We start from the raw sequence: 112,167 nt of genomic DNA, 5'->3' as shown, positions 1-112,167 counted from the left end.
CGCCCGGACAGCTCCGTCGAGAAGCTCGCCGGGCTCAAGCCGGTGTTCGGGAAGTCCCTCGACGCCGAGGCCACGATGACGGCGGGCAACTCCACGCCCCTCACCGACGGCGCCTCGACCGTGCTGCTCGCGTCCGAGGACTGGGCCGCGGAGCACTCACTGCCCGTGCTCGCCGACGTGGTGGACGTCGAGGCGGCCGCCGTCGACTTCGTGCACGGCGACGAGGGGCTGCTCATGGCCGGCGCCTACGCCGTCCCCCGCCTGCTGGCCCGCCAGGGCCTGGCCCTCGACGACTTCGACTTCGTCGAGATCCACGAGGCGTTCGCCGCGACCGTGCTCGCCACCCTCGCCGCGTGGGAGGACGAACAGTTCGGCCGCGAGCGGCTGGGCCTGGGCGGCGCCTTCGGCACCGTGGACCGGAGCCGGCTCAACGTCACGGGCTCGTCGCTCGCCGCCGGGCACCCCTTCGCCGCGACCGGCGGGCGCATCGTCGGCACCCTCGCCAAGCTGCTGCGCGAGCGCGCCGACGAGACCGGCCGCCCCGCCCGCGGGCTCGTCTCGGTCTGCGCCGCCGGCGGCCTGGGGGTCACCGCGGTCCTCGAGGCCCGCTGAGGCCACGCCCCCGGCGTTCCCACCGCTCCGCCCGATCCGCACAGCAAGGACCCCACCCCCATGGCAGACACCTATCTCGACCTCGTCAGCTCCGGCCCCGGCGGCAGGCTCGCCCGGCAGCTCGGGCTGCCCGCCCCCGCCCGGCTGCGCCGCCACCGCGCCGGGGACCCGCTCGTGCCCGGCCCCGTCCTCGTGCTGGGACGGGGGGAGGAGGCCGACCGGATCGCCGCGGCCCTGCTCGGCTGGGACCTCGACGTGCGGCGCCACCCCGACGACGTGCACCGGTTCGGGGCCGTGGTGCTGGCCCTGACCGAGCTCGCCCGGCCCGCCGACCTGGCCGAGCCCGCGCTCGGCCTGGGCGGGCCGCTGCGCTCGCTCGCCCCCGGCGGCCGGGTGGTCACCGTGTCCCGACCCGCGCCGGGCATCGGCACGGGTGCCGCCTCGGCGACGCCCGCGGCGGCGGAGCCGCTCGACCCGGTCGTCGCCGCGGCCCGCCAGGCGGTCGTCGGCCTCCTGCGCTCCACCGCCCAGGAGATGCGCGCCGGGGCCACCGCCAACGGCGTCCTGCTCGCCGAGGGCGTCGCCCCCGAGGCCCCCAGCGTGCTGGGTGCCCTGCGGTTCCTGCTCTCGGGGCGCAGCGCCTTCGTCTCCGGGCAGTTCGTGACGGTCGGCGACGACGCCGGAGCCCTGTCCGCGGACTGGGAGGCACCACTGCGGGGCAGGGTCGCCGCCGTCACCGGCGCGGCCCGCGGCATCGGCGCGGAGATCGCCCGCACGCTCACCGGCGCCGGCGCGCGCGTCGTCGTCGTGGACGTCCCCGCCGCCGGCGAGCCCCTGGCCGCGCTGGCCAACGAGATCCGTGCCGTGGCCCTCCAGCTCGACGTCACGGACGCGCACGCCGGCGAGAAGATCCTCGGGCTCGCCCGCGAGCGCTTCGGGCACCTGGACGTGGTGGTGCACAACGCCGGGATCACCCGGGACAAGCTGCTGGCCAACATGGACGAGTCCCGATGGGCCGCGGTGCTCGCGGTGAACCTCGAGTCGCAGCTGCGGATGAACGAGCAGCTCCTGGCGGGCGAGGGACTGGGCGAGGCCCCGCGGATCGTCTCCCTGGCCTCCACGAGCGGTGTCGCGGGCAACCGCGGCCAGACCAACTACGCCGCCTCGAAGGCCGGGGTGATCGGGATGGTCGCCGCCACCGCGCCCCTGCTGGCCCGGCGGGGCGGCAGCATCAACGCCGTGGCCCCCGGGTTCATCGAGACGGAGATGACCGCCCGGATGCCGGCGGCCCGCCGCCAGGTCGCGCGCCGGCTCAACTCCCTGCAGCAGGGCGGGCTGCCGGAGGACGTGGCCCAGGCCGTCCTCTTCCTGGCCTCGGACGCCGCCGGCGGCGTCAACGGGCAGACACTGCGCGTGTGCGGCCAGAACCTGGTGGGGGCGTGAGCATGGACCCCGACCGGCACGAGACCGTGGTCCTCACCGACGTCCCCTCCCTGGGCGGGCTCTACGCCCGCGCCGCGGCGGGCGCGGCGGGCCGCCTGCTGCAGGGCGCCCTCACCGAACGGCTGCCCGGCCGGATGCCCGGCCTCCCGGCGGGGCGGCGTCGCTGCGGCGACAGCGCCGCCCCGCTCGAGCTGCCGGCGGTGGCGCACGTGGTCGAGGGCGTGGTCGTCGACCCCGCCGGCCACGAGGGGTTCTGCCGCACGGTCGGCGCGCCGCTGCGCGAGGGCCCTGGCGGGACGGAGGCCTTCTCCGGCTTCCTGCACGCCCTCGCCTTCCCCGTGGCCATGAGCGTGCTGACCCGGCCGGACTTCCCGCTGCCGGTCCTCGGGATGGTGCACCTGGCCAACGAGGTCGAGCACCGCGGCGCCGTGTCGGTGGCGGAGGACCTCATGGTCACCGCCTCCGCCGAGCGGCTGCGTCCGCACCGGTCCGGCGCCCAGGTCGACGTCGTCGCCCGCCTTGCGCGGGAGGACGGCGAGACCGTCTGGACGGGCCGGTCCACCTACCTCGCCAAGAACGTGCGCGTGCCCGGGACGGCCGGCGACGCCCCGCGCGAGGAGTTCGTGCCTCCGGCGCCGACCGGGCACTGGCGGCTGACGGCCGGCACCGGACGGGACTACGCGGCGGTGAGCGGGGACTGGAACCCGATCCACCTCTCCGGCCCCACCGCCAGGGCCCTCGGCATGAAGGGGACGATCGCCCACGGGATGTATTCCGCCTCGCGCACCCTGGCCGAGGTGGAGGTGCCGCCCGGGGTGGCCTTCCGCTGGACGGTGGAGTTCGCGGCGCCCGTCCTGCTCCCGGGCACGGTGGCGGTCGCGATCACCGACGACGGGCGGGGCGCCGGCTGGCGGGGCTCGCGCTTCGCTGGGTGGGACCCGCGGCGCAGGCGCCCGCACTTCACGGGGACGGTGGCGCGGCTGGACGGCTGACCCGCCGCCGCGGAGCCGGTCGACGGCCCCGTCCGGCGCGTGGGCCACAATGGTCGGGTGAGCCCACAGCAGAGGACAGACGCGCGGCCCGTCGACGCCACCGGCCAGGACCTCAACCCCGCCCCGCCCAGCGAGGACCTGAAGGAGCAGTACGCGGAGCTCGTGGACCGGGTGCGCGCGGCGCGGACCGCCTACTACGTCGAGGACGCACCCACCATCTCGGACGCGGAGTACGACGAGCTCTACCGGCGGCTCGAGGAGGTCGAGGCGCTGAACCCCGAGCTGGTGGCCAACGACTCGCCCACCCAGGAGGTCGGCGGCGAGGTCTCCGCGGCGTTCGCGCCGGTGACGCACCTCGCGCGGATGTACTCCCTCGAGGACGTCTTCTCGGTCGACGAGCTCACGGCCTGGCTGGCCAAGGCCTCCGCCTCCATCGAGGCGCTGCCGGACGCCCCGGAGTCCGCGTGGCTCACCGAGCTGAAGATCGACGGGCTGGCCGTGAACCTGCTCTACCGCGACGGCGAGCTCGTGCGGGCCGCGACCCGGGGTGACGGCACCACCGGCGAGGACGTCACGCACAACGTGCGCACCATCGCGACCATCCCCACCACGCTCGCCGGCGAGGACGTCCCCGAGGAGGTCGAGATCCGCGGCGAGGTGTTCATCTCCTCCCGCGACTTCCGCTCCCTCAACGAGGCGATCGTGGCCGAGGGTCGCGCTCCCTTCGCCAACCCGCGCAACGCCGCGGCGGGCTCGCTGCGGCAGAAGGACCCGGAGGTCACGGCCCGGCGCCGGCTGTCCATGTACGTGCACGGCGTGGGCGCCGCCACGGGCCTGCACGCCGACACCCAGTCCGAGGTCTACGAGCTGCTCGAGCGGTGGGGCCTGCCGGTCAGCCCGTACTACAAGGTGCTGCCGACCACGGAGGACGTCCTCGCGTTCATCGAGGAGTACGGCCGCCGCCGCCACGACCTCATCCACGAGATCGACGGCATCGTGGTCAAGGTCGACGACCGCCGGACCCAGTTCCGGCTCGGGCACACCTCCCGGGTGCCCCGCTGGTCCGTGGCCTACAAGTACCCGCCCGAGGAGGTGCACACGCGGCTCAAGGACATCCTGGTCAACGTGGGCCGCACCGGGCGGGTCACGCCGTTCGGCCTCATGGAGCCGGTGCGGGTCGCCGGGTCCACGGTGGAGATGGCGACCCTGCACAACCAGGACGTGGTGAAGGCCAAGGGCGTGCTCATCGGGGACACCGTGGTGCTGCGCAAGGCGGGGGACGTGATCCCCGAGATCGTGGGGCCCGTGGTGGCGCTGCGGGACGGCACGGAGCGCGAGTTCGTGATGCCCACCTCCTGCCCGTCCTGCGGCACGGAGCTGCGCCCGGCCAAGGAGGGGGACGTCGACATCCGCTGCCCCAACGCCCGCAGCTGCCCGTCCCAGCTCCGGGAGCGGGTCTTCCACGCCGCCGGCCGCGGCGCGTTCGACATCGAGGCCCTCGGCTACGAGGCCGCCCTCGCCCTGACCCGGCCCGACGAGCCGGAGTCCCCGCCGCTGACCAGCGAGGCGAACCTGTTCGACCTCACGCCCGCGGACCTGCGCGAGGTGCGGATCCGGCGGGAGAAGAGGTCGCGCGGCGCGCCCACGGGCGAGACCGAGCTCGTGCCCTACTTCTGGACGAAGGGCACGGCCAAGAAGCCGTCCGAGCCCACCGCCACCACCCGCAAGCTGTTCGAGGAGCTCGAGAAGGCGAAGGCCCAGCCGCTGTGGCGCGTGCTCGTGGCCCTGTCCGTCCGGCACGTCGGCCCGACCGCGGCCCGGTCCCTGGCCACGGCCTTCGGCTCGCTGCCGGCCATCCGCGACGCCGACGAGGAGACCCTGGCCCAGGCCGACGGCGTGGGGCCCGTGATCGCCGCCGCGCTCACCGAGTGGTTCGCCGAGCCGTGGCGCTGCGAGATCGTGGAGCGCTGGGCGGCCGCGGGCGTGCGCATGGAGGACGAGGTGGACGAGTCCGTGCCCCGGACCCTCGAGGGCACCACCGTGGTGATCACCGGCACCCTCGAACGCTTCAGCCGCGACTCCGCGAAGGAGGCGGTCCTGGTGCGCGGCGGCAAGGCCTCCGGCTCCGTGTCGAAGAAGACGCACTTCCTGGTGGCGGGCGAGAACGCCGGCACCAAGCTGGACAAGGCCGATCAGCTCGGCGTGCCCGTGCTCGACGAGGCCGGATTCGAGCGGCTCCTCGCCGAGGGGCCCGACGCTCTCTCCGGGGCGGCCGGGAGCGCGCCCGAGGACGCCCCGGCCGGCACGGGAGCGGACCCCGGAAGCAACACCGACGACGAGGACGGGGCCTGAGCATGGGACGCCACGACGACGCGCTGGAGGGCCTCGGCCCGACCGGCGCCCACCTGGAGGAGCTCCTGGAGCTGGCCCTCGCGGCCGCCGAGGCCGGGGCGGAGGTCCTGCGGGGCCGCGACACCGACCGGCTGGGGGTCACCGGCAAGTCCGGCGAGGGGGACTGGGTCACCCGCTTCGACGTCGCCGCCGAGCAGGCCGTGCTGCGCACGATCCTGGACCGCCGCCCGCACGACACGGTCACCGGAGAGGAGTCGGGCACGCACCGGCCGGAGCACCCCTCCGGGGTCCGCTGGTCGGTGGACCCCCTCGACGGCACCACCAACTTCATCCGGGGCATCGTCTACTACTGCACGTCCGTGGCCGCCGCCGACGCCCAGGGCAACTGGCTCGTGGGCGCCGTCAACGCCCCGGCCCTGCGCCGCACCTACTTCGCCGTGCGCGGAGCCGGCGCGTGGGTGGAGGCGGACGGGACGTCCCGCCGGCTCGAGGGCCCCGTGCCGGACCGGCCGGGCCGGCTCTACGGCACCGGGTTCTCGTTCGACGCCACCCGGCGGGAGCGCCAGTTCCCGGCCTTCCTGGCCACCATGCGGGACTACACGGACATGCGGCGCCTGGGCTCGGCGGCCCTGGACCTGTGCATGGTCGCGGATGGCGCGCTCGACGGGTACGGCGAGCAGGGCCTGCACGAGCACGACTGGGCCGCCGGCGCGCTCATCGCCGAGGAAGCCGGTGCGCTCGTGACCCGGCCGGAGCTGCCCTCCCCGGCGGCGGGCGAGGTGCCGGCCGACGCCCGCCTCGCGGCGTGGATCACCGCCCGCGAGCCCGGCATTCCGGGCTGAGCCCGGAGCAGGGCCCGGTCCACCGGCGGTGTGAGATGGCTCTCGTAACTTGACCGAGACCAAAAAGTTGCCATAGCGTGACCTTTGAAGCGTTCTTCCCGAGGGCATGCCCTCCGCTTCCCGGAACGCACGTTCCGGAGCCGGCGTCCATCACGGGCCGGCGACCCCTGCAGGCTGCGAATGTGTGATACCTCACGACGAGCCAAAAGGGGTGGCGCAACGAAAATCGTTACGCTATCGTGATAAACAGCTTCCCCGAGGACACCTCCGGGGATCCGGTGTGCCTGGAGTCCGAATCCCGGCGCGCCACGACACCATGCTGGGTGCTGCCGTAACACCGCACGTCGTCTGAAGGGCAGACACCTGTAAGCACTTACCCACCAACACCTTGACGGGTAGACGACGGCGCGAAGACATCCGGGGACGGAAACGAGCGCAGGTGGCCCAGGGAGCATCATGACCAACGCTTTCGCTGTTCGTCGCAACGTCCGTCGCGGTGCCGCGGCTCTGATCCTCGGCGGGACCGCCGTGGGCGCCATGGCCCTCCCGGCCAACGCCGCCCCGGCCTCCACCTGGGACGCCCTCGCCGAGTGCGAGTCCGGTGGCAACTGGAACACCGCCACCGGCAACGGCTTCTCCGGCGGCCTGCAGTTCACCCCCTCCACCTGGGCCGCCTTCGGTGGCCAGGGCGCCCCGCAGGACGCCTCCCGTGCGCAGCAGATCGCCGTGGCCGAGAACGTCCTCGACGGCCAGGGCTGGGGCGCATGGCCCGCCTGCTCCGCCAAGCTGGGCCTGTCCGGCTCCGCCGCTCCCTCCGCCAACCCGATGGGCACCGCCTCCGTGGTGACCCCGCAGTCGGTCGAGGCTCCGGCCCCGATCGAGGCTCCGGCCCCCGCCCCGGTCGCCGCCCCCGAGCCCGGCCCCATGGCCGCTCCCGCCGAGGCCCCGGCCGCCGTCCAGGCCCCGGTCGTCGAGTACGTGGCCCCCGCCGCCGCCGTGGCCCCGACCGCCGTGTCCGGCGAGACCTACACCGTGGTCCAGGGCGACACGCTCTCCATCATCGCCCAGAAGCTGGGCGTCGAGGGTGGCTGGGAGGCCCTGGCCGCCGCGAACGAGGGCACCATCGCCGACCCGAACCTGATCTTCCCCGGCCAGGTGCTGAACATCCCCGCCTGATCCCCACCGGACAGGCACCGCGCGGCCGCGCCGCGCAAGAGCACGAGAGAGGGCCCCTCCGAACGGAGGGGCCCTCTCTCGTGCCCGGTGGGCACCGGCACGGCGCCGCGCGTGCGCTCAGCTCACGGCGTGCGCTCGGGCCGGGTCCACAGCCACGGCTCGGCGGGCTCGGCCCCGGCGTCGCCGAAGCTCACGGAGCGCTCCGCGCCCTTGACCCGGTACGGCTGGATCACCGTCAGGGACTCGCCCTCCCGGTGCTGGGTCTCCACGGCCACGGCCGTCTGCCCGGAGCGGTCCGGCAGGGTCACGGGGAAGGCGACCGCGGCGCAGAGGAGGTCGTCCCGCAGCTCCACCGCCCGCGCCCGCAGGGCGTCCAGGGCGGCCTCGGGGCTCAGCTCCTCCGCGTCCTCGGCCGGCAGGCTGTCGAGCTCGTACTCGCCGTCCTTGCGTGCGGTGACGAGGAAGGCGGGGAACGCCCCGTGCTGCGCCAGCTGCTGCTCGGCCACGGCCTGGACGTGGGCCATGACCGTGTCGATCGTCGCGGCGGCGTCCTTGCTGACCCGCTGGCGCCACGCGTTGGCGGCGTCCGTCGCGGAGGTCGCGCGCGCGGCCTTCCCGGAGCGGGCGCCGGGGCGCCCGCTCTTGGCGCCTCGGTCCTTCTTCGTGCGGGCGGGGGTGCTCTTGGCCATGTCCGGGTGCTCCTGTGCGGTGGTCGGTGCTCCTCTCCAGGGTATGCCCCTGCGGGGCCCCTCCCGGACGGGAAGGAGGGGAGTGCCGCGCGGCTAGACTGGACCGGAAACCACCCCCGATCACGAGCAGGAGTGCGCATGTCTGCGATCACCCGCGAGCAGGTCGCCCACCTGGCGAAGCTCGCGCACCTCGAGATGACCGAGGAGGAGCTGCGGTCCATGGCGAAGGAGCTCGACCTCGTCGTCGACTCCGTCGCGTCCGTCAGCGAGGCCGCCGGACCGGACGTCCCGGCCACGAGCCATCCCATCCCGCTGCAGAACGTCTTCCGCGAGGACGTCGTGGGCGAGACCCTCACCGCCGAGGAGTCGCTGCTCAACGCACCGGACGCCGCCGAGGGCAAGTTCAAGGTGCCCGCGATCCTGGACGAGGAGTAGCCGCATGAGCAGCACCGGAACTCCCCAGGGACTCGTCGGCCTCTCCGCCGCCGAGCTCGCCCGCCGGCTCGCCGCCGGCGAGGTCACCTCCGTCGACGCCGTCCAGGCCCACCTGGACCGGATCCGGGAGACCGACGGCGAGCCCGTCGACCCCGCCGACCGCAGCCGCGGCAGGACGGGGCTCAACGCCTTCCTGCACGTCAACACCGAGGAGGCCCTGTCCGTGGCCGCCGAGGCGGACGCCGCGCGCGCCCGCGGCGAGGAGCTGCCCGAGCTCGCCGGCGTGCCGATCGCCGTCAAGGACCTCATCGTCACCAAGGGCCAGCCCACCACCGCCGCGTCGCGGATGCTCGAGGGCTGGATGAGCCCGTACGACGCCACGGTGACCCGGCGGCTGCGCGCCGCCCGGATGCCGCTGCTGGGCAAGACCAACCTCGACGAGTTCGCGATGGGCTCCTCCAGCGAGCACTCCGCCTTCGGCGACACCGGCAACCCGTGGGACCTGTCCCGCATCCCGGGCGGGTCCGGCGGCGGGTCCGCCGCCGCCGTGACCGCGTTCCAGGCGCCGCTGGCCCTGGGCACGGACACCGGCGGGTCCATCCGCCAGCCCGCGGCCCTGACCGGTTCGGTGGGCGTCAAGCCGACCTACGGCGGGGTCTCGCGCTACGGCGTGATCGCCATGGCCTCCTCGCTCGACCAGGTGGGCCCCGTGACGCGCACGGTGCTCGACGCCGCGCTGCTGCACGAGGTGATCGGCGGGCACGACCCGCAGGACTCCACGTCCCTGCCCGATCCGGTCGGCGACCTCGCCGCCCAGGCCCGGGCCGGTGCCGCCGAGGGCGGACTGGCGGGCCTGCGCGTGGGCGTCGTCAAGGAGCTCACGGGCGAGGGCTTCCAGCCCGGCGTCCAGCAGCGCTTCGACGAGGCCGTGGAGCTGCTGCGCTCCGCGGGCGCCGAGGTCGTGGAGGTCTCCACCCCCAACTTCAAGTACGCCCTGGGCGCCTACTACCTCATCATGTCCTCGGAGGTCTCCTCCAACCTCGCCAAGTACGACGGCGTGCGCTTCGGCCACCGCGTGCTGCCCGAGGACGGTCCCCTGACCATCGAGCGCGTGATGGGCGCCACCCGGGCCGCGGGCTTCGGCGCAGAGGTCAAGCGCCGCATCATCCTGGGCACCTACGCGCTGTCCGCGGGCTACTACGACGCCTACTACGGTTCGGCCCAGAAGGTCCGCACCCTCGTGCAGCGGGACTTCGCGGCCGCGTTCGAGCGGGTGGACGTGCTGGTCTCCCCGACGTCCCCGACCACCGCGTTCGAGCGGGGCGCCGTCGACGAGTCCGCCGACCCCATGCAGATGTACCTCAACGACATCGCCACCATCCCCACGAACCTGGCCGGGGTCCCCGCGATCTCCGTTCCCGCCGGCCTCGCCCCCGAGGACGGGCTGCCCGTGGGCATCCAGTTCATGGCCCCGGCCCGCCAGGACGCCCGGCTCTACCGCGCCGGCGCCGGCCTCGAGGCCCTTCTCGAGCAGCGCTGGGGCGGCCCGGTCTGGCAGCAGCTGCCGGACACCGCAGCCCTGGTCCGGGACCTGGCCGGCGGGCCCGCCGCGTCCGAACCGTCCGCACCCGTCCGGGGAGGAGCCCGCTGATGACCCAGACCACCGAAGAGGTCCTGTCCTTCGACGAGGCCATGGAGAAGTACGACCCCGTGCTGGGCTTCGAGGTCCACGTGGAGCTCAACACCCGGACCAAGATGTTCGACGCCGCCCCCAACGTCTTCGGGGACGAGCCGAACACCAACGTCACCCCGGTCTCGCTCGGCCTGCCCGGGGTGCTCCCCGTGGTGAACCGGGTGGCCGTGGAGTCGGCGATCAAGCTCGGGCTCGCCCTGGGCTGCGAGATCCGACCGGTCTCCCACTTCGCCCGGAAGAACTACTTCTACCCGGACACCCCCAAGAACTTCCAGACCTCCCAGTACGACGAGCCGATCGCCGAGAACGGCTCCGTCGACGTCGAGCTGGAGGACGGGACCGTGTTCACGGTCGAGATCGAGCGCGCCCACATGGAGGAGGACGCCGGGAAGCTCACGCACATGGGCGGCGCCGCCGGGCGCATCCAGGGCGCCGACTTCTCCCTCGTCGACTACAACCGCGCCGGCGTCCCGCTCATCGAGATCGTGACGAAGCCCATCGTGGGCGCCGGCACCCGCGCGCCCGAGCTGGCCCGCGTCTACGTGGCCCTGATCCGGGAGATCGTGAAGAACCTCGGGATCTCGGACGCGAAGATGGAGCGCGGCAACGTCCGCTGCGACGCCAACGTCTCGCTCATGCCCAAGGGCAGCGCCACGTTCGGCACCCGCTCCGAGACCAAGAACGTGAACTCGCTGCGCGCCGTGGAGCGCGCGGTGCGCTTCGAGATCCAGCGCCACGCGGCGGTCCTGGACTCCGGCGGCACGATCGTGCAGGAGACCCGGCACTGGCACGAGGACACCCGCTCCACCACGAGCGGGCGCCCCAAGTCCGACGCGGACGACTACCGCTACTTCCCGGAGCCCGACCTCGTGCCGGTCGTGACCGACCACGAGTGGATCGAGCGGCTGCGGGCCGAGCTGCCCGAGCCCCCGGCCGAGCGCCGGAAGCGGCTCAAGACCGACTGGGGGTTCTCCGACGAGGAGTTCCGGGACGTCGTCAACGCGGGTGTCCTCGACGAGATCGAGCAGACCGTCGCCGCCGGCGCCGCGCCGTCCGCGGCCCGCAAGTGGTGGATGGGCGAGATCGCCCGGCTGGCCAAGCAGCGGGAGGTCGAGATCGCGGAGCTGGGCGTCACCCCGGCCCACGTCGTCGAGCTCGACGGGCTCATCGGCGCCGGCAAGATCAACGACAAGCTGGCCAAGAAGGTCCTCGCCCACGTCCTCGAGGGCGAGGGGTCCCCGGGCGAGGTCGTCGAGCAGCGCGGCCTGGCGGTCGTCTCCGACGACGGCGTGCTCACCGCGGCGATCGACGACGCCATGGCGCAGATGCCCGACGTCGTGGCGAAGGTGCAGGCGGGGAAGGTGCAGGCCGTCGGCGCCCTCATCGGCCCGGTCATGAAGGCCACCCGCGGCCAGGCCGATGCCGGCCGGGTGCGCGAACTGATCCTGGAGAAGCTGGGCGTCCAGGGCTGACTGTGCCCGCCCGCCGAGGGGTCGCGAGCCGCGCCCGCGGAACACCGGGGTCGCTTCCCGCGGAGATCCACGACGGATTTCCGCAGGAAGCGGCCCCTCGCCGCACAGCGCGCGCTGAAGGCGGCCCCTCGCGGCGTGCGAGCATGGGCGCATGGACCCTGCGTGCGACGTGCTCGTCATCGGCGGCGGCATCGCCGGACTGTCCCTGGCCTCGGAGCTGGCCGACCGGCGGGGGAGCGGAGCGGGGATCGTGCTCGCGGAGACCGAGCCGGCCCTGGCCCACCACGCCTCCGGGCGCTCGGCCGAGCAGCTGATCCCCAGCTACGGCCCGGCGCCGGTCCGGGAGCTGACCGCGGCGACCGTGGCCCGGCTGCTCGACCCGAGTCCCGCCCCGTCCCGGCCCCTGGCCTGGCCCCGCCGCATGGTCCTCGTGGGCACCGAGGAACGGCTGCGCGCCGAGGCCGCCCCGGGGATGCGCGCGCTGTCCCGCGCGGAGCTCGTGGAGCTGTGCCCCGAGCTGGCGTGCTCCCCGGCGGACGTGGTGGCGGCCGGGCGCCTCGACTGCACCTCCGTGCGCACCGACGCCGCGGCCCTCGTGGCGTGGCACCGCGACCGCGCCGCGGCGGCGGGCGCGCGGCTGCTCACCGGCGCGCCGGTGACCGCGGCGGAGCCCGACGGCGCCGGCTGGCAGGTCACGGCCGGCGCGCACCGGCTGCGCCCCCGGCAGGTGGTCGTCGCCGCGGGCGCCTGGGCGGACGAGGCGGCGGCCCTGTTCGGCGCGGCCCCGCTGGATCTGCGCCCGCTGCGGCGCACCGCCGCCCTGGTGCGGCTCGCCAAGCCCCTGGCCCCGGACCACCCCATGGTCGTCGCCGCGGACCACGGCTGGTACTACCGGCGGGCCGGGGACGGCGCGCTCGTCTCCCCCTCCGAGGCCGTGCCGAGCGAGCCCTGCGACGCGCAGCCGGTGCTCGAGGAGGTCGAGGACCTCCTGGCGCGGCTCAACACCGTGACCTCCCTCGGCGCCACCGGGATCGAGCGGGCATGGACCGGGCTGCGCACCGAGTCCCCGGACGGCGTGCCCGTGTGCGGATTCGACGCCGCCGCGCCCGGGCTCCTGTGGCTGGCGGGCCAGGGCGGCTACGGGTTCCAGACCAGCACCGCCATGGCCCGAGCGGCCACGGACCTACTCCTGGACGGGGCGGTGGGCCCGTGGTGCTCCCCGGAGACGGCCGCCGCCCTGGACCCGGTCCGCTTCCGGCGCTGAGCCCGCCGGGTCAGGCGCCGCCGCGGCCCAGCCGGTCCAGCACCCAGGCGTACTCCCAGGCCGTGTCCTTCCACTGCGAGTACCGCCCCGAGGCGCCCCCGTGGCCGCCGGCCATCTCGCAGCGCAGCAGCACCGGCTCGCCGGAGGTCGAGGCGTCCCGCAGCGCGGCGACCCACTTGGCGGGCTCCACGTAGAGCACCCGGGTGTCGTTGAGGCTCGTCACCGCCAGCACCGGGGGATAGGGCAGGGCGCGGACGTTCTCGTAGGGGGAGTAGTCGCGCATGTACCGGTAGACGTGCGCGTCCTCGATGGGATTGCCCCACTCCTCCCACTCGAGCGCCGTGAGCGGCAGGGTCGGGTCGAGGATGGACGTCAGCGGGTCCACGAACGGCACCGCGGCGAGCGCGCCGCAGTACCGCTCCGGGGCGAGGTTGAGCACCGCGCCCACCAGCAGGCCACCGGCGGAGCCCCCCATGACCAGGATCCGCCGCTCGTCGAGGTCCGGCCGGGCCGCGAGGTGCTCGGTGACCGCCACGTAGTCGGTGAACGTGTTCGTCTTGTGCAGCTTCTTGCCGTGCTCGTACCAGGTCCGGCCGAGCTCCCCGCCGCCGCGCACGTGCGCCACGGCCCAGACGACGCCGCGGTCCAGCAGGGACAGCCGCGAGATCGAGAACGCGGGGTCGGTGCTGTGCTCGTAGGAGCCGTAGGCGTACTGCAGCACCGGCGCCGGCACGGAGGGGTCGAGGTCCGCCCGGCGGATCAGGGAGACGGGGATGCGGGTGCCGTCCGCCGCGGTGGCCCAGTCCCGCTCGACCGCGTAGTCGGCGGGGTCGTAGCCGCCGAGCACCGTGGCCTCGCGCCGCAGCAGGGGCTCGGCGGGCAGCGCGCCGTCGTCCCCGGTGGCGCCCGCCACGAAGACGTCGTAGACGCGCGGGGGCGTCGTGAAGGACGTGTAGGACAGCCGCACCACGGGCGCGTCGTGCTCCGCGGCGGAGACGCTCGCGGTGTAGAGCTCCTCGGCGAACGCCGGCTCCACGGGCTCGGCCTGGGCGGCCGTGCCCAGGCCGGCGAGCGGGAGCAGCCGGACCCGCAGCGTGGTGTCCGCCCGGACGGAGACCACCAGGTGGGTGGCCGTCACGGCGCAGCCGTTGACGCGGACGGTGCCGGAGGCCGGCACGACGTTGCGCAGGGCCACCTCCGCGACCGGGCGGCCGAGGTCGGCCGGGTCCATGAGGGAGATCCGCGAGTTCGGGGCGTCGTGGTCGTGGGTCAGCAGGATCTGCTCCCGCCCGTCCAGCAGCAGGGGCTCCGCCTCGTAGAGCACCCGGTCGGTGCGGGGCAGCACCACCCGCAGCGGCGCCGCCGGGTCCGCGACCGGCTGGATGAGCTGCTCGGAGAACTCGGAGCACATGGCCTCCACCACGATCCAGCGGCGGTCCGCGGACAGTCCGGCCCCGAGCCAGAGACCGGGGTCGGCCTCCTCGTGGACGACGACGTCCTCGGCCACCGCGGTGCCCAGCTCGTGCCGGCGCAGCTGATGGGGGCGCCAGGACTCGTCCACCACCGTGTAGTACAGGGCGCGGGCGTCGGGGGTGAGGAACGATCCGTAGAAGGTCCCGGGGATCTCGTCGGCGAGCAGCACTCCCGTGGTGAGGTCCCGGACCCGCAGGGTGAAGCGCTCGTCGCCGGTGACGTCCTCGGCCCAGGCCAGCAGCTCCCCGTCCTCGGAGACGTCGAAGCTGCCGAGGGAGTAGAACTCGTGCTTCGCGGCCTCCGCGTTGGCGTCGAGGAGCACCTGCTCCCCGGTCATGGGGGTGCCGGGCTCGACGACGGGCGGGGTCCAGTCGGCGAGGACGTCGCCGGTGGTCACCGCCGGGACCCGGCAGAACACCTGGTGCGCGCCGCCCTCCACCGTGCGGGCGAAGTACCACCAGGCGCCGCGCCGACTGGGCACGGACAGGTCCGTCTCCTGGGTGCGGTCCTTGATCTCCCCGAAGATCGTCTCGCGCAACCCCGCGAGGTGGGCGGTGGCGGACTCCGCGTACTCGTTCTCCGCGGCGAGGTGGGCCAGCACCTCGGGGGAGTCCTTGTCCCGCATCCACTCGTACGGGTCGGAGAACACGTGGCCGTGGAAGGCGCGCTCGACGGGCTGCCGGCTGATCTGCGGGGGAAGGACTGTCATGGGTTCCATCCTAGGGAAGACGTGCCGGGGAGCACGGTCCGGACGGGGCAGGGGCAGGGCGGTCCCGGCAGGACGGGCCCGGGCACCGCTCGCCGCCGTGTACGCGGGCCGTCCGGTGCGCCGGTGCCAGAATGGCCGCATGAGCACCCCCGCCCACCTCGCCCCGCGACCGCCCGCCTTCGGATCCACCCGCGCCGACCTGTGGCTGCAGGTGCTCCTGGTGCTCGGGGTGTCCCTGGGCGCCTCGGCCCTCTACGCGGTGCTCTCCCTCGCGGAGCACCTCGCGCGCGGACCGCTGTCCGAGGCGCAGGCCACCATGAACCCGCCGCTGAGCCTGCAGCCCCTCTTCGACCTGCTCCGCCAGCTCACCGGCATCGCCCTGGACCTGGTGCCGGTGCTGCTCGCGCTCTACCTGCTCGCCGGCTCCGCCGGCGCCCTGGGCACGGTCCGCCGGCGGATCGGTCTCGACGCCCGCATGCCCGTCCCGGACCTCGGCCTCGGCACCGTGCTCTTCCTGGTCATGGGCCTGGGGACGCTGGCGCTCTACGGCGCCGGCCGGGCGCTGGGCGTCACCGCGGAGGTCACCACGTCCGGGCTCGCCCCGCACTGGTGGACGGTGCCCGTGCTGCTGCTCTCGGCCGTGCGCCACGCCCTGGTCGAGGAGGTCGTCGTGGTCGCGTTCCTGACCGACCGGCTGACCCGCATCGGATGGAGCTGGCCCGTGGTGCTGGTGGTCACGGCCCTGTTCCGCGGCAGCTACCACCTCTACCAGGGGATCGGGCCCTTCCTTGGCAACGTGGTGATGGGCCTCGTCTTCGCGGAGCTCTACCGGCGCACCGGCCGGGTGATGCCGCTCGTCGTCGCGCACTTCCTGCTCGACGCCGTGGGCTTCCTCGGCGCCGCCCGGCTCCTGGGCTGAGCCCGGAGCCGCCCGGCAGAGCCCGCAGCCGGCCAGCGCCCGGACCGGCGGCGGCCAGGGCCCGCCCGGCCTCAGATGGTGACGGGGCCGTCCGGGGTGCTGAAGGAGACGGAGAGCACCCCCGGGGCGCCGTCCGGGTAGCGCCAGTCGACCTCGAGGCCCTCGAGTGCGGTCTCGACGGGGGCGCCCAGCCACTCGGCGACCCGCTCCGGAGCCCCGGCGATGGCCATGCCCGCGAGCCCGACGTCCGTGATCCGCGCCTGGGACGGGTGCATCTCCGGGGCGGAGTCGAAGCGGATCATGAACGGCAGCTGCGGGTCGGCGATCAGGCCCTTGACGCCGATCTGGTGCCACTCCAGGCACCGGCCGTCCGGGAACACCCGATGGCCGGGCACGGACCGGCGCCCGAGGCGCTGCTCGAAGGGGGCGAGGTCGTCGACCTCCACGACCCAGCCCAGCCAGCCGCCGCCGGCCGCGGAGCGGGCGCGCACCGCCTGGCCGAAGGGCGCCTTCTCCGCCGCCGGGTGCTCGAGGACCTCGACGACCTCCACGTACTGGTGGTTCGTGAGCGGCAGGATCATGTTGCGGGTGCCGAACCGGGGGTGCACCCCGCCCTTGACCGGCTCGATCCCGAGCTCGTCCGCGATGCGCTCGGTGGTGGCCGCCAGGCCCTCCGGGCGGCAGGCGTAGGACACGTGGTCGACTCTCATGGGCTCATCGTGGCACCCTGTGAGTTTCGTCTCCAAATCGGCCCGCGGCGCGCCGGGGACGGTGCGGGCGGTGCCCGGTTCCGGGTGTCACGGCCGGGCCCGGCTTGACGCCGTGTCGCCCGTGTCCGGAGAATGCTGTCCAGGTCATGAGCGCCAGCGTCCAAGCCCCAGCTAGCTGGCCGGCAACCCTCCACCGCGGTGGGGTGCCCTGGGTGAAGACCAGGCTCCTCGCGACCGGCGAGCGAGCAAGCGCGGGTCCCCGGCGTCCGGCCGCACCGCCCCGGCCGGGACGGGACCCCTGATCTCCGCAAGGAGTCCCACGGCATGTCCGATCTCCCCGCCACCAGCACCGACGTCCCCGCCGCCCGCACCGACGCGGCCGCGCCCGAACGGCCCACCCCGGAGAACCCCGGGGGCTGGGCCTTCGAGACCCGGCAGATCCACGCGGGGCAGAGCCCCGACCCGGTCACCGGCTCCCGCGCCCTGCCGATCCACCAGACCACGTCCTTCGTCTTCCCCGACGCCCAGGCCGCCGCCGACCGCTTCGCGCTCGCCGAGCTCGGCCCGATCTACACGCGGATCGGCAACCCGACCACGGAGGTCGTGGAGAACCGGATCGCCGCCCTGGAGGGCGGCGTGGGCGCCCTCATGCTCAGCGCGGGGCAGTCGGCGACGACGTTCGCCGTGCTCAACGTCGCCGGAGCGGGCGACCACATCGTGGCCAGCCCCAGCCTGTACGGCGGGACCTACAACCTCTTCAAGTTCACGCTGCCCAAGCTCGGCATCGAGACCACCTTCGTGGCGGACCCGGACGACCCCGAGGCCTGGCGGCGGGCGGTCCGGCCGAACACGAAGGCCTTCTTCGCGGAGACGATCCCGAACCCGCGCAACGACGTGCTCGACATCGAGACGGTCTCCGGGATCGCCCACGACCACGAGGTGCCGCTCATCGTGGACAACACCGTGGCGACCCCGTACCTGGTCCAGCCCTTCCGCTGGGGCGCGGACGTCGTGGTGCACTCGGCCACCAAGTTCCTGGGCGGGCACGGCACGGCCATCGGCGGCGTGATCGTGGACTCCGGGGCCTTCGACTTCGGCCGCTACCCGGAGCGCTTCCCCGGCTTCAACCAGCCGGACGAGTCCTACGGCGGCCTCGTCTACGCCGAGGCCCTGGGCGCGGAGGGCCCCTTCGGTGTCAACCTGTCCTACATCCTCAAGGCCCGGGTGCAGCTGCTGCGCGACCTCGGCTCCGCGATCTCCCCGTTCAACGCGTTCCTCATCGAGCAGGGCATCGAGACCCTGTCGCTGCGGATGGAGCGGCACGTGGCCAACGCCGAGAGGGTGGCCCGCTGGCTCGAGGCGCGCCAGGACGTGCGCTCGGTGTCCTGGGCCGGGCTGGAGTCCTCCCCGTGGCACGAGCGGGCGCAGAAGTACGCACCCCGGGGCGCCGGGTCGATCCTGGGCTTCGTCCTCGACGGCGGCCGGGAGGCCGGAGCCGCCTTCGTGGACGCCCTGACCCTGCACTCGAACGTCGCGAACATCGGCGACGTCCGCTCGCTCGTGATCCACCCGGCGTCCACCACGCACAGCCAGCTCCTGCCCGAGGAGCAGCTGGCCTCCGGCGTGGAGCCCGGCTTCGTGCGCCTGTCCGTGGGCCTGGAGAACATCGACGACATCCTGGCGGACCTGGAGCAGGGCTTCGCCGCGGCCGCGGCCGCGCACGGAGGGCAGGAGTGACCGTGACGGTCGTGGGGGGCACCGACGCCGGGACCGCCGTCCGCGAGGACGGCGTGCCGCGGGTAGCCGGGATCGGCGAGCTGGAGCTCGAGTCGGGCTACCGGCTGCCCGACGTCCGGATCGCCTACGAAACCTGGGGGACGCTCGCCCCGGACGGCTCCAACGCGGTCCTCGTCGAGCACGCCCTCACCGGCGACACCCACGTGGCGACCGGCCGGGCCCGTCCCGGTGCCTCCGAGACCGAGCGGCGCGCCGCGGAGAGCGGCGGCTGGTGGGAGGGCCTGGTCGGCCCCGGCGCCGCCATCGACACGGACCGCTGGTTCGTGGTCTGCACCAACATCCTGGGCGGCTGCTACGGGTCCACGGGCCCGGCGACCCCTGCGCCGTCGAGCGTGGACCCCGAGAGCCGCCCCTGGGGCTCCCGCTTCCCGCTCGTCACCGTCCGGGACTGCGCGCACGCCGAGGCGGCCCTGGCCGACGCCCTCGGCATCGACGCCTGGCGCCTGGTCATCGGGGGCTCCATGGGCGGGGCCCGGGCCCTGGAGTGGGCCGTGACCTACCCGGACCGGGTCCGGGCGTGCGCGGTGGTCGCCGCATGCGCCCAGTCCAGCGCGGAGCAGCTCGCATGGGGCCAGGCGCAGAAGCTCGCGATCCGCCAGGACCCCCACTTCCGGGGCGGGGACTACTACGACGGCCCGCTGCCCGTCACGGGTCTGGGCCTGGCACGGCGGATCGCCCACATCACCTACCGCTCGGCCGACGAGCTGCACCACCGGTTCGGGCGCTCACCGCAGGCCGACGAGCAGGTCATCGACACCCACGCGGACGGGCGGGGGCGCTACCAGGTGGAGAGCTACCTCGATCACCAGGCGTCCAAGCTGGCCGGCCGCTTCGACGCCAACAGCTATCTCGCCGTCAACGAGACGCTCATGTCCCACGACGTCGCCCGGGGCCGCGGCACGCTCGAGGAGTCGCTGTCCGTGGCCTCCTGCGAGTGGCTCGTGGCGGCGGTGGACTCCGACCGGCTCTACCTGCCCCGCGAGTCCGACATCCTGGCCGCCGCGCTGCCCGGGGACGTCCGACGGCACACGCTCACCTCGCCCTCGGGCCACGACGGCTTCCTCATCGAGACGCCCCAGCTCGGCAAGCTGCTCGTGGAGACCGTGCTGCGCGAGCCCTGAGCCGTCGCGGCGGCTCAGGGGCCCGGGTGGCACACTGGTGCCATGACCGACACCTCCGTCCCGACCGGGACCGCCACCCCCTTCGCCGTGTGGAGCAACGACGCCGACGCCCGCCCCGGCACCCCCCTGCTCGTGCTCCTGCACGGCTACGGCTCGCACGAGCACGACCTCATGGGTCTCGTCCCGGCCCTGCCGGACGAGTTCAGCGTGGCGTCCCTGCGCGCCCCCGAGCCCGTCCAGTTCGGCTACCAGTGGTTCCCGCTGGCCGCGGACCTCAGCTACGCCCTCGACCGGGTCGCCGAGGCCGTGGAGCCCGTCGCGGCGTGGCTGCGTGAGCTGGCCGCGGACCACCCCAGCATCACGCTGCTCGGGTTCTCGCAGGGCATGGCCATGGCCACGTCCCTCGCCCGCCACATGCCCGGCGAGATCGCCGCGGTGGTCGGGCTCTCCGGGTTCGTGGTCCCCGGGGAGCACCCCCTCTTCGCCGACGACCGGCTGCGGGAGCAGCCGCTGCGGATGTTCTGGGGCCGCGACCCGCAGGACCCGGTCATTCCGCAGGAGCTGGTCGACTCCACCGCCGAGTGGGCCCTGGAGCACGCCGAGGTCATGAAGGTGCACTACACCGGGATCGGCCACGGGATCAGCCAGCAGGAGGTCGGGCACGTGCGCGAGTACCTCACCCAGGTGGTGCTGGGCGACCCCGCCCGCCGGGTCAGCCCCCCGCGGTGATCCGGACCGAGGCACCGCCGGCGGAGACGACGTCCCCCGGGTGCAGCTGCCGGCCGCGCCGCGTCTCGACCTCGCCGTTGACCGCGACCTGACCGTCCTCCACGAGGCCCCGGGCGTGCGCCCCGTCCTCGGCGAGGTTCGCCAGCTTGAGGGCCTGGCCCAGCCGGATCATGTCGTCGCGGATGGGCAGTTCGCCGGGTCCGCCGGGCTGCTGGGGAGTTGTCATGGCCCCATTGTCCCAGGTCCCATGCGGTCGGCGGGCACGGCGGGAATTGGCTACCCTGGAACGAGGACGTCGCTCGCGGCGTCCTCGTTCGTGACGGCCGCCGACGGCCGGTTCCCGGCGGGGCACCGCCGGGCCACACCACCCACCACGCGCGTCCGCAGCCGGCGGTCGGGCGAGACCCCGGAGGAAATCCACATGGCCCCCAAGTCCACACTGGACAACGTCATCTCGCTGGCCAAGCGCCGCGGTTTCGTGTTCCAGGCGGGTGAGATCTACGGCGGTTCCCGCTCCGCCTGGGACTACGGGCCCCTCGGCGCGGAGCTCAAGGAGAACATCAAGCACGAGTGGTGGCAGACCTTCGTGCGCGGGCGCGAGGACATGGTGGGCCTCGACTCCTCGATCATCCTCCCGAAGGCCGTGTGGGAGGCCTCGGGGCACGTGGCGACCTTCACGGATCCGCTCGTGGAGTGCACCTCCTGCCACAAGCGCGCCCGCCAGGACCACCTGGTCGAGACCTTCGAGGAGAAGAAGGGCCGCGCCCCGGAGAACGGCATGGCCGAGATCCCCTGCCCCAACTGCGGGACCAAGGGCCAGTGGACCGACCCGCAGCAGTTCTCCGGGCTGCTCAAGACCTTCCTCGGCCCGGTCGACAACCAGGAGGGCCTGCACTACCTGCGGCCCGAGACCGCGCAGGGCATCTTCGTGAACTTCAACAACGTGGTCACCTCGGCCCGGAAGAAGCCGCCCTTCGGCATCGGCCAGATCGGCAAGGCGTTCCGCAACGAGATCACCCCCGGCAACTTCATCTTCCGCACGCGCGAGTTCGAGCAGATGGAGATCGAATACTTCACCCACCCGTCCGAGGCCGGGCACTGGTTCGACGAGTGGGTCGAGGCGTGCTGGAGCTGGTTCACGGACCTGGGCATCGACCCGGACCACATGCGCCGCTACGACGTCCCCGAGGACGACCGGGCGCACTACTCCGCCGGCACCATCGACATCGAGTACCGGTTCGGCTTCCAGGGCAACCCCTGGGGCGAGCTCATGGGCGTGGCCAACCGGACCGACTACGACCTCGGCGTGCACAACGAGCACTCGAACACGGACCTGAGCTACTTCGACCAGCAGACCGACGAGCGCTACGTCCCGTACGTGATCGAGCCGTCCTTCGGCCTGACCCGCTCCATGATGGCGTTCCTCGTGGACGCGTACACCGAGGACGAGGCTCCCAACTCGAAGGGCGGGGTGGACAAGCGCACGGTCCTCAAGCTGGACCCGCGCCTGGCCCCGGTCAAGGCCGCGGTGCTGCCGCTGTCCCGCAACGAGGACCTCTCGCCCAAGGCGAGGGACCTGGCCGCCGAGCTGCGCCGGAGCTGGAACATCGACTTCGACGACTCGGGGGCGATCGGGCGCCGCTACCGCCGCCAGGACGAGATCGGCACCCCGTTCTGCATCACGGTGGACTTCGACACCCTCGAGGACCAGGCCGTGACCATCCGCGAGCGGGACGCGATGACCCAGGAGCGCGTGGCCCTCGACCAGGTGAAGGGCTACCTCGCCGGGAAGCTCGTCCGCTGATGAGCGGCGCGCTGACCGGTTCGGGGCTGCGGCCCTGGCGGGACGGGGACGACCTGCGCCTGCTCGAGGTGTGGCCCGCCCCGGAGACGCCCCAGGCCGCCGCCTTCCGGGCGACCCTGCGCCCCGACGACGACGCCCCGTGGTCCCGCACGGTCGTGGCGGAGGACCAGGGCGTGCCGGTCGCCGCCGCCACGGTCTACGAGTCGGCGCTGCACCCGTCACGGCTGTGGGCCTACGTGGAGGTCGCCCCCGAGCGCCGGGGCGAAGGGCTCGGACGGGTCCTGCTGGAGCGGCTGCGCACCGAGGCGGCGGGCTCGCCCTCGGGCGTGCAGGCCCTGCGCACCACGGTGGCGCCGGGCTCGGCGGGGGAGCGCTTCGCGCGGGCCGCCGGGCTCGACCCCGTCCAGGACTCGCGCGTGGTGCGGGTCGAGGCCGGGGCCCTGCCCCTCCGGCCGCTGCGGGAGCACGCCGACGGGACACCGGCGCAGGCCGTCGAGGACCTGGCCACGGGCTCGGTGGAGCTCACCCGGGCGCTGTGGGACTTCTACCGTTCCGTGCACGCCTGGGACGAGCCGGCGGAGCTGCCCGTGGGACGGGTGAACCAGCTGTTCCTCTCCGACGCCGCGCACGCCTTCGGGGCCGTGGTGCTGCGCAACGGCGTGGGCCCGGGGGAGCGGGGCAGGATCTCCGCGTTCGCCGTGAGCTACCGGCCCGTCGAGCTCGATGCCGCCCCCGGCGCCCCGCCGCCGGAGCAGGACGCTGCCGCGCACGTCCTGCTCGGCTGGACGCCGGGGGACGCCGAGGCGGGCCCCGCGCTCGAGCAGCTGCTCGCGCTGCTGGCCCACCACCACCCAGTGCAGTTCCAGGTCGACGAGTCCATGGAGCCGCTGACCGCCGTCGTCGAGAACCTCCTGGCGGCTGGCGTCGCCACGGTCGTGGAGGCCTCCGTCGTCCTCGCGGAGCCCGGGGACTGAGCGCCTGGAGAGGCCCCGGCGCGCGGATGGCCCCGGCACGTCGAGGTGCCGGGGCCATCCGCGTGTCCTGCACGGACCCGGCAGGGGCCGCGCTCAGCCGGCCGTGCTCGTTCCGACGCGCTCGCCGTCCGCCCGGGCCGCGGTGCAGCCCTGCTCGCCGTAGAGCCGGTCGGTCGGCAGCTGGGCCGCGAAGGGCACGGACCCCGGGCTGCGGATCGAGGTCTCCGACGCCCCGGAGCTCGGCGCGCTCGGGGCCGCCGCCGGCCAGGACTCCAGGTCCTGGTGCGCGGGGACCTGCCCGCGGTCGCGCAGTGGGCCTCCGGGCGCGGCGGACGCCGCCTCGAGGTCGGCGCCGAGGTCGAGAACCCCCGCTGGTTCTGACGCCCGCAGGGCACCACTGGGCCCCGGGGGCCCCTCCGGGGCCGTGCGCCGTTCCCGTCCGTGAGAGAATTCCCCGGTGATGGACACCCGTACCGAGAACCACCCCGCCCGGCTCGACCTGCCGCCGCTGCACCTGGGCGACCTCACGATCGACGTCCCCGTGGTGCTGGCGCCGATGGCCGGGGTGACCAACAAGGCGTTCCGCCGGCTGTGCCGCGAGTACGGCGGCGGCCTCTACGTCACCGAGATGGTCACCGCCCGCGCCCTCGTGGAGCGGCGGCCCGAGTCCATGCGCATCATCGACCACGACCCGGACGAGACGCCCCGCTCCATCCAGATCTACGGCGTGGACGCCGTGCACGTCGGCCAGGCCGTGCGGATGGTCGTCGAGGAGGACCGGGCCGACCACATCGACCTGAACTTCGGCTGTCCCGTGCCGAAGGTCACCAAGCGCGGCGGCGGGTCCGCCCTGCCCTGGAAGACCGACCTGTTCACCGCGATCGTGCGCACCGCGGTCGACGAGGCGTCCCGGGGGGACGTCCCCGTGACCGTCAAGATGCGCAAGGGCATCGACGACGACCACCTCACGTTCCTCGAGGCGGGCCGGATCGCCCGCGACTGCGGTGTCGCCGCCGTCTCCCTGCACGGGCGCACGCTCGAGCAGCACTACTCCGGGACCGCCGACTGGGACGCCATCGCGCAGCTGCGCGAGGCGCTGCCCGACGTGCCCGTGCTCGGAAACGGCGACATCTGGAGCGCCGAGGACGCCGTCCGCATGGTCGAGCAGACCGGTGTGGACGGCGTCGTGATCGGCCGCGGGTGCCAGGGCCGCCCCTGGTTGTTCGGCGACCTGCAGGCCGCCTTCGAGGGCCGGCCCGACCGCTTCCGTCCCGGAGTGGCGGACGTGGCACGCACGATCCACCGCCACGCGGAGCTGCTCGTCGAGACCTTCGGCGACGAGGCCAAGGGCCTGCGGGAGATCCGCAAGCACGTCGCCTGGTACTTCAAGGGCTACCCGGTGGGCGGGGAGCTGCGTGCGCGGATGGCCCAGGTGCCGGACCTGGCGACCCTGCGCGAGCTGCTGGGCGAGCTCGACCTGTCCCTCGGCTACCCGGGCGAGGCGGTCGAGGGTCCGCGCGGCCGCGCCGGCTCGCCGAAGAAGCCGCACCTGCCGGACGGCTGGCTGGGCTCCCGCGAGCTGGGGGGCGCCGAGCGGCTCGGCCTCGTCGCCGCCGAGCTCGACGTCTCCGGCGGCTGAGCCGGCGCCCACGACACGGAAAGGACCGGGCATGCCCCACACGTCCATCGAGATCGACCGCACCGGCGCGCCCGCCCCGGGCTACGAGGCCCGCGACGTCGCGCGCTGGGTGGCGGAGGACCACCACAACAAGTACCGCTCCGACTTCGAGCGGGACCGCGCCCGGATCCTGCACTCCTCGGGGCTGCGGCGGCTTGCGGCCAAGACCCAGGTCGTCTCCCCGGACACCGACGACTTCGTGCGCAACCGCCTGACCCACTCCCTCGAGGTCGCCCAGATCGGCCGGGAGCTGGGCCGGATGCTCGGCTGCGACCCCGACGTCGTCGACGCCGCCTGCCTCTCCCACGACCTGGGCCACCCGCCGTTCGGGCACAACGGGGAGTCGGCCCTGCACCGGCTGACCCAGCACGTCGGCGGCTTCGAGGGCAACGCGCAGACCCTGCGCCTGCTCACCCGGCTCGAGCCCAAGGTGCTCGACGACGACGGGGGCCCGGCCGGCCTGAACCTCACCCGCGCCGTGCTGGACGCCGTGTGCAAGTACCCGTGGGAGGCCCACGAGGCGCCGCGGCGCCCGGACGGGACGCGGTCCCAGAAGTTCGGGGTCTACACGGACGACCTGCCGGTGTTCGCGTGGCTGCGCGACGGCGCCCCGGCCCGCACGAAGTGCCTCGAGGCCCAGGTCATGGATCTCTCGGACGACATCTCCTACTCCGTGCACGACGTCGAGGACGCGATCGCCTCCGGGCTGGTGCAGCTGGGCTGGCTCGCCGACACCACCCAGCGGGACAGGGTGCTCGAGCTCACCCGGCGCTGGTACCTGCCCGAGGCCGCCCCGGAGTCCCTCGACGCCGCCCTGACCCGCCTCGAGGAATCGTCCCTGTGGGTCCGGGAGATGGACGGGTCCCGCAAAGACCTCGCCCGGCTCAAGAACATGACGAGCCAGCTCATCGGCCGCTTCGCGATGTCCGCGGTCGGCGCCACCCGGGACATCTACGGCGAGGACCCGCTGACCCGCTACGACGCCCAGCTCGTGGTCCCGGAGGGGACCGCGGAGGAGATCGGCGTGCTCAAGGGCATCGCCACGACCTACGTCATCGCGGTGCGCGACGCCCAGCCGATCTACGACAACCAGCAGGAGGTGCTCACGATCCTGGTGGGCGCGCTGATGGACTCCGACGGCCGCTACCTCTCGCCCGCCTTCGCCGCCGACTGGCGCGACCTCGGCGAGGGGCCGGGCACGGAGGCCGCCCGCCTGCGCCTCGTCGTGGACCAGGTCGCGTCCCTCACCGACCTGTCCGCCGTGTCCCTGCACGACCGGATCCGCGGCACCCACTGGCGCGTGGGGGACAAGCCGCTCTGGTGACCCGCTCCACCGGCGCGGTTCCCGGTCCCGGTCCATGACTGTGGACCGGCCGGGTCGCGCGGTGCTCCACCACGCGGTGGGCCCCGGCCCTCGGGCGTCGGGCCGCGCGCCTAGACTGGCCGTGTGCCAGGACTGATCAGACGCGAGGACATCGACGAGGTGCGGGCGCGCACCGACATCAAGGAGATCGTCGACGGCTACGTCACCCTCAAGAGCGCCGGCATCGGCTCCTGGAAGGGCCTCTGCCCGTTCCACGACGAGCGCACCCCCTCCTTCCACGTGCGGCCGCAGATGGGCACCTTCCACTGCTTCGGCTGCGACGAGTCCGGGGACGTCATCTCGTTCCTCATGACGATGGACCACACCACCTTCTCGGAGACCGTGGAGAAGCTCGCGGCCCGGGTGGGCTACGAGCTGCACTACGAGCAGGGCTCCGGGCCGAACAAGGAGGAGGTCGGCCGCCGCCAGCGCCTGCTGGACGCCCACAAGGTCGCGGCCGAGTTCTTCCAGCGCAACCTCTACACCCGCCAGGCCGCCTCCGCCCAGCAGTTCCTGGGCGAGCGGGGCTTCGACGGCGAGGCCGCCCGGCGCTACGGCGTGGGCTACGCGCCCCGCGGCTGGGACCACCTCCTCAAGCATCTGCGGGACCGCGGCTTCACGGACCAGGAGCTCAAGCTCACCGGCATGTTCTCCGAGGGCAACCGGGGGCTCTACGACCGGTTCCGGGGCCGGCTCGTCTGGCCCATCCGCGCGGTCGCCGGCGAGGTCATCGGCTTCGGCGCCCGCAAGCTCCACGACGAGGACCAGGGTCCGAAGTACCTCAACACCCCCGAGACCGCCCTGTACAAGAAGTCCCAGGTGCTCTACGGCATCGACCTCGCGAAGCGCGAGATCGCGAGGCAGCGGCGCCTCGTCGTCGTCGAGGGCTACACCGACGTCATGGCGTGCCACCTCGCGGGCGTGACCACGGCGGTGGCCACGTGCGGCACCGCCTTCGGGGCCGAGCACATCAAGATCGTCCGGCGGTTCCTCTCCGACGACGGCGGCGGGGGAGAGGTGGTCTTCACGTTCGACGGCGACGCCGCCGGGCAGAAGGCCGCCCTGCGCGCGTTCGAGGAGGACCAGAAGTTCGTGGCGCAGACCTACGTGGCGGTCGAGCCCCACGGGATGGACCCCTGCGACCTCCGGCTCGCCCGCGGGGACGCCGCCGTGACCGAGCTCGTGGAGAACCGCCGCCCCCTGTTCGAGTTCGCGATCCGGGCGACGCTGAAGAACTTCGACCTGGACACCATCGAGGGCCGCATCCGGGCGATGCGGGCCTGCGCGCCCATCGTGGCGCGGATCCGGGACCGCTCCCTGCGCCCCGCCTACGCGCGGCAGCTCGCGGGCTGGCTCGGCCTCGAGCCCGCCGAGGTCCAGCGGGCCGTCGACTCCGCGGGCCGCGCCCGGCGCGAGGAGAGCCCCGCGCCGCACCGGTCGGCGGAGCCGGAGGCGTCAGGACCCGTCCCGGTCGAGCTCCCCGACCCGCGCGAGCCCGTGGCGCGGATGGAGCGCGAGGCCCTCGAGACCGTCATCCAGTGCCCGGACCTGATGCTCGAGCGGCACTGGGAGGAGTTCGGCCTCAGCGCCTTCCGCTATCCCGTGCACGGGGCCGTGCACGACGCGGTGCTGGCCGCCCGCGCGGAGCTCCTCGGGAACGGGGCCGCCGAGCCGAGCGGGCAGGTCTGGGTCGACGCGGTGCGCGGGCGCCTGCCGGAGCCGTTGCACGGCTACCTCGCCGAGCTCGCGGTGACGCCGCTTCCGGCCACCACCCAGCTGCAGCTGGAGCGCTACACCGCGGACATCCTCAACCGACTCTTCGAGCTGCAGATCAACCGCCGCAAGTCGGACCGGCTGGCGGAGCTCCAGCGCACCGACCCCACCGGTCAGCGCGAGCGCTACCAGGAGCTCCAGCGGGAGCTGCTGGAGCTGGAGATGCAGCGGCGCGGCCTCCGCCAGGACTGACGCGGCCGCGCGGGGCCGGATTTGTCGAAGCCCGGCGCGAACGGTAAAGTGATGGCTCGTTGCACGCGTGCGTGCACGGTCCCCCGTAGCTCAATTGGCAGAGCATTCGACTGTTAATCGAAGGGTTACTGGTTCGAGTCCAGTCGGGGGAGCCGCCCAGCAGGCCCCCACCAGCGTCCGACGCCGGTGGGGGCCTCTGTCGTGCCGGCGCGCCGGCGTCGTTCCGGAGCGGCGTCGCCTCATCCGGTAATGCTGATCCGGACCCCCTCCGCGGGGGCGGGCACGTCGAAGACGGCCGTGTAGTTGAGGACGGCGGTCCAGACCGACACCCGCACGTCGTTCTCCGACATCTCCGGCGGGTGGTGGGACACGGTCACGGCCCACTCCTGCCCGTCGAACAGCATCTCGGTGGAGGTGACGGTGACGCCCCGGGCGGCGAGCGCCCCGACGACGCCGGCCCGCACCAGGGACTCGGCGGGGTGGGCGTGGGGGATGGCAGTCATGGTGGTCGTCCTTCCGGCAGGAGCCCGGATCGAGGCTCACTTCCATTGACTCGCATCCAGTCGCGAAAGTAATGCCCGCTCTTTGCCCGACAAACGGGCGGGTGGGCCGCTTCCGAGGGGCCTGCCGAGCCGAGTCCTGCACTTCGGAGCTACCGTCCGGTCCACCGCTCAGTAGTGCCGAACCGTGACCGTAACGCGTCCGTAACGTCACCGTTTGCTATTGAGCGCCTTGTCAGAAGCGAATTACGCTGACCTCACCTTTCACACCTAGGGGGAACACAGTGAAATCTCTGGAAAAGATGGTAGCGAGTGTCGCGGTCGCAGGACTGCTGCTCGGGGGAGCATCACCGGCACTGGCGGACGGCGGCAAGGACGACAAGGGCAAGGGCGACGACAAGAAGCACAGCTGGCACAAGGAGAAGAACAACGGCGAAGTGGACGTCGTCGTCAAGTACCGGCACAAGGGCCACTGGAAGACGAAGGAATACGAGGACAAGGACCTCAAGAAGGCGGCGTCCATCGCGAAGGAGAAGTGCCACGGCGGCGACTGGTGGGACTACTACAAGGACGCCCGCAAGGTGGACAAGACCGGCAAGTCGGACAAGGTCTGCGACAAGCGGTACGTGAAGGTCTCCTTCGAGCAGGACGAGGACCGGCGCTGGGACAAGGACAAGGACCACGACAAGGACCACGGCAAGGACCACGACAAGGACCACGACAAGGACCACGACAAGGACCACGACAAGGGCAAGGGCAGCGGCAAGAAGGATAAGTAGCGCTGAGCCCCATCCTGACGCACTGACGGGAGGGCCCGTCCGGGGAACCGGGCGGGCCCCCCCGCACGTCCGGGCAGGCCACGTCGCGGCCCCGTGCTCGCCCGCCCCCGGCGTCCCCGATGGTAGCTTGGTGCTCAGTCCACGTACTTTTTCTCATCATCAACGGAGGCGGGCATGAGTCATTCGGTAGGCCCCAGCACGGGCGGGACGTCTGGAACGAGGTCGGAGCACTCCGATCCCGGAACGGCGTCGATCCTCGACGTCGTCAAGGTCTTCGCTCGGCTGCTGCCCAAGCAGCTGAAGGACGAGGCGCAGCTCGCCAAGCTCGAGCTCACGGAGAAGGCGAAGACGCTGGGCAAGGGGGCGGCCTTCGTCGTCGTCGGCCTGGTCTTCCTGCTGCTGGCCACGATCGCCCTGGTCGGCGCGGCGATCGCCGGGCTGTCGCAGATCATGCCGGCCTGGCTCGCGGCGCTGCTGCTCGCCGTGCTGTTCCTGATCATCCTCGCCGTCGCGGCGCTCATCGGAGTGTCCACCATCAAGAAGGCACTTCCGCTCGTGCCGCGCAAGGCCGTCTTCGGGACGAAGTACGACCTCGGCGTGGTCAAGGAGGGCTCCGCCTACACCGAGGGCCGCGTCCAGCGCGAGGAGCAGCTGGCCCGCGAGCGCAAGGAGCAGGAGAAGCGCGAGGCCGCGCAGGACCCCGCCCGGCAGAAGCCTCCGGCGCCCACCGAGGAGCAGCTCCGGCACCGGCTCAAGCTGCGCCGAGAGCACCTCAAGACGCTGCGCGACGACGTCCAGGGCCGCGCGGAGGCCATCCAGTCCACCACCAAGGGCTTCGTGGACCGCACGAGCCGCACGGTGAAGACCACCCCGAAGGACGTGAAGGGCCTGCTCGCCAAGAACGGCTCGAAGTCCGGCTCGAAGAGCGGTGCGACGTTCGGGTCCAGGTTCGGTGCGACGGCCGGATCGACGTCCGCCACGGCTCAGTCCGGGCTGGGCGAGCGGTGGCAGCCCCTCACGGTGCTGGCCGTGGCGGGGAGCGCGTTCGTCGTCTTCCTCCGCAAGCTGTTCCGGTGACGTCCTCGTCCACGGGCCGCCCGTGGACGAGCGCACCGGTCGAAGGCCCGGAAGCCACAGGCTTCCGGGCCTTCCCCGTGCGTTCACCGGGTGTCCACGCGACCCGGGGCGGCCGTGTCGGCCGGCTCGATAGACTCCCGGGCGTGACGACAGATCGGTGGAAGCCATGAGCCAGTGGTTGGCCGTGGCCCTGGCACTGCTCTCGGCCGTGTGCCTGGCCGTCGGGACGCAGCAGCAGGGCAGCGCCGTGGCAGACGTCGCGCACGGACGGCTCGGTCTGCGCAACATCCCGGCACTGCTGCGCCGTCCCCGCTGGCTGCTCGGGCTGACGCTGCTGGGCACCGGTACCGGCCTCAACGTCACCGCGCTCGGACTGGCCACCGTGACGGTGGTCCAGCCGATCGGCGTCGTGGCCCTGGTCATCACCACGCTGCTGCACGCCCGGCACCGACGGCTGCGGATCAACCGGCGCACGTGGACGGCGATCGGGCTGTGCACCGCGGGCGGCGCGGTCTTCGTGACGTGCGCCGTGGCGGCGACCGACCCCGCCCAGGGCATCTCGCAGTGGGCCGAGCACACCGTGGTGGTCATGCTCGTGGTGCTGACCTGCGTCCTGGGGGTCTCCGCCGCGATGTTCGGCCGCAGCCTGGGGGGGACGTTCTACGTGGTGGGGGCGGGCATCCTCTACGGCTTCGTGGCGGTGCTCGTGCGGCTGACGCTCATCCGCATCCAGGGCAGCACCGGTACGCCCCTGGACGACGTCAACTGGCTGGCGGTGGGCGCGGCCGTCGTCGCGGCCGTGCTCGGCGGGTGGTTCGTCCAGACGGCCTTCGCGGCGGGTCCGCCGGACCTCGTGATCGCCGGTCTGACCGTGATCGACCCCATGGTGGGCGTCCTCCTGGGACTGCTGGTCCTGGGCGAGGCGGCGCCGGGCTTCTCCGTTCCGCTCGGGGTGCTCATGGCCGCGGCGGGCGGCCTTGCTATAGTCGGGGTCGCCGTGCTCTCGCAGCACCACCCGGAGGTGCTCGAACGCCGCGCCGAACTCGCACGGCAGGACCGGGCGCAGTCTGCCCCGGGATTCCCGGCACAGCACCCCGCGCCGCGCCGCACAGCGCACGACCGTCCAGTGCACGACCGCCCAGCACACGACCGACCGGGAAGAGACGCTTGAGCGCCCACACCGTGACCGCCGACCGCCCCCTGACCGTCCTCCTGGGTGCCGAGACCTATCCGCCGGACGTCAACGGAGCCGCGCAGTTCGGGCACCGTCTTGCCCGGGGCCTGCACGAGCAGGGTCACCGGGTGCACGTCCTGTGCGCCCGCCCCGGCTCCGGCCCGTCGTACCGCGCCGATGACGACGGCGTGGTCGAGCACCGCCTCCGGTCCCACCGGGCGTTCACGCACCCGTACTTCCGCCTGTGCTTCCCGTGGCAGGTCGCCGAGGAGATCCGCCGCGTGCTGGACGAGGTGCGCCCCGACGTCGTCCACGTCCAGAACCACTACATCCTCGGCCGGATGCTGGTGCGGGAGGCCCGGCGGCGGGGCATCCGCACGGTGGCCACCAACCACTTCGTCCCCGAGAACCTGGAGCCGTTCCTGCCGTTCCCGGCGTGGGTGCTGGAGCGGTACCGCGCCGTGTCGTGGCGGGACATGGTCCGGGTGTTCGGCGCCTGCGACGTGGTGACCGCGCCCACCCCGCTCGCGGTGGAGGCCATGTGCCGCAACGGCTTCCCCGACACCGTGCTCGCCGTGTCCAACGGCATCCGGATCGCCGACTACGAGGCCCACGACGGCGAGCGGCGGCAGCCGGCCGAGCACCCGACCGTGCTGTTCACCGGCCGGCTGGCGGTCGAGAAGAACGTGGACGTGCTCATCGAGGCCCTCTCCATGCTGCCCGCCGAGCTCGACGCCCACCTGGAGCTCGTGGGCGACGGCGAGCAGCGCCCCGCGCTCGAGAAGCTGGCGAGGGCCCTCGGGGTGGCCCAGCGGGTCCGCTTCCTGGGCTACGTCCCGGACGACGACCTGCGCGCGGCCTACCTCCGGGCCGACGTGTTCTGCCAGCCGGGCACGGCCGAGCTGCAGTCGCTGGTCACCCTCGAGGCGATGGCGGCGTCCCGGCCCGTGGTCCTGGCCGACGCGCGGGCCCTGCCCCACCTGGCCGAGGACGGGGTCAACGGCTGGCTCTTCGTCCCGGGCGACGTACAGGACCTCGCGCGCAAGCTCGCCCTCGTCCTGGGCGCCCCGCCCGAGGAGCGAGAACGGATGGGCCGCGAGAGCCGCCGGAAGGTCGCGCAGCACAGCTTCCCACGGACCCTGGAGACGTTCCTGCGGCTCTACCGCGGCGAGCACCCGGAGCCCGTGCCCACCCGGGCCGCGGGACCGCGACGGATGCGGATCAGGCTGGCCTCGCTCGTGCGGTAACGTGGTGCTGCGCCGCCGGGCCCGTCCCGGCGCGGGGCCGTAGCTCAGCTGGTCAGAGCAGAGGACTCATAATCCTTCGGTCGTGGGTTCAAGCCCCACCGGCCCTACTCGTCACCCCTCTCACCGTGGATCTCCCGGTGGGAGGGGTGCTCTGTCGGCCCGGACCGGCCACCGGGTGCGCGTCCCCCGTGGATGTGGTGCACTGGGAGTCCGATCCGCGCACCACCCACCGAGAGGACGCCGAGATGAGCCGCCGCACGCCGTGGAGCCTCCTGTCCGTCGCTGCCCTGGCGCTCGCCGCACTGACCGGCTGCGACACCACCGCCGAGGACGTCGAGCAGGGCGCCGACCAGGTCCAGCAGGAGGTCGAGGAGGGCGCCGAGCAGGTCCAGGAGGGCGCCGAGGATGTCGTCGACGAGGTCGAGCAGGGCGTGGACGACGCTCAGGACGGCGAGGGCTGAGCGGCCGCGCGCAGCCGCTCGGGCACCGGCAGCAGCACCGACGGCTCGAGCTCGCCGACGAACTGCAGCGGATTGACGTAGTCGCCGTCCCGGCGCACGCCCCAGTGCAGACAGGTCCGCGGACCGCAGTGGTCGCGGCCGCGCAGCACGCCCACGACCTGACCGCGGCTCACCCGGTCCCCGGCGACCAGGGCCGACTCGACGGGCTCGAAGCTCGAGCGCAGACCCCCGCCGTGGTCGAGCGTGAGCACCGGGCGGTCCACCACGAACCCCGCGAAGCTCACCGTTCCCGCCGCCGGGGCGCGCACGCTCGCCCCCGGGGCCGCACCCAGGTCCACGCCCCGGTGGCCCCGCGCCCACGGCTGGGCGGGCGGGGCCCACTCGCCCACCACGGCCGGCCGCGGCGACAGGGGCCACGCCCATCCCTGCGCCGCCGAGCCGGGGGAGGGGAGCGCGGCCCCGAGCACGAGCACCAGCACCAGCATCCCGGCCGGCACCGTGCCGGAGCGCTTCCTCCCGGGCCGCGCCGTCGGGGAGCGCGGCGGGCCCAGGACCCGGAGGAGTCGGGAGTGCAGGAAGGACCGGAAGGGCATGCACCCACTGTCGGTCGCCGGTGCCGGGCGGAGGGCTGCCACCCACCGTGCTGTGGACGCACCCGGAGCCCGTCCGGCAGCCGCCGGCCGTGTGCAGGGTGGACGAGGCCCTGTAGTACACTCGATCCCGCAGTGTGCTCTGACGCGCCCTTCGTGGTGTGCCCTCGCGACCATCCCGGACCCGGCCCCGACGCCGGAGCCGACGGCGCGTCGGCGAGCAGCTGACTTCGCGCGCAGCGCCACCGGGGCCTCCTGTCCCGGTCCGGCCGCCCCGGTCCGCGTTCCCCGTCCCGGCGGGGTGCGGCACGGCGGCCGGGAGACGGACCCGCAGGGTCCGCCCACCGCTGCGCCAGGGGCTCGTCCGCCGGACGCAGCCGAGAACCGAACCCGCGGGCCGGGCGTCGTCGCACGCCCTCCCGCACGAGAGACCAGGAGACGACATGTCCGTCGTTACCATGCGCCAGCTCCTCGACAGCGGCGTGCACTTCGGCCACCAGACCCGCCGCTGGAACCCGAAGATGAAGCGCTTCATCTTCACCGAGCGCAACGGCATCTACATCATCGACCTCCAGCAGTCGCTGTCCTTCATCGACCGCGCCTACGAGGCCGTCAAGACCACCGTGGCCCACGGCGGCACCATCCTCTTCGTCGGCACCAAGAAGCAGGCCCAGGAGGCCATTGCCGAGCAGGCCACCCGCGTGGGCATGCCCTACGTGAACCACCGCTGGCTCGGCGGCATGCTCACCAACTTCGCCACGGTCTCCAAGCGCATCGAGCGCATGAAGGAGCTCGAGGAGATCGACTTCGACGACGTCGCCGGCTCGCAGTACACCAAGAAGGAGCTCCTGCTCCTGCGCCGCGAGAAGGAGAAGCTGGAGCGCACACTCGGCGGCATCCGCAACCTCACCAAGGCCCCGTCCCTGATCTGGATCGTGGACACCAAGAAGGAGCACCTCGCGGTGGACGAGGCCCAGAAGCTGGGCATCCCCGTCGTCGCGATCCTCGACACCAACTGCGACCCCGACGAGGTCGCCTTCCCGATCCCCGGCAACGACGACGCGATCCGCTCCGTCAACCTGCTGACCCGCGTGATCGCCGACGCCGTGGCCGAGGGCCTCATGGAGCGCCACAACAAGAAGTCCGGCGGCGCCGACCAGGCCGCCGAGCCGATGGCCGAGTGGGAGCGCGAGCTGCTCGAGCAGCACGCCGCCGAGCAGACCGCCGCCACGGAGGCTCCGGCCGAGACCGCTGCCCCGGCCGAGACCGAGACCGCGGCTGCGACCGAGGCTCCGGCCGAGACCGCTGTCGCGACCGAGGCTCCGGCCGAGACCGAGACCGCGGCTGCGACCGAGGCTCCGGCCGAGACCGAGACCGCCGCCGAGTAGTCTCCGTCCACCGTCCGATTCCCCCGGCGGGGCACCGTCCCCGCCCGGTGCCGGCCGGGGCGGGCCCACGCCCGCCCCGGCCGGCACCACCGACCGAGTGAGGAGTTTCCATGGCGAACTACACCGCCACCGAGATCAAGGCCCTGCGCGAGCGCACCGGCGCCGGCATGCTCGACGTCAAGAAGGCGCTCGACGAGGCCGACGGCGACCTCCAGAAGGCCCAGGAGATCATCCGCGTCAAGGGCCTCAAGGGCGTCACCAAGCGCGAGGGCCGGGCCACGGCCGAGGGCCTCGTCGCCGCGCGCGTCGAGGGCACCGTCGGGTACATGGTCGAGGTCAACTCCGAGACCGACTTCGTGGCGAAGTCCGCCCCGTTCGTCGAGTTCGGCAACAAGGTGCTCGACGCCGCCGTGGCCGCCGATGCCACCACGCTCGAGTCCCTCATGGACGCCCAAGCCGACGGCAAGGCCGTCTCCGAGCTCGTCACCGAGACCGGTGCCCTGCTCGGGGAGAAGGTCGTCGTCCGCCGCATCGCCCGCGTCGAGGGCGACAACGTGGCCGTCTACCTGCACAAGACCTCCAAGGACCTGCCGGCGCAGGTCGGCGTGCTGCTGGCCGTCGCCGGTGCCGACGCAGGACAGGTCGCCCACGACGTCGCCGTGCACATCGCCGCGATGTCCCCGACCTTCCTCTCCCAGGAGGACGTGCCCGCCGAGACCGTCGAGTCGGAGAAGCGCGTCGCCGAGGAGACCGCCCGCGCCGAGGGCAAGCCGGAGAAGATCCTCCCGAACATCATCAACGGCCGGCTCAAGGGCTACTTCAAGGACGTCGTCCTGCTCGACCAGGACTTCGCCAAGGACTCCAAGAAGACCGTCGGCAAGGTGCTCGAGGAGGCCGGCGCGACCGCCACGGCCTTCGCCCGCTTCCGCGTCGGCGCCTGACCGGGTCCCGCCCCGGGCGCCGCGCCCGCTCCGCGGAGGGGGCGTTCCTGCACCGCAGGAACGCCTCCTCCGTCGTTCCTGGCCCCACCTGCGACGACGTCCGCGAGGCCCCGGGCGCGGGCGTCGGGGGGCAGGCGTGTTCTGTATGCTGAGGGAGGCCCGCCCCCGAGCCAGCTGCACCCTCGCGGGGCCGAGCCGGTCCACGCAGCTCCGTCGTCGCCGGGAGGAACCATGCCCACCACTTCTGCCTCCGAGATCAAGGACGAGGCCCTGCGCCTGAGCAGGGACCCCCGGGTGGCCCCCGTCCGCCGCCGGGTCCTGCTCAAGCTCTCGGGAGAGGTCTTCGGCGGCGGCTCCATCGGGGTGGACACGCGCGTGGTCCGTGACATCGCCGAGCAGATCGCGGCCACCGTGGGCCAGGTCGAGACCGCCATCGTGGTGGGCGGCGGCAACTTCTTCCGCGGCGCGGAGCTCTCCCAGGCCGGCATGGACCGCTCCCGGGCGGACTACATGGGAATGCTGGGCACCGTCATGAACTGCCTGGCCCTGCAGGACTTCCTCGAGCAGTGCGGGGTCGACACCCGGGTGCAGTCCGCGATCAAGATGGAGCAGGTGGCCGAGGTCTACATCCCGCGCCGGGCCATCCGCCACATGGAGAAGGACCGCGTCGTGATCTTCGGCGCCGGCGCCGGGCTGCCCTACTTCTCCACCGACACCGTCGCGGCCCAGCGGGCCCTGGAGGTCCACGCGGACGAGGTGCTCATGGCGAAGAACGGAGTGGACGGCGTCTACACCGCCGACCCCCGCACCAACCCGGACGCCCAGCGGCTGTCCGCCCTCACCTACGGCGAGGCCCTCGCCCGCGACATCCGGGTCATGGACCAGACGGCTTTCAGCCTGTGCCGCGACAACGACGTGACCATGCGCGTCTTCGGTATGGAGGGTGAGGGCAACGTCACCCGCGCCATCCTCGGGGAGCAGATCGGCACCCTCGTCACCGCGTGAGCCGGCGCGGGACGGCCCCCGGCTAGACTGGGGCCAGCACGGCCGGGCGGCGCGGTTCCCGCGCGGCGACCGGCCGAACCGACCCAGCGCGGAGGACTCCGTGCGACCCGACGAAGGAGCCCCTACGTGATCTCAGAGACCATGTCCGAAGCGAAGACCAAGATGGGCAAGGCCGTCGACGGCGCCAAGGAGGACTTCGCCGCGGTCCGCACGGGCCGGGCCAACCCCTCCCTCTTCTCGAGCGTGCTGGTCGAGTACTACGGCACTCCCACCCCGCTCCAGCAGCTCGCCTCCTTCCAGAACCCCGAGGCGCGCACGCTGCTCATCACGCCGTACGACCGCTCGGCCCTCAACGACATCGAAAAGGCGCTGCGCAACTCGGACATCGGGGCGAACCCGGCCAACGACGGCAACGTCATCCGTGTGGTCATGCCGGAGCTGACCCAGGAGCGGCGCAAGGAGTACGTCAAGGTCGTCGGCCACAAGGCGGAGGAGGCCCGCGTCTCGGTGCGCAACATCCGCCGGCACGCCAAGGACCAGATCGAGAGGGCCGTCAAGGACGGCGACATCGGCGAGGACGAGGGCAAGCGCGCGGAGAAGGACCTCGACGCCGCGACCAAGAAGCACATCGACCAGATCGACGAGATGCTCAAGAACAAGGAAGCGGAGCTGCTGCAGGTCTGATGCCGGACCAGCCGCGACCGCACCAGGAGACGAAGGCTTCCCCGGGAACCGCTGGGGGGGCCTTCTCCCCACGTGCCCGTCCGGCGCCCGCCCCGGCCGCCGCCGCCCCGACCCCGGGACCGCCGGGGCGCCGGCACACCGCGCCCTCGCGCGCCGGCCGGAACCTGCCGGCCGCCGTGGGCGTCGCCGTGGTGCTCATCGGGACCCTGCTCGTCGGGCTGTTCGTCCAGCCCCTCGTCCTGGCCCTGTTCGCCGGGACGGCCGCCGGGATCGGAGTCTGGGAGGTCGGCCGGTCGCTGCGCTACCGCGGCATCGTCATTCCGCGGGTCCCGGCGGTGGCCGCCGGCGTGCTGATGCCTCTCGCCGCGTTCGCCGGAGGCGGCGAGACGCTCATGATGGCCGTCATCGTGGGGCTGACGCTCGTGATCGGCTGGCGGGCGCTGGGGGACCGGGACGGCATGATCCTGTCGATCATGGGCTCCGTCTTCGCCCTGGTGTGGGTGGGCTTCCTGCTCAGCATCGCCCTGCTGCTCTACCACACCGAGGCGGGCGCCTTGAAGGTGCTCACCGTCATGCTGCTGGCCGTCGGCTCGGACACGTGCGGCTACGCCGTGGGAGTGGTCTGGGGCCGCCATCCCATGGCACCGCGGATCAGCCCCAAGAAGTCCTGGGAGGGCTTCGCCGGCTCGCTGGGCGGTTCGGTGGTGGTCGGCGTCCTGTGCGCCGTCCTGCTGCTCGACCACTCCTGGTGGGAGGGCGCCGTGCTCGCCGCGGTCCTCGTGCTCGCCGCCACCGTCGGCGACTTCTCCGAGTCCATGGTCAAGCGCGAGCTGGGGATCAAGGACATGGGCACCCTCCTGCCCGGGCACGGGGGAGTGATGGACCGGATCGACTCCATCCTCTTCGCCGTCCCCGCCGGGTACCTGCTCTTCGAGCTGTTCGCCGCGAGCGCCTGAGCCGGGCGTCCAGGACCCGCAGCCCATGCCCCCCGAACGCCCCTGGATTCCGACGGCCCCCACCCGCATCCCCCGGTGCCCCGGGTCCGAGCGCGGCTACGACGTCGCCCAGGTGGACGACTTCCTGGCCGCCGTGCACTCGGCCCTGCGGGAGCCGCCGCCCGTCACCGGGCCGGAGCGCCGGCCCGGGGTCCTGCTCAGCACGCAGGTGCGCGCGGCCGTCTTCGCCGGCGCGCGGGGCGGCTACCGGCCGGCGGCCGTCGACGAGCTGCTCGACGCCGCCGAGGACGCACTCGCCGCGGCCGAGCGCGAGCGCTGCCTGCGCGCCCGGGGCCCGGAGGCCTGGCAGGAGCACCTCGACGCCCTGACCCGGCTGCTCCGGAACCGTCTCGACCGGCCGCGCACCCAACGGTTCCGGCGTCCTTCCCGGCCACGGGCCCACGGCTACTCCGCGGCGCACGTGGACGTCCTGTGCGAGCGCCTCGGCGCCCGGCTGGAGGGCACCGCAACCCTCGAGCCGGGCGAGCTGCGCCGGGCCGTCTTCCCGCCCGCGCAGGGCGAGCGCAGCTACGAGGAGCAGCAGGTGGACGCCTTCCTGGACCGCGCCGTCCAGCTGCTCCTGGCCTCGCGCTGAACCGGACCGCCGCAAGCGTCTGTGTATACATGCTGAACCGGATGTCGTCCGGAAACACCGTTCCATGTTCGTCCTGCCCCTCGAGAAGCAACTTTTGGATGTTTCACCTTGCCCCTGTGCATACAACGGCCTAGTGTGGGCCACATCACATGAGGAGGTAGCCCATGTCCAACCAGCCACCCATCGACGCCGACGACCTCGTCGCCGACGTCGACTTCCCCGCCGCCCAGCGGTCGCCCGAGTTCCAGGAGCTGCGCAAGACCCACCGCGGCTTCGTCTTCCCGCTCGCCGTCGCCTTCCTGGTCTGGTACCTGCTGTACGTGGTGCTCGCCATGTACGTCCCGCAGCTCTTCGCGATCCAGGTGATCGGCAACGTCAATCTGGGAGTGATCCTGGGTCTGCTCCAGTTCGTCACGACCTTCGCGATCACGGGCGCCTACGTGACCTTCGCCAACCGCAAGCTCGACCCGAAGGCCACGGCCATCCGGGAGCGCCTGGAGCCCAGCCTCGGCGCCCCCGGCGGCGTCCACGGACAGGAGAACTGATCGATGAATCCTCTGCACTCCGCGCTCGCGCCCATGGCGACCACCACCACGGAGACGGTCGGCACGCCCTGGATCAACATCTCCATCTTCGGCGCGTTCGTCGTCGTCACGATGGTCATCGTCCTCCGGGCCTCGAAGTCCACGGCCACCGCCGCCGACTACTACGCCGGCGGCCGCGGCTTCAGCGGCACCCAGAACGGCTTGGCCATCGCGGGCGACTACCTCTCGGCGGCGTCCTTCCTCGGCATCGTCGGCGCCATCGCCATCCAGGGCTACGACGGGTTCCTCTACTCCATCGGCTTCCTCGTGGCCTGGCTCGTGGCGCTGCTGCTGATCGCCGAGCTCCTGCGCAACACCGGCAAGTTCACGATGGCGGACGTGCTGTCCTTCCGGCTGCGCCAGCGCCCCGTGCGCGTCGCGGCCTCCATCTCCACCCTCTCCGTCTCCGCGTTCTACCTTCTGGCCCAGATGGCCGGCGCCGGTGCGCTGGTGTCCCTGCTGCTGGGCATCGGCTCGCGCGCCGGTCAGTCGCTCGTCATCGTGGTGGTGGGCGTGCTCATGATCGTCTACGTCCTCGTGGGCGGGATGAAGGGCACCACCTACGTGCAGATCATCAAGGCGGTGCTCCTGGTCTCCGGCGTGGCGGTCATGACCGTCTGGATCCTGGCGCTCTACGGCTTCAACTTCTCCTCGCTGCTCGGCGACGCGGTCGCCGTCTCCGGCAACCCGGCCATCCTCGAGCCGGGCCTGCGCTACGGGGCCACGGAGACCAGCAAGCTGGACTTCATCTCCCTGGGCCTGGCTCTCGTCTTCGGCGCCGCGGGCCTGCCCCACGTGCTGATGCGCTTCTACACGGTGCCCACGGCCAAGGAGGCCCGCACGTCCGTGGTCTGGGCGATCGGCCTGATCGGCCTGTTCTACCTCTTCACCCTCATCCTGGGCTTCGGCGCGGCGGCCCTCATCGGCGCCGAGCGGATCCAGGCGGCGCCGGGCGGCGTGAACTCCGCGGCGCCGCTGCTGGCCTTCGAGCTGGGCGGATCGCTGCTGATGGGCATCATCGCCGCGGTGGCGTTCGCCACGATCCTCGCGGTCGTGGCCGGCCTGGCCATCACGGCCTCGGCCTCCTTCGCCCACGACATCTACACCAGCGTCATCAAGAAGGGCGACTCCGATCCCCGCAAGGAGCTGCGGGTCGCGAAGACCACGGTGGTGGTCATCGGCCTCGTGTCGATCGCGGGCGGCATCGGCGCGCAGGGCCAGAACGTGGCGTTCCTCGTGGCGCTCGCCTTCGCGGTCGCGGCCTCGGCGAACCTGCCGACCATCCTGTACTCCCTGTACTGGCGGCGCTTCACCACCCGGGGCGCCGTGTGGTCGATGTACGGCGGCCTGTTCCTCTCGGTGGGCCTGATCATCTTCTCCCCGGTGATGTCCGGTACCGAGACCTCGATGATCCCCACGGCGGACTTCGCGTGGTTCCCGCTGCAGAACCCGGGCATCGTCTCGATCCCGGCCTCCTTCCTCCTCGGCTTCATCGGCTCCATGACCGAGCGCCGTCTCGAGGACCCGGTCAAGCAGTCCGAGATGGAGGTGCGCTCCCTCACAGGCATCGGTGCGGAGAAGCCCGTCGCCCACTGACGGATTCCCGCTCCCACCTGGGAGGATCCCCGGCCCGCCCGAAGCCCCGGCTTCCGGCGGGCCGGTCCGTGGCCGGAGACACGCGCGTATTCACGACAGTAAACAGACAGGTGGCTGACCGTCGACTAGTGTGGTGCGCAGAAGCAACCTCAGGGTATTCCAGGGATACTGGCCGGTTGCGTACAATGAAAGTCCCTCCCGGGACGGATAAGGAGCCATCATGGGAATCATCAGCTGGATCATCCTCGGCCTCATCGCGGGTGCCCTCGCCAAGCTCATCATGCCGGGCAGCCAGGGCGGCGGCATTATCGTCACCATCGTCCTCGGCATCGTCGGGGCCCTCCTCGGGGGCTTCCTGGGCTCGCTGATCGGCATCGGCAGCCTGGAGTCCGCGTTCGACATCGGCACCATCATCACCGCCGTCGTAGGAGCCCTCATCGTGCTCTTCATCTACGGAGCGGTCACCGGACGCAAGGGTCGCGCCACGCGCTGATCCGATCCCTTCCGTCGCCGAGGCCCCGTCCGCCCTTCCCGGGGGACGGGGCCTCGGTCCGTCCACCGGCCCGGTGCGCCGCGGGCGCCCGCAGGTCCGCCGGGGGCTCGGCGCCGGAGAGGTCCGCTGGGGGATACTGGGGGCATGACGCTCCCCGCCTCCTCGCCCCGCCCCCGCCGGACGCCCGAGCTGGCCGCCGCCGGTCCCCGCCGGATCTGCGTCCTCGGCTCGACGGGATCGATCGGCACCCAGGCCCTCGACGTCGTGCGGACCGCCCGCGAGAGCGAGGGCGCGGACCCGTTCACCGTGGTCGCCCTCGCCGCCGGAGCGCGCCACCTCGAGCTGCTCGCCGAGCAGGCCGTCGAGACCCGCGCCGCGGTCGTGGCCACGAGCGGCACCGGCCAGGACGCCACCCGCCTGGCCCGCCTGATCGCGGAACGGGCCGCGGTCGCCGGGGCGGGGCACTACCGGCCCGAGATCGTGCACGGGCCCGACGCGGCGTCCGCGGCCGCCGCCCTCCCCGACGCGGACCTCGTGCTCAACGGCATCACCGGCTCCATCGGGCTGGCCCCCACCCTGGCGGCGCTGCGGGCCGGGCACAAGCTCGCACTGGCGAACAAGGAGTCGCTGATCGCCGGCGGCGCCCTCGTCAAGGCCGCCGCCGCCGGCACCGGGGACCCCGATGCCCTGATCCCCGTGGACTCCGAGCACTCGGCGCTGGCGCAGGCCCTGCGCGGCGGCACCGCCGAGGAGGTCGACCGGCTCGTGCTGACGGCCTCGGGCGGCCCGTTCCGCGGCCGGACCCGGGCGGAGCTGGAGACGGTCACGCCGCAGGACGCGCTGCGCCACCCCACGTGGGACATGGGTCTGATGGTGACGACCAACTCGGCGTCCATGGTGAACAAGGCGCTCGAGGTGCTCGAGGCGCACCTGCTCTTCGACGTCCCCCTCGAGCGCATCGACGTGGTGGTCCACCCCCAGTCGGTCGTGCACTCCATGGTCCAGTTCGTGGACGGCTCCACCCTCGCCCAGGCCTCACCCCCGGACATGCGCCTGCCCATCGCCCTGGGTCTGGCCTGGCCCCACCGGCTGCCCGGGGCCGCGCAGCCGTGCGACTGGACGCGCGCCACCGAGTGGACCTTCGAGCCCCTCGACCCGGTGGCGTTCCCGGCCGTCGAACTCATCAAGGCCGCGGGGGAGCGGGGCGGGACCTTCCCCGCCGTGTTCAACGCGGCCAACGAGGAGGCGGTGCACGCCTTCCACGACGGCCGGATCCGGTTCCCGGCCATCGTGGACACGGTCGACGCGGTGCTGGGCGAGCACGAGGACGACGGCCCGCTGGAGCTCCAGGCCGTGCTGGCGGCCGAGCGCTGGGCCCGCCGCCGGGCCCGCGAGGTCCTCGTCCGCTGACCGGACCGGATCCGCCCCCCCGCGGCCCGTGCTAGTCTGTCGGGCGGATGACGAGTCCCAGCACGAAGCCCTGGCTTGCTGGGCGGCAACCCTCTCCCGTAGTGGGGTGCCCCAGGTGAACCATCCGGCACCGGCCATCGACGGCCGGCGGCAAGTACGGTCCGACCGCGCACGCGCCCTCCGGCGCGCCCCCGACCGTGGCCGCCGGACCCGGTGGAGCTGGTGGAGACCTCGGACACCCCGGACCCACGGAAAGGCACCACATGCGATCGCAGCGCCTCCCCTCCCTCGCCCTGGCCACGGCCCTCGGCCTCACCCTCACCGCCTGCGGCGGCTCCGCCGGGGAGTCCTCCGGTGAGGGCGTGCTCGCCGACGACAAGGTCACCATCGGCGTCGTGGGCACCGACCCGACGCACGACGCCCTCCAGCGGGTGGCCGAGGAGCAGGGCATCACCGTCGAGTACGTCGACTTCTCCGACTACAACCAGCCGAACCCCGCCACCGAGTCCGGCGACGTAGAGATGACCTGGTTCCAGCACATCCCGTTCCTCGCCGACTACAACAACGCGGCCGGGGGCTCCATCACCCCGATCGGCTCGACCTCGATCTACCCGCTGGGCCTGTACTCCAACCAGTACGACTCCGTGGAGCAGTTCCAGGAGGGCGACGAGATCGCGGTGCCCAACGACGCCGTGAACCTGTCCCGGGCCCTGCTCGTGCTCGAGGCCGCCGGCCTTGTCGAGCTGACCGGCGACACCCTCATCCCCACCGAGCTCGACGTCGACACCGAGGCCTCGACGGTGCGGGTCACCCCGGTCTCCGCGGAGCAGACGGTGCTCTCGCTCGACTCGGTGGCCGGCTCGGTCATCAACAACGACTTCCTCTCGCGGGCGGACATCGACCCGCAGTCCGCGCTCGCCCAGGACGACCCCGAGTCCGAGGGCTCCCGCGTCTACGTCAACCTCTTCACCACGACCGAGGAGCTCGCCGACGACGAGACCCTCCAGCAGGTCGCCGACCTCTACCACGAGCAGGCCGTGCTCGACGCGGAGATGACGGAGACCAAGGACACGGCCGTGCCGCTGCAGCTGGAGCAGGCGGAGCTCGAGGAGCTGACCGAGCGCTACCAGCAGGAGCTGAAGGACCAGGAGCAGTGAGCGCGGCGGTCCCCGCCGGGCCGTCCGCACCCGGGCGCCCGGACGAGGTGCTCGTCTCCTTCCGCAACGTCTCCAAGACCTTCCGCACCGGCGCGGGGCGCGCGGCGCGCGAGGTGGTGGCGGTCGACGACGTCAGCCTCGACGTCCGCCGCGGCGAGATCTTCGGGGTGATCGGCTACTCCGGAGCGGGCAAGTCCACCCTCGTGCGTCTGATCAACGGGCTCGAGCCCGTGTCCTCCGGCTCCCTGACCGTGGAGGGCTTCGAGGTGGCGGGCCGGCGCGAGACCGAGCTGGCGCCCGTCCGGCAGGAGATCGGCATGATCTTCCAGCAGTTCAACCTCTTCACCTCCCGCACCGTCGCGGGCAACGTCGAGTACCCCCTCAAGCGGGCCGGCTGGCCGAAGGAGAAGCGCCGGGCCCGGGTGGCCGAGCTGCTCGAGTTCGTGGGCCTGTCCGCGCGCGCCGGCAACTACCCGGAGCAGCTCTCCGGGGGGCAGAAGCAGCGCGTGGGCATCGCCCGCGCCCTGGCGACCAGCCCGAAGCTGCTCCTGGCCGACGAGTCGACGAGCGCCCTCGACCCGGAGACCACGCAGGAGGTCCTGCAGGTGCTGCAGCGGGTCAACCGGGAGCTGGGGATCACGATCGTGATCATCACCCACGAGATGGACGTGGTCCGGGCCATCGCCGACCGCGTGGCCGTGATGCAGGACGGGATGGTCGTGGAGCACGGCTCCACCGTGGACATCTTCGCCCGGCCCAGCACCGAGACGGCGCGCCGCTTCGTCTCCTCCGTCCTGCACTCGGTGCCCGACGCCCGCGAGGTGGAACGGCTGCGCCGCGCCCACCGCGGGCGCCTGGTGATCGTGGACGTCGGCGACGGCGTGGACATCGGCGGCGTGCTCTCCGACGGCGCCGCCCGCGGGGTCCGCTTCACCATCGCCTACGGCGGGATCAGCGTGCTCCAAGAGCAGTCGTTCGGGTCCCTGACCTTCGAGCTGACCGGCGAGGACACGGCCGTGCAGGCCGTGGTCGACGAGATGTCCCGCATCACGACCCTGCGAGAGGTGGCCGCGTGAACGACTGGTCCGTCCTGGGACCCGAGTTGCTGTCCGCGCTCGGGGAGACCCTCTACATGGTGGCCGTCACGCTGCTGCTCGCCGGTCTGCTCGGCCTGCTCGTGGGCGTGGGCCTGTACGTCACCCGCCGGGGCAACATCCTGGAGAACCGAGCAGTGCACGAGGGGCTCAACCTCGTGGTGAACTTCGTCCGGCCGATCCCGTTCATCATCCTGCTGGCCGCGCTGGGACCCGTCACCCAGGGGGTCGTGGGGTCCCGGCTGGGCCCCAACGCGGCGATCTTCGCGATGACCATCGGGGCGATGTTCGCGGTGGCGCGCATCGTCGAGCAGAACCTCATGAGCGTGGACCCTGGCGTCGTCGAGGCGGCCCGCTCGATGGGGGTCTCCCGCGCCAGGATCATCACCACGGTGATCCTCCCCGAGGCGCTGGGCCCCCTGGTGCTCGGCTACACCTTCCTGGTCATCGGCATCACGGACATGTCCGCGATGGCCGGGGCCATCGGCGCGGGCGGTCTGGGCGACTTCGCCCTGCGCCTGGGCTACCAGCGGTTCAACGACGAGGTCACGTGGGCGGCGGTCGCCGTCATCGTGGTCCTGGTCCAGCTGGTGCAGGTCGTGGGCAACCGGCTGGCCCGCCGGATCCTGCGCCGCTGAGACGTACCGCACCGGCGCCCACCGACGGCCGGTCGCCTCCTCCGGGAGGCGGCCGGCCGTCGTCGTGCCCCGGTGCGCCTGCCACCCTCCGTCCAGGATGGTGGTGCAGACTGGTCCTCGCCGTGCCGAGCGCACGGCCCTGCCGTCCCCGGCGCCCGCCGGGGGCCCTCGACGATCCCGGGAGGTCCGACGGATGGGCGTCGTGCTGTTCCTCGTGGGCGTGCTGCTGGCCGCTGTCGCCATCGCGGTCTCCATCGCCCTCCACGAGATCGGCCACCTGGTGCCGGCCAAGCTCTTCGGCGTGCGCGTCACGCAGTACATGGTCGGCTTCGGGCGCACCGTGTTCTCCCGCCGCCGGGGCGAGACGGAGTACGGGCTCAAGGCGGTCCCGCTGGGCGGCTACATCTCGATGGTGGGGATGTACCCGCCCGCGTCCGCGGGTTCGACGGCCCGCGCCTCGAGCACCGGTGTGTTCCAGCAGCTGGCGGCCGAGGCGCGCGGCGCGGCCACCGGCCGGCTCGCCCCCGGCGACGAGGACCGCGTGTTCTACCGCCTGCCCGTGTGGAAGCGGATCGTCATCATGCTCGGCGGCCCGGTGATGAACCTCCTGCTCGGGGCCCTGTGCCTCGCCGTCCTGCTCTCCGGCTTCGGGACGGCGACGCCCACCACGACGGTCGCGTGGGTCTCGGAGTGCGTGGTGGCCGCCGAGCGCCAGGCCGCCGGGCAGGCCGAGTGCCGGCCGGGGGACCCCCGGGCCCCCGCCAACGCCGCCGGGCTGCGCCCCGGGGACGTCGTCACGGCCGTCGACGGCGCCCCGGTCGCCTCCTGGGACGAGCTCACCGGGCGGATCCGCGACCGGGCCGGGGAGCGGATCGCGGTGGTGGTCGAGCGGGACGGGAGGACCGTGTCCACGGCGCTCACCCCCATCCTGTCGTCGCGCCCCGTGCTGGACGCCTCCGGCGCCGCCGTGACCGGGGAGGACGGCACCCCCCGCTACGAGGAGGTCGGGTTCATCGGCATCAGCCCCACGGCCGAGCCCGTCCGGCAGCCGCTGACGGCGGTGCCCGGGGCGGTGCTCGACGGGCTGCAGCAGATCGCCGGGGTGGTCCTGCACCTGCCGCAGCGGGTCTACGAGGTGGGGGAGGCGGCGTTCTCCGACGCGCCGCGGGATCCCGACGGGCCGATCTCCGTGGTGGGGGTCGGCCGGATCTCGGGGGAGATCGCCGCGCATGAGGAGATCGCGCTGCGGGACAAGGCCGCCTCCCTCGTGGGCCTCGTCGGCTCCGTCAACCTGGCCCTGTTCGTCTTCAACCTGCTCCCGCTCCTGCCGCTGGACGGCGGGCACGTCGCCGGGGCGCTGTGGGAGGCGCTGCGGCGGGGGACCGCCCGGCTGCTCGGCCACCGCGACCCCGGTCCCTTCGACCCCGCCCGGCTGCTGCCGGTGACCTACGCGGTGGCCGTGCTGATGATCGGGATGTCCGTGCTGCTGATCTACGCGGACATCGTCAAGCCGGTCCGGCTGTTCTGACTCCGGGCCGCCGGGCGTTCGGCGAGGGAGGAATCACGCCCGGCCGCCCGGGATCCGCCCCGGAGCATGGGGCACAATGGGAACCGGCGACGGGCCCGGCGAGCGGGTCCCGGTGCCACCGCTCCAGCTCCTGCCCTCGATTCCTCGGAGGAACTCCTTGACCCCGGTCAGCCTCGGCATGCCCGCCGCTCCCCAGCCCGTCCTCTCCCCGCGCCGGAAGACCCGGCAGATCCGGGTCGGGTCCGTGGGCGTCGGCTCCGACTCGCCGGTGAGCGTGCAGTCCATGACGACCACCCCCACCACGGACATCAACGCGACCCTGCAGCAGATCGCCGAGCTCAACGCCACCGGCTGCGACATCGTCCGGGTGGCGTGCCCGACCCAGGACGACGCCGACGCCCTGCCCATCATCGCCATGAAGTCCCCGATCCCGGTGATCGCCGACATCCACTTCCAGCCGAAGTACGTCTACGCGGCCATCGAGGCCGGGTGTGCGGCCGTGCGCGTCAACCCGGGCAACATCCGCAGGTTCGACGACCAGGTCGGCCAGATCGCCCGCGAGGCGAAGGCCGCCGGGGTGTCCATCCGGATCGGCGTGAACGCGGGCTCCCTCGACCAGCGGATCATGGACAGGTACGGCAAGGCCACGCCCGAGGCGCTCGTGGAGTCCGCCGTGTGGGAGGCGTCCCTGTTCGAGGAGCACGACTTCCACGACTTCAAGATCTCCGTCAAGCACAACGACCCGGTCACGATGGTCCGGGCCTACCAGCTGCTCGCTGAGCGCGGCGACTGGCCCCTGCACCTCGGCGTGACCGAGGCGGGCCCCGCCTTCCAGGGGACCATCAAGTCCGCCACGGCCTTCGGCGCCCTGCTGTCCCAGGGCATCGGCGACACCATCCGGGTCTCCCTCTCGGCGCCTCCGGTCGAGGAGATCAAGGTCGGCAACCAGATCCTGCAGTCCCTGGGCCTGCGCCCGCGCAAGCTCGAGATCGTCTCCTGCCCGTCGTGCGGCCGCGCGCAGGTGGACGTCTACACCCTCGCGGACGAGGTGACGGCCGGCCTCGAGGGGCTCACCGTCCCGCTGCGGGTGGCCGTGATGGGCTGCATCGTCAACGGCCCGGGTGAGGCCCGCGAGGCCGACCTCGGCGTGGCCTCCGGCAACGGCAAGGGTCAGATCTTCGTCAAGGGCGAGGTCGTGAAGACCGTCCCCGAGGACCTCATCGTGGAGACCCTGATCGAGGAGGCCAACCGCATCGCCGCCGAGATGGAGACGGACGAGAACGGGGAGACCACGGCGGGCAGCCCCGTCGTGAGCGTCAGCTGACGGGCCGGTGACGGGCGGGTGAGGACGCAACGGAGGACGGCGCCGGGGCTGGTGCCGGCGGGGGAGGTCGATCCGGTGGAGCTGGACCGGCTGCTCGGGGCGGACCCGGTCGCCCACGCGTTCGTGGCCGCCCACGTCGACTCGTACCGCAGGAGCAAGGGTTCGCGGATCCCGCCCGTGATCGGCACGGCCGGGCCGGACGGGGAGCTGACCGGCGCCTGCTGGGTGGGAACGAACGTGGTGCCCGTGTCCCTGGACGCCCCGGGCCTGGATCTCGTCGGCGGACACCTGCGGCGGGGCGGGTCCCGGCACGCCTCGCTGTTCGGGCCCGCCGAGCTGGTGCTCGGGCTGTGGTCCCGGGTGGAGCGCTCCTGGCCGCGGCCCTTCGACCTGCGGCCCGTCCAGCCCCTGCTGGCGATCGACCGGGACCCGGCGCTCGCGGCGCACCCCGGCGTCCGCCCCGCGCGGCCCGACGACCTGCCGGCCGTGCTCCCGGCGAGCGCCGCCATGTTCGAGGAGGAGGTCGGCTACTCCCCGTACACGGGCGGTGACCGCGGCTACCGGGACCGGGTCTCCGCGCTCGTCGAGGCGGGGCGCTGCCTCGTGCTGACCGACGACGGGGGCCGCGTGGTGTTCAAGGCCGACCTCGGCTCGGTGGCCCGCGGCGTGGCGCAGGTGCAGGGCGTGTGGGTCGATCCGGCGCACCGTGGCCGGGGGCTGGCGGCGCCCTGCATGGCGGCCGCCGTGCGCCTCGCCCGCCGGCGCACGCCGGTGGTCAGCCTCTACGTCAACGACTACAACGTCCGGGCCCTCGCCACCTACCGGCGGGTCGGCTTCGAGCGGGTCGGGACCTTCGCCACCGTGCTGCTCTGAGGTCCATGGGGTCGCCGGTCCTGACTCGCGGGGCCGGGCGGGGGTGTAGATTTGACCGGGATCAGCGGCGCCGTCGGCGCCGCCCACCCTCTCGACGCCCGGGCCCGGCCGCTCCACGCCGCGCTCCCCGGGGGAAACGGAGCCTTCGTGGCGCTGCGACTCTCCTCCCTGTTCCTGCGGACCCTGCGCGAAGACCCGGTCGACGCCGAGGTGGACAGCCACAGGCTGCTCGTCCGTGCCGGCTACATCCGCCGCGCCGCCCCGGGCATCTACACCTGGCTGCCGATGGGCCTGCGCGTGCTCGGGAAGGTCGAGCAGGTGGTGCGCGAGGAGATGGGCGCGATCGGCGCCCAGGAGGTGCACTTCCCGGCGCTGCTTCCGCGCGAGCCCTACGAGGTCACCAACCGGTGGACGGAGTACGGGGAGAACCTGTTCCGGCTGAAGGACCGCAAGGACGCCGACTACCTCCTCGCGCCCACGCACGAGGAGATGTTCACGCTGCTCGTGAAGGACCTGTACTCCTCGTACAAGGACCTGCCGGTCATGCTCTACCAGATCCAGACGAAGTACCGGGACGAGGCCCGGCCGCGCGCCGGACTGCTGCGCGGGCGCGAGTTCATCATGAAGGACTCCTACTCCTTCGACGTCGACGACGCCGGACTCGACGAGTCGTACGCCAGGCACCGCGAGGCCTACGTCCGGATCTTCGAGCGCCTGGGCCTGCCCGTGGTCGCCGTCTCGGCGCAGTCCGGGGCCATGGGCGGGTCCCGCTCCGAGGAGTTCCTGCACCCCACGGAGATCGGCGAGGACACGTTCGTCCGCTCGGTCGGCGGCTACGCCGCCAACGTCGAGGCGGTGACCACCGTGGTGCCCGAGGAGTCCGATCCCGCCGAGGTCCCCGAGGCGCGAGTGCTCGAGACGCCGGACAGCCCCACGATCGGCACCCTCGTGCAGCGCTCGAACGAGCTGCACCCGCGGGCCGAGGCGCCCTGGGCCGCGGGGGACACCCTCAAGAACGTGGTGCTCGCGGTGGTCCTGCCCGACGGCGCCCGACGGCTCGTGGCCGTCGGCCTGCCCGGCGACCGTGCCGTGGACCTCAAGCGGATCGAGGCCGGCATCGGCGCCGCCCTGGACGTCTCCGGCGAGCTGCAGGTGGAGCAGGCCGGGGACGAGGACCTCCGCTCGTGCCCCCTGCTGGTCAAGGGCTACATCGGTCCGGGGCTGTCCCTCGACCAGGCCGTGCTCGGCGAGAAGTCCTCGACCGGCATCCCCTTCTTCGTGGATCCGCGCGTGGTCCGCGGCACCCGCTGGGTCACCGGCGCGAACGTGGCGGGCCAGCACGTCTACGACCTCACGGCCGGGCGCGACTTCACCTGGGACGGCGTCCTCGAGTGCGCCGAGGTCCGGGCGGGCGACCCCGCCCCGGACGGCTCCGGCCCGCTCGAAGCGGCCCGCGGCATCGAGATGGGCCACATCTTCCAGCTGGGCCGCAAGTACGCCGAGTCGCTCGGGCTGAAGGTCCTGGACCGCAACGGCAAGCTCATCACCGTGACCATGGGCTCCTACGGGGTCGGCGTCACGCGCGCCGTGGCCGCCCTGGCCGAGGCCTACCACGACGACAAGGGCCTGCTCTGGCCCCGCCAGGTCGCCCCCGCCGACGTCCACGTGGTCGCGACGGGCAAGGGGCCCGAGGTGCTGGAGGAGGCCGAGAAGGTCGTGGCCGAGCTCGAGGCGGAGGGGCTCGAGGTGCTCTTCGACGACCGGCCCAAGGTCTCCCCGGGCGTGAAGTTCGGCGACGCCGAGCTGCTCGGCGTGCCCACCGTGCTGGTGGTCGGCCGCGGCCTCAAGGACGGCGTCCTCGAGCTCAAGGACCGCGCGAGCGGCGGCAGCGAGGACGTGGCCCGGGACGGCGTCGCCGCGGTGGTCGCCGCGGCCGTGCGCGGCTGAGCCCGTGCAGGGGCTCGGCGCCTGGCTCGGGGCCTCGGGCCTGGAGCAGATGGACCCCGGCGTCGTCGTCCTGCTGGTGGCCGCCGGGCTCGCCGCGGGCTTCATCGACGCCGTGGTCGGCGGCGGCGGTCTGCTGCAGCTGCCCGTGGTGCTGATGGTCCCGGGGATCAGCCCCGTCCAGGCCCTGGCCACCAACAAGATGGGCTCCGTGTTCGGCACCGCGACGAGCGCCCTGACGTTCTACCGTCGCACGTCCCCCGACCTGCGCACCGCCCTGCCCATGGCCGGCGTCGCGCTGGTCGGCAGCTTCGGCGGGGCGGCGCTCGCCGCGTCCCTGCCCGAGGCGGTGTTCCGCCCCATCATCCTCGCCGCGCTGGTGGCCGTGCTCCTGTTCACCGTCGCCAGGCCGACCGTCGGGCAGCTCACCGAGCTGCGCCACAGCGGGGCGCGGCACTACGGCACGGCGATGGTGATCGGCACCGTCATCGGCTTCTACGACGGGGTGATGGGCCCCGGCACCGGCTCGTTCCTCGTCATCGCCATGATCACCCTGCTGGGCTACAGCTTCCTCGCCGCCAGCGCCAAGGCGAAGATCGTCAACCTCGCCACCAACGTGGGCGCGCTCGTGTTCTTCTTCGGCCACGGGTCGGTGCTGTGGGGCCTGGGACTCGTCCTGGGGCTGTCCAACATGCTCGGCGGCTACCTCGGGGCGCGCACCGCGGTGGCCCGCGGCAGCCGCTTCATCCGCGTCGTGTTCCTCACCGTGGTCACGCTGCTCATCCTCAAGCTGGGGATCGACGTCCTGGGGGGAGCCTGAGCCGCCCCGCCGGGGCGGGGTCACCGCGGAGGGTCGTCGCGGGCCACGCCGGGCAGGGCGTCGATCTCCCCGGTGAGCCCGGCGCGCAGCGCGGTCGCGCGCTGCAGCGCCACGAGCGCCCAGCACCGCGTGCCGGCGTCCCCGCGGGCCAGGACGTGCGCGGCGGCGTCCTGCACGTCCCGGGCCGCCGTGTCCGCGACCCGGCCGGGACGCTCCCGCAGGTCGTCGGGCAGGACGTAGGCACCGGCCGGCAGCCCTGGGTCGGCCGCGAGCACCCGCCGGGCGGACGGGACCTCGAGAAGCTCCTGGACGTCCTCCCGGGCCCCGGCCGGCACGGCGGCGGCGGAAGCACCACCGTCCGGGGCCGTCCCGGAGCGGGCGGCCAGCGCCTCGAAGGCGTAGCCGGCGCGGTCCAGCGCCGACCACAGGAGGGCGCCGGGTGCGGTCGCCCCGCCGGGCACCGGGTCCCCGCCCGCGTCGCACAGGTCGGCGCCGGCCGGTGCCGGGGTCCCGTCCAGCTGCCGGGCGGCCGTGGCGCGCGAGACCGCCGCCGCGGCGAGCACCCGCGCCAGGGCGGGGTCCTCGGCGGCCAGGGCGTCCTCGGCCAGGGCCGTCGTGGTCGTGCGCAGCGCGGTGGACGCCGCGTCCCCGGCGTCCGTGCCGTCGGCGGGGAAGGGGCGCTGCGCGCGGGCGGCGGCGCTCGTGCGGTCGTCGGGCTCGGGGCCGAGGGCCTCGAGCTGCCGGGCCAGGTCCTCGCGCACTTCCTCCCACGCGGCCACGGACGCCGGACGCGGGGACGGGGCCTCGAGCAGCGCCTCGGTGCGCAGCCACGCGTCGGCGCGCACGATGTCGTCCGGGGGCACCGGGCGGGCGGAGTCCAGCCACCACGCCCCGGCGGTGCCGGTCGCGAGCAGGATCCCCAGCAGCAGCGGGAGCGCCCGGTGGGCGGGCGAGCGGGGATGGGTCACCGGGAGGCTCCTGGGGGGCGGGGCGGGGGACGGCGGGGGGCCGTGTTCATCATAGGATTTCCAGGACCGACCCCGCCGTCCCGACAGCACGAGGAGACTCCGTGAGCGAGCACAGCACCCCCGGACCCGACGACCACCGGCTGGCGGAGCTGATCGGCCCCGCGGTCGAGGAGTCCGGGCTCGTCCTGGAGGACGTCGCCCTGAAGCCCGCCGGCACCGGTCTCGTGCTGCAGGTGCTCGTGGACCTCCCGGAGGACAGCACCGACAGCGTGGACATCGACCGGATCGTCGCGGTCTCCCGTGCCGTGTCCGAGCTCCTCGACCGCACGGACCCCGTACCGGGATCCGCCTACGAGCTGGAGGTGTCCTCCCCGGGGGCCACGCGGGAGCTCGTGGCGCCGCGGCACTGGCGCCGCTCGATCGGCCGGCTGGTGCGCGTCACCCCGGTGGAGGGCGAGAAGTTCACGGCCCGCCTGCTCGAGGTGGAGCCGGACGGCGTGGTCCTGCAGCGCAGCCACCAGGTGAAGAAGGGGATGCCGCCCCGGCTGCTCGACCCCGAGCGATGGGCCTTCGACGCCGTGCGCCGCGGGAAGGTGGAGGTCGAGTTCACGGACTGACGGGCCCGCCCGGTTCCGGCTCGAGTGTAAGATGTGCCGTTGACGCCGCGGCGCCCACCGGCGCCGCGGTCCGCAGCGCGACGACATCCGTGGGCAACGGCGAGTGCGCGAGCACGACCCGTGGCGGCGCCCCGTCATCCCGACGGTGCGCTGCTCCGTCCCCGGGGTCGTCAGGTGAGGAAGGCCGGACATGGACATCGATATGAGCACCCTCCGACTGCTGGAGCGTGAGCGCGACATCCCCGTGGACCTGCTCATCCCGACCATCGAGCAGGCCCTCCTGCTGGCGTACCACAAGACCCCCGGCGCGCTCCCGGGAGCGCGCGCCGAGATCGAGCGCAGGACCGGCCACGTCACCATCTGGGCCCCCGAGCTGGACGAGGACGGCGAGGCGGTCGGGGAGTTCGACGACACCCCGGCCGGTTTCGGGCGGATCGCCGCCTCCACGGCCCGCCAGGTCATCCTCCAGCGGCTGCGCGACGTCGAGGACGACGCCGTCCTGGGCCACTTCAAGGGCCGTGAGGGCGAGATCGTCTCCGGGCAGATCCAGCAGGGGCACAACCCGCACATGGTGCAGGTCGACCTCGGCACCGTCGAGGGCGTGCTGCCCCCGCACGAGCAGGCTCCCGGCGAGAAGTACCCGCACGGCGCCCGCATCCGTGCCTTCGTCGTCGAGGTCAAGCGCGGCATGAAGGGCCCGTCCATCACGCTGTCCCGTTCCCACCCGGACCTGGTGCGCCGGCTGTTCGAGATGGAGGTGCCGGAGATCGCCGACGGCGCCGTGGAGATCATGGCGATCGCCCGGGAGGCAGGGCACCGCACGAAGATCGCCGTGCGCGCCACCCAGTCCGGGATCAACGCCAAGGGCGCCTGCATCGGGGAGATGGGCTCCCGCGTGCGCGCCGTGATGAACGAGCTGCACGACGAGAAGATCGACATCGTCGACTGGTCGGACGACCCCGCCCGCTGCATCGCCAACGCCCTGTCCCCGGCCAAGGTGTCCCGGGTGACCGTGCTCGACGAGCGGGCCCGCTCGTCCCGCGCCGTCGTCCCCGACACCCAGCTGTCCCTGGCGATCGGCAAGGAGGGCCAGAACGCCCGCCTGGCCGCGAAGCTCACCGGCTGGAAGATCGACATCGTCCCCGAGTCGAAGGCCACCGAGCGCGGCTGAGCTCCGCCGCGGCAGGGCCCGCGCCCCGCTCCGGGGCGGCCCCGGGAGCCCGCGCGCACCCGGTTTCGGCACAGGGCGGTCCGCGGGATAGACTGGACAGCGGTCAGATCGTTGGTGGTCCCTGTCCGGCGCCGGCTCCCGGCCCGCACGGGACGTCCCCGACGTCCCGGCGCGAGACGAGGAGTACTGAGCGAGTGAGTGCAGACTCCCGTCGCACGTGCATCGGATGCCGGACCACCGAATACCCTGACCACCTCGTACGTGTGGTGACCGAACCGACCGACAGCGGCCTCCGGGCCGTGGTCGACCGGACCGGGCGCCTCGGCGGTCGCGGAGCCTGGCTCCACCCCTCCCACGAGTGCCTGGACTCGGCCCTGCGCCGGCGCGCCTTCCGGCGCGCGTTCCGGGCGGTCGTGGACACGGAGGCGGTCGCCCCCCAGCTGGATGCCCTGCTGTCCACGGGGGCAGCCCGGTGACCGGGCGCACGAGTGCCGACCACAGCCGTCCCCGGACGGCAGCCCGCGCGGTCCGACCGGACCGGTGACCACGTCCGTACGCGGGTGAAGAACTGGAAAGCGAGTCAGAGAACCGATGGAAAACCGATGAGTGCCCAGCGATGAGTGCTTCGTTGTGCTCTGCCAACGGCCTCCCGCGACCCCGCGCCGTCCTCGACGGCCGATGCTCCGGGAGCCTCAACGGAAAATAAGTGGTTCGTGCCTGTTTCGGTGCGAACCGAGACAGGAGAGAAGTGGCCAAGCCCCGCGTTCACGAGCTCGCGAAAGAGCTCGGAATAACGTCCAAAGAAGCGATTTCCACGCTTCAGACCCTGGGTGAGTTCGTCCGAGGCGCGTCCTCGACCGTCGAGCCGCCCGTCGCCAAGAAGCTGCGCTCCGCCCTCGCCGGCCGGGCGGAGAAGTCCGCCCCGCCTGCCGCGGCACCCGCCGGCCGGCCCGCGTCGAAGCCCAGCACGGCGCCCCGGCCCGGCACCACCGCGCCCGCCCCGGGCCCGGCGGCCGCCAAGCCTGCCGAGAAGGCAGCGGAGAAGGCGCCCGAGAAGGCAGCCGAGCAGCGGCCTGCCGCCAAGGAGCCCGAGCAGCGGTCGCCCGAGCAGTCCTCCGCCCCGGAGCGCTCCGCGCCGCAGCGCCCGGCGTCCCCGGGCGCCAAGGCACCCGCCCCGGGTCCGCGCCCGGGCAACAACCCGTTCGCCAGCCAGCAGGGCATGGGCCGCACCGGGGCGCCCCGTCCGGGCTCGGCCGCGCCGCGCCCCGGTGGCACCGCGCCCCGTCCGGGCTCGGCCGCGCCGCGACCGGGTGCTCCCCGCCCGGCCGGTCCGCGTCCGGGCAACAACCCGTTCGCCGCCCAGCAGGGCATGCGCTCGGGCCGCCCCGAGCGCCAGGGCGGTCCCCGACCGCAGGGCCAGGGGCAGGGCGGTCCCCGTCCCCAGGGCCAGAGCCAGGGCGGTCCCCGACCGCAGGGCCAGGGCGGCCCCCGTCCCCAGGGCGGTCCCCGCCCCGGTGGCGCGCGCCCGAGCCCGAACATGATGCCCGGTCACACCACCGGCGTGGCCCCGATCGGCTCCCGGCCGGCCGGCGGCGGCGCAGGTCCCCGCCGCGGCGGTCCGGGCGGCGGCGGGGGCGGGTTCTCCCGTCCCGGCGGCGGCCCCGGCCGCGGTGGCCGCGGCGGCACCCAGGGTGCCTTCGGGCGCGGCGGTGCCCGTGGCAAGCAGCGCAAGTCGAAGCGGGCGAAGCGCCAGGAGCTCGAGCAGATGAAGGCCCCGTCCGTCGGTGGCGTCTCCGTGCCCCACGGCGACGGCACCACGGTGGTGCGGCTGCGCCGCGGCTCGTCCCTGACGGACTTCGCCGAGAAGATCAACGCGAACCCGGCCTCCCTCGTCACGGTGCTCATCCACCTGGGGGAGATGGCCACGCAGACGCAGTCCCTCGACGAGGAGACCTTCCAGCTGCTGGGCGCCGAGCTCGGGTACAGGATCCAGGTCGTCTCGCCGGAGGACGAGGAGCGCGAGCTCTTCGAGTCCTTCGACATCGACCTGGAGGCTGAGGCCGCGGCCGAGGGCGAGGACGTCCTCGAGGCGCGTCCCCCGGTCGTCACCGTCATGGGCCACGTCGACCACGGCAAGACCCGCCTGCTCGACGCGATCCGCAACACGAAGGTGATCGAGGGGGAGGCCGGTGGCATCACCCAGCACATCGGTGCCTACCAGATCGACACCGAGGTCGACGGCCAGGAGCGGCAGATCACGTTCATCGACACCCCGGGCCACGAGGCGTTCACCGCCATGCGTGCCCGTGGTGCCCAGGTGACGGACATCGCCGTGCTCGTGGTCGCCGCGGACGACGGCGTCATGCCGCAGACGGTCGAGGCGCTCAACCACGCCCAGGCCGCCGGCGTGCCGATCGTGGTGGCGGTCAACAAGATCGACAAGCCCGAGGCGAACCCGGAGAAGATCCGCGGCCAGCTCACCGAGTACGGCCTGGTCCCCGAGGAGTACGGCGGCGACACCATGTTCGTCGACGTCTCCGCGCGCCAGAACCTCAACATCGACGACCTGCTGGACGCGATCGTGCTGACCGCGGACGGTGCGCTCGAGCTGACGGCGAACCCGAACAAGGACGCCCGCGGCGTGGCCATCGAGGCGAACCTGGACAAGGGGCGCGGTGCGGTCTCGACCGTGCTGGTCCAGTCCGGCACGCTGCACGTCGGCGACGCGATCGTCGCCGGTGCCGCGTACGGCCGCGTGCGCGCCATGTTCAACGAGAACGGGCAGTCCGTCGAGGAGGCGGGTCCCTCGCGGCCCGTGCAGGTCCTGGGTCTCGACTCCGTGCCCCGGGCGGGCGACACGTTCCTCTCCACCCCGGAGGAGCGCACCGCGCGCCAGATCGCCGAGAAGCGCCAGGCGGCGGACCGCAACGCCCTGCTCGCCAAGCGCCGCAAGCGGATCACGCTCGAGTCCTTCGACGAGGCCGTGGCCGCCGGCAAGATCGACACGCTCAACCTCATCATCAAGGGCGACGTGTCCGGTGCCGTGGAGGCGCTCGAGGACTCGCTGCTCAAGATCGACGTGGGCGAGGAGGTCCAGCTGCGGGTCATCCACCGCGGCGTCGGCGCCATCACCCAGAACGACGTCAACCTGGCGACCGTGGACAACGCGATCATCATCGGCTTCAACGTCCGTCCCGCCGAGCGCGTGACGGAACTGGCCGACCGCGAGGGCGTCGAGATGAAGTTCTACTCGGTGATCTACAACGCCATCGACGACGTCGAGAGCGCGCTCAAGGGCATGCTCAAGCCGGAGTACGAGGAGGTGGAGCTCGGCACCGCCGAGATCCGCGAGGTGTACCGCTCCTCCAAGTGGGGCAACATCGCCGGTGCCTACATCACCAAGGGCACCATCCGCCGCAACTCGAAGGCCCGGCTCGTCCGGGACGGCAGCGTCGTGGCGGACAACCTCACGATCGACTCGCTGCGCCGGTTCAAGGACGACGCGACCGAGGTCCGCGAGGGCTACGAGTGCGGCATCGGACTCGGCTCCTTCAACGACATCCACGAGGGCGACCTCATCGAGACGTGGGAGATGCGCGAGAAGCCGCGCGCCTGACCCGTCCCGAGTTCCGCGCCCCGAGCGCGGGACACCCGCGGCGGCACGGGCGGGCCCAGCGCCCGCCCGTGCCGCCGCCCCCGTTGCACCACTGTTCCCAGCACTGCTTCGAGCACCGCACCGTCCCGACCCGAGGAGCACCCACCATGGCCGACGCAGCACGCGCCGCCCGACTCGCCGACCGGATCAAGGTCGTCGTGGCCCAGGCGCTCGAGCGCCGGGTCAAGGACCCCCGGCTGGGCTTCGTGACCATCACGGACGCCCGCGTCACCAACGACCTCCAGCACGCCACCCTCTACTACACCGTGTTCGGCACCGCGGAGGAGCAGGAGAGCACCCGCGCCGCCCTCGAGTCCGCCAAGGGCGTCCTGCGCAGCGAGGTCGGCCGCAACATCACGGCCCGCCTGACCCCCACCCTGACCTTCGTCCCGGACGAGATCCCGGTCAACGCCTCCCACCTCGAGGAGGTGCTGCGCGCCGCGAAGGAGAAGGACGCCGAGGTCGCCGCCCAGGCCGCGGGCGCGAGCTGGGCCGCCGGGGAGGACCCCTACCGGAAGCCGGCCGAGGAGGACGACGAGTCCTCCCGGGACCGCTGAGCAGGCGGAGGCACCGGGGAAGTGACCCGCATGCATCCTGACGTCCCGAGCCCGGACCCGTCCCTGCCGACACCGTCCGGGCTCGTGGTCGTGGACAAGCCCGCCGGCTGGACCAGTCACGACGTCGTCGCCCGCACCCGCCGCCTCGCGGGCACCCGCAAGGTCGGCCACGCCGGGACCCTGGACCCCATGGCGACGGGCGTGCTGGTCCTCGGCGTCGACCGGGCCACCCGCCTGCTGACCTGGGTCGTCGGGCAGCACAAGACGTACGCGGCGACGATCCGGCTCGGCCTGACCACCGTGACCGACGACGCCGAGGGAGAGGTGCTCGACGTCGCCGACCCCGGGGCCGTGGCCGCGGTGGACGAGGGCGCGGTGGCCGCCGGCGTCGCCCGGCTCACCGGGGACATCCAGCAGGTCCCCGCGAAGGTCAGCGCCATCAAGGTCGAGGGCCGCCGCGCCTACGCCCAGGTCCGGGCCGGGCAGGACGTGGAGCTCGCGGCGCGCCCCGTCACCGTGTCCGAGTTCGCCGTGCACCGGCTCGTGCGCACCGCCGACGACGCCGGGCGGGCGGTCCTCGACGTCGACGTCACGGTGACCTGCAGCTCGGGCACCTACGTCCGGGCCCTGGCCCGGGACCTCGGCGCCGGCCTCGGGGTGGGCGGTCACCTGACCGCGCTGCGCCGCACCCGGGTGGGCGCGTGGTCCCTCGAGGACGCGTCGTCCCTCGACGAGCTCGCCGCGGAGGTGGCCGCCGGCCGGCCGCTGCCCGTGACGAGCCTCGAGGCGGCGGCCGCCGGGCTGTTCCCGGCCCGCCGGCTGACCGCCGCGGAGGCCGAGGACGTCGCCCACGGCCGCCGGATCGGACCCAGCGCCACGGACGGCGGCGAGGAGCACCGCCGGGGTCCGCTCGACAACGACGCGGTCACCGCCGGCCTCGCCCCCGACGGGCGGCTCGTGGCCCTGCTGTCCGACCGCGGCCACCGCGGCGAGCGCACCGCCAAGCCCGTCCTCGTCTTCCTGCCCGGGGAGCGCTTCCTCGCGCCGCCGGAGGCCCCGCGGGGGGAGCGCTGATGCTGTGGGGCTACGACGGCTGGTTCTGGGCCGCGGTCCTGCTGGGCGCCCTCTCCTTCCTGGTGTGCGTCGTGCAGGCCGCGCGCGGGCGGCGGCCCGACGACTGGACCCAGGGCTCCGTGCTGCTGCTCGAGGCGTTCCTGCTCCTCTACGCCGTGGGCTCGGTCGTGATGCACGTGCTGGGTCCCGGACCCACAGGTTCGGCCCTCGAGTACTGGGGCTACCTGCTGACCGCGCTGCTCATCCCGGCGGGAACCTTCGTGTGGTCGCTCGTGGAGCGCTCGGGCTGGTCCAACTGGGTGCTCGCGGCCGCCGGGCCCGTGGTCGCGATCATGGTCTACCGCATGAACTTCATCTGGTACTACCAGTGAGCCCCCGCACCCGATCCCGGACCGCCACGACCCCGCAGGAGACGCCCCGATGACGCACGAGTCCCCGCAGAACGGCCCCACCCGGCTGCAGCGGCGCTTCGGGCCCCGCACCGCCGGCGCGCGCAGCGACCGCAAGTCCTCGGGCTTCGGCCGGCTGGTCGTCGTGGTCTACGCCGTGTTCTCCCTGTCGGCCGGTGTCCGCTCGCTCTACCAGGTCACGACCGGCTTCGGGGCCGCGCCCCTGCCGTACCTGCTCTCCGCGTTCGCCGCGGCCGTCTACGTGGTGGCCACCGTGGCCCTCGCCCGGCCCGGGCCCCGCTGGCACCGGCTGGCCACGGCCGCCGTGGCCGTGGAGCTGCTCGGCGTGCTCGGCGTGGGCCTGCTGTCGGTGCTCGCCCCGGAACTGTTCCCGGAGGCCAGCGTGTGGTCCCACTTCGGGCAGGACTACGGCTACGTCCCGCTGGTGCTGCCGGTGATCGGCCTCCTGTGGCTCCGCCGGTCCCGGCCCCGGGGCGGGCGAGCAGCCGCCTGACCGGCGGCCCGTCCCGGACGGGGCCCCGGCACGCACCGGGTAGGCTCGGTCGCGGGCCGGAGCGCCCCGTGCCGCACGCCTCCCGAAAGGACCCCCGCCGATGCCCGTACGCCCCGACGGCGCCGACGACTACGACGTCCCGGTCCTCACCGACGGCACCGTGGTGCTGCGCCGGCTCGAGGAGCGCGACGTCCCGCAGCTGGCCCGCAACTGCGCGGACCCCGCGGCCGCGGAGTTCACCACCGTGCCCCTCGGCTACACGGAGGCCGATGCCCGCTGGTACGTCGAGGAGTTCGTCCCGGAGGCGTGGCGGGCCGGCCGCGAGTACAACTGGGCCGTCGTGGACGCCCGGACCGACCGGCTGCACGGGACGGTGGGGCTCAACGCCCTGCGCGGGACCACGGCGGACATCGGGCTCAACTTCGGCCCCCGCGCCCGGGGCACCGGCGCCGCCGAGGCCGCCTGCCGGCTGCTGCTCGAGCACGCCTTCGGGTCCCTGGGCCTCACCTATGCTTACTGGATGGCGAAGGTCCCCAACTGGGCGAGCCGCAAGCTCGCCTGGCGGCTCGGCTTCCGCTCCCCGGTGCGGATCGACGGGTTCATGGAGCAGCGCGGCGCCTCGGTCGATGCCTGGATCCTGACCCTCGGCGCGGAGGACCCCCGTTCCCCGCAGGCCCCGTGGGACGGTCCGCCGTCGCCGGCCGACGCCCGCCCGGAGGGGCCCGGCGGTCCGCCCCGTCCCGTCCCGCCACAGCCCGCCCCGTCCCGACCCTGACCTGCCTGTTCCGTTCCTGCGAGGAGAACCGTGTTCCGCTGGCGAGATCTCTCTGACGTCCCCCCGGGCTTCGGCCCGTCGGTGGTCACCATCGGCAATTTCGACGGTGTCCACCGGGGCCACCAGCGGGTGCTGTCCCAGCTCGCCGACTCGGCCCGCGAGCGGGGCTGGGCGTCGGTGGTCGTGACGTTCGACCCCCACCCCGCGCAGGTGCACCGCCCCGGCAGCCACCCGGAACTGATCATGGGCACCGCGGACAAGCTGGACGCCCTCGAGCGGGCCGGCGCGGACGCCGCCCTCGTGCTGGAGTACACCCTGGAGTTCGCGGACCAGTCCACCGAGCAGTTCGTGCTGAGCACGCTCGTGGGGCCGCTCGGGGCGCGCTGCCTCGTGGTGGGCGAGGACACGCGCCTGGGCAAGGACAACTCCGGCAACATCGGCACGCTGCAGGAGCTAGGGCGGCGCCACGGGTTCGAGGTCCGGGTGGTCGACGACCTGCTCGACCCCCTGCACGTGGAGCACCCGGAGCACGCCCCGGCCGCGTCCACCGCAGGAGGGCGCCGCTGCTCCTCCACGTGGATCCGGGCCTGCCTGCAGGCCGGGGACGTCCGCGCGGCCGCCCGGCTGCTCGGGCGCCACCACCGGGTGCGCGGCGAGGTGGTGCACGGTGCCGCCCGCGGGCGGGAGCTCGGCTATCCCACGGCCAACCTCTCCCCGGACGCGGCCGGGTTCGTCCCCGCGGACGGGGTGTACGCCGGGTGGCTGGTCGACGCCCACGGCACGCGCTGGCCCACCGCGGTCTCCGTGGGGTCCAACCCCACGTTCGAGAACGTGCCCCGGCAGGTCGAGGCGCACGTCATCGACCGCCCCCAGGAGCGGGTCGAGGACTTCGACCTCTACGGCCAGGAGGTGGTCGTGGAGTTCGTCGCCCGGCTGCGCGGGATGGTCGCCTACGAGGGCGTCGACAAGCTCGTGGCGCAGATGGACGACGACGTCGAGCGCACCCGCGGCATCCTGGCGGCCGAGGCCTGAGCCCCGGCCCGCCCCCTACATCTCCTCGTGCGTGTTCGGGTCGTAGCCGGACCCGCTGATGCCCGTGTGCAGCATCTGCATCCGGTGCATCTGGTCCTCGTCCAGCTCCCAGTCGAAGACGTCGAGGTTCTCGGCCATGCGCCGGGGATCGGAGCTCTTCGGGACCGGCACGGTGTGCGACTGCAGGTGCCAGCGGAGGACGACCTGCGCCGGGGTCCGGCCGGTCCGCCGGGCGATCCGCGCGATCCACTCGTGCTGGAGCAGGTCGGTCTTGCGGCCCAGCGGGGACCAGGCCTGGGTGACGATGCGGTGCTCCTGGTGGAACTCCCGCAGCCGCTCCTGCTGGTACTGCGGGTGCAGCTCCACCTGGTTGACCGCCGGCGTCTCGCCGGTCTCCTCGACCAGGCGCCGGAGGTGGGCGGGTGTGAAGTTGGACACCCCCACCGAGCGGACGAGCCCTTCCTGCTGCAGCTCCAGCATCGTCCGCCACGTCTCGACGTACCGGCCCACCGACGGGTTCGGCCAGTGGATGAGGTAGAGGTCCACGTGGTCGGTGCCCAGGCGCCGCAGGGAGCCCTCGAGCGAACGTCGCACGGAGTCCGTGCCGTGGTCCCGGCCCGGCAGCTTGGTGGTGAGGAACAGCTCGTCGCGCGGGACGCCGGCCGCCGCGATCGCGCGCCCCACGCCGGTCTCGTTGCCGTAGTTCACCGCGGTGTCGACCATCCGGTAGCCCAGCATCAGGGCCTCGGCGACGTTGGCCTCGGCCTCGGCGTCGTCCATCGGGTAGGTGCCCAGCCCGATCGCGGGGATGCGCCGGCCGTCCCGCATCGTGTGCGTGCGGTCGGCGACCGCCAGGCCCCGTCCGCCCTTCTCGTCCTTGCTCACGCGCTGCTCCTGCTCGTCTCGTCCTGCTCGTCCCGTCCTGCGGGTCTCGCCCGCCCGGCCCGGACGCCCGTGCGCCCGTACCGGTGTCCCTCCCATCTTGGCCCACCGGCCGGGGGAGGCCCAGCGCAGCGCGCCGCACGGCCCGGGGGTGGGGCGGTGAGCCGGCGTCCGCTAGACTGGACGGCGGTCCGACTGCAGTCCGTGGTTGTCGGACCCCCGGGGACCCCCGGGACCCGGCGACGAGCCCGTCGTCCGGGCCGCACGGTACTGACTCGAACGGAGTTACACGTGGCACTCCACGCCGCCATCAAGCAGGAGATCATCAAGGACTTCGCGACCCACGAGGGCGACACCGGTTCGCCCGAGGTGCAGATCGCGGTCCTGACCCGCCGGATCGCTGATCTGACGGAGCACCTGAAGCAGCACAAGCACGACCACCACACCCGCCGCGGCCTGATGGCCCTGGTCGGTCGCCGTCGCCGCATGCTGACCTACCTGCGCGCCACCGACATCACGCGCTACCGCACGCTCATCGAGCGGCTCGGCCTGCGCCGCTAGTCGGCACCCGGCGGCGTCCGCCCGGCAACGGGAGGACGCCGCCGAGCACCGCGCCCGCACGGCACAGCAGCCGGACGGGCGTGCTGCACCACCAGAGACAGCACCATCGAACACCAGACGGGGCCACCGCGCCGATCATTCGCGGTCCTCGGTAGTGATCTCCGGACACCGGACGGCCCCCGCGGCCCCGGCCCTTCCGTGGATCTCGATCGAAGACCGGGTGACGCGCGGACGGTCCCGCCGACACGAAACGGAGGTGACCCTTGGAGGGTCCCGAGATCCAGTACGCCGAAGCCGTCATCGACAACGGCTCCTACGGAAAGCGCGTCGTGCGCTTCGAGACCGGCCGCCTCGCCAAGCAGGCCGCCGGCTCCACCCTCGTCTCCATCGACGAGGACACCACCATGCTCGCCGCCACCACGGTGGGCAAGTCCCCCCGCCAGGGCTTCGACTTCTTCCCCCTGACGGTCGACGTCGAGGAGCGGATGTACGCCGCCGGGCGCATCCCGGGCTCGTTCTTCCGCCGCGAGGGCCGCCCCTCCACGGACGCGATCCTCACCTGCCGGCTCATCGACCGCCCGCTGCGCCCGGCCTTCGGCAAGGGCATCCGCAACGAGGTGCAGGTCGTCGTCACGATCCTGTCCATGAACCCGGACGAGGTCTACAACACCGTCGCGATCAACGCCGCGTCGATGGCCACGACCCTGTCCGGGATGCCCTTCCAGGGCCCCGTCGGCGGTGTGCGCGTGGCGCTCATGGCGGGGGAGAACGGCCAGCACCAGTGGGTGGCGTTCCCGAAGCACTCGCAGCTCGAGAACGCCGTGTTCGACATGGCCGTGGCCGGCCGCGTCGTCACCGGGCGGGACGGCACCGAGGACGTCGCGATCATGATGGTCGAGGCCGAGGCCACCGACAACTCCTGGAACCTGATCAAGAACAACGGCGCCGTGGCCCCCACCGAGGAGCTCGTGGCCCAGGGCCTCGAGGCCGCCAAGCCGGCGCTCAAGGCGCTCTGCGACGCCCAGGCCGACCTCCGGGCCCGCGCCGGGAAGCCGGAGATGGAGCTGCCCCGCTTCGGCGGCTTCGGGGACGACGTCCAGGAGGCCGTCGCGGCCTCCGTCGGCACCCGGCTCGCCGAGGTCTACTCGATCGCCGACAAGCAGGAGCGCGAGACCGCGACCGACGAGCTGCACCAGAGCACCCTGGCGGAGCTCTCCGGTGAGGGCCGGCCCTTCGCCGACCGCCAGGACGAGGTCAACGGCGCCTACCAGGCGCTGACCAAGCAGACTGTGCGCCAGCGGATCCTCACCGAGCAGGTGCGCATCGACGGCCGCGGCCTGACGGACATCCGCCAGCTCACCGCCGAGGTCGAGGTGCTGCCGCGCGTGCACGGCTCCGCGATCTTCGAGCGCGGCGAGACCCAGATCATGGGCGTGACCACGCTGAACATGCTCAAGCTGGAGCAGCAGATCGACTCGCTGTCCCCGGTCAAGCACAAGCGCTACATCCACCACTACAACTTCCCGCCGTACTCCACCGGCGAGACCGGCCGCGTCGGCTCCCCGAAGCGCCGAGAGATCGGCCACGGCGCGCTGGCCGAGCGGGCCATCACCCCGGTGCTGCCCTCCCGCGAGGAGTTCCCCTACGCGATCCGGCAGGTCTCCGAGGCGCTGAGCTCCAACGGCTCCACGTCGATGGGCTCCGTCTGCGCCTCGACCCTGTCGCTGCTCAACGCCGGCGTGCCCCTGCGCGCGCCCGTCGCCGGCATCGCCATGGGCCTGGTCTCGGACGAGGTGGACGGGGAGACCCGCTACGCCGCGCTGACCGACATCCTGGGTGCCGAGGACGCGCTGGGCGACATGGACTTCAAGGTGGCCGGCACCTCGGAGTTCGTGACCGCGATCCAGCTCGACACCAAGCTCGACGGGATCCCCTCCTCGGTGCTGGACGCCGCGCTGACCCAGGCCCGCGAGGCCCGGCTGCACATCCTCGGGGTGCTCAACGCGGCCATCGACCAGCCCGACGAGATGAGTGAGTTCGCCCCGCGCGTGATCTCCGTGACCGTCCCCGTCTCCAAGATCGGCGAGGTCATCGGCCCGAAGGGCAAGATGATCAACCAGATCCAGGAGGACACCGGCACCGACATCTCGATCGAGGACGACGGCACCGTCTACATCGGCGCCACCGACGGACCCTCCGCCGAGGCGGCCCGCGCGGCGATCAACGCGATCGCCAACCCGCAGGTCCCCGAGGTCGGCGAGCGCTACCTGGGCACCGTGGTCAAGACCACGACCTTCGGCGCCTTCGTCTCCCTCACCCCCGGCAAGGACGGCCTGCTGCACATCTCGGAGCTGCGCAAGCTCAACGAGGGCAAGCGGGTCACCGACGTCGAGGACGTCCTGGGCGTGGGCCAGAAGGTCCAGGTCGAGATCACGAAGGTGGACGACCGCGGCAAGCTGTCCCTGGCCCCCGTGGTCGCGGAGGAGCCGAACGTGCCCGCCGAGGACGACGACGCCGCCGAGGCCTGAGCCGGGCCCGTCCCGCGCACAGCAACCGCACGAGCACAGGAAGCAGCGCAGCTGGATGACGGCAGTCGATCTGCCGCTGGAGGCGGGCGACCGCGGCCCGGGGAGCACCCCGGGCCCGGACGCCCGCCTCTCGGCGGTTCCCCGCAGTTCCCCCTCCGCCGCGGCCGCGGCCCTGACCACGGCCGCCGCGGGCTTCAGCCACACCCTCCACGAGGGCGCCGGCGGCAACGTGGTCCGCCGCACGGTCCTGCCGTGCGGCACCCGGGTGCTCACCGAGCGGATGCCCGCCCAGCGGGCCGTGACGGTCGGCTTCTGGGTCGGCGTCGGCTCCCGGGACGAGCAGCCCGGCCGGCGGGGCTCCACGCACTTCCTCGAGCACCTCCTGTTCAAGGGCACCGAGCGGCGCTCGGCGCTGCAGATCGCGGAGGCCTTCGACGAGGTCGGCGGGGAGTCCAACGCGGCCACGGCCAAGGAGCACACGTGCTACTACGCGCGGGTGCTCGCCGAGGACCTCCCGATGTCGATCGACGTCATCACCGACATGGTGACGTCGGCCGCCCTGGACCCGGACGAGCTCGAGCGGGAGCGGGGGGTGATCCTCGAGGAGCTCGCGATGGACAAGGACGACCCCGAGGACGTCGCCTTCGAGGAGTTCACCCAGCGCGTGCTGGGGGCCCACCCCCTCGGCCGGCCCATCGGCGGCACCCCCGAGGAGATCCTCGCGGTGCCCCGCGACGCCGTGGTCGAGCACTACCGCCGCCACTACCGGCCCGAGGGCCTCGTGGTCACGGCCGCCGGGGGGCTCGAGCACGACGTCGTCGTCGCCCTCGTCGCCGAGGCCCTCGAGCGCGCGGGCTGGGACCCGGCCGTCCCCGCGGCCCCCCTCCCGCGGCGCGAGCGCACCCCGGCGCCCCTGCACCCGGACTGGGGCGAGCACTTCCTGGAGCGCCCCGTGGAGCAGACCAACGTGGTCGTCGGCCGGCCCGGGCTCGTGGCCGGGGACGACCGCCGCTTCGCGATGACCGTGCTCAACGCCGCCCTGGGCGGCGGGATGTCCTCCCGGCTGTTCCAGGAGATCCGCGAGAAGCGCGGCCTGGCCTACAGCACGTTCTCCTTCTCGGGGGCCTACTCGGACGCCGGCTACTTCGGGATGTACGCCGGATGCCTGCCCGCGCGCACCGACGAGGTCGTGGCGCTCATGACGGGCGAGCTGGAGACGCTCGCCCGGGACGGCATCGGGGCGGACGAGCTGCGCAAGGTCGTGGGCCAGCTGGGCGGTGGCACCGTGCTCGCCCTCGAGGACACCGGCTCGCGGATGTCCCGGCTGGGCTCCGCGGAGCTGAAGTCCGGGGAGTTCCTCGACATCGACGAGTCCCTGGACCGGGTCCGCTCCGTGACCCCGGAGCAGGTCCGGGAGCTCGCCGGCCTGCTGGCCGAGGGACCGGTCGTCACCACCATCGTGGCGCCCACCCGGCGCTGACCGCGCGCCGCCGCCGGCCGCCCCGGCGGCGGCCCCACCCGCCCCGTGACCTAGAGTTGGAGCCATGACCGAGCGCACCCCCATCGAGACCACCACCGCCACGGCGACCCCCGCCTCCGAGCTCAGGGTCGCCGTCCTCGGCGCCCGCGGCCGGATGGGCAGCGAGGCCGCGCAGGCGGTCCGGCGCGCCGACGGGCTGCAGCTCGTCGCGGAGCTCGACCACGAGGACTCCCTCGAGGTCCTGGTGGCGGCGGGCGCGCAGGTCGTGATCGACTTCACCGTCCCCTCGGTCACGGAGCACAATGTGCGCTTCGCCGTGGAGCACGGCATCCACTGCGTCGTGGGCACCACCGGCTGGGACGACGAGGGCCTGGACCGGACCCGGGCGCTGCTCGCCCAGCACCAGGGCGTGGGCGTGCTCATCGCCCCCAACTTCTCCATCGGCGCGGTCCTGGCCATGCGCTTCTCCGCGCAGGCCGCCCGGTTCTTCGAGTCCGTCGAGATCGTCGAGCTGCACCACCCGGACAAGGTCGACGCCCCCTCGGGCACGGCCGCGCGCACGGCCGCCCTCGTCGGAGAGGCGCGTCGGGCCGCGGGGGTCGCACCGTCCCCGGACGCCACCGAGCAGGACCCGGACGGGGCCCGCGGCGCGCTCGTGGACGACGTCCGGGTGCACTCGGTGCGCCTGCGCGGGCTGGTCGCCCACCAGGAGACGCTCCTCGGCAACCTCGGCGAGCAGCTCACCATCCGGCACGACTCCTTCGACCGCATCTCCTTCATGACCGGCGTGGTGCTCGGCGTCCGGCAGGTCGTCTCGCACCCGGGGCTCACGCACGGCCTCGAGGACTACCTCGACCTGGGCCTGTAGCGCCGATGGACTCGATCCGGGCCTGGGTCTGGGGACTGTTCGCGGCAGCCCTGCTGACCCTGTGGCTGCTGCCGATCCCCGGCGGCTCGAAGCTGTGGATCCTCGCGGTGCTCGTCTTCGCGGGCGTGTTCACGCTCCTGGAGTCGACGAGCAGGGCGAAGCTGCTCGCCGCGGCCATGGTGACGCTCCTCGTGGTCTACCTGGGCCTGAGCCTGCACCGCGCGGTGCTGCTGCTGGGCACGGAGGGCTGGATCGCCAAGGCGTTCGGCGTCGCCATGCTGGTGCTGCCGGCCGTGGGCGTGTGGGCGCTGGTGCGCGAGATCCTGTTCGGGGTCCGGACCGAGCAGCTCGGCCGGACGCTGCACGAGGAGGGCGGGCTGCCGCCCGACGACCTCCCGCGCACCCCCGGCGGGCGCATCGTGCGGGAGGCCGCCGACGAGCGCTTCGGGACCTACCGGGCGCAGACCGAGGAGGACCCGGGCGACTGGCGCAACTGGTACCGGCTCTCCCTGGCGTACTCGGCCGCCGGGGACCGGACCCGCGCCCGCTCCGCCATGCGGGACGCCGTGGCCCTCTCCCGCGGGCGCGCCGCCCGCAACGTGGAGTCGGCCGACCCCCCGGGCGAGGGGCGGGACTGACCGTCGTGGCCGGCACGACCGGCCCCGCGGACGGCACGGGGACGGCCCGCCGCACGGCCCCGGCGGGGAGCAGGTGCTCGCGGCCGCGGCGGGCTCCCGCCGCCCGCCGGACGGTGCCCCCGGCGCGGAGACGGTAGCCTGGCACCCATGACTGCCAACGCCTCGCCCTCCTCCGCCGACCTCCCCGCGACCCGGTCCGAGCCCCTGTTCGGGACGCTGCTCACCGCGATGATCACCGTCTTCGCCGAGGACGGCGCCGTGGACCTGGACGCCACCGCCACCATGGCCGAGCAGCTCGTCGACGACGGCTGCGACGGCCTCGTGGTGTGCGGCACCACCGGCGAGTACTCCACCATGACCGACGAGGAGAACCTCTCCGTGTTCCGCGCGGTCAAGGACGCCGTCGGCTCCCGCGTGCCCCTCCTGGCAGGCACCGGATCCAACGACACCGAGCACTCCCGCTACCTCTCCCGCGCGGCCGAGAAGCTCGGCATGGACGGACTGCTCATCGTCACCCCGTACTACAACAAGCCCTCCCAGGCGGGCGTCGAGGCCCACTTCCGCAGCCTCGCCGACTCCGTGGACCTGCCCATCATGCTCTACGACATCCCCGGCCGCGCCGGCGTCCCGATCGCCACCGAGACGCTGATCTCCCTGGCCGGGCACCCCAACATCGTGGCCGTCAAGGACGCCAAGGCGGACCTGCTCGCCGCGACCCGCGTGCTGGCCGAGACCGACCTGCTCTACTACTCGGGCGACGACGGGCTGACCCTGCCCTGGATGGCCATCGGCGCCTCCGGGCTCATCGGCGTCACCACCCACGTGGCCACCGCCCGGTACCGCGAGCTCATCGACGCGATCCGCGCCCACGACCTCGGCACGGCCCAGCGGATCAACCTCGAGCTCGAGCCCGTGGTCCGCGCCACCATGACCCGGGTCCCCGGCGCCGTCGCGGCGAAGACGATCCTCACGTGGCAGGGCCGCCTGCCGCACAACACCGTGCGGCTCCCGCACGTCCCGCCCACGGAGGCCGAGGCCGCCCTGATCCGCGCAGACCTGCAGGGCTCGGTCATCTCCGGCACCCTCCTCGAGACCATCGACTGACGAAAGGGGTCCCATGACCCAATGGCACACCGACCTGTCGGCTCCCCCCGCCCTCGGCCCGGACGTCCTGCGCGTCGTCCCGCTGGGCGGGCTGGGCGAGGTCGGACGGAACATGACGGTCTTCGAGATCAACGGGCAGCTGCTCGTGGTCGACTGCGGCGTGCTCTTCCCCGAGGAGACCCAGCCCGGCGTGGACCTCATCCTCCCGGACCTCAACCACATCATCGACCGGCTCGACGACGTCGTGGCCGTGGTGCTGACCCACGGCCACGAGGACCACATCGGCGCCGTCCCGTACCTGCTCAAGCGCCGCCCTGACATCCCCGTGATCGGCTCCCGGCTCACGCTCGCGCTCATCGAGGCGAAGCTCCAGGAGCACCGGATCAAGCCCTACACCATGGCGGTGCGGGAGGGCCAGGTGGAGCGGCTCGGCGAGTTCGAGTGCGAGTTCGTGGCCGTCAACCACTCGATCCCCGACGCCCTCGCGGTGTTCCTGCGCACGAGGGCCGGCTCCGTCCTGCACACTGGCGACTTCAAGATGGACCAGCTGCCGCTCGACGGCCGGATCACCGACCTGCGCCACTTCGCCCGGCTGGGGGAGGAGGGCGTGGACCTGTTCCTCACCGACTCCACCAACGCCGAGGTCCCCGGGTTCACCCCCACGGAGAAGCACATCGGCCCCGTCCTCGCGGACGTGATCGGGCGCGCGCCGAAGCGGGTGGTGGTGGCGTCCTTCTCGTCGCACGTCCACCGCGTGCAGCAGGTGCTCGACGCCGCCGCCGAGCACGGGCGCAAGGTCGCGTTCATGGGGCGGTCCATGGTGCGCAACATGACCATCGCCGAGAAGCTGGGCTACCTCGAGGTCCCCCCGGACACCCTGATCGACCAGAAGCGGATCGACGACCACGCGGACTCGCAGCTGGTCATCATGTGCACCGGGTCGCAGGGGGAGCCGATGGCCGCACTGTCCCGCATGGCCAACGGCGACCACAAGGTCCAGCTCACCGAGGGCGACACCGTGATCCTCGCGTCGTCGCTCATCCCCGGCAACGAGAACTCCGTCTTCCGGATCATCAACGGGCTGATGCGGCTGGGCGCCAACGTGGTCCACAAGGGCACCGCCAAGGTGCACGTCTCCGGGCACGCCGCCGCGGGCGAGCTGCTGTACTGCTACAACATCGTGGAGCCGGGCTACGTCATGCCGGTGCACGGGGAGGTCCGCCACCTCATCGCCAACGGCAAGCTCGCCGAGGCGACCGGCGTGCCCACCGACCACGTGCTCCTGGCCGAGGGCGGCACCGTGGTGGACATGGCCGAGGGCGAGGCGCGGATCACCGGCCAGGTCGAGTGCGGCTACGTCTACGTGGACGGCTCCTCCGTGGGCACCATCACCGACGCCGACCTCAAGGACCGGCTCGTGCTCGCCGAGGAGGGCTTCATCTCCGTCATCACCGTGGTGAACCGGGACACCGGCAAGGTCGTCACCGGTCCGGACGTGCATGCCCGCGGTGTGGCCGAGGACGACAGCGTGTTCGACGAGATCAAGCCGAAGATCACCGCCGCGCTCGAGGACGCCATCAACCACTCGGGCAAGAACCACACCACCCAGCAGCTCCAGCAGGTGGTGCGCCGCACGATCGGCTCCTGGGTCAGCCGCCGGCTGCGCCGAAAGCCCATGATCGTCCCGGTCGTCATCGAGGCCTGAGCGCCAGGTCTTCCTCCGTGCGGCACCGCGGACGGGGGGAGGCCGTGGTCTACCCTGGGAGCATGGCGACTCGTACTTCCCCCGCCCGCAAGGGCGCCTCGACGTCGCGTGGCAAGAACAGCACGTCTTCTGCGCGGTCGTCGGGATCCAGCCGGTCCACCTCCACCCGCCGTCCGTCGACCGCCGGGCGGGGCTCCTCGGCGCCCGCCGGGAGCTCCCCGCGGGTGCTGCACGGGCTGGGCGCCGCCCTGGCGTGGTGCGCCCGCGTCGTCGGCGGCGTCTGGACGGGTCTCGCCCACGTGGTCGGCGGCGCCGTGCGCCGCATGGGCACCCTGCGCACCGACGTGCCCGCGGAGTCGCTGCGGGACGGGGGCGCCCTGTTCCTGCTGCTGCTCGGCCTGCTCGCCGCGGCCGTCGAGTGGTGGAACCTGCCCGGTGCGTCCGCGCCGTGGCTGGCGGTCCCCGCGGTCGCGGTGCACGAGGTCCTCGCCGGGACGTTCGGCTGGACGGCCCTCGTGCTGCCGCTGCCCCTCGTGGGCTTCGCCCTGCGCCGCTTCCGCCACCCCGAGGACACCTCGGCCAACAACCGCATCGCGATCGGTCTGGGCGCCGCCGTCGTCGCGGGCTCCGGCCTGGCGCACGTGCTCCTGGGGCAGCCGTCCCCGAGCCAGGGCCAGGACGCGATCCGGAGCGCCGGCGGCTACGTGGGCTTCCTCGCCGCCGACCCGCTGAGCTCCCTCATCACCCCGGTCGGGGCCGGCGCCATCTTCGTCGTGGCCCTGTTCCTGTCGGTGCTCGTGGTCACCGCGACGCCCGTCAACCTCATCCTGCCCCGGCTGCGGCAGGGCTACTGGCGGCTCATGGGCCAGGACGGCCCGGTCTCCGCGACCGACGTGTCCGCCCCCCGGCACGACCGCTCCTACCTCGAGGAGCACTCCGCGCGCGCCGAGGCCGCCAAGACCCGGCGCGAGAAGCGCCGTGAGCGCAAGGCGGCCGAGGCCGAGCGGCGCGCCCCGGACGGCTACCGCGGGGACGAGGCCTTCGAGCGCGCCGTCGTCGAGGAGGAGGCCGCCGACGACCAGGCGCCCACCCGCGTCTTCGACGTCGACTCCGCGCGCGCCGCCCGGCAGCGGGCCGCCGCGGCGGGGACGGCAGCAGGGCCCGCCGAGACGTCCGCGGCCGAGGGGAGCGACGTCCCGCGGCCGGGTCAGAAGCGACCCACCCAGGAGCAGCTCGCCGCCCGCCGGCTCCGCCGCGATCAGGGCCTCGAGCCGGCCGCGGACACCGCCGCGGGCTCCGGCTCCCCGGCGCTCGAGGACGTGGCCGCCGAGCCCACCGGCTCCACGGCCGTCACCGCCCGCACCCACACCCCCGAGTCGCCCATCCCCGCGCGCGCGGAGCAGCTCAAGCTCGAGGGGGACATCGCCTACTCCCTGCCCGTGCCCGGCGCACTCGTGCAGGGGCCGCCGCCGAAGGAGCGCTCCGAGGCCAACGACGCCGTGGTGGCCGCCCTGACGAGCGTCCTGGAGCAGTTCAACGTGGACGCCGTGGTCACCGGCTTCTCCCGCGGACCCACGGTCACCCGGTACGAGATCGAGCTGGGCTCCGGCACCAAGGTCGAGCGCGTCACGGCGCTGTCCAAGAACATCGCCTATGCCGTGGCCTCCGCGGACGTGCGCATCCTCTCGCCGATCCCCGGCCGCTCCGCGATCGGCATCGAGATCCCGAACACCGACCGCGAGACCGTGTCCCTGGGCGACGTCCTGCGCTCGCACAACGCCCGCAAGACCGAGCACCCCATGGTGATGGGCGTGGGCAAGGACGTCGAGGGCGGCTACGTCGTGGCCAACCTCGCGAAGATGCCGCACCTGCTCGTCGCCGGCGCCACCGGCGCGGGCAAGTCGAGCTTCGTCAACTCGATGATCGTCTCGCTCCTGATGCGTGCCACCCCGGACGAGGTGCGGATGGTCATGGTCGACCCCAAGCGGGTCGAGCTCACCGCCTACGAGGGCGTGCCGCACCTGATCACGCCCATCATCACCAACCCCAAGAAGGCCGCCGAGGCGCTGCAGTGGGTCGTGCGGGAGATGGACGCCCGCTACGACGACCTCTCGCACTACGGGTACAAGCACGTCGACGACTTCAACAAGGCCGTGCGCAACGGCAAGGTGCAGCCCGAGCCCGGTTCCAAGCGCGTGATCCGGCCCTACCCGTACCTGCTCGTGATCGTCGACGAGCTCGCGGACCTCATGATGGTCGCCCCGCGCGACGTCGAGGACGCGATCGTGCGGATCACCCAGCTCGCCCGCGCCGCCGGCATCCACCTGGTGCTCGCGACCCAGCGGCCCTCCGTGGACGTGGTCACCGGCCTGATCAAGGCCAACGTGCCCTCCCGGATGGCGTTCGCGACGTCCTCGGTCACCGACTCCCGCGTGGTCCTGGACCAGCCGGGCGCCGAGAAGCTCATCGGACAGGGCGACGCCCTGTTCCTGCCCATGGGCGCCTCCAAGCCGATGCGCGTGCAGGGCGCGTGGGTCTCCGAGTCGGAGATCCACGAGGTCGTCGACCACGTCAAGGGCCAAATGAAGGCCCACTACCGCCAGGACGTGGTGCAGGAGGCCCCCAGGAAGACCATCGACGAGGACATCGGGGACGACCTCGACGTCCTGCTGCAGGCCACCGAGCTCGTGGTGACCACCCAGTTCGGGTCCACCTCCATGCTCCAGCGCAAGCTGCGCGTCGGCTTCGCCAAGGCCGGCCGGCTCATGGACCTGCTGGAGTCCCGCGGCGTCGTCGGGCCCTCGGAGGGGTCCAAGGCGCGGGACGTGCTCGTCAAGCCCGACGACCTCGCCGCGACCCTCGCCGTGATCCGCGGCGAGGAGCCGCCCGCCCCGCAGGGCGGCTCCGGGGGGTCGGCCGACTACGGCGAGGACCCGGTCGAGGCGTCGCTGGCCCGGACCGCGACCGACCACGGCGACAGCGCCGAGGACCCCGAGGGCTCCGAGGACGCCTGGCAGCTGACCGGTCGCTGAATCGACCCCGCCCCACCCCACCAGGAAGCGAGCACCCGATGAGCCCCGCGGACCCGGCGTCCAACCTCAACCTGCCGAACGCGCTGACCGCCCTGCGCATCGTCCTCGTGCCCTTCTTCGTCTGGTTCCTGTGGGCGGGAGGCACCCAGGGCGAGGACTCCCTGGCCATGCGGTGGACCGCCCTGGCGGTCTTCGCCGTCGCGATGTACACGGACAAGCTCGACGGCGACATCGCCCGGGCGCGCGGTCTGATCACGAGCTTCGGCAAGATCGCCGACCCCATCGCGGACAAGCTGCTGACCGGTGCCGCGTTCGTGGTGCTCTCGATGCTCGGCGAGCTGTGGTGGTGGGTGACGGTGGTGATCCTCGTCCGGGAGTGGGGGATCACTCTCCTGCGCTTCGTCGTGATCCGCTACGGGGTCATGGCCGCCTCGAAGGGCGGCAAGCTCAAGACCGTCCTGCAGACCGTCGCGCTCCTGCTCCTACTGCTGCCGCTGGTGCCGCTGGTCGGCGCGTGGTGGCCGTGGCTGGGCTGGACCGTCATGGGAGCGGCCCTCGTGGTCACGGTCGTGACCGGCGTGGACTACGTGGTGAAGGCGGTGCAGCTGCGCCGCCGGGCGCTGACCGAGCGGGGCGCGGGGTGACGGAGCCGCAGCCGGCCGCCCGGGCGCTCGTCGAGGAGGCCGTCCGCCGGGCGCTCACGATCGCGACCGCGGAGTCGCTCACCGGGGGCGCGCTGGCCGCCGCCGTCGTCGACGTGCCGGGGGCCTCGGCCTGCTTCGAGGGTGCGGTTGTGTCCTACTCGAACCGGGTCAAGACCGAGGTCCTCGGTGTCCCGGCCCGGCTGCTCGCCGAGCGGGGCTCGGTCGACCCGGACGTCGCGGTCGCGATGGCGGAGGGCGCCCGCCGACGCCTGGGCTCGGACTGGGCCGTCTCCACGACGGGCGTCGCCGGCCCCGAGCCGCACGACGGCAAGCCTGTGGGCACGGTCTTCGTGGGCGTCGCGGGACCGGGCGGATCCGCCGTCCACGAGCTGGCCGCCGCCGGGGACCGGGCCGGGATCCGGGCGGCCGCCGTGCGCGCCGCCCTGGAACGGCTCACCGCCGCGCTGGCGCTCCCAGCCAACTCACAGTGAAAAATTGCCCCCTGCGGGGAAGAATGGAATCATCAGCGAGGTTAGCAATGATCGCAGGCTCGAGTTGAGCCGATCGAAGTCAAGATGTCGACCGGCCGGCGCCGGGGCACCGTCCGCAGCAGGCGGTGAAGCTGCCGCACACACGAGGAGACAAGCGATTCACATGACCAAGCAACCCGTGTCCGTCAATGGCGTCGTCCGTTGGAAGGACGTGGGACTCGACGAGGACGACAGCACCGAGACGAAGGACATGAAGATGGGTGTACTCCGCCAGGAGATCGGGGAGGTACTGCGCAGCGTCCGCCAGCGCCAGGGACGCACCCTCCGAGAGGTCTCCCACAGCGCCCGCGTCTCCCTCGGCTACCTCAGCGAGGTGGAGCGCGGCCAGAAGGAGGCCTCCTCCGAGCTGCTCGCGTCGATCTGCGCCGCTCTCGACATCCCGATGTCCCAGATGCTGCGCGAGGTCGCGGACCGCCTGGCCTACGCCGAGGGCCTGCTGGTCCCGGACACGGTGCCCAGCGATCTCACCGAGCAGTACTCGCGGGAGTTCGGCCGCGTCAACGGCGGCGAGGCCGCCGCGGCCGGCGCCCGCTGATCCGCCCGGGCGGCCTGCCGCCCGTCCACGACGTCCCGGAGGGCTCGTCGGTCCCAGGACCGCCGGGCCCTCCGGCCTGTGCCGGCCCGCCCGCGCGGATGGCAGGATGGACGGGCACGAGCCCCGGGCGGCAGCACGACGAAGGAGGACGCGGATGAGGCTGAGCAGCTTCTGGCAGCTCATGGCCGACGAGTTCGGTGCGGGCTACAGCAAGGTCCTGGCCCGGGACCTGGTGCTCGGGGAGCTCGGCCACCGCACGGCCGCCGAGGCCATCGAGGCCGGCGTCGACCCGCGGACCGTGTGGTTCGCCCTCTGCCGGGCGCAGGACGTCCCCGAGTCCCGCTGGTGGGGCGCGGACCGCCCGCCCCGCGACTGACGCGCGCCGGGTTCCCGGCGTGCCCGTGGACCCGGGAACGCTTCGAAGGTATATTCGAAGCAGTGGTGTGGACTGCACAGCCCGGCCCGTCCCGGGACGGTGCTCCCCGCTCCTCCCCAGACCCCGCGCGAAGCCTTACGGTGTCCGACGCCGGCGATACCGTGGAACACGAAAAGACCAGCAGCAACGGTTCCTGCCGCACCGGCGGAACCCCCGAACACGAGGTGGACCATGGCAGCCAAGGGCAGCAACAAGCAGAGCGCCGACCAGCAGTTCGGCAGCGACCGCGAGAAGGCTCTCGAGACCGTGCTCGCGCAGATCGACAAGAACTACGGCAAGGGATCGGTCATGCGCCTGGGGGACCGCCCGGTGACCAAGATCGAGACCATCCCCACCGGCTCCATCGCGATGGACGTCGCGCTGGGCATCGGCGGGTTCCCCCGCGGGCGCGTCGTGGAGATCTACGGCCCGGAGTCCTCCGGCAAGACGACCGTGGCCCTGCACGCGGTGGCCAACGTCCAGAAGGCCGGCGGCATCGCCGCCTTCATCGACGCCGAGCACGCTCTCGACCCGTCCTACGCCGAGAAGCTCGGCGTGGACACCGACAGCCTGCTGGTGTCGCAGCCGGACACCGGTGAGCAGGCCTTGGAGATCATGGACATGCTCGTGGGCTCAGGGTCCATCGACATCATCGTGATCGACTCGGTGGCGGCCCTGGTGCCCAAGGCCGAGATCGAGGGCGAGATGGGCGACAGCCACGTGGGTCTGCAGGCTCGCCTCATGAGCCAGGCGCTGCGCAAGATCACCGGCCGGCTCTCCCACTCGAACACCACCGCGATCTTCATCAACCAGCTGCGCGAGAAGATCGGGGTGTTCTTCGGCAGCCCCGAGACGACCACCGGCGGCAAGGCGCTGAAGTTCTACGCCTCGGTCCGCGTGGACGTGCGCCGCATCGAGACCCTCAAGGACGGGGCCAACCCGGTGGGCAACCGGACCCGGGCCAAGATCGTCAAGAACAAGATGGCTCCGCCCTTCAAGCAGGCCGAGTTCGACATCCTCTACGGGGAGGGCATCTCCACCGAGGGCGGGCTCATCGACATGGGCGTGGAGCACGGCATCGTGAAGAAGTCCGGTGCGTGGTTCACCTACGAGGGCGACCAGCTCGGACAGGGCAAGGAGAACTCGCGCCGGTTCCTCAAGGACAACCCGGAACTGGCCGAGGAGATCGAGCGCCGGATCCTGGTGAAGCTCGGTGTCGTCGAGGAGGCGGCCGAGGAGACCGAGGAGGAGCCGCCCGTGGCCGGGCTGCCCACCGAGGTCGCCGGCCCGGCCTTCTGAGCGGTCCGTGACCGAGAGCCCGTACGCACGCCGGCGCCGCCGGTCCTCCGCCCGCCACCGCGGGCCGGAGGGCCCGGCGGCGTCGTCGTCCCCCGCGCAGGACCCCCGGGAGGTGGCCCGGGCGATCGTCCTGCGCCAGCTCACCGCCTCGGCGAAGAGCCGCAAGCAGCTCGAGGACAAGCTCGCCGACCGCAACGTCCCCGAGGACGTCGCCCGGGAGGTGCTGGACCGGTTCGAGGAGGTCGACCTCGTCGACGACGCCCAGTACGCGGAGCTCTACGTCCGCTCCCGGGCGAGTGCCCGCAAGCTCTCCCGCTCCGCGATCCGGCGGGAGCTCGCCACCCGCGGGGTGACGGGGGAGATCGCCGAGTCGGCGCTCGAGCAGCGGACCGACGAGGACGAGCGGGAGGACGCCGCCGAGCTGGTGCGCCGCAAGCTCCCCGCCGGACTGGACTTGACGGACCGCGCCGCGCGGGACAAGGCCGTGCGGCGGCTGGTCGGAATGCTCGGCCGGAAGGGCTATCCGCCAGGGCTGGCCTTCGCCGTCGTGAAGGAGGAGCTCGAGGAGCGCTCCGGTGCCGCGGTCCGGGACGACAAGATCGGCGAGGAGTACCCGGGCACCCCGTGACCGGGTCCGCCGCGGTCGGCGAGGAGACCCCGGCCACCTCGTGAGCCCGGGACCGGGCCCGCCGGAGGTGGGCGGCGGCGCCGGTCCCGGGTGCCGGCGCCGTGCCCGTGCCGGCCGCCCGCGCGCCGGTGTCCGAACGCCCGCGCGGGCGGCGTCGGGGTCGACAGGACGGGCGCGGCCGGAGGCCCGTACAATTGACCGGTGATGTCGACCCCCGCAGCCCTTTCCCCGGACCCGACCGCGTCCTCCGCCGCACCCGCCCCGCGCTCCTACGAGGTGCGCACGTTCGGGTGCCAGATGAACGTCCACGACTCCGAGCGGATCACGGGTCTGCTCGAGGCCGCCGGCTACGTCCCCGCCGCCGGCGCCGAGCCGGACCTGGTGGTGTTCAACACCTGCGCCGTGCGCGAGAACGCCGACAACAGGCTCTACGGCAACCTCGGCCAGCTCGTGCCCGCCAAGAAGCGCAACCAGGACCTGCAGATCGCCGTCGGCGGCTGCCTGGCGCAGAAGGACCAGGACACCATTCTCGAGCGGGCGCCGTGGGTCGACGTCGTCTTCGGCACGCACAACATCGGCTCCCTGCCCACCCTGCTGGAGCGCGCGCGGCACAACGCCGAAGCACAGCTCGAGATCCTCGACGCCCTGGAGGTCTTCCCCTCGACGCTGCCCACCAAGCGGGACAGCGCCTACTCCGGGTGGGTGTCGATCTCCGTGGGCTGCAACAACACCTGCACGTTCTGCATCGTCCCCTCCCTGCGCGGCAAGGAGAAGGACCGCCGGCCTGGGGAGGTGCTCGCCGAGGTGCAGGCGCTCGTCGACGACGGAGCGGTCGAGGTCACGCTCTTGGGGCAGAACGTGAACTCCTACGGCGTCGAGTTCGGGGACCGCGGCGCGTTCGCGAAGCTGCTGCGCGCGTGCGGGCAGATCGCGGACCTGGAGCGCGTGCGCTTCACAAGTCCGCACCCGGCCGCGTTCACCGACGACGTCATCGACGCCATGGCGGAGACCCCGAACGTCATGCCGCAGCTGCACATGCCCCTGCAGTCCGGGTCCGACCGGATCCTGAAGGAGATGCGGCGCTCGTACCGCTCGAAGCGTTTCCTCGGCATCCTGGACACCGTCCGCGAGCGCATCCCGGAGGCCGCGATCACCACGGACATCATCGTGGGCTTCCCGGGCGAGACCGAGGAGGACTTCCAGGCCACCCTCGACGTCGTGGCCGCCTCCCGCTTCTCCTCGGCGTTCACGTTCCAGTACTCCGTCCGGCCCGGCACCCCCGCGGGGGCGATGGCGGACCAGGTGCCGAAGGCCGTGGTGCAGGAGCGCTTCGAGCGGCTGGTGGCGCTGCAGGACCGGATCGCCGCGGAGGAGAACCGGGCGGTCGTCGGCCGGCAGGTCGAGCTGCTCGTCACCGCCGAGGCCGGCAAGAAGTCCGAGCAGACCCACCGGCTCTCGGGCCGTGCGCGGGACCAGCGGCTCGTGCACTTCTCCGTCCCGCAGGGCGCCGAGGTCCCGCGGCCCGGCGACTTCGTGACGGTCGTCGTCACCGGCGCCGCCGCCTACCACCTCGTGGCCGACCCCCGGTCCCCGCAGGACTACGCGCTGCGGCGCTCGCGCGCCGGTGACGCCTGGGACCGCCGCCAGGCCGCCTCCTGCGGCGTACCCGCCGCCCCGGGCGCCACCGGGCCCGGACCGGTGAGCCTGGGCATGCCCGTCCTGCCCGTCCGGTGACTCCTGCGGACCTGCCCGTCGTCGCCGTCGTCGGGCCGACGGGCACCGGCAAGACCGCGCTGGGCGTCGAGCTCGCGCTGCGGCTGGGCGGGGAGGTGGTCAACGCCGACTCCATGCAGTTCTACCGCGGGATGGACATCGGCACGGCCAAGGCGACGGCGCAGGAGCGGCGCGGGGTGCCTCACCACCTCCTCGACGTCCTCGACGTCACCGAGGAGGCCTCGGTCGCGGACTTCCAGCGCGCCGCCCGGGCGTCCTTCGCCCGGATCCGGTCCCGGGGCCGCGTCCCCGTCCTGGTGGGCGGCTCGGGGCTCTACGTGCGCGCGGCCCTGGACGTGCTCGAGCTCCCCGGCACCGACCCCGCGGTGCGGGCCCGGATCGAGGTCGAGCTCGTGGAACAGGGCCCCGGTGCCCTGCGGGAGCGGCTGCGGCAGGTGGACCCCGAGTCCGCCGCCCGGCTGCAGGACGAGCGGCGGCTGGTGCGCGCCCTGGAGGTGTGGGAGCTGACCGGCCGCCCGTTCACCTCGTTCATGCCCCGCCGCGAGCACGTGGAGCCCACGGTGCAGATCGGCCTGGACGTCGAGCGCGCCGACCTGCACGCCCGGCTCGAGCAGCGGGTCGGGGCGATGGTCGAGGCCGGCCTGGAGGCCGAGGTGCGCGCGCTGGCGGCCCGTGGGCTGCGCGAGGGGCGCACGGCCTCCCGGGCTCTGGGCTACGGGCAGTTCCTCGACGTGGTGGACGGCCGGGCCACCGTGGAGCAGGCGGTCGAGGCCACCGTGGTGGCCACCCGCCGCTTCGCCCGCCGCCAGCTGACCTGGTTCCGCGCGGACCCCCGGGTGCACTGGCTGGACCCGTCCGGGCCCCGTGTCGTGGAGCATGCCGTGGGAATCGTCGAGCGGGCGGCGGCCGAGCCGGACTCCCCGGAGGCGGGCTGACGTTCAGTCCCGGGTGGCGCGACGCAGCCACCACCGGTCCGCGGCCGCCGCCGGCACGATCAGCCCCCAGGTCCAGGTCGCGATCCCGGGATCCCAGAACGCCACCGGAACGCTCAGGGCGAAGACCACCGGCGCGGGCAGGAGCGCCCGCAGCACGTAGCGATACAGGGCCGCGTCGACCACGGGCGCCATCAGACCGGCGTGCCACGCGTGAGCCCACAGCAGGTTCAAGGAGGCGTAGACGGCCGCCGTCACCGCGGCGTACAGCGCCACCGGCCACGGCGAGCTGCCTCCGCCGTAGTCGCTGAGCAGGCTCGTGGGCATCGGCAGTAGCGCGACGAAGAACAGCGACAGCAGATTCAGCCACTGCAGGCGCCGGTCGTAGCGGCGGATGACGGTGAACCGCCGGTGGTGGCTCATCCATGCCGTGCCGATGACCGCGAAGCTCAGGACGTAGGCAAGGAACGGCGACAGGTGCGCCCGCAGGGCGGCGTCCAGCTGAGCCGGGTCCAGATCCGCGGGGAGGATCAGCTCGAGCACCAGCAGCGTCATCGCGATCGCGAACACGGCGTCGCTGAAGAACACCGTCCGCTCGGTGGTGGCACCCGAGCCGAACAGCCGCCGGTACCGCTCGGCGGTCCCCTCGCGCTGTGCCGGGTCGGGGCGGTCCTCAGCGTCCATCGGGCACGCTCCCCGGGTGCTCCGGAAGCGGGCCCGGCCGCACGTCCACGACGGGCAGGTCACCGTCCGTCTCGATGGCGTCACCGCCGCCGTTGCGGGCGTGGTAGCCCGTCGAGAAGTGCCGGAGGACCTCCACCGGGGCACCTTGCGACCGCAGCGCGGACACGACGAGATCACGCTCCCCGTCGGTGTTCTCGGCGATCTTGTGCGTCACCTGCAAGGTGAACAGGGACAGCCCCACCCGCCGGTCGTAGCTCGCCGCGCCCACGAGGTCGACGACGACGCCCCCGGGCAGCCGCCACTCCGGCGGACAGGTCCAGAACCGCACGTGGTGGCGCCGGGCGGGGCTGCCCGCCACCTCGCGCTCAAAGGCCAGCGACTGCTTCCGCCCAAAGGCGAAGAGCGGGCTCACGGGCGCCGCCGGATAGCTGCGGCGCAGCAGCGACGCTCGGACGATGCGCCAGCCGGTCGCCACGGTCAGCGGATCCGCCGCCGTCCAACCGGCACCGAGCATCGCGGCGGACAAGCGGGCCGGGGTGCCGATCACCGCCACGTTGATCGGGTCACCCAGCAGGCCGTCCGCCGTCCGGGCCCGGCCGATGAAGTAGCCGGGGACGTAGATGCCGGTGAGCACCCGGTTGAGCCGGGGCAGCAGCACGTAGGCGCACAGCACCCAGATGGGCAGGAAGGCCCAGGCCAGGCGCCCGTCGTCGTCGACCTCCTCGAGGACGAGATGGTAGACGCCCCATCCTGCCAGGACGCTGGTCAGGAGGTGCCCGGTCCGGTGCAGCCACAGGACCGTGGTGGCACCCGGACGCCGGAGGCCACCCGGAGAGGCGGTCCGACCGCCCCGTGCCCGGTCCCTGCTCCGTGCGTCCACCCGGCGCTCCCCGTCCCCACGACCTCCGCGCGGCGCCCCGCCGGCGTGTCCCCAGGCTAGCGGGGGCACCGGCGCCGGAGGAAGGATGTGACCACCTGTGCGGCACCGTGCGGCCGGGCGGGGCGCGTATCATGACCGGGTGACGTCCGCACAGTCCCTGACCACCCGTCCCGCCCCCGCCCCGGACGACGCCTCCGGCCCCTGGGGGGCGCTGCGGGGACGCCGCTTCACGAAGGGCCACGGCACCGGCAACGACTTCGTGCTGCTGACCGACCCGCACGCGGAGCTGGCTCTGGACGCCGAGCTGGTGACCCTGGTGTGCGACCGCCACCGGGGGATCGGGGGCGACGGGCTGATCCGCGCCGTGCGCTCCGAGGCGATTCCCGAGGGGCGTGCCGTCCTGGAGGCGGTACCGGACGCCGAGTGGTTCATGGACTACCGCAACAACGACGGCTCTGTCGCCGAGATGTGCGGCAACGGCGTCCGGGTGTTCGTCCACTACCTGGTCCAGCGGGGCCTCGCAGAGGTCCCCGAGGGGGAGGTGCTGCGCATCGGCACCCGTGCCGGGGTGAAGACCGTGGCCCGCACCGACTCGGGCTACGCCGTGGACATGGGGCCGTGGACCTTCCTCGACGGGGACGCGGCCCGCGGGCGCGGCTCGGACGCCGTCGTGACGGCCGAGGGGCTCAAGGTCCCCCGCCCCGCGCTGTCCATCGGCATGGGCAACCCGCACACCGTCGTGGCGCTCGCGGAGGGGGAGAAGCTCGACCAGCTCGGGCTGCACACCGCTCCCGTCGTGCGCCCGGAGCCCCAGGACGGGACCAACGTCGAGTTCGTGGTCCCCGCCGACGGCGACGACGACGGCGTGGGCCGGGTGCGGATGCGCGTGCACGAGCGCGGCGTGGGCGAGACGCAGTCCTGCGGGACCGGCGCGTGCGCCGCGGCGGCCGCGACCCGCTTCTGGGGCGGCGCCACGGCGCCCGACCAGTGGCTCGTGCAGGTCCCCGGCGGGATCGTCTCCGTGACGTTCGTCCCCGCGCCCGACGGCGCCGAGCACGTGGTGCTGGCCGGACCGGCCGTGCTGGTGGCCGACGGCACCTTCGTCTGAGGCCCGCGGCCCGGCCGCCCAGGTTCGGCCCGGCCGCCCAGACCCGGTCCGGCACCTCCGGTCCCGCCCTACCCCTCCGGTGCGGTCGTGCCGCCCCGGCGCTCAGCCCCGCCGCTCGACGAGCAGGACCCGGAACCCCTTGTCGGTCGTGTGCCGGGAGACCCCGAAGCCGCTGCCCAGGGCGGTGCCGAGCCACTTCTGCAGCGAGTCCGCGCCGAGGTTCTTCTGCACCACCAGCCACGCCGCGCCGTCGTCGGCCAGCCGCGGCAGCCACCGGAGGAGCAGCTCGTGCAGCTGCTGCTTGCCGATCCGGACAGGCGGATTGGACCAGATGGTGTCGAACCGCCGCTCGGCGGGCACCTGTTCCGGGAGCAACGCCTCCACGTTAGCCAGGCCCAGGGCCAGGGCGTTGTCCCGGGTGAGCCTCAGCGAGCGCTCGTTGACGTCCACGGCCGTGACCCGGGCCTCCGGGGCGGACGCGGCGAGGCTGAGGGCGATCGGACCCCAGCCGCAGCCGATGTCCAGGAGCTCCGCCCCGGCGGGGTCGGGAACATTTTCCAGCAGCACGGACGTTCCCTTGTCGAGGCCCCGCGGGCTGAACACTCCGTTGGAGGTCTGCAGCACGACCTCCCGTCCCCGCAGGGTCACGGCCACGGACCGCCGCACCTCGGGTGCCGAGGGGTCCTCGGAGAAGTAGTGCTCGGTTTCCGGGTTCGGGGCCGCCGGGCCGGCCACGGGATCGGGGGAGTCGGGACGCGGTGCCATAGCGCCCCATGCTACCGACAGCGCGGGCCGGTCCCGCACCGGGATCCGGTGCCCTCCCGCCCGTGACGTCCGGCCCCGCCACTAGAATGTACCGATCAGCATCTCGTCCGAAAGGAACCATGACCCACCCCCGCGAAACCCCTGCCGAGCCCCGCACTGCCGCGGAGCCCGGGAACGGCCTGAGCCGGCAGGACCTGGAGGACGTCGTCGAGCGCGTGCTGTCCCGAGCTCGCGCCCGGGAGCAGGCCGCCGGGCAGGACACCGCCCCCGAGGACGGCTCCGCGACGCCGGGCCGGTTCTCCGGCCGGGCCCGCGAGCTCGCCGCCCCCGAGGACGGGCACAGCGTCCACGACGGCGACCAGCAGGACCTCGAGGAGCGCCGCGCCCTGCGCCGCGTCGCAGGCCTGTCCACCGAGCTAGAGGACGTCACCGAGCTCGAGTACCGCCAGCTGCGCCTGGAGCGCGTGGTGCTGGCCGGGCTGTGGACGGAGGGCACGCTCGCCGAGGCCGAGAACTCCCTGCGCGAACTGGCCGCTCTCGCCGAGACCGCGGGCTCCGAGGTGCTCGACGGCATCGTCCAGCGCCGGCTCAAGCCGGACCCGGCCACGTACCTGGGCTCGGGCAAGGCCAAGGAGCTGCGGGACATCGTCGCCGCGACCGGCGCGGACACCGTCGTCGTCGACTCCGAGCTCGCCCCCTCCCAGCGGCGCGGGCTGGAGGACGTCGTGAAGGTCAAGGTCATCGACCGCACGGGTCTGATCCTCGACATCTTCGCCCAGCACGCCAAGTCCAAGGAGGGCAAGGCCCAGGTCGAGCTCGCCCAGCTCGAGTACCTGCTCCCGCGCCTGCGCGGCTGGGGCGAGTCCCTGTCCCGCCAGGCCGGCGGTCGCGCCGCCGCCGGTGAGGGCATCGGCTCCCGCGGCCCCGGTGAGACGAAGATCGAGCTGGACCGCCGTCGCATCCGCACCCGCATGGCCAAGCTGCGGCGCGAGATCGCCGCCATGAAACCGGCCCGGGAGACCAAGCGGCTCAACCGCCGCCGCCACTCCGTGCCGTCCGTGGCGATCGCCGGGTACACCAACGCGGGCAAATCCTCGCTGCTGAACCGGCTCACGGACGCCGGGGTGCTCGTGGAGAACGCCCTGTTCGCCACCCTGGACCCCACGGTCCGCCGCGCCCAGACGCCGGACGGCATCGGCTACACGCTCTCGGACACGGTCGGCTTCGTCCGCTCGCTGCCCACGCAGCTCGTCGAGGCCTTCCGCTCCACCCTGGAGGAGGTCGCCGACGCCGACCTCATCCTGCACGTGGTGGACGCCTCCCACCCGGACCCGGAAGGGCAGATCCGCGCGGTGCGCCAGGTGTTCACGGACATCGACGCCCAGAACATCCCCGAGATCATCGCCCTGAACAAGGTGGACGCCGCCGACCCCTTCGTGGTCGAGCGGATCAAGCAGCGCGAGCGCAACGTCGTGGTGGTCTCGGCCCGCACGGGGGAGGGCATCGAGGAGCTCCGGCAGCGGATCAGCGAGTCCATCCCGCGCCCCGAGACGGTGCTGGACCTGGTGGTCCCGTACCAGCGCGGCGACGTGGTGAGCCGGCTGCACGACTGGGACGCGGAGATCCTGCGCACCGAGCACCTGCCCGAAGGCACCCACCTGCTCGTGAAGGTCCGCGAGGACCTCGCGGCCGAGCTCGCGGAGTTCGCCCCCGAGCACGCCCCCGGCTTCGGCGCCGAGAGCGCCTGAGCGCGTGGCCGCCGCATTCGTGGACGAGTCCGGGCAGGACGTCTCGGGCCTGCGCCCGGAGACCCTGCCCGGAGCGGAGGACGCCCTGGCCCTGCTGGACACCGCCGTGACCGCGATGGGCGGGCAGGTCCGGGACGGCCAGCGGCTGATGACCGCCAAGGTCGCCGAGGCCCTGGACCGGGGCCGGCACCTGCTGGTCCAGGCGGGGACCGGCACCGGCAAGTCCCTCGCGTACCTGGCGCCGCTCGTCGGGCACGCCCAGCGCGCGGACAAGCCGGTGATCGTGGCCACCGCGACGCTCGCGCTGCAGTCACAGATCGTGGGCCGGGACGTACCGCGCCTGCTGGCCGCGCTCGCGGGCGAGCTCGAGCGCGACGTGGACGTGGCCCTGCTCAAGGGCCGCAGCAACTACGCGTGCCTGCACAAGATCGAGGGCGGCTACCCGTCCGACGATGAGCCCGGTGCGCTCTTCGCGCTGCCCGACGCCGCCCCGCACCCCGGCGCACCGCAGCCCGAGGCCACCGAGAACACCGGGCGGCTGGGCCAGGAGGTGCAGCGCCTGCGGGAGTGGGCGCGCGAGACCGGGACCGGGGACCGGGACGAGGTGCTCCCGGGGGTCAGCGACCGCGCCTGGCGCCAGGTGTCGGTCACGGCCAAGGAGTGCCTGGGCCGCAGCTGCCCGCTGGTCGAGGACTGCTTCGCCGAGCTCGCCAAGCAGCGGGCCGGCGAGGCCGACATCGTCATCACCAACCACGCCCTGCTCGCGATCAACGCGTTCGAGGGCATCACCGTCCTGCCCGAGCACGACGTCGTGGTCATCGACGAGGCCCACGAGTTCCAGGACCGGGTCACGGGCGCCGTCACCGGCCAGCTCTCCGCGGCCATGGTGCGCTCGGCCGCCGCGTCCGCGCGCAAGCACACCTCCGCGAACCCCGACTCCCTCACCGCCGGTGCCGCCCATCTCGAGGCCGCTCTGATGGGCGCTCCCGCCGAGCTGCTGCACCGCGGCCTCGGGGACGCCCAGGCGGCGGCCGTGGCCCAGATCCGGGACGCCGCCCGCACCGTCATGACCGAGTCCAAGGCCGGCGCCGGGGAGAAGGACGGGGACGCCGGCCGGCAGATGGCCCGCTCCCGGGTGAGCGACGTCCTCGACCTGGCCGAACGGATCCTTGCCGCCGAGGAGCACCGCGAGGTGCTGTGGATCTCCCGGCAGGGCGGCTGGGAGACCGGCCGCGGCTACGTGCCCGCGGAGGACGGCGACCCGGCGACCCTGCACGTGGCGCCGCTCAGCGTGGCCGGCACCCTGCGGGAGGGGCTCTTCGACGGGCGCACCGTGGTCCTCACCTCGGCCACCCTGTCCGTCGGCTCGTCCTTCGACTCCGCCGCAGGTGCCCTCGGCCTGCGGGGCGAGGGCGCTCCGCGCTGGGAGGGCGTGGACGTCGGCAGCCCGTTCGACTACCCGAGGCAGGGCATCCTCTACCTCGCCGAGCACCTGGAGAAGCCCGGCCGCCGGCTCTCGGAGGCCCAGCTGGACGAGATGCTGGCCCTGCTGGAGTCGTCCAAGGGCGGGGCCCTGGGGCTCTTCTCCTCCCGCCGGGCGGCGGAGGAGGCGGCCGAGGCCCTGCGCGGGCGCACCGACCTGCCGATCCTGTGCCAGGGGGACTCCACGCTCGCGGGACTCGTCCAGGAGTTCACCGACGACCCGTCCACGAGCCTGTTCGGCACGATGAGCCTGTGGCAGGGCGTCGACGTCCCCGGGGCCTCGTGCCGGCTCGTGATGATCGACCGCATCCCCTTCCCTCGACCGGACGACCCGCTGGCCAGCGCCCGCAGCCGCGCCGCGGAGCGGGCCGGTGGCAACGGGTTCATGTCCGTCTCCGCGACGCACGCGGCCGTGCGGCTCGCCCAGGGGGCCGGGCGGCTCATCCGCGCGGGCGGCGACCGGGGCGTCGTGGCCATCCTGGACTCCCGGATCGCGACCGCACGCTACGGCGGGTTCCTCCGCGGGTCCCTGCCGCCGCTGTGGACCACCACGGACCGCTCGGTGGTGCTCGGGGCGCTGCAGCGGCTCTCCGTGGGCTGAGCCCGCAACGCGGTCGCCCGGAGCGCGTCCCGACCCGCGCCGGACCCGGACGAGGCCGACGCCCCGGCGGCACCGGGCCCGGACGGCACCGGGCCCCCCGGCGGCGGCGGAGGGCCCGGTGCCGGGGCGTGCGGCGGGTCAGAGGCTGCGCAGCACCGAGACGACCTTGCCCATCACGGTGGCGTGGTCGCCGAGGATGGGCTCGTAGCGCGTGTTCTGCGGCAGCAGCCAGGTATGGCCGTCCCGCTGGCGGAAGGTCTTGACCGTGGCCTCGTCGTCGAGCAGGGCCGCCACGATGTCGCCGTTGTCGGCGGCGCTCTGCCGGCGCACCACCACCCAGTCGCCGTCGCAGATCGCGGCGTCGATCATCGAGTCCCCCTTGACGCGCAGCATGAACAGCTCGCCGTGCCCGACCAGCTGGCGGGGCAGCGCCAGGACGTCCTCGACGGACTGCTCGGCCGTGATCGGCCCGCCCGCGGCGATGTGGCCGACCAGGGGAACCATCGTCACGTCCGCCGAGGTGGACAGCTCGGCCACGGCGTCGTGGGCGGCGGGGTGCGGGGTGCGGCCGGCCGGAGCCGTCACGACCTCGCGCGACGGCTCGGCGGACTCCGCCCCGGCGGTCCCGCGCAGCTGCAGGGGAGTGAGCACCTCCATGGCACGCGGGCGCTTGGGGTCGCGGCGCAGATAGCCCAGCTTCTCGAGCTGGGAGAGCTGGTGGGTGACGCTGGAGAGCGAGGCCAGGCCCACAAGGTCCCCGATCTCCCGCATGGACGGCGGGTAGCCGTGCTCGGCGATGGAGCGCTGGATGGCCTCTAGAATGGTGCGCTGACGCACGCTGAGCCCGCGGCTGCGCGAGCGCGCCCCGGGGCGGGCGCCCCGGGCGCGGGGCTCCTCGGGGGCGGGGGGCTGGGCCATGGGAGCGTCGTCCTTTCCCGTCCGGCTGCTGGTGCCGCCGGTCTGCGCGGTGCCGGTTCCGATGTCGGACCCGGGTGGTTCGATAAGTCCCGGTCGGAAAGCGCCGGGGGTTCACAGCGCGCGCCGGCCGGAGGCCCGAACCTGTTCTCAGCCTAGGCGACACGCCATGAGTGTTCAAACATATGTACGACCCGGTGTCGACAGCCTTCGCAGACACGTGCTAGACATGGGTCATCGGTATTCGAAAGTATGTTCGATCGAATGAAGGGCCCGCAGAGGCCGTCGACCGGACCGGTGTTCGAGATCGCCCGCTCCGTGCGGGAACGTCAAGGAGTTCATGTCATGAGTGCCAGTGCCACCCTCAGCTCCGTCGTCGCCCGCCGCCGCGAGTCCGCAGGAGCCGCCCGCGGCCTCGGCCGTGCGCTCCGGCGAGCCCGCCCCGGGCGCTCCGGCTCCAGCACCCCGCTGACCCTGACCCGCCGCGGCCGGCTCGTGTTCCTGGGGCTGCCCGTCCTCGCCGGCTCCGCCGCCCTGGTCGTGCTGGCCGTGATCTTCCTCGTCCCCTCCACGGCCACCGCCACGAGCGACCCCGTCCTGGGCTCCGGGACCGAGCAGACCACCGTGTTCCCCGGCCAGAGCCTGTGGGAGCTCGCCGTGGCCGCCGACCCGGACCGCGACCCCCGGGACGTCATGGACGAGATCGTGGAGCTCAACGACCTGGACAGCTCGGTGCTCGTGGCCGGACAGCTCCTCGAGGTCCCGGCCGCCTGAACGGTCCACCCGGACACGGCGCCGTCGTGCAGGTGTCCGGTCCAGGAGGCCGGAGCACCGCGCTGGAGCAGCGGACCGGAACAGAGGGACGGAGCAGGAGACCGGACAGGCCCCTGGACCGGGGCATCCGGGCGGAGCACTAAACTGTTCGGGTGACGCAGAACCTGGACCGACTCAACGCCCTCCCGCTCCGCGACGACCTGCGCGGCAAGACGCCGTACGGCGCCCCGCAGCTCGACGTCGACGTGGCCCTCAACACCAACGAGAACACCCATCCGGTCCCGGCGGACGTGCACGCGGCGATCGTCCGGGAGGTCACCGAGACGGCCTGGACCCTCAACCGGTATCCGGACCGCGAATTCACCGCCCTCCGCGCGGAGCTCGCCGCGTACCTCGGCCACGGGCTCGGTCCAGCGAACCTGTGGGCGGCCAACGGCTCCAACGAGATCCTGCAGCAGATCCTGCAGGCCTTCGGCGGCCCCGGCCGCACCCTGCTCACCTTCGTCCCCACCTACTCGATGTATCCGTTGCTGGCCTCCGGGACGCACACCGGCTTCGTCGCGGGGGCGCGCGCCGCGGACTTCGACCTGTCCGCGGAGTCCGCGGCCGAGCAGGTGCGCCGGCACCGCCCGGACGTCGTCTTCCTCTGCTCGCCCAACAACCCGACGGGCACGGCGCTGGGCGCGGACGTGGTCACCGCCGTGTACGAGGCGGGGGAGGAGTTCCGCACGGTCGTGGTGGTCGACGAGGCCTACGCCGAGTTCTCCCACGGCGGCACCCCCACCGCGCTCACGCTGGTCGAGGGCCGGCCCCGCCTGGTCGTCTCCCGCACCATGAGCAAGGCGTTCGCGCTCGCCGGTGCCCGCCTGGGCTACTTCGCGGCGGCGCCCGAGGTCGCCGACGCCGTGCGCCTCGTCCGGCTGCCGTACCACCTCTCGGCCGTCACCCAGGCCACGGCCCTGGCGGCGCTGCGCCACTCGGGGTCGCTGCTGGCCAACGTTGAGGACATCAAGATGCAGCGCGACCGGATCGTCGACGAGCTCAAGCGGCTCGGGCTCGAGCCCGCCGAGTCCGACTCGAACTTCGTCTTCTTCGGCGGCATGGAGAACTCCCGGGCCGTGTGGGAGGCGCTGCTCGAGGACGGAGTGCTCGTGCGGGACGTCGGGATCCCCGGCCACCTGCGCGTCACCGCCGGCACCGAGGCGGAGACCACCGCGTTCCTGACCAGCATGGAACGGATCGTCTCCGGCCGCTGAGGAGCCCGGGGACCGGGTCCCCCCGACCCGGTTAGCATGGAAGCAGACCACCACCACCGGGCCCGCGGCGCCGCCGCGCGGCCCGGCCCGGACCACCCGCGGCCCGCCGACGGCCGTGCCGCGCCCGCGAGGAGTTCCCACCGAATGAGCGACCAGACCACCACCGGCCCCCGTGCGCCCCGCCGCGCCGCACTCGAGCGGCGCACGAGCGAGTCCGCGGTGTCCGTCGAGATAGACCTCGACGGCACCGGCGAGAACGACATCGACACCTCCGTGCCGTTCTACGACCACATGCTGACCGCGCTGTCGAAGCACTCGCTGATCGACATGCGGATCCGGGCGACCGGGGACACCCACATCGACGTCCACCACACCGTCGAGGACACGGCGATCGTGCTCGGGGACGCCCTGCGCCAGGCGCTGGGCGAGAAGGCGGGGATCCGCCGCTTCGGCGAGGCCACCGTCCCGCTGGACGAGGCCCTGGCCAACGCCGTGGTCGACATCTCCGGCCGGCCCTACGCGGTGCACACCGGCGAGCCGGAGGGGCAGCAGTACCACCTCATCGGCGGGCACTTCACCGGCTCCATGGTCCAGCACGTCTTCGAGGCCCTGGCCCACCACGCCGGGATCTGCCTGCACGTCACGCTGCTGGCCGGCCGGGACCCGCACCACATCGCCGAGGCCCAGTTCAAGGCCGTGGCCCGCGCCCTCCGCCAGGCCGTGGAGCCCGATCCCCGCGTCCGCGGGATCCCGTCCACGAAGGGGGCCCTGTGAGCACCGACGGCACCGCCACGACCGACGGCGGCACGAGGCCCACCGTCACCGTCCTCGACTACGGCGCCGGCAACGTGCGCTCGGCCGTGCGCGCCCTCGAGGCCGCCGGCGCGGACGTGGTGCTCAGCGCCGACCCGGAGGCGGTGCTCGACGCCGACGGCCTCGTGGTCCCCGGTGTGGGCGCGTTCGCCGCCGTGATGGACGGACTGCGCTCCGTCGACGGGCTGCGCCTCATCGGTCGCCGCCTGGCCGGCGGCCGTCCCGTGCTGGGCATCTGCGTGGGCCTGCAGGTCCTTTTCGACTCCGGGGTGGAGCACGGCCAGGAGACCGAGGGCATGGGTGAGTGGCCCGGGGTGGTCGAACGGCTGAAGGCCGACGTGGTCCCGCACATGGGCTGGAACACGGTCGAGCCGCCCGCGGGCAGCGTCCTGTTCCGGGGCATCGAGGACCAGCGGTTCTACTTCGTGCACTCCTACGGGGTGCAGGAGTGGGACTTCCCGCAGAGCATCCAGAAGATGCAGCCGCCGCAGGTCACCTGGTCCGAGCACGGCGGGCGCTTCATCGCGGCCGTGGAGAACGGCGCCCTGTGCGCCACGCAGTTCCACCCGGAGAAGTCCTCCGAGGCCGGCATCCAGCTGCTGCGCAACTGGCTCGGCACCCTGCCGCGCACGGGACGCCTCGACCACCTCAAGGCCGGTGACCCCCTGGGCGGGGACACCCTGGCCGGCCGTCCGACCCTGGAGAGCCAGGGCGACGCGTGAGCGGAGCCGTCGTCATCATGGTGCTCGGGGCCTTCGTCGCCGGCGGCGCCATCTCGTTCCACCAGCAGCGCATGCCATCCTGGACGGTCGTGCTCCTGGCCGTGACGGCCGCGGGCCTGATCGGCTACGGCGGGTACGCCTGGTTCCAGGGCCGCTGAGCCCTTCCCTCCTGTCCGAGACCCCGAACCCCGAGAAGAGAGACCCCATGTCCCTGAGCGAGACCCCCCGCCTCCAGCTGCTGCCCGCCGTCGACGTCGCGGACGGCCAGGCCGTGCGCCTGGTCCAGGGCGAGGCCGGCTCCGAGACCGGGTACGGCGACCCGCTCGAGGCGGCTCTCGCGTGGCAGGAGGCCGGCGCCGAGTGGATCCACCTCGTGGACCTCGACGCCGCCTTCGGCCGCGGCGACAACATCGACGTGCTCCGCCGCGTCGCCGCCGAACTGAAGCTGCAGGTCGAGATGTCCGGCGGCATCCGCGACGACGCCTCGCTGGAGCGGGCACTGTCCCTGGACCCCGCCCGGATCAACCTGGGCACCGCGGCCCTCGAGAACCCCGAGTGGACGCAGAAGGTCATCGCCGAGCACGGCGACGTCATCGCGGTGGGCCTCGACGTGCGGGGCACCGTCCTCGCCGCCCGCGGCTGGACCGAGGACGGCGGGGACCTCTGGGAGGTCCTGGACCGCCTCGAGGACCACGGCTGCGCCCGCTACGTGGTCACCGACGTCACCAAGGACGGCACCCTCAAGGGCCCCAACCTCGAGCTGCTGCAGGAGGTCGCGACCCGCACCGACAAGCCCGTGGTCGCCTCTGGTGGCATCTCCTCCCTCGACGACCTCGCGGCCCTGCGCACCCTCGTGCCCTCCGGCGTCGAGGGCGCGATCGTGGGCAAGGCCCTCTACGCGGGCCGGTTCACCCTCGAGGAGGCCCTCGACGTGGCGGGCCGGCCGGGAGCGCGGTGACGGACCGGCCCCTCCCGGAGCACATCGCCGCCCAGCTCGCGGGCGCGGGCGGCACGGAGGACACCGGCGGCCAGGCCTGGGCCGGGCGCACACTGGGGGAGGGCACCAGCCACACCCACCGCTTCCCCGACGACGACGGCGCCGCTGCCCCGGCCGTGCTCCAGGCCCTCCAGGACCTGCGCGCGGGGACGGGGGACGAGTCCTCCGTGGTCGCCGCGTTCGCCGGGACCCGGGTCTTCGTGCCCGTCGTGGCCGAGGTCTCCGCCTCGACCGTGACCGGGGCAGGGCTCGTGGCCGACAAGGAGGCCGACATGGCGCTCGTGTCCCTGCGGGCCGCGGACGGCCGGCAGGTGCTGCCGGTCTTCAGCTCCACGGCGGCGCTCGCCGACTGGCACGACCAGGCACGTCCGGTGGCCACGGACGTCCGGCGGGCGGCCGTGGCGGCGGTCAAGGACGGCACCCAGCTGCTCGTGCTCGACCCCGGCGCGGCTCTCCCATTCGTCGTGCGCCGCCCGGCCCTCTGGGCGCTGGCGCGGGGCAGGTCCTGGACGCCCTCCTACCGCAGCCCGGCGGTCGAGGCGGCGGTCCGGCGCTGCGCCCAGGACCTGCCCGGGGTGCTCGGGGTGGGGACGGCCCCCGGGGACGGGGTGGCCGTGCGCACCGTGGATGGGACGGTCGTCCGGGGCGGCGGGGCGGGCCCCGAGCTCGCCGTCGTGCTGTCCCTGCGGGCCGGGCTCGACCGGGAGCAGCTGGACGACCTCGTCGCCCGCTTCCAGGCCCGGCTGAGCGTCGAACCGGCCCTCGCGGAGGACGTGGACTCGATGCAGCTGCGCCTCACGACGGCGGGCTGACCCGGGGAGCCCGGATCAGCCCGCGACGTCCGTGCCGACAGCCCTCAGGTGACCGGACCCGTGAACCGCTCGCCGGGTCCCTGACCGGGGGCGTCCGGGTAGCGCGAGGCCTCCCGGAACGCGAGCTGCAGGGTGCGCAGGCCGTCGCGCAGCGGAGCGGCGTGCTGCGAGCCGATCTCCGGGGCCGCGGCGGTGACGAAGCCGGCCAGCGCGGTGATGAGCTTGCGGGCCTCGTCGAGGTCCTTGAGCGCCTCGGCGTCCTCCCCGGCGGCGAGACCGCACTTCACCGCGGCCGCGCTCATGAGGTGCACGGCCGCGGTGGTGATGACCTCGATGGCCGGGACCTCCGCGATGTCGCGCATCTGCTCGTCGACGGCACTGACCGTCTCCTGCGGGATCTCCTGGCCGGACCGTGCGTCGTCGTCGAAGCGGTAGGTGTTCTCGGAAGTCATGGCCCAACTCTGCCACACCGCCCTCGGCCGACCGGACCCTTCTGCCGCCGCCGGCACTATCCTGCAGGGGAGGCCGGGGACCGGCCGGAAGGAGGCGGGGCGCCGTGTGGGTCGGCTGGATCGAGTTCGACGTGCTCCTCGGGGACGTCCACTCCCTCAAGGGCAAGCGCTCCGTGGTGCGTCCCCTCGTGGCCGAGCTGCGCCGCCGGTTCCCGGTGACCGCAGCCGAGGTCGGCCACCTCGAGCTCCACCGCCGGGCTCTCGTGGGCACCGCCGTGGTCGCGGCGGACGCCGCCCGGCTCGTGGAGGTCCTTGACGAGGTCGAGCGCTTCGTCGCCGCCCGGCCGGAGACGGAGCTGCTCTCGGCCCACCGGGCCCTGCACAGCACCGAGGACGCGTGACGCCCCGCACGACCGTCGATTCCCGAACCCGCGGCCCATGGGCTAGACTGGTCGGCAGTGTGCAAGTGGAGGAGACTCCCACCCGCGCCGGCCACGGTCCCCGATCCTCTCGGACGACCGGCTCACGGCCGCCGGGTCCGCGACGACATCGTCCGCACGACGGCACGGCCGGAAACATCCGCGCCCGCTCCGTCATGCAGCGCGTCACCCCTGTGTGACGCACCGATGAGCCTCCGCTTGCCGACCGCAGCGGGGGCTTTTGTCGTTGCGGACCGGACCGAACCATGAGGTCCCCGGAAACCTCCGGGCGACCACGCAGAGCATCAGGAGCACGGCATTAGCGATCCACGTATCAATGACAGAATCCGAGTCCCCGAAGTCCGTCTCGTCGGACCCGCAGGCGAGCAGGTCGGCATCGTCCGCGTCGAGGACGCACTGAGGCTGGCCCGCGAATCGGATCTCGATCTGGTCGAGGTGGCGCCCAACGCCAAGCCGCCGGTGGCCAAGCTCATGGACTTCGGCAAGTACAAGTACGAGGCCGCGGTCAAGGCCCGGGAGTCGCGCAAGAACCAGACGAACACAGTCCTCAAAGAGGTCCGGTTCCGGCTCAAGATCGACACCCACGACTACGAGACCAAGGTCGGCCACGCCAAGCGGTTCCTCGGGTCCGGCGACAAGGTCAAGGCCATGATCCAGTTCCGCGGTCGCGAGCAGCAGCGTCCCGAGATGGGCGTCCGCCTGCTCGAGCGCTTCGCGAACGACGTCGCCGAGGTCGGCGCGGTGGAGTCGAGCCCCCGGGTCGACGGCCGCAACATGGTGATGGTCGTGGGACCGCTGAAGAACAAGGCCGAGGCCAAGGCCGAGGCGCGCCGCCAGAAGCAGCGCGACGAGGCGAAGGCCGAGAACGAGCGCAAGGCGAAGGACAAGATCGACACGTCCTCCGCGGCCCCCGTGACCCAGTCGATCGGGGACGCGTTCCCGGCCGAGCTGCGCGAGCGGGCCGGGCAGGTCGAGGAGCCGGTGCAGCAGCCGGTCCCGGAGCCCGAGGTCCAGGAGCCGGCACCGGCCCCGGAGACGGCGCAGACCGCCGCCCTCGAGCCGGAGGCCGCAGAGGTATCGGCGCCCGAGGCCGTCGAGACCCCGGCGCCCGAGGTCGTCGAGACTCCGGCGCCGCAGGCCGCCCCGAAGCCGCCGGCTCCCAAGGCCCCGGCTCCGCAGGCCCCGGCGCCCAAGGCTCCGGCCGCCGGGCCGAAGGCCCCCCGGCCCGGCCCCAAGCCGGGCGCCAAGCCCGGGCCCCAGGCCTGAGCGGCGCACGACCTTTCGCGCGAGCGGAACAGAACAGACAGCGCCCCGTGGCGTGCAGCCGGTCCCGGTTGCGCCCCGGGGCACCGTGGAGGTGCGGCGGACGTCGTCGCGCCCTCCGGTGGCCACCACCGGACGAATCGCAAGGAGAGCGGCCTACATGCCGAAGATGAAGACCCACAGCGGGGCGAAGAAGCGCTTCAAGCTCACCGGTACCGGCAAGGTGAAGCGCCAGCAGGCCAACCGCCGCCACTACCTGGAGCACAAGTCCTCCCGGCTGACCCGTCGCCTGGCCTCCGACCAGATCGTGGCCCCCGGCGACGCCAAGGTCATCAAGAAGATGCTGGGCAAGTAGTCCCCACCGCATCCGTTGGGGAGCCCGTCTCCCCGCCCCGCACAGAATTGACCTCCCGGCCGCAAGGTCCGGGACCGAAGTGAATGGAGTACACACGTGGCACGTGTGAAGCGGGCGGTCAACGCCCACAAGAAGCGCCGGGAAATCCTCGAGCAGGCCTCCGGCTACCGCGGCCAGCGCTCGCGCCTGTACCGCAAGGCGAAGGAGCAGGTCACCCACTCGTTCGTCTACAGCTACAACGACCGCCGGAAGCGCAAGGGCGACTTCCGCCGGCTGTGGATCCAGCGCATCAACGCCGCGGCCCGCGCCAACGGCCTGACCTACAACCGCTTCATCCAGGGCCTGAAGGCCGCCGAGGTGGAGGTCGACCGCCGCATGCTCGCCGAGCTGGCCGTCAACGACCAGCAGGCGTTCGCGGGCCTGGTCGAGATCGCGAAGAACGCCCTGCCGGAGGACACCTCCGCGCCGCGCGAAGCCGCCGCCTGAGCCCAGTCGGAGCAGTGAACCTCACGGAGCGCCTGGCCGCCCAGCCGATGTCCAACCCCCGAGCCGATCGGGTCAAGGACGTCGCGGGACTGGCCGGGCGCTCCGCGCGTTCCAAGCGCGGTCTGTTTCTCGCCGAGGGCCCGCAGAACGCCCGCGAGGCTCTCGCCCGGCACCTGGAGTCTCCGTGCGTGGACGCCGTCTACGTCACCGAGGACGCCCTGGACCGCCACCCGGACGTCACCGCCCTCCTGGAGCGCGCGGCCGAGGACCGCTCCGTGTTCGTCCGACTCGTGACGCGGGAGGTCCTCGCCGCCATGAGCGACGCGGTGACCCCGCAGGGCGTCGTCGTCGTGTGCCGACCCCTCGACACGGACCTTGGGACCGTGCTCGCCGCCGGGCCCCGGCTCGTGAGCGTGCTGGCCCGGGTGCAGGACCCCGGCAACGCCGGCACCGTCCTGCGCGCCGCGGACGCCGCCGGCGCGGACGCGGTGGTGCTCACCGCCGGCAGCGTGGACGTCTACAACCCCAAGACCGTGCGCTCGACCGCCGGCTCCCTCTTCCACCTTCCCGTGGTCGTGGGCGCCGACCTGCCCGCGCTGCTCGCGGCCGCCCGCGCTGCCGGGTGCGGCGTGCTGGCCGCCGACGGCCACGGGGACGTCGACCTCGACCGGCTCCAGGACGTCTCCGCGGCACGCGCCGCCGGTGCGGACGGCGTCGACAACGAGTACGACCTGGCCCGGCCCACCGTGTGGATCTTCGGCAACGAGGCCCGGGGGCTGTCGGAGGCGGAGAAGGCGCTGGCCGACCACCGCGTCGCCGTGCCGGTGCACGGCCGGGCGGAGTCCCTCAACGTGGGCACTGCCGCCACCGTGTGTCTGTACGCCTCGGCCCGCGCCCAGCGGCGCCCCGGGGGCCGGGGGCTGAGCCCGTGACCGCACCGCTGCCCGCCGCTCACCGCACCCAGGTGGTCGGTGCCGCCCTGCTCGACGACGCGCGCCGCCCCACGGCCTTCCTCGCCGCGCAGCGGGCCTACCCCGGGGCCCTGCGGGGCCTGTGGGAGTTCCCCGGCGGCAAGCAGGAGCCGCACGAGAGCTGCGAGCAGGCCCTGGTGCGGGAGTGCGCCGAGGAGCTCGGCGTGGACGTCCGGCTGCTCACGGAGGTGCGCGGACCGCACGCCCAGGGCTGGCCGCTCAAGGACACCGCGGCGATGCGGGTCTGGACGGCCGTGGCCGCCGGCGGCGACCCGCGGCCCGTGGTGGGGGAGGACCACCTGGCCGTGCGGTGGCTTCCGCTCGACGACCCCGCCGCCGCGCTCCAGCTCCCCTGGATCCCGGCCGACGTGCCCATCGTGCACGCACTGCTGGAGCACCTCCGGGCCTGAGTCGCCCGCCGCGGCCCCGCGTTCACTCCCACCGTCACTGGATCCGGCAGAACGCACCGGCATCGCCTCGTCAGCGTCGGCGGCCGGCGGGCGAATTGGACTCCCTCACGAGGCCCTCGTTTCTCTCCACCGGCCCGGGCGCCCGTGCCTGCTCCGACACGGTCTGCTCGACCGGCAGCAGCACCGAAGACGACCTTGGCTGCCTCACGCGCGCTGTCGCGCGACGGTCCAATCCGCCGTGGCCCTGACAGTCCGCGAGGAGAAGGTTCTCATCGCAGACGCACGGGGAAGGAGAGCGCTGAAAAGGTGATGAGACGCCATATCAGCACGAGCATCGTCAGTTCCCACTTCGCCCGTCTCGTGGCCGAGCTTGCAGCCCTGAATCGGGATGTACCGGACGTGCAGGCCGACGGAACGGAACGCGTTCGACGCACCAGCTGATGTATGACAAGTCAAGGGACGCGAGACGTCTCGTGAATAGGGTTCCCGATTCCTATTCCGGAAGGAGTGGATGTGGGGTTGCGCTTCCCGCAGAGCTATTGATGGCCCTATCACTCACCCGTGCTTCAAGTGGTGAAGCCTTGTAAATGTGAAGTACGGTAACGGTATGACGTATGCCATCCGGATCCTGGACCAGCTTCTTGAAGTCAGCGTTGTGCTGCAGCAGGACATGTCTCGTGCCTTTGAGGGCACGGGATTGACCACAGCGCGCACTCATCTGTTGTGGGAGCTGCACCGGATGGGGCCCTCCACCCAGCAGGCCCTGTCAAGGGTGCTGCAGGTCAGTGCCCGCAATGTCTCGGGCCTGGTGGATGCCCTGGAAGGGGCCGGGTATGTACAGCGCCAGCCGCATCCGGGGGATCGGCGGGCATTTTTGGTCACGCTCACCGACCGAGGGGAACAAGCCATGGCGACGATGGAGGCCGAGCACCAGGAGCTGGCCCGGCAGCTGGTGACCGGGCTGGGCCCCGAGCAGGCGGGTGCCCTGGAGGAAGGGCTCGCGCACGTGCTGCAACGACTGCACGGGTTGGTGGCCGAGGCTTCTGCCGGCGGGTCGGAGGCCGGGCGATGAGTGCGACCACGGTGGAGGCTCAGCGGTCTTGGTGGCACCGAGCGGTCTATCTGGGGCGGCGGGCCGTGCAGATGGAGATTGCCGTCTGGCGCAGCATCTACCGCTTCCTTCTGCGCCGGCCCCGGGTCCCAGCCGGGGCGGTCGGGTTCACCTACCACCAGCCGGTGCTGCCCCTGCTGATCGGCTTCCTGGTCGCTTCGGCGATTGAGCTGGTGGCCGTGGATCTGCTGGTGCAGCAGTGGCCGCTGGTGCGCATCCCGCTGCTGGTGGTGGGCATCTGGGGGCTGCTGTGGATGCTCGGGCTTCTCCTCGGGTACCTCACCCGTCCCCATGCCGTGGGGCCGGCGGGCATCCGGGTGCGGGACGGGGCCGAGATCGACATCGCGGTTCCCTGGGAAGCGGTGGAGTCCGTGGCGCAGGTGAGCGACGCGGGCAAGCCTGCCAAGGTGGCCGACACCGCCGATGGCCGGGTTCTGTCCCTGTGGATGCAGCAGGCCACCAACGTCGAGGTCGTGCTGGCCTACCCGGTGCGGGTCCGGTTGCCGCAAGAAGTGGAAACGGTGGACGTGCTGTGCTTCCACGCCGATGAGGCCGAAGACTTCATGTCCGCGGTGCGCCAGCACATCTGAATCCTGCGTCCCGGGTGCGGCCGGCACCCGGGGCGCAGCTCATTGCTTCAGTTCTTGGTGTGGCCGCTGGCGGGGGAACTCTGGGCTACGGAACCGGTGATCTGGTGCATCAGGGTTGCAATGTCCGAGGCGATCCACTTCTCGGCCAGGCGCCCATCGGTGACCCGGTACCGCTCGATGCTGTCGTAGCGCACCTCCCGTCCGGTGGGGGCCACCCCCTGGAACTCACCGCGGTGGGTTCCGCGGAACATCAGGCGTACCGCGACACGGTCCTCCTGGCCGAAGACGTCAAGGATCTCGGCGTGGAGATCGGGGAAGGCTTTGAGCATCATCTCCACGTTGGTCTGCCAGGCCTGGTATCCGTGCGGGACTGTAAGAAAAACGGTGTGTGAGGGTCCGGCCTGATCCGAAAGGAGACGGCAATGACCGACTTCACGACTGACAGGACAGAGGAGATGATCGATCCCGTGACGGGAGAGATCATCGATCAGAAGGAACTCGCCGAACGCCTGCTGGCCCAGGCCAAGGAGCAAGGCGTGAGCCTGGTGGGTCCCGGTGGCCTGCTGAACCAGCGCACGAAGAACGTCCTCGAGACCGTGCTCGAGGCGGAGCTGACCGAGCACCTCGGACACGATCACGGGCAGACCCCGATCGCGGCCAGCATGCGCAACGGGACCCGGGTGAAGACCGTGCTGACCGAGATCGGCCCCGTTGAAATCGAGGTGCCGCGGGACCGGGACGGGTCGCTCACACCGGTGATCGTGCCCAAGGGCAAGCGGCGCCTGGACGGGATCGATCAGATCGTGCTTTCGCTGTCGGCCCGCGGGCTGACCACCGGGGAGATCGCCGCGCACTTCGAGGAGGTCTACGGGGCGAAGGTCTCCAAGGACACCATCAGCCGGATCACTTCAGAAGGTCGCCGGCGAGCTGGCCGAGTGGTCCTCCCGTCCGCTGGACCCGCTCTACCCGGTGCTCTTCGTCGACGCGATCGCCGGTGTTGGTCCGCGACGGGCAGGTGCGCAACACCCCGTTCTACGTCGTCATGGGCGTGACCGTGCACGGGGACGCGACATCCTCGGGATCTGGGCCGGCGACGGCGCCGAGGGCGCCCGGTTCTGGCTGCAGGTGTTCTCCGAGTTGAAGAACCGGGGTGTCGGGGACGTGTTCATCGCTGTCTGCGACGGGCTCAAGGGCCTGCCGGAGGCGATCAACACCACCTGGACGCAGACGGTGGTTCAGCAGTGCATCGTGCACCTGATCCGCAACTCCTTTCGCTACGCGGGCCGCCAGCACCGTGACGGGATCGTCAAGGCGCTCAAGCCGGTCTACACCGCCCCGTCCGAGGCCGCGGCGAAGGACCGGTTCGCTTCAGTTCAAGGCCCAGTGGCGCCAGCGGTATCCGGCGATCGTGCAGCTGTGGGAGTCCTCCTGGGCTTCAGTTCGTGCCGTTCCTGGACTACGGAGCCTGTTGCAGAATCGGGTGTCGTCGGGGCGTGGTGTGTCGGTGGTGGGCGGGGGATGATGTGGCATGGCCAAGTCGTATCGCCCGGTGCTCCGGGACCAGCCGATGCTGTTGCCGGTGGATCTGCGGGAGTGGCTTCCGCAGGATCACCTGGTCTGGTTCGTGCTGGAGACCGTCGAGGCTCTCGACATCACTGCTCTGGAACGCACCCGGCGTCGTGGCGGGCCCGGCGCTGCTGGTTACGACCCGCAGATGCTGCTGGGACTGTTGGTCTACGCGTACTGCCAAGGGGTGCGGTCCTCGCGGGCGATCGAGCGGATGTGTCTCACGGATGTGGCGTTTAGGGTGTTGTGCGCCCAGGACGGCCCGGATCACACCACGATCGCCAGATTCCGCGCCGATTCCCAGGACGCGTTCACGGAGTTGTTCGCGCAGGTCTTGATGATCGCCGCCCGGGCCGGGCTGGGCCGGTTCGGCACGGTCGCGATCGACGGCACCAAGATCGCCGCGAACGCCTCGATCGACGCCAACCGTGGCCAGGACTGGTTCGATCGGCACGTCGCCGGCGTGGTCGCCGAGGCCCAGGAGACAGACCGGGCCGAGGACGCCGCAGCGGGTGATGGGGATGGCGACGACCGCCCGGATCGGGTGCCCGCCGATCTGGGGGACCGCACCCGGCGGCGGGAGAGGATCCAGCAGGCCTCCGAAGAGCTCAAAGCCCAGCGGCAACGACGCACCCGGGATCAGGCCGAGCACGAGGCCGCCGCGTTGGCGAGGCGCCGCCGCTCGGAGCAGGGACAGCCGGTGGTCGGCCGGATCCCGAACGGGCCGCACCGGCTCGCCGAGGCACGGGCGCACCTGGTCCGGGAGATCACCTCGCATCAGGCGAAGCTGGACCGGTACGCCGCCCTGGTCGCGGCGGGTAGGAAACCGATGGGGCGTCCGCCGGTGCCGATGGCCGAGAGCACGAGGGTGGCGCGGGCTCGCCGCGTCGTGGCCAATGCCGAGGCCGCCGCCGCCGCAGCCGCCGTGGAGCCGGTCCCGGCCGGGAAGGGGCTGCCGAAGGTCGTGGCGAACACCACCGACCCGCAATCGCGGATCATGCCGACCCGTCGAGGATTCCTGCAGGGCTACAACGCCCAGGTCGCGGTCACCAGCGATCAACTCATCGTCGCGGTGCAGGTGGGACAGACACCGAACGATCAAGGCTGCTTCACCCCGATGATGGACGCCGCCCAGCGCGTAGCAATACGGATGCACGCCCACACCGGCAGCCCCGATCACGTGGTGGGCACCGTGCTGGCCGACGCCGGGTACAACAGCGACGCCAACCTCACCGCTGCAGGACCGGACCGGTTGATCGCCTTGGGCAAGCGGCGCGACGACCAGCGCGCCGCGGCCCAGGAACCGGCACACGGGCCGCCCTCAGCGGAGGCGACCCCGCGTGAGGCCAATGCCCACCGGCTGCGCACCCGTGCAGGCCGCGATCTCTCCAAGCGTCGAGCAGCGACGGTGGAACCTGGCATCGGCAATCTGAAGAAGATCATCGACCGGTTCTCCCGCCGCGGCCTCGATCGCGCCACCAGCGAGCTACACCTGGCCGCCACAGCGTTCAACATCCTCAAAATCCACCGAGCAACCCCCACCGCCTGAAGGCAGGGGTCCTGGACCCCGTCCTCGGCGCGGCCCGGGGCCGGCCCCTCGTCATCATCGACTCGGATCAGCTTTGGACCGGCTCCTGCAGGCGGATTCTGCAACAGGCTCTACGACGTGGAGATCCGGCGGGTGATCTGCTCGACCAACGCGATCGAGTCCCTCAATGCCCGGTTCCGACGCGCGGTACGGGCCCGGGGCCACTTCCCCAACGAGCAGTCCGCGATGAAGACCCTGTACCTCGTAGTACGAAGTCTGGACCCGAAGGGCACCGGGCAGACACGATGGGTCACCCGGTGGAAGCCGGCGCTGAACGCGTTCGCGTTTCCCCTTCGCCGGACGGTTCGAGAGAACCACTCACTGATGAAAACCGCCGGACCCCACACACCGTTTATCGGACAGTCCCGGGTCCGGCAGTGCTTCAGCGTGCAATGCAGCGTCTGGCCTGACTCGTGCCACTTGAGGGGTGCTGGTTGGCTCGGCTGGTGTTGTCGCTGGTCAGGGTCTTGTGGTGGGGGTCGGCGACACACTAATGGTGTGGGTAGGGTCGGATCGTGGTGTTCGTGCGCAAGGTCCGGACGGCGTCGGGGGCGACGGCGGTGCAGATCGCTGAGCGCCGAGGCGGTCGGGACAAGGTCCTGGAGCACCTGGGGTCAGCGCACACCGAGGCCGAGCTGACCGCGTTGCTGGAGGCGGCTCGGGTGAAGATGCACCCGGGTCAGAGCGAGCTTGACCTGAGCGCGGGCGCGGTGCCGGCGGGGCAGTCGATGATCACCGGCAAGTGCAGCGCGGTGCTGTGGCATGTCCTGACCAGCGCGTACGCCAAGTTGGGGTTCGATGCCCTGGACGATGAGGCCTTCAAGGCGCTGGTGCTGGCGCGGATCGTGGAACCGACGAGCAAGGCCGACTCACTGCGGGTCCTGGACGAACTCGGTGTGCCGCACGCGTCGCTGCGCACGATGTTCCGGTGCCTGGCCCGCGCTCAAGAGCGCGGCTACCGCGACCAGGTCGCGGCGGCGTGCTTCGCCCACGCCGCCGGCCACGGGGACCTGTCGCTGGTCCTGTACGACGTGACCACCCTCTACTTCGAGGCCGAACAGGAGGACGAGCTGCGGAAGGTCGGTTACTCGAAGGAACGGCGCGTGGACCCGCAGGTCGTCGTGGGGCTGCTCGTGGACTGTGCCGGGTTCCCCCTGGAGGTCGGGTGCTTCGAGGGCAACAAGGCGGCAGACCACCACGATCCTGCCGATCATCGAGCAGTTCCAGCAACGCCACAGCCTGGCCGACATCGTGGTGGTCGCCGACGCGGGCATGCTCTCCTCGGCGAACCTCAAGGAGCTCGATGCGGCCGGGGTGCGGTTCATCGTCGGCTCGCGGGTCACCAAAGCCCCGGGCGACCTCGCGTCTCATTTCCGGTGGCACGGGGATGCGTTCACCGACGGGCAGATCATCGACACCATCACCCCGCGTGTGGCCACCGCCAAGGCGGCGTCCGTCAACGACGACAACAAACGCGCCGAACCCGTCGGGGACCCCGCGGTGCACGAACGAGCGTGGCGGGCAGTATGGGCGTACTCCGCCAAGCGCGCCACACGGGACCGGGCCACCCTCACCCTGCAGGAGAACCGCGCCAAGGCCGTCATCGCGGGCGAGAAGCCAGCCCGTACACCGCGGTTCGTAAAGACGGTGAACGGGTCGACGAGCCTGGACGAGGACGCTGTGGCCCGCGCCCGCAGCCTGGCGGGGCTGAAGGGGTACGTCACCAACCTGCCCGTTGTGACCGTGCCCGCAGCAGAGGTGATCTCCTCCTACCACTCGTTGTGGCAGGTCGAGGCGTCGTTCCGGATGAGCAAGACCGACCTGCGAGCCAGGCCCATGTTCCACCACGATCGCGACGCCATCGAAGCCCACCTCACCATCGTCGTCACGGCCCTGGCCGTTGCCCGCCACCTGCAGGACCAGACCGGGATGAGCATCAAAAAGATCGTCCAGGCACTACGCCCGCTGCAACAGGTCACCGTCGTCATCGCCGGCCATCCCCACGTCGCCGCCGACCCACTGACCGACACCGCCCGTGAGATCCTCACCGCCACCGGCACCGAATGGCCAACCCACTAAATTGGCACGACTCGGGTAAGAGGTTCCGACGATAGGTCATGGTCGCCGAGCAGGTCAACGTCCTGCAGAACGCGACGAACCCGCGAACTCATTGGACTCCGGTTGTCATCGTTGACGGAGCCAATGTCGTGGGCAGTCGCCCCGACGGCTGATGGCGTGATTGAGCGGGCGCAACCCGGCGGCTTCATGATCAGTTCGCAGCCACTGATGTGGCGGACCAAGACGAGATCGTGCTGGTCCTCGAGGCCTACGCGAAGCGTGGCCGCCGTGCGCCGGTCAAGAGGGACACGTACGTACCGTTCACGCCGCAAGGTCAGGCGACGACGCGATCGTTTACGAGGTGCATAGTCAGATCGCCCTCGACGAAGGGCGGTGTCACCGTGGTGACGGTGGACCGGGGCTGCGCGACCGGGTTAAGGCGGCTTGCGCTGGCAGCACAAGCCCCGGTGGCTTCTCGACCAGCTCTGATCGGCGAGCCGATCGGAGCTGTTTCGTCATGGACCACATGCAACCCCCAGGACGAGCGCAAGGCAAGTGCCGGCGCCGGGCGCGTCATAGGGCCGTCACCGAGCGTCTCCCGCGCCCCGCGCGGTACGGTTTGATCCATCCACGCCGATGCCCTCGTCTCGGGCACCGGAAGCGGGTTCTGGTGTCCCGCACCACAGCTAAGTGAGGCCGCAGATGAGTTATCGCGATCGGACCGATGGAGGCGTCCAACCTTACTGGCCGCTTGGCATGTTTCAAGTGCGGCTTCCGTTCGTCCACTACCGCTTTGAGTGGCCGGATTACTTGCAGGGATTACTGATGTGCGCGGTGGACTTGGCCGCGATTGCGTTGATGACCGAGCTACTTGGAATGCCGTTCGAGGCTGCCTTGGCCGTGGTCATCCTCAATGGAGTGTTGTACCTGGCGCACCATCTGCTAGGTGATCCCGTAGTCCCTGGCTGGATCACTCCGGCAATCCCACTGCTGATTGCTTACGTCGCGACGTTTGAAGAGGGTGAGCAACGGGTCTTCGCCCTGATCGCGTTTCAATTGACGCTCGGGGTGTTCGCCGTTGCTCTCGGCGTCACCGGGCTGGCGACGAAAGTCGTCCGGATCCTCCCGCCAGCGCTCAAGGCGGGGATTGTCATGGGCGCCGGCCTCGCTGCGGTCATCACGGTATTTGACGACGGGGGACGCTTTCACACCTTTCCGTTCACTATTTCGATCGCCGTCGGCCTGGCGTTCTACCTCCTCTTTTCGCGTCACTTCGCGAATTTGAAGGCCACGAGCCGCTTCTGGCGCCGATTCGGTAATCTCGGCATCTTCCCCATCATCGCGCTGGCCATCGTCATCGCCCCGCTCTTCGACGAAGCTCCCTGGCCGCAAATCGAGTGGGGTCTAAGCAACCCGGACTTCGGTACGCTCTGGTCGCAGTACACGGTGTTCGGTCTGGGCTTTCCCCCATTGTCGATGTTCCTGACCGCCATCCCCACGGTTCTGGCGACATACATCGTATTGTTCGGTGATGTCCTGCAGGCTCGCGCCTTGTTGGACGAGGCCGATGAGTCCCGGCCGGACGAAAAGGTCATCTACGACCCCAGCCGGGCACACGCCATCTTCGGCGGGCGCAATGCGGTGATGAGCATCATCGGGCCAGATGTCGCCATGTGCGGCCCGCTTTGGGCGGCGATGCACGTGGTGATCGTCGAGCGATACAAGGATGGCAAGGCCGCGATGCACTCCATCTTCGGTGGTAGCGGCTCGTTCCGGTGGGGTACAAACACAGGTTTGCTTCTGATGCCCGTCGTCACCTTGGTGGAGCCCATCCTCGGCGTCGCCTTGGCACTCACACTGTTGATCCAGGGGTATGTCAGTGTCCGGATCGGGATTATGGAGGCCAGGAGTCAGCGGGACCTCGGGATCGCCGGAGTGACCGGTGCAGTACTGGCCACTCAGGGAGCAACGTGGGCCTTCGCGGTCGGCATCGCGCTGTGCCTGCTGGTTTATGGGAGGGACTTCTTCTCAGGTGAGGACGACGGCACCTTCGCCGAGACGGCAACAGGATCGGGGTCCGCAGGTGAGACTCCCGCGCAAAAAACGGACATCGAGCCAGAAGATCCAGGAACTCCCGAGGAGAGGAACACTCGATGAAAATCGACGCGGCAGTATTGACCCGAGACGATGCCCCCGCACCGTACGCGCAGAGCCAGCCCCTGCAAGTAGGGCGGGTCGAGTTGGACCGGCCTGGTCGCGGAGAGTTGCTGGTACGAATCCGGGCGGCGGGATTGTGCCACTCCGACTTGTCAGTAATGAACGGAGACCGACAACGAGGTTTGCCGCTGGTCTTGGGCCACGAAGCAGCCGGAATCGTAGAAGCAGTAGGTGACGGGGTCAACAGCTTCACCGAGGGTGACCATGTGGTGATGGCGTTCGTACCCTCCTGCGGGGACTGCCTGCCCTGTCAGTCCGGCCGTCCCGCCCTGTGCGAGCCAGGCGCAGCTGCCAACGCCGAGGGGACCCTGCTGAGCGGCGCCCGCCGGCTACACCAGGGCGGGAAGGAATTGAACCACCACTTGGGGGTGGCCTGCTTCGCTGACCACGCGGTGATCTCGGAGAAGTCGTGCATCAAGATTAGCGAGGAGCTCCCCTTCGAGCACGCGGCGCTCTTCGGTTGCGCGGTCCTCACCGGGGTGGGCGCGGTGATCAACACCGCCGCGATGACAGCCGGGAGCTCAGCCGCGGTTGTGGGGCTTGGCGGTGTGGGTTTGAGCGCGCTGCTCGGGGCCATCGCCTCAGGAGCCCGCGCAGTCGTCGCCGTCGACACCAATCCCGAACGTCTCGAGTTCGCCCGCGAGCTCGGCGCCACAAGCACACTGGACAGCACGGATGGGGACGCCGTTGCGCGCTTCACCCGTGACCACGGCAGGCTGGAGTACGTCTTTGAGATGGCCGGGGCGGTGCCCGCGTTGCAGACTGCCTACGCGTTGACTGGCCGTGGTGGCACCACTGTCACAGCAGGCCTGCCTCACCCCGACGCCGAACTCACCCTCAAGGCCGTCACGCTAACCACGGAAGAACGCACGCTCAAGGGTTCCTACATCGGGACGGCCGTGCCACGACGTGACGTGCCGCGATACGTCGCCCTGTTCCAGGCAGGCCGCCTTCCCGTTGATCGCCTAGTGACTCACTCGTTGGCGTTAGCAGACCTCAACGAAGGCTTCGACCGCCTCGCGTCTGGCGACGCAATTCGGCAGATCGTGCTCTTCGACTGACTCCCAAGCGGAGACGGTGACAACGCTGATCGCCACCAGGTGGAGCACGCCCCGGCGCCGCGCGACTGACTCGACGAGACTTGTCCAATTCCGACGGCTGGTCAAGGGCAAGCTCTCGCGATGGGTCGGGTAGAAGTCCTGGACTGGCTGGCGTCATGACCCGCGCCGCCGACACGGTTCTTGTCGCGTGCCGCTGGCAACCCGCTCGACTTCAGAGTCCAAGATCGCGGCTGGTGGACGTGGCTAGCGCTGCGGCGGGTCGGATGTAGTGGGTGAGGAGCGTGCCCAGGTCGCGGTGGCGGGTCTGGGCCGCGATGCGGTCGATGGGAGCGCCGTTGATGGCCGCGGAGGTGGCATGGCCGGCGCGCAGTGAGTGGCCTGTGACCAGGATGTCGTCGAAGCCGGCAGCGTTTGCTCGTGCCTGCACGAGCCTGCTGACGGCTCGGGGTCCGATGCGTTCGCTGGTGACGACTCCGGGATGGACTACCCGGGTGAACAGGGCTCGCTGCCCGGCCGGGCGGATCTTGAGCCAGTCGTCTGAAGTGACCCCCGTCAGGCGGACGCCTCGTTTTGTGGCTCTTCAGAGTTGAGGGTGTAGTGCGGGTTGGCGCGTCGGTCGCCGGATAGGGGTCGAGGCCTCCCGAA

106 protein-coding genes, 2 tRNA genes, 3 pseudogenes and 2 riboswitches (1 of these 113 only partly in view) are annotated in these 112,167 nt (G+C 72.6%); of the genes and pseudogenes, 95 read left to right on the top strand and 16 right to left on the bottom strand.

Annotated features, from left to right (window positions below; genetic code table 11):
• The 6 genes from ACFYE1_RS03815 to ACFYE1_RS03790 all read left to right on the top strand — a co-directional run.
• Window positions 1-612, top strand: partial view of an acetyl-CoA C-acetyltransferase gene (locus ACFYE1_RS03815; protein ID WP_387740104.1) — the final stretch only. The gene continues 762 nt to the left of window position 1, outside the view; only the last 612 of its 1,374 coding nucleotides appear in the window; the start codon falls outside the window, past its left edge; the stop codon is at window positions 610-612.
• Between the two features lie 60 nt (window positions 613-672).
• Entirely contained in the window at window positions 673-2,055 is a 1,383-nt protein-coding gene (locus tag ACFYE1_RS03810) for a 3-oxoacyl-ACP reductase (protein WP_387740103.1), read from the top strand.
• 2 nt (window positions 2,056-2,057) lie between these two features.
• The gene (locus ACFYE1_RS03805) at window positions 2,058-3,047 is read left to right on the top strand and encodes a MaoC family dehydratase (RefSeq protein WP_387740254.1); all 990 of its coding nucleotides are present in this window, start codon (window positions 2,058-2,060) and stop codon (window positions 3,045-3,047) included.
• Window positions 3,048-3,104: 57 nt separating this feature from the next.
• Window positions 3,105-5,399, top strand: coding sequence for an NAD-dependent DNA ligase LigA (gene ligA / locus ACFYE1_RS03800; protein ID WP_387740102.1), 2,295 nt, complete (start codon window positions 3,105-3,107; stop codon window positions 5,397-5,399).
• A 2-nt stretch (window positions 5,400-5,401) separates the two neighbouring features.
• Window positions 5,402-6,241 (top strand): inositol monophosphatase family protein, encoded by an 840-nt coding sequence (locus ACFYE1_RS03795; protein WP_387740100.1) that lies wholly within the window; start codon window positions 5,402-5,404, stop codon window positions 6,239-6,241.
• A 456-nt stretch (window positions 6,242-6,697) separates the two neighbouring features.
• Window positions 6,698-7,417: a transglycosylase family protein gene (locus tag ACFYE1_RS03790; RefSeq protein WP_387740099.1), complete on the top strand. Its 720-nt coding sequence runs from the start codon at window positions 6,698-6,700 to the stop codon at window positions 7,415-7,417.
• 122 nt (window positions 7,418-7,539) lie between these two features.
• On the opposite strand, the gene ACFYE1_RS03785 is transcribed toward ACFYE1_RS03790, so the two are convergent.
• The gene (locus ACFYE1_RS03785) at window positions 7,540-8,106 is read right to left on the bottom strand and encodes a hypothetical protein (protein ID WP_387740096.1); all 567 of its coding nucleotides are present in this window, start codon (window positions 8,104-8,106) and stop codon (window positions 7,540-7,542) included.
• Between the two features lie 138 nt (window positions 8,107-8,244).
• Here ACFYE1_RS03785 and gatC point away from each other — a divergent pair, with 138 nt between their 5' ends.
• From gatC to ACFYE1_RS03765, 4 genes are all read left to right on the top strand, one after another.
• Entirely contained in the window at window positions 8,245-8,541 is a 297-nt protein-coding gene (gatC, locus tag ACFYE1_RS03780; protein WP_368797009.1) for an Asp-tRNA(Asn)/Glu-tRNA(Gln) amidotransferase subunit GatC, read from the top strand.
• 4 nt (window positions 8,542-8,545) lie between these two features.
• A complete protein-coding gene (gatA, locus tag ACFYE1_RS03775) occupies window positions 8,546-10,192 on the top strand; it encodes an Asp-tRNA(Asn)/Glu-tRNA(Gln) amidotransferase subunit GatA (RefSeq protein WP_387740093.1) in 1,647 nt (548 codons plus the stop codon).
• Window positions 10,192-11,706, top strand: coding sequence for an Asp-tRNA(Asn)/Glu-tRNA(Gln) amidotransferase subunit GatB (gene gatB / locus ACFYE1_RS03770; RefSeq protein WP_387740090.1), 1,515 nt, complete (start codon window positions 10,192-10,194; stop codon window positions 11,704-11,706). The genes gatA and gatB overlap by 1 nt, the downstream gene beginning before the upstream one ends.
• A gap of 151 nt (window positions 11,707-11,857) precedes the next feature.
• The gene (locus ACFYE1_RS03765; protein ID WP_387740088.1) at window positions 11,858-12,970 is read left to right on the top strand and encodes an NAD(P)/FAD-dependent oxidoreductase; all 1,113 of its coding nucleotides are present in this window, start codon (window positions 11,858-11,860) and stop codon (window positions 12,968-12,970) included.
• A 10-nt stretch (window positions 12,971-12,980) separates the two neighbouring features.
• Here the strand turns inward: ACFYE1_RS03765 and ACFYE1_RS03760 are convergent, their stop codons facing one another.
• A complete protein-coding gene (locus ACFYE1_RS03760; protein ID WP_387740086.1) occupies window positions 12,981-15,152 on the bottom strand; it encodes a S9 family peptidase in 2,172 nt (723 codons plus the stop codon).
• A gap of 139 nt (window positions 15,153-15,291) precedes the next feature.
• Here ACFYE1_RS03760 and ACFYE1_RS03755 point away from each other — a divergent pair, with 139 nt between their 5' ends.
• A complete protein-coding gene (locus ACFYE1_RS03755) occupies window positions 15,292-16,071 on the top strand; it encodes a CPBP family intramembrane glutamic endopeptidase (RefSeq protein ID WP_387740084.1) in 780 nt (259 codons plus the stop codon).
• 71 nt (window positions 16,072-16,142) lie between these two features.
• On the opposite strand, the gene ACFYE1_RS03750 is transcribed toward ACFYE1_RS03755, so the two are convergent.
• Complete coding sequence (locus tag ACFYE1_RS03750) at window positions 16,143-16,781, bottom strand: VOC family protein (RefSeq protein ID WP_387740081.1); 639 nt, start codon at window positions 16,779-16,781, stop codon at window positions 16,143-16,145.
• Between the two features lie 142 nt (window positions 16,782-16,923).
• Window positions 16,924-17,039, top strand: a riboswitch (SAM riboswitch).
• A 66-nt stretch (window positions 17,040-17,105) separates the two neighbouring features.
• Here ACFYE1_RS03750 and ACFYE1_RS03745 point away from each other — a divergent pair.
• The 3 genes from ACFYE1_RS03745 to ACFYE1_RS03735 are packed head-to-tail and all read left to right on the top strand — an operon-like array spanning window position 17,106 to window position 20,428.
• Complete coding sequence (locus tag ACFYE1_RS03745; RefSeq protein ID WP_387740079.1) at window positions 17,106-18,518, top strand: bifunctional o-acetylhomoserine/o-acetylserine sulfhydrylase; 1,413 nt, start codon at window positions 17,106-17,108, stop codon at window positions 18,516-18,518.
• Complete coding sequence (metX, locus tag ACFYE1_RS03740; protein ID WP_387740077.1) at window positions 18,515-19,699, top strand: homoserine O-acetyltransferase MetX; 1,185 nt, start codon at window positions 18,515-18,517, stop codon at window positions 19,697-19,699. Before ACFYE1_RS03745 ends, metX begins: the two co-directional genes overlap by 4 nt.
• 42 nt (window positions 19,700-19,741) lie before the next feature.
• On the top strand, window positions 19,742-20,428 hold the full coding sequence (locus ACFYE1_RS03735) for an alpha/beta hydrolase (protein ID WP_387740075.1): 687 nt from the start codon (window positions 19,742-19,744) through the stop codon (window positions 20,426-20,428).
• On the opposite strand, the gene ACFYE1_RS03730 is transcribed toward ACFYE1_RS03735, so the two are convergent.
• Window positions 20,412-20,654, bottom strand: a complete 243-nt coding sequence (locus ACFYE1_RS03730) for an RNA-binding S4 domain-containing protein (protein ID WP_387740073.1) — start codon at window positions 20,652-20,654, stop codon at window positions 20,412-20,414. The two genes, ACFYE1_RS03735 and ACFYE1_RS03730, sit on opposite strands and share 17 nt — an antisense overlap.
• Before the next feature lie 195 nt (window positions 20,655-20,849).
• Here ACFYE1_RS03730 and ACFYE1_RS03725 point away from each other — a divergent pair, with 195 nt between their 5' ends.
• Together ACFYE1_RS03725 and ACFYE1_RS03720 are read left to right on the top strand one after the other, a co-directional pair.
• A complete protein-coding gene (locus tag ACFYE1_RS03725; RefSeq protein ID WP_387740071.1) occupies window positions 20,850-22,232 on the top strand; it encodes a glycine--tRNA ligase in 1,383 nt (460 codons plus the stop codon).
• Window positions 22,232-23,206 (top strand): GNAT family N-acetyltransferase, encoded by a 975-nt coding sequence (locus ACFYE1_RS03720; protein WP_387740069.1) that lies wholly within the window; start codon window positions 22,232-22,234, stop codon window positions 23,204-23,206. The genes ACFYE1_RS03725 and ACFYE1_RS03720 overlap by 1 nt, the downstream gene beginning before the upstream one ends.
• A gap of 93 nt (window positions 23,207-23,299) precedes the next feature.
• Here the strand turns inward: ACFYE1_RS03720 and ACFYE1_RS03715 are convergent, their stop codons facing one another.
• Entirely contained in the window at window positions 23,300-23,674 is a 375-nt protein-coding gene (locus ACFYE1_RS03715) for a hypothetical protein (protein WP_387740067.1), read from the bottom strand.
• Between ACFYE1_RS03715 and dusB the strand changes: the two genes are divergently transcribed.
• The 4 genes from dusB (at window position 23,667) to ACFYE1_RS03695 (ending at window position 28,364) form a co-directional block, all read left to right on the top strand.
• Entirely contained in the window at window positions 23,667-24,845 is a 1,179-nt protein-coding gene (gene dusB / locus ACFYE1_RS03710) for a tRNA dihydrouridine synthase DusB (protein ID WP_387740064.1), read from the top strand. The genes ACFYE1_RS03715 and dusB overlap by 8 nt on opposite strands.
• Window positions 24,846-24,876: 31 nt before the next feature.
• The gene (locus ACFYE1_RS03705) at window positions 24,877-26,208 is read left to right on the top strand and encodes a deoxyguanosinetriphosphate triphosphohydrolase (RefSeq protein ID WP_387740061.1); all 1,332 of its coding nucleotides are present in this window, start codon (window positions 24,877-24,879) and stop codon (window positions 26,206-26,208) included.
• 123 nt (window positions 26,209-26,331) lie between these two features.
• Window positions 26,332-28,212, top strand: a complete 1,881-nt coding sequence (gene dnaG, locus ACFYE1_RS03700; protein WP_387740059.1) for a DNA primase — start codon at window positions 26,332-26,334, stop codon at window positions 28,210-28,212.
• Between the two features lie 79 nt (window positions 28,213-28,291).
• A tRNA-Asn gene (locus ACFYE1_RS03695) sits at window positions 28,292-28,364 on the top strand.
• An 87-nt stretch (window positions 28,365-28,451) separates the two neighbouring features.
• Here ACFYE1_RS03695 and ACFYE1_RS03690 read toward each other — a convergent pair.
• The gene (locus ACFYE1_RS03690; RefSeq protein WP_387740057.1) at window positions 28,452-28,715 is read right to left on the bottom strand and encodes a hypothetical protein; all 264 of its coding nucleotides are present in this window, start codon (window positions 28,713-28,715) and stop codon (window positions 28,452-28,454) included.
• Window positions 28,716-29,014: 299 nt separating this feature from the next.
• On the opposite strand from ACFYE1_RS03690, the gene ACFYE1_RS03685 reads away from it, so the two are divergent.
• The 6 genes from ACFYE1_RS03685 (at window position 29,015) to ACFYE1_RS03660 (ending at window position 33,450) form a co-directional block, all read left to right on the top strand.
• On the top strand, window positions 29,015-29,491 hold the full coding sequence (locus ACFYE1_RS03685; protein WP_387740055.1) for a hypothetical protein: 477 nt from the start codon (window positions 29,015-29,017) through the stop codon (window positions 29,489-29,491).
• Window positions 29,492-29,665: 174 nt separating this feature from the next.
• Complete coding sequence (locus ACFYE1_RS03680; RefSeq protein ID WP_387740053.1) at window positions 29,666-30,568, top strand: phage holin family protein; 903 nt, start codon at window positions 29,666-29,668, stop codon at window positions 30,566-30,568.
• Window positions 30,569-30,734: 166 nt separating this feature from the next.
• Entirely contained in the window at window positions 30,735-31,739 is a 1,005-nt protein-coding gene (locus ACFYE1_RS03675) for a DMT family transporter (protein WP_387740050.1), read from the top strand.
• Window positions 31,736-32,989 carry a glycosyltransferase gene (locus ACFYE1_RS03670; protein ID WP_387740049.1) on the top strand — a complete coding sequence of 418 codons (1,254 nt, stop codon included), beginning with the start codon at window positions 31,736-31,738 and terminating at the stop codon, window positions 32,987-32,989. The genes ACFYE1_RS03675 and ACFYE1_RS03670 overlap by 4 nt, the downstream gene beginning before the upstream one ends.
• A gap of 33 nt (window positions 32,990-33,022) precedes the next feature.
• A tRNA-Ile gene (locus tag ACFYE1_RS03665) sits at window positions 33,023-33,096 on the top strand.
• A 138-nt stretch (window positions 33,097-33,234) separates the two neighbouring features.
• Window positions 33,235-33,450, top strand: coding sequence for a hypothetical protein (locus ACFYE1_RS03660; protein ID WP_387740047.1), 216 nt, complete (start codon window positions 33,235-33,237; stop codon window positions 33,448-33,450).
• On the opposite strand, the gene ACFYE1_RS03655 is transcribed toward ACFYE1_RS03660, so the two are convergent.
• Complete coding sequence (locus tag ACFYE1_RS03655; RefSeq protein ID WP_387740044.1) at window positions 33,432-34,043, bottom strand: murein hydrolase activator EnvC family protein; 612 nt, start codon at window positions 34,041-34,043, stop codon at window positions 33,432-33,434. The genes ACFYE1_RS03660 and ACFYE1_RS03655 overlap by 19 nt on opposite strands.
• Before the next feature lie 440 nt (window positions 34,044-34,483).
• Between ACFYE1_RS03655 and rpsB the strand changes: the two genes are divergently transcribed.
• The 18 genes from rpsB to ACFYE1_RS03565 all read left to right on the top strand — a co-directional run bounded on the left by rpsB (window position 34,484) and on the right by ACFYE1_RS03565 (window position 53,109).
• Window positions 34,484-35,428, top strand: a complete 945-nt coding sequence (rpsB, locus tag ACFYE1_RS03650; protein WP_387740042.1) for a 30S ribosomal protein S2 — start codon at window positions 34,484-34,486, stop codon at window positions 35,426-35,428.
• A gap of 110 nt (window positions 35,429-35,538) precedes the next feature.
• Entirely contained in the window at window positions 35,539-36,369 is an 831-nt protein-coding gene (tsf, locus tag ACFYE1_RS03645) for a translation elongation factor Ts (protein ID WP_387740040.1), read from the top strand.
• Window positions 36,370-36,600: 231 nt separating this feature from the next.
• A complete protein-coding gene (pyrH, locus tag ACFYE1_RS03640) occupies window positions 36,601-37,374 on the top strand; it encodes a UMP kinase (protein ID WP_387740038.1) in 774 nt (257 codons plus the stop codon).
• Window positions 37,375-37,500: 126 nt separating this feature from the next.
• The gene (gene frr / locus ACFYE1_RS03635) at window positions 37,501-38,058 is read left to right on the top strand and encodes a ribosome recycling factor (protein ID WP_387740036.1); all 558 of its coding nucleotides are present in this window, start codon (window positions 37,501-37,503) and stop codon (window positions 38,056-38,058) included.
• Window positions 38,058-39,014 carry a phosphatidate cytidylyltransferase gene (locus ACFYE1_RS03630; RefSeq protein ID WP_387740034.1) on the top strand — a complete coding sequence of 319 codons (957 nt, stop codon included), beginning with the start codon at window positions 38,058-38,060 and terminating at the stop codon, window positions 39,012-39,014. Before frr ends, ACFYE1_RS03630 begins: the two co-directional genes overlap by 1 nt.
• Before the next feature lie 25 nt (window positions 39,015-39,039).
• Window positions 39,040-39,648 carry a DivIVA domain-containing protein gene (locus ACFYE1_RS03625; RefSeq protein ID WP_387740033.1) on the top strand — a complete coding sequence of 203 codons (609 nt, stop codon included), beginning with the start codon at window positions 39,040-39,042 and terminating at the stop codon, window positions 39,646-39,648.
• 164 nt (window positions 39,649-39,812) lie between these two features.
• Complete coding sequence (locus tag ACFYE1_RS03620) at window positions 39,813-40,193, top strand: DUF485 domain-containing protein (protein WP_387740031.1); 381 nt, start codon at window positions 39,813-39,815, stop codon at window positions 40,191-40,193.
• Window positions 40,194-40,196: 3 nt separating this feature from the next.
• Window positions 40,197-41,828, top strand: coding sequence for a solute symporter family protein (locus tag ACFYE1_RS03615; RefSeq protein ID WP_387740029.1), 1,632 nt, complete (start codon window positions 40,197-40,199; stop codon window positions 41,826-41,828).
• A 220-nt stretch (window positions 41,829-42,048) separates the two neighbouring features.
• Complete coding sequence (locus tag ACFYE1_RS03610; RefSeq protein ID WP_380216104.1) at window positions 42,049-42,321, top strand: GlsB/YeaQ/YmgE family stress response membrane protein; 273 nt, start codon at window positions 42,049-42,051, stop codon at window positions 42,319-42,321.
• A gap of 144 nt (window positions 42,322-42,465) precedes the next feature.
• A complete protein-coding gene (gene dxr / locus ACFYE1_RS03605; protein WP_387740027.1) occupies window positions 42,466-43,731 on the top strand; it encodes a 1-deoxy-D-xylulose-5-phosphate reductoisomerase in 1,266 nt (421 codons plus the stop codon).
• A 46-nt stretch (window positions 43,732-43,777) separates the two neighbouring features.
• A riboswitch (SAM riboswitch) is annotated at window positions 43,778-43,894 on the top strand.
• A 100-nt stretch (window positions 43,895-43,994) separates the two neighbouring features.
• Entirely contained in the window at window positions 43,995-44,888 is an 894-nt protein-coding gene (locus ACFYE1_RS03600) for a MetQ/NlpA family ABC transporter substrate-binding protein (RefSeq protein ID WP_387740025.1), read from the top strand.
• Window positions 44,885-45,964 carry a methionine ABC transporter ATP-binding protein gene (locus ACFYE1_RS03595; protein ID WP_387740023.1) on the top strand — a complete coding sequence of 360 codons (1,080 nt, stop codon included), beginning with the start codon at window positions 44,885-44,887 and terminating at the stop codon, window positions 45,962-45,964. Before ACFYE1_RS03600 ends, ACFYE1_RS03595 begins: the two co-directional genes overlap by 4 nt.
• 56 nt (window positions 45,965-46,020) lie before the next feature.
• Complete coding sequence (locus ACFYE1_RS03590) at window positions 46,021-46,620, top strand: methionine ABC transporter permease (protein ID WP_387740252.1); 600 nt, start codon at window positions 46,021-46,023, stop codon at window positions 46,618-46,620.
• 193 nt (window positions 46,621-46,813) lie between these two features.
• The gene (locus tag ACFYE1_RS03585; protein WP_387740021.1) at window positions 46,814-48,148 is read left to right on the top strand and encodes a M50 family metallopeptidase; all 1,335 of its coding nucleotides are present in this window, start codon (window positions 46,814-46,816) and stop codon (window positions 48,146-48,148) included.
• Window positions 48,149-48,305: 157 nt separating this feature from the next.
• Window positions 48,306-49,472, top strand: coding sequence for a flavodoxin-dependent (E)-4-hydroxy-3-methylbut-2-enyl-diphosphate synthase (gene ispG, locus ACFYE1_RS03580; protein WP_387740020.1), 1,167 nt, complete (start codon window positions 48,306-48,308; stop codon window positions 49,470-49,472).
• 18 nt (window positions 49,473-49,490) lie between these two features.
• Window positions 49,491-50,345 (top strand): GNAT family N-acetyltransferase, encoded by an 855-nt coding sequence (locus ACFYE1_RS03575; protein WP_387740018.1) that lies wholly within the window; start codon window positions 49,491-49,493, stop codon window positions 50,343-50,345.
• Between the two features lie 147 nt (window positions 50,346-50,492).
• Window positions 50,493-52,292 (top strand): proline--tRNA ligase, encoded by a 1,800-nt coding sequence (locus ACFYE1_RS03570; protein WP_387740249.1) that lies wholly within the window; start codon window positions 50,493-50,495, stop codon window positions 52,290-52,292.
• A 49-nt stretch (window positions 52,293-52,341) separates the two neighbouring features.
• Window positions 52,342-53,109, top strand: a complete 768-nt coding sequence (locus ACFYE1_RS03565) for a TSUP family transporter (protein ID WP_387740247.1) — start codon at window positions 52,342-52,344, stop codon at window positions 53,107-53,109.
• Between the two features lie 20 nt (window positions 53,110-53,129).
• Here ACFYE1_RS03565 and ACFYE1_RS03560 read toward each other — a convergent pair whose 3' ends face one another.
• Entirely contained in the window at window positions 53,130-54,077 is a 948-nt protein-coding gene (locus tag ACFYE1_RS03560) for a hypothetical protein (RefSeq protein WP_387740015.1), read from the bottom strand.
• Window positions 54,078-54,178: 101 nt separating this feature from the next.
• Here ACFYE1_RS03560 and ACFYE1_RS03555 point away from each other — a divergent pair, with 101 nt between their 5' ends.
• From ACFYE1_RS03555 to ACFYE1_RS03510, 10 genes are all read left to right on the top strand, one after another.
• The gene (locus ACFYE1_RS03555; protein WP_387740013.1) at window positions 54,179-54,694 is read left to right on the top strand and encodes a ribosome maturation factor RimP; all 516 of its coding nucleotides are present in this window, start codon (window positions 54,179-54,181) and stop codon (window positions 54,692-54,694) included.
• Window positions 54,695-54,884: 190 nt separating this feature from the next.
• Entirely contained in the window at window positions 54,885-55,865 is a 981-nt protein-coding gene (gene nusA, locus ACFYE1_RS03550) for a transcription termination factor NusA (RefSeq protein ID WP_387740011.1), read from the top strand.
• Window positions 55,866-56,059: 194 nt separating this feature from the next.
• Window positions 56,060-56,341 (top strand): YlxR family protein, encoded by a 282-nt coding sequence (locus tag ACFYE1_RS03545; protein ID WP_387740009.1) that lies wholly within the window; start codon window positions 56,060-56,062, stop codon window positions 56,339-56,341.
• Between the two features lie 272 nt (window positions 56,342-56,613).
• Window positions 56,614-59,481 (top strand): translation initiation factor IF-2, encoded by a 2,868-nt coding sequence (gene infB / locus ACFYE1_RS03540; RefSeq protein ID WP_387740007.1) that lies wholly within the window; start codon window positions 56,614-56,616, stop codon window positions 59,479-59,481.
• A 146-nt stretch (window positions 59,482-59,627) separates the two neighbouring features.
• Window positions 59,628-60,077, top strand: a complete 450-nt coding sequence (rbfA, locus tag ACFYE1_RS03535; RefSeq protein WP_387740005.1) for a 30S ribosome-binding factor RbfA — start codon at window positions 59,628-59,630, stop codon at window positions 60,075-60,077.
• A 30-nt stretch (window positions 60,078-60,107) separates the two neighbouring features.
• On the top strand, window positions 60,108-61,151 hold the full coding sequence (truB, locus tag ACFYE1_RS03530; protein WP_387740003.1) for a tRNA pseudouridine(55) synthase TruB: 1,044 nt from the start codon (window positions 60,108-60,110) through the stop codon (window positions 61,149-61,151).
• Window positions 61,151-61,522: a hypothetical protein gene (locus ACFYE1_RS03525; protein WP_387740000.1), complete on the top strand. Its 372-nt coding sequence runs from the start codon at window positions 61,151-61,153 to the stop codon at window positions 61,520-61,522. The genes truB and ACFYE1_RS03525 overlap by 1 nt, the downstream gene beginning before the upstream one ends.
• A gap of 49 nt (window positions 61,523-61,571) precedes the next feature.
• Window positions 61,572-62,054, top strand: coding sequence for a hypothetical protein (locus tag ACFYE1_RS03520; RefSeq protein ID WP_387739997.1), 483 nt, complete (start codon window positions 61,572-61,574; stop codon window positions 62,052-62,054).
• 100 nt (window positions 62,055-62,154) lie between these two features.
• Window positions 62,155-62,829 (top strand): GNAT family N-acetyltransferase, encoded by a 675-nt coding sequence (locus ACFYE1_RS03515; protein WP_387739994.1) that lies wholly within the window; start codon window positions 62,155-62,157, stop codon window positions 62,827-62,829.
• A 30-nt stretch (window positions 62,830-62,859) separates the two neighbouring features.
• Window positions 62,860-63,861, top strand: a complete 1,002-nt coding sequence (locus tag ACFYE1_RS03510) for a bifunctional riboflavin kinase/FAD synthetase (RefSeq protein ID WP_387739992.1) — start codon at window positions 62,860-62,862, stop codon at window positions 63,859-63,861.
• A gap of 15 nt (window positions 63,862-63,876) precedes the next feature.
• Here ACFYE1_RS03510 and ACFYE1_RS03505 read toward each other — a convergent pair whose 3' ends face one another.
• Window positions 63,877-64,689: an aldo/keto reductase gene (locus tag ACFYE1_RS03505; protein WP_387740244.1), complete on the bottom strand. Its 813-nt coding sequence runs from the start codon at window positions 64,687-64,689 to the stop codon at window positions 63,877-63,879.
• Between the two features lie 345 nt (window positions 64,690-65,034).
• Between ACFYE1_RS03505 and rpsO the strand changes: the two genes are divergently transcribed.
• The 16 genes from rpsO to miaA all read left to right on the top strand — a co-directional run bounded on the left by rpsO (window position 65,035) and on the right by miaA (window position 83,400).
• Window positions 65,035-65,304: a 30S ribosomal protein S15 gene (gene rpsO, locus ACFYE1_RS03500; RefSeq protein ID WP_387739989.1), complete on the top strand. Its 270-nt coding sequence runs from the start codon at window positions 65,035-65,037 to the stop codon at window positions 65,302-65,304.
• A 263-nt stretch (window positions 65,305-65,567) separates the two neighbouring features.
• Window positions 65,568-67,832, top strand: coding sequence for a polyribonucleotide nucleotidyltransferase (locus ACFYE1_RS03495; RefSeq protein WP_387739987.1), 2,265 nt, complete (start codon window positions 65,568-65,570; stop codon window positions 67,830-67,832).
• A gap of 55 nt (window positions 67,833-67,887) precedes the next feature.
• Window positions 67,888-69,312 carry a M16 family metallopeptidase gene (locus ACFYE1_RS03490; RefSeq protein ID WP_387739985.1) on the top strand — a complete coding sequence of 475 codons (1,425 nt, stop codon included), beginning with the start codon at window positions 67,888-67,890 and terminating at the stop codon, window positions 69,310-69,312.
• 64 nt (window positions 69,313-69,376) lie between these two features.
• A complete protein-coding gene (dapB, locus tag ACFYE1_RS03485; RefSeq protein WP_387739982.1) occupies window positions 69,377-70,180 on the top strand; it encodes a 4-hydroxy-tetrahydrodipicolinate reductase in 804 nt (267 codons plus the stop codon).
• A gap of 5 nt (window positions 70,181-70,185) precedes the next feature.
• Window positions 70,186-70,818 carry a hypothetical protein gene (locus tag ACFYE1_RS03480; protein WP_387739980.1) on the top strand — a complete coding sequence of 211 codons (633 nt, stop codon included), beginning with the start codon at window positions 70,186-70,188 and terminating at the stop codon, window positions 70,816-70,818.
• A gap of 147 nt (window positions 70,819-70,965) precedes the next feature.
• On the top strand, window positions 70,966-71,922 hold the full coding sequence (gene dapA / locus ACFYE1_RS03475; protein ID WP_387739979.1) for a 4-hydroxy-tetrahydrodipicolinate synthase: 957 nt from the start codon (window positions 70,966-70,968) through the stop codon (window positions 71,920-71,922).
• 13 nt (window positions 71,923-71,935) lie between these two features.
• Window positions 71,936-73,627, top strand: coding sequence for a ribonuclease J (locus ACFYE1_RS03470; RefSeq protein WP_387739978.1), 1,692 nt, complete (start codon window positions 71,936-71,938; stop codon window positions 73,625-73,627).
• Between the two features lie 62 nt (window positions 73,628-73,689).
• Window positions 73,690-76,659, top strand: coding sequence for an FtsK/SpoIIIE family DNA translocase (locus tag ACFYE1_RS03465; protein ID WP_387739977.1), 2,970 nt, complete (start codon window positions 73,690-73,692; stop codon window positions 76,657-76,659).
• A 38-nt stretch (window positions 76,660-76,697) separates the two neighbouring features.
• On the top strand, window positions 76,698-77,303 hold the full coding sequence (gene pgsA, locus ACFYE1_RS03460) for a CDP-diacylglycerol--glycerol-3-phosphate 3-phosphatidyltransferase (protein WP_387739975.1): 606 nt from the start codon (window positions 76,698-76,700) through the stop codon (window positions 77,301-77,303).
• On the top strand, window positions 77,300-77,794 hold the full coding sequence (locus tag ACFYE1_RS03455) for a CinA family protein (protein WP_387739974.1): 495 nt from the start codon (window positions 77,300-77,302) through the stop codon (window positions 77,792-77,794). The genes pgsA and ACFYE1_RS03455 overlap by 4 nt, the downstream gene beginning before the upstream one ends.
• A gap of 163 nt (window positions 77,795-77,957) precedes the next feature.
• A complete protein-coding gene (locus tag ACFYE1_RS03450; protein ID WP_017832912.1) occupies window positions 77,958-78,389 on the top strand; it encodes a helix-turn-helix domain-containing protein in 432 nt (143 codons plus the stop codon).
• Between the two features lie 154 nt (window positions 78,390-78,543).
• Entirely contained in the window at window positions 78,544-78,765 is a 222-nt protein-coding gene (locus ACFYE1_RS03445; RefSeq protein ID WP_387739972.1) for a DUF3046 domain-containing protein, read from the top strand.
• Between the two features lie 231 nt (window positions 78,766-78,996).
• Window positions 78,997-80,103 (top strand): recombinase RecA, encoded by a 1,107-nt coding sequence (gene recA, locus ACFYE1_RS03440; RefSeq protein WP_387739970.1) that lies wholly within the window; start codon window positions 78,997-78,999, stop codon window positions 80,101-80,103.
• A 7-nt stretch (window positions 80,104-80,110) separates the two neighbouring features.
• Window positions 80,111-80,731 (top strand): regulatory protein RecX, encoded by a 621-nt coding sequence (locus ACFYE1_RS03435; RefSeq protein WP_387739968.1) that lies wholly within the window; start codon window positions 80,111-80,113, stop codon window positions 80,729-80,731.
• Between the two features lie 204 nt (window positions 80,732-80,935).
• A complete protein-coding gene (miaB, locus tag ACFYE1_RS03430; RefSeq protein WP_387739966.1) occupies window positions 80,936-82,465 on the top strand; it encodes a tRNA (N6-isopentenyl adenosine(37)-C2)-methylthiotransferase MiaB in 1,530 nt (509 codons plus the stop codon).
• The gene (gene miaA / locus ACFYE1_RS03425; RefSeq protein WP_387739965.1) at window positions 82,462-83,400 is read left to right on the top strand and encodes a tRNA (adenosine(37)-N6)-dimethylallyltransferase MiaA; all 939 of its coding nucleotides are present in this window, start codon (window positions 82,462-82,464) and stop codon (window positions 83,398-83,400) included. The genes miaB and miaA overlap by 4 nt, the downstream gene beginning before the upstream one ends.
• A gap of 3 nt (window positions 83,401-83,403) precedes the next feature.
• Here the strand turns inward: miaA and ACFYE1_RS03420 are convergent, their stop codons facing one another.
• Window positions 83,404-84,081: a TMEM175 family protein gene (locus ACFYE1_RS03420; protein WP_387739963.1), complete on the bottom strand. Its 678-nt coding sequence runs from the start codon at window positions 84,079-84,081 to the stop codon at window positions 83,404-83,406.
• Complete coding sequence (locus ACFYE1_RS03415; RefSeq protein WP_387739961.1) at window positions 84,071-84,961, bottom strand: LssY C-terminal domain-containing protein; 891 nt, start codon at window positions 84,959-84,961, stop codon at window positions 84,071-84,073. The genes ACFYE1_RS03420 and ACFYE1_RS03415 overlap by 11 nt, the downstream gene beginning before the upstream one ends.
• Before the next feature lie 157 nt (window positions 84,962-85,118).
• Between ACFYE1_RS03415 and dapF the strand changes: the two genes are divergently transcribed.
• On the top strand, window positions 85,119-86,069 hold the full coding sequence (gene dapF / locus ACFYE1_RS03410; protein ID WP_387740242.1) for a diaminopimelate epimerase: 951 nt from the start codon (window positions 85,119-85,121) through the stop codon (window positions 86,067-86,069).
• Between the two features lie 102 nt (window positions 86,070-86,171).
• Here the strand turns inward: dapF and ACFYE1_RS03405 are convergent, their stop codons facing one another.
• Complete coding sequence (locus ACFYE1_RS03405) at window positions 86,172-86,834, bottom strand: class I SAM-dependent methyltransferase (protein ID WP_387739958.1); 663 nt, start codon at window positions 86,832-86,834, stop codon at window positions 86,172-86,174.
• A 119-nt stretch (window positions 86,835-86,953) separates the two neighbouring features.
• On the opposite strand from ACFYE1_RS03405, the gene hflX reads away from it, so the two are divergent.
• Both hflX and ACFYE1_RS03395 read left to right on the top strand, forming a co-directional pair.
• Window positions 86,954-88,582, top strand: coding sequence for a GTPase HflX (gene hflX / locus ACFYE1_RS03400; protein ID WP_387739955.1), 1,629 nt, complete (start codon window positions 86,954-86,956; stop codon window positions 88,580-88,582).
• Between the two features lie 4 nt (window positions 88,583-88,586).
• A complete protein-coding gene (locus ACFYE1_RS03395; RefSeq protein ID WP_387739953.1) occupies window positions 88,587-90,665 on the top strand; it encodes an ATP-dependent DNA helicase in 2,079 nt (692 codons plus the stop codon).
• 138 nt (window positions 90,666-90,803) lie between these two features.
• On the opposite strand, the gene lexA is transcribed toward ACFYE1_RS03395, so the two are convergent.
• On the bottom strand, window positions 90,804-91,502 hold the full coding sequence (gene lexA, locus ACFYE1_RS03390; RefSeq protein ID WP_387740239.1) for a transcriptional repressor LexA: 699 nt from the start codon (window positions 91,500-91,502) through the stop codon (window positions 90,804-90,806).
• 423 nt (window positions 91,503-91,925) lie between these two features.
• Here lexA and ACFYE1_RS03385 point away from each other — a divergent pair, with 423 nt between their 5' ends.
• From ACFYE1_RS03385 to ACFYE1_RS03355, 7 genes are all read left to right on the top strand, one after another.
• Window positions 91,926-92,354 (top strand): LysM peptidoglycan-binding domain-containing protein, encoded by a 429-nt coding sequence (locus ACFYE1_RS03385; protein WP_387739952.1) that lies wholly within the window; start codon window positions 91,926-91,928, stop codon window positions 92,352-92,354.
• 152 nt (window positions 92,355-92,506) lie between these two features.
• Window positions 92,507-93,610 (top strand): histidinol-phosphate transaminase, encoded by a 1,104-nt coding sequence (locus ACFYE1_RS03380; RefSeq protein WP_387739950.1) that lies wholly within the window; start codon window positions 92,507-92,509, stop codon window positions 93,608-93,610.
• Between the two features lie 144 nt (window positions 93,611-93,754).
• Window positions 93,755-94,384 (top strand): imidazoleglycerol-phosphate dehydratase HisB, encoded by a 630-nt coding sequence (hisB, locus tag ACFYE1_RS03375; protein ID WP_387739949.1) that lies wholly within the window; start codon window positions 93,755-93,757, stop codon window positions 94,382-94,384.
• Entirely contained in the window at window positions 94,381-95,145 is a 765-nt protein-coding gene (gene hisH, locus ACFYE1_RS03370) for an imidazole glycerol phosphate synthase subunit HisH (protein WP_387739946.1), read from the top strand. The genes hisB and hisH overlap by 4 nt, the downstream gene beginning before the upstream one ends.
• Complete coding sequence (locus ACFYE1_RS03365; protein WP_387739944.1) at window positions 95,142-95,303, top strand: hypothetical protein; 162 nt, start codon at window positions 95,142-95,144, stop codon at window positions 95,301-95,303. The genes hisH and ACFYE1_RS03365 overlap by 4 nt, the downstream gene beginning before the upstream one ends.
• 47 nt (window positions 95,304-95,350) lie before the next feature.
• Window positions 95,351-96,103: a bifunctional 1-(5-phosphoribosyl)-5-((5-phosphoribosylamino)methylideneamino)imidazole-4-carboxamide isomerase/phosphoribosylanthranilate isomerase PriA gene (gene priA / locus ACFYE1_RS03360; RefSeq protein WP_387739942.1), complete on the top strand. Its 753-nt coding sequence runs from the start codon at window positions 95,351-95,353 to the stop codon at window positions 96,101-96,103.
• Complete coding sequence (locus ACFYE1_RS03355; protein ID WP_387739941.1) at window positions 96,100-96,954, top strand: SseB family protein; 855 nt, start codon at window positions 96,100-96,102, stop codon at window positions 96,952-96,954. The genes priA and ACFYE1_RS03355 overlap by 4 nt, the downstream gene beginning before the upstream one ends.
• Before the next feature lie 44 nt (window positions 96,955-96,998).
• On the opposite strand, the gene ACFYE1_RS03350 is transcribed toward ACFYE1_RS03355, so the two are convergent.
• A complete protein-coding gene (locus tag ACFYE1_RS03350) occupies window positions 96,999-97,406 on the bottom strand; it encodes a DUF1844 domain-containing protein (protein ID WP_387739939.1) in 408 nt (135 codons plus the stop codon).
• 104 nt (window positions 97,407-97,510) lie between these two features.
• On the opposite strand from ACFYE1_RS03350, the gene ACFYE1_RS03345 reads away from it, so the two are divergent.
• The 8 genes from ACFYE1_RS03345 (at window position 97,511) to ACFYE1_RS03310 (ending at window position 103,032) form a co-directional block, all read left to right on the top strand.
• Window positions 97,511-97,807 carry a DUF503 domain-containing protein gene (locus ACFYE1_RS03345; RefSeq protein WP_387739937.1) on the top strand — a complete coding sequence of 99 codons (297 nt, stop codon included), beginning with the start codon at window positions 97,511-97,513 and terminating at the stop codon, window positions 97,805-97,807.
• Window positions 97,808-98,143: 336 nt separating this feature from the next.
• Window positions 98,144-99,112 (top strand): translation initiation factor IF-3, encoded by a 969-nt coding sequence (gene infC / locus ACFYE1_RS03340; RefSeq protein WP_387740238.1) that lies wholly within the window; start codon window positions 98,144-98,146, stop codon window positions 99,110-99,112.
• A 157-nt stretch (window positions 99,113-99,269) separates the two neighbouring features.
• Complete coding sequence (gene rpmI / locus ACFYE1_RS03335) at window positions 99,270-99,464, top strand: 50S ribosomal protein L35 (protein WP_017832891.1); 195 nt, start codon at window positions 99,270-99,272, stop codon at window positions 99,462-99,464.
• Window positions 99,465-99,560: 96 nt separating this feature from the next.
• Window positions 99,561-99,950, top strand: a complete 390-nt coding sequence (gene rplT / locus ACFYE1_RS03330) for a 50S ribosomal protein L20 (RefSeq protein WP_031282709.1) — start codon at window positions 99,561-99,563, stop codon at window positions 99,948-99,950.
• Window positions 99,951-99,964: 14 nt separating this feature from the next.
• Window positions 99,965-100,882, top strand: a complete 918-nt coding sequence (locus tag ACFYE1_RS03325; RefSeq protein ID WP_387739934.1) for a TrmH family RNA methyltransferase — start codon at window positions 99,965-99,967, stop codon at window positions 100,880-100,882.
• Window positions 100,879-101,331, top strand: coding sequence for a (deoxy)nucleoside triphosphate pyrophosphohydrolase (locus ACFYE1_RS03320; RefSeq protein WP_387739932.1), 453 nt, complete (start codon window positions 100,879-100,881; stop codon window positions 101,329-101,331). The genes ACFYE1_RS03325 and ACFYE1_RS03320 overlap by 4 nt, the downstream gene beginning before the upstream one ends.
• A gap of 589 nt (window positions 101,332-101,920) precedes the next feature.
• Window positions 101,921-102,403 carry a MarR family winged helix-turn-helix transcriptional regulator gene (locus tag ACFYE1_RS03315; RefSeq protein WP_387739929.1) on the top strand — a complete coding sequence of 161 codons (483 nt, stop codon included), beginning with the start codon at window positions 101,921-101,923 and terminating at the stop codon, window positions 102,401-102,403.
• Between the two features lie 71 nt (window positions 102,404-102,474).
• On the top strand, window positions 102,475-103,032 hold the full coding sequence (locus ACFYE1_RS03310; protein ID WP_387740236.1) for a hypothetical protein: 558 nt from the start codon (window positions 102,475-102,477) through the stop codon (window positions 103,030-103,032).
• A 47-nt stretch (window positions 103,033-103,079) separates the two neighbouring features.
• Here ACFYE1_RS03310 and ACFYE1_RS03305 read toward each other — a convergent pair whose 3' ends face one another.
• Window positions 103,080-103,565 carry an ester cyclase gene (locus tag ACFYE1_RS03305; RefSeq protein WP_387739928.1) on the bottom strand — a complete coding sequence of 162 codons (486 nt, stop codon included), beginning with the start codon at window positions 103,563-103,565 and terminating at the stop codon, window positions 103,080-103,082.
• Here ACFYE1_RS03305 and ACFYE1_RS03300 point away from each other — a divergent pair.
• The 7 genes and pseudogenes from ACFYE1_RS03300 (at window position 103,455) to ACFYE1_RS03270 (ending at window position 111,522) form a co-directional block, all read left to right on the top strand.
• Window positions 103,455-104,084 carry a transposase gene (locus ACFYE1_RS03300; RefSeq protein WP_387739927.1) on the top strand — a complete coding sequence of 210 codons (630 nt, stop codon included), beginning with the start codon at window positions 103,455-103,457 and terminating at the stop codon, window positions 104,082-104,084. The two genes, ACFYE1_RS03305 and ACFYE1_RS03300, sit on opposite strands and share 111 nt — an antisense overlap.
• Window positions 104,002-104,349: pseudogene (locus tag ACFYE1_RS03295) on the top strand (transposase); the annotation flags it as partial. The gene ACFYE1_RS03300 and the pseudogene ACFYE1_RS03295, both read left to right, overlap by 83 nt.
• Before the next feature lie 211 nt (window positions 104,350-104,560).
• Complete coding sequence (locus ACFYE1_RS03290) at window positions 104,561-106,147, top strand: transposase (RefSeq protein WP_387739926.1); 1,587 nt, start codon at window positions 104,561-104,563, stop codon at window positions 106,145-106,147.
• 111 nt (window positions 106,148-106,258) lie between these two features.
• A pseudogene (locus ACFYE1_RS03285) lies at window positions 106,259-106,471 on the top strand (transposase); the annotation flags it as partial.
• Window positions 106,472-106,701: 230 nt separating this feature from the next.
• Window positions 106,702-108,265: pseudogene (locus ACFYE1_RS03280) on the top strand (IS1634 family transposase).
• A 681-nt stretch (window positions 108,266-108,946) separates the two neighbouring features.
• Window positions 108,947-110,401 (top strand): hypothetical protein, encoded by a 1,455-nt coding sequence (locus ACFYE1_RS03275; RefSeq protein WP_387739925.1) that lies wholly within the window; start codon window positions 108,947-108,949, stop codon window positions 110,399-110,401.
• Window positions 110,398-111,522 carry a zinc-dependent alcohol dehydrogenase family protein gene (locus ACFYE1_RS03270; protein WP_387739923.1) on the top strand — a complete coding sequence of 375 codons (1,125 nt, stop codon included), beginning with the start codon at window positions 110,398-110,400 and terminating at the stop codon, window positions 111,520-111,522. The genes ACFYE1_RS03275 and ACFYE1_RS03270 overlap by 4 nt, the downstream gene beginning before the upstream one ends.
• Before the next feature lie 211 nt (window positions 111,523-111,733).
• Here ACFYE1_RS03270 and ACFYE1_RS03265 read toward each other — a convergent pair whose 3' ends face one another.
• A complete protein-coding gene (locus tag ACFYE1_RS03265; RefSeq protein ID WP_387739921.1) occupies window positions 111,734-111,949 on the bottom strand; it encodes a hypothetical protein in 216 nt (71 codons plus the stop codon).
• Window positions 111,950-112,167 lie beyond the last annotated feature (218 nt).

The sequence above is a fragment of the Kocuria nitroreducens genome, from assembly GCF_042879195.1.
Lineage (GTDB): Bacteria > Actinomycetota > Actinomycetes > Actinomycetales > Micrococcaceae > Kocuria > Kocuria nitroreducens.
This window is presented reverse-complemented; position numbering and strand designations above follow the sequence as displayed.

What these genes read in the sequence shown, in the direction of transcription:
- ACFYE1_RS03810 (WP_387740103.1), top strand. Translation starts at nt 673, where the DNA reads ATGGCAGACACCTATCTCGACCTCGTCAGCTCCGGCCCCGGCGGCAGG.
- ACFYE1_RS03805 (WP_387740254.1), top strand. Translation starts at nt 2,058, where the DNA reads ATGGACCCCGACCGGCACGAGACCGTGGTCCTCACCGACGTCCCCTCC.
- ACFYE1_RS03795 (WP_387740100.1), top strand. Translation starts at nt 5,402, where the DNA reads ATGGGACGCCACGACGACGCGCTGGAGGGCCTCGGCCCGACCGGCGCC.
- ACFYE1_RS03790 (WP_387740099.1), top strand. Translation starts at nt 6,698, where the DNA reads ATGACCAACGCTTTCGCTGTTCGTCGCAACGTCCGTCGCGGTGCCGCG.
- ACFYE1_RS03785 (WP_387740096.1), bottom strand. Translation starts at nt 8,106, where the DNA reads ATGGCCAAGAGCACCCCCGCCCGCACGAAGAAGGACCGAGGCGCCAAG.
- gatC (WP_368797009.1), top strand. Translation starts at nt 8,245, where the DNA reads ATGTCTGCGATCACCCGCGAGCAGGTCGCCCACCTGGCGAAGCTCGCG.
- gatA (WP_387740093.1), top strand. Translation starts at nt 8,546, where the DNA reads ATGAGCAGCACCGGAACTCCCCAGGGACTCGTCGGCCTCTCCGCCGCC.
- gatB (WP_387740090.1), top strand. Translation starts at nt 10,192, where the DNA reads ATGACCCAGACCACCGAAGAGGTCCTGTCCTTCGACGAGGCCATGGAG.
- ACFYE1_RS03765 (WP_387740088.1), top strand. Translation starts at nt 11,858, where the DNA reads ATGGACCCTGCGTGCGACGTGCTCGTCATCGGCGGCGGCATCGCCGGA.
- ACFYE1_RS03760 (WP_387740086.1), bottom strand. Translation starts at nt 15,152, where the DNA reads ATGACAGTCCTTCCCCCGCAGATCAGCCGGCAGCCCGTCGAGCGCGCC.
- ACFYE1_RS03755 (WP_387740084.1), top strand. Translation starts at nt 15,292, where the DNA reads ATGAGCACCCCCGCCCACCTCGCCCCGCGACCGCCCGCCTTCGGATCC.
- ACFYE1_RS03750 (WP_387740081.1), bottom strand. Translation starts at nt 16,781, where the DNA reads ATGAGAGTCGACCACGTGTCCTACGCCTGCCGCCCGGAGGGCCTGGCG.
- ACFYE1_RS03745 (WP_387740079.1), top strand. Translation starts at nt 17,106, where the DNA reads ATGTCCGATCTCCCCGCCACCAGCACCGACGTCCCCGCCGCCCGCACC.
- ACFYE1_RS03735 (WP_387740075.1), top strand. Translation starts at nt 19,742, where the DNA reads ATGACCGACACCTCCGTCCCGACCGGGACCGCCACCCCCTTCGCCGTG.
- ACFYE1_RS03730 (WP_387740073.1), bottom strand. Translation starts at nt 20,654, where the DNA reads ATGACAACTCCCCAGCAGCCCGGCGGACCCGGCGAACTGCCCATCCGC.
- ACFYE1_RS03725 (WP_387740071.1), top strand. Translation starts at nt 20,850, where the DNA reads ATGGCCCCCAAGTCCACACTGGACAACGTCATCTCGCTGGCCAAGCGC.
- ACFYE1_RS03720 (WP_387740069.1), top strand. Translation starts at nt 22,232, where the DNA reads ATGAGCGGCGCGCTGACCGGTTCGGGGCTGCGGCCCTGGCGGGACGGG.
- dusB (WP_387740064.1), top strand. Translation starts at nt 23,667, where the DNA reads ATGGACACCCGTACCGAGAACCACCCCGCCCGGCTCGACCTGCCGCCG.
- ACFYE1_RS03705 (WP_387740061.1), top strand. Translation starts at nt 24,877, where the DNA reads ATGCCCCACACGTCCATCGAGATCGACCGCACCGGCGCGCCCGCCCCG.
- ACFYE1_RS03690 (WP_387740057.1), bottom strand. Translation starts at nt 28,715, where the DNA reads ATGACTGCCATCCCCCACGCCCACCCCGCCGAGTCCCTGGTGCGGGCC.
- ACFYE1_RS03685 (WP_387740055.1), top strand. Translation starts at nt 29,015, where the DNA reads ATGGTAGCGAGTGTCGCGGTCGCAGGACTGCTGCTCGGGGGAGCATCA.
- ACFYE1_RS03680 (WP_387740053.1), top strand. Translation starts at nt 29,666, where the DNA reads ATGAGTCATTCGGTAGGCCCCAGCACGGGCGGGACGTCTGGAACGAGG.
- ACFYE1_RS03675 (WP_387740050.1), top strand. Translation starts at nt 30,735, where the DNA reads ATGAGCCAGTGGTTGGCCGTGGCCCTGGCACTGCTCTCGGCCGTGTGC.
- ACFYE1_RS03660 (WP_387740047.1), top strand. Translation starts at nt 33,235, where the DNA reads ATGAGCCGCCGCACGCCGTGGAGCCTCCTGTCCGTCGCTGCCCTGGCG.
- ACFYE1_RS03655 (WP_387740044.1), bottom strand. Translation starts at nt 34,043, where the DNA reads ATGCCCTTCCGGTCCTTCCTGCACTCCCGACTCCTCCGGGTCCTGGGC.
- rpsB (WP_387740042.1), top strand. Translation starts at nt 34,484, where the DNA reads ATGTCCGTCGTTACCATGCGCCAGCTCCTCGACAGCGGCGTGCACTTC.
- tsf (WP_387740040.1), top strand. Translation starts at nt 35,539, where the DNA reads ATGGCGAACTACACCGCCACCGAGATCAAGGCCCTGCGCGAGCGCACC.
- pyrH (WP_387740038.1), top strand. Translation starts at nt 36,601, where the DNA reads ATGCCCACCACTTCTGCCTCCGAGATCAAGGACGAGGCCCTGCGCCTG.
- ACFYE1_RS03630 (WP_387740034.1), top strand. Translation starts at nt 38,058, where the DNA reads ATGCCGGACCAGCCGCGACCGCACCAGGAGACGAAGGCTTCCCCGGGA.
- ACFYE1_RS03625 (WP_387740033.1), top strand. Translation starts at nt 39,040, where the DNA reads ATGCCCCCCGAACGCCCCTGGATTCCGACGGCCCCCACCCGCATCCCC.
- ACFYE1_RS03620 (WP_387740031.1), top strand. Translation starts at nt 39,813, where the DNA reads ATGTCCAACCAGCCACCCATCGACGCCGACGACCTCGTCGCCGACGTC.
- ACFYE1_RS03615 (WP_387740029.1), top strand. Translation starts at nt 40,197, where the DNA reads ATGAATCCTCTGCACTCCGCGCTCGCGCCCATGGCGACCACCACCACG.
- ACFYE1_RS03610 (WP_380216104.1), top strand. Translation starts at nt 42,049, where the DNA reads ATGGGAATCATCAGCTGGATCATCCTCGGCCTCATCGCGGGTGCCCTC.
- dxr (WP_387740027.1), top strand. Translation starts at nt 42,466, where the DNA reads ATGACGCTCCCCGCCTCCTCGCCCCGCCCCCGCCGGACGCCCGAGCTG.
- ACFYE1_RS03600 (WP_387740025.1), top strand. Translation starts at nt 43,995, where the DNA reads ATGCGATCGCAGCGCCTCCCCTCCCTCGCCCTGGCCACGGCCCTCGGC.
- ACFYE1_RS03590 (WP_387740252.1), top strand. Translation starts at nt 46,021, where the DNA reads ATGGTGGCCGTCACGCTGCTGCTCGCCGGTCTGCTCGGCCTGCTCGTG.
- ACFYE1_RS03585 (WP_387740021.1), top strand. Translation starts at nt 46,814, where the DNA reads ATGGGCGTCGTGCTGTTCCTCGTGGGCGTGCTGCTGGCCGCTGTCGCC.
- ACFYE1_RS03565 (WP_387740247.1), top strand. Translation starts at nt 52,342, where the DNA reads ATGGACCCCGGCGTCGTCGTCCTGCTGGTGGCCGCCGGGCTCGCCGCG.
- nusA (WP_387740011.1), top strand. Translation starts at nt 54,885, where the DNA reads ATGGACATCGATATGAGCACCCTCCGACTGCTGGAGCGTGAGCGCGAC.
- rbfA (WP_387740005.1), top strand. Translation starts at nt 59,628, where the DNA reads ATGGCCGACGCAGCACGCGCCGCCCGACTCGCCGACCGGATCAAGGTC.
- truB (WP_387740003.1), top strand. Translation starts at nt 60,108, where the DNA reads ATGCATCCTGACGTCCCGAGCCCGGACCCGTCCCTGCCGACACCGTCC.
- ACFYE1_RS03525 (WP_387740000.1), top strand. Translation starts at nt 61,151, where the DNA reads ATGCTGTGGGGCTACGACGGCTGGTTCTGGGCCGCGGTCCTGCTGGGC.
- ACFYE1_RS03520 (WP_387739997.1), top strand. Translation starts at nt 61,572, where the DNA reads ATGACGCACGAGTCCCCGCAGAACGGCCCCACCCGGCTGCAGCGGCGC.
- ACFYE1_RS03515 (WP_387739994.1), top strand. Translation starts at nt 62,155, where the DNA reads ATGCCCGTACGCCCCGACGGCGCCGACGACTACGACGTCCCGGTCCTC.
- ACFYE1_RS03505 (WP_387740244.1), bottom strand. Translation starts at nt 64,689, where the DNA reads ATGCGGGACGGCCGGCGCATCCCCGCGATCGGGCTGGGCACCTACCCG.
- ACFYE1_RS03490 (WP_387739985.1), top strand. Translation starts at nt 67,888, where the DNA reads ATGACGGCAGTCGATCTGCCGCTGGAGGCGGGCGACCGCGGCCCGGGG.
- dapB (WP_387739982.1), top strand. Translation starts at nt 69,377, where the DNA reads ATGACCGAGCGCACCCCCATCGAGACCACCACCGCCACGGCGACCCCC.
- ACFYE1_RS03480 (WP_387739980.1), top strand. Translation starts at nt 70,186, where the DNA reads ATGGACTCGATCCGGGCCTGGGTCTGGGGACTGTTCGCGGCAGCCCTG.
- dapA (WP_387739979.1), top strand. Translation starts at nt 70,966, where the DNA reads ATGACTGCCAACGCCTCGCCCTCCTCCGCCGACCTCCCCGCGACCCGG.
- ACFYE1_RS03470 (WP_387739978.1), top strand. Translation starts at nt 71,936, where the DNA reads ATGACCCAATGGCACACCGACCTGTCGGCTCCCCCCGCCCTCGGCCCG.
- ACFYE1_RS03465 (WP_387739977.1), top strand. Translation starts at nt 73,690, where the DNA reads ATGGCGACTCGTACTTCCCCCGCCCGCAAGGGCGCCTCGACGTCGCGT.
- pgsA (WP_387739975.1), top strand. Translation starts at nt 76,698, where the DNA reads ATGAGCCCCGCGGACCCGGCGTCCAACCTCAACCTGCCGAACGCGCTG.
- ACFYE1_RS03450 (WP_017832912.1), top strand. Translation starts at nt 77,958, where the DNA reads ATGACCAAGCAACCCGTGTCCGTCAATGGCGTCGTCCGTTGGAAGGAC.
- ACFYE1_RS03445 (WP_387739972.1), top strand. Translation starts at nt 78,544, where the DNA reads ATGAGGCTGAGCAGCTTCTGGCAGCTCATGGCCGACGAGTTCGGTGCG.
- recA (WP_387739970.1), top strand. Translation starts at nt 78,997, where the DNA reads ATGGCAGCCAAGGGCAGCAACAAGCAGAGCGCCGACCAGCAGTTCGGC.
- miaB (WP_387739966.1), top strand. Translation starts at nt 80,936, where the DNA reads ATGTCGACCCCCGCAGCCCTTTCCCCGGACCCGACCGCGTCCTCCGCC.
- ACFYE1_RS03420 (WP_387739963.1), bottom strand. Translation starts at nt 84,081, where the DNA reads ATGGACGCTGAGGACCGCCCCGACCCGGCACAGCGCGAGGGGACCGCC.
- ACFYE1_RS03405 (WP_387739958.1), bottom strand. Translation starts at nt 86,834, where the DNA reads ATGGCACCGCGTCCCGACTCCCCCGATCCCGTGGCCGGCCCGGCGGCC.
- hflX (WP_387739955.1), top strand. Translation starts at nt 86,954, where the DNA reads ATGACCCACCCCCGCGAAACCCCTGCCGAGCCCCGCACTGCCGCGGAG.
- ACFYE1_RS03385 (WP_387739952.1), top strand. Translation starts at nt 91,926, where the DNA reads ATGAGTGCCAGTGCCACCCTCAGCTCCGTCGTCGCCCGCCGCCGCGAG.
- hisB (WP_387739949.1), top strand. Translation starts at nt 93,755, where the DNA reads ATGAGCGACCAGACCACCACCGGCCCCCGTGCGCCCCGCCGCGCCGCA.
- priA (WP_387739942.1), top strand. Translation starts at nt 95,351, where the DNA reads ATGTCCCTGAGCGAGACCCCCCGCCTCCAGCTGCTGCCCGCCGTCGAC.
- ACFYE1_RS03350 (WP_387739939.1), bottom strand. Translation starts at nt 97,406, where the DNA reads ATGACTTCCGAGAACACCTACCGCTTCGACGACGACGCACGGTCCGGC.
- rpmI (WP_017832891.1), top strand. Translation starts at nt 99,270, where the DNA reads ATGCCGAAGATGAAGACCCACAGCGGGGCGAAGAAGCGCTTCAAGCTC.
- ACFYE1_RS03310 (WP_387740236.1), top strand. Translation starts at nt 102,475, where the DNA reads ATGGAGATTGCCGTCTGGCGCAGCATCTACCGCTTCCTTCTGCGCCGG.
- ACFYE1_RS03300 (WP_387739927.1), top strand. Translation starts at nt 103,455, where the DNA reads ATGACCGACTTCACGACTGACAGGACAGAGGAGATGATCGATCCCGTG.
- ACFYE1_RS03290 (WP_387739926.1), top strand. Translation starts at nt 104,561, where the DNA reads ATGGCCAAGTCGTATCGCCCGGTGCTCCGGGACCAGCCGATGCTGTTG.
- ACFYE1_RS03275 (WP_387739925.1), top strand. Translation starts at nt 108,947, where the DNA reads ATGAGTTATCGCGATCGGACCGATGGAGGCGTCCAACCTTACTGGCCG.
- ACFYE1_RS03270 (WP_387739923.1), top strand. Translation starts at nt 110,398, where the DNA reads ATGAAAATCGACGCGGCAGTATTGACCCGAGACGATGCCCCCGCACCG.